At 65.2% G+C, this 86,407-nt stretch carries 78 protein-coding genes and 1 tRNA gene (1 of these 79 cut by a window edge); 59 read left to right on the top strand and 20 right to left on the bottom strand.

Annotated elements, in window-relative coordinates; translation table 11 throughout:
• From hutU to hutI, 3 genes are all read right to left on the bottom strand, one after another.
• Window positions 1–1,660: urocanate hydratase (gene hutU, locus QLQ85_RS09840; RefSeq protein WP_407650373.1), on the bottom strand; the 1,660-nt coding region annotated here is incomplete at its 3' end.
• Window positions 1,661–1,729: 69 nt separating this feature from the next.
• The gene (gene hutG, locus QLQ85_RS09835) at window positions 1,730–2,695 is read right to left on the bottom strand and encodes a formimidoylglutamase (protein ID WP_282738832.1); all 966 of its coding nucleotides are present in this window, start codon (window positions 2,693–2,695) and stop codon (window positions 1,730–1,732) included.
• Window positions 2,676–3,908, bottom strand: a complete 1,233-nt coding sequence (hutI, locus tag QLQ85_RS09830) for an imidazolonepropionase (protein WP_282738831.1) — start codon at window positions 3,906–3,908, stop codon at window positions 2,676–2,678. Before hutI ends, hutG begins: the two co-directional genes overlap by 20 nt.
• A 328-nt stretch (window positions 3,909–4,236) precedes the next feature.
• On the opposite strand from hutI, the gene QLQ85_RS09825 reads away from it, so the two are divergent.
• Window positions 4,237–5,568 carry a YjiH family protein gene (locus tag QLQ85_RS09825; protein WP_282738830.1) on the top strand — a complete coding sequence of 444 codons (1,332 nt, stop codon included), beginning with the start codon at window positions 4,237–4,239 and terminating at the stop codon, window positions 5,566–5,568.
• A gap of 76 nt (window positions 5,569–5,644) precedes the next feature.
• Here QLQ85_RS09825 and hutC read toward each other — a convergent pair whose 3' ends face one another.
• A complete protein-coding gene (hutC, locus tag QLQ85_RS09820; RefSeq protein WP_282720645.1) occupies window positions 5,645–6,361 on the bottom strand; it encodes a histidine utilization repressor in 717 nt (238 codons plus the stop codon).
• Window positions 6,362–6,599: 238 nt separating this feature from the next.
• Between hutC and QLQ85_RS09815 the strand changes: the two genes are divergently transcribed.
• Window positions 6,600–9,560: a helix-turn-helix transcriptional regulator gene (locus QLQ85_RS09815; RefSeq protein WP_282738829.1), complete on the top strand. Its 2,961-nt coding sequence runs from the start codon at window positions 6,600–6,602 to the stop codon at window positions 9,558–9,560.
• Window positions 9,561–9,620: 60 nt separating this feature from the next.
• Here QLQ85_RS09815 and QLQ85_RS09810 read toward each other — a convergent pair whose 3' ends face one another.
• Window positions 9,621–9,878 (bottom strand): DUF4242 domain-containing protein, encoded by a 258-nt coding sequence (locus tag QLQ85_RS09810; RefSeq protein ID WP_282738828.1) that lies wholly within the window; start codon window positions 9,876–9,878, stop codon window positions 9,621–9,623.
• A 273-nt stretch (window positions 9,879–10,151) separates the two neighbouring features.
• Between QLQ85_RS09810 and QLQ85_RS09805 the strand changes: the two genes are divergently transcribed.
• From QLQ85_RS09805 to QLQ85_RS09775, 7 genes are all read left to right on the top strand, one after another.
• Window positions 10,152–10,631 carry a hypothetical protein gene (locus tag QLQ85_RS09805; protein WP_282738827.1) on the top strand — a complete coding sequence of 160 codons (480 nt, stop codon included), beginning with the start codon at window positions 10,152–10,154 and terminating at the stop codon, window positions 10,629–10,631.
• Between the two features lie 247 nt (window positions 10,632–10,878).
• Window positions 10,879–11,781, top strand: coding sequence for an alpha/beta fold hydrolase (locus QLQ85_RS09800; protein ID WP_282738826.1), 903 nt, complete (start codon window positions 10,879–10,881; stop codon window positions 11,779–11,781).
• Window positions 11,782–11,799: 18 nt separating this feature from the next.
• Window positions 11,800–13,179 (top strand): FAD-binding oxidoreductase, encoded by a 1,380-nt coding sequence (locus QLQ85_RS09795; protein WP_282738825.1) that lies wholly within the window; start codon window positions 11,800–11,802, stop codon window positions 13,177–13,179.
• Between the two features lie 150 nt (window positions 13,180–13,329).
• Window positions 13,330–14,154: an ABC transporter ATP-binding protein gene (locus QLQ85_RS09790; protein WP_282738824.1), complete on the top strand. Its 825-nt coding sequence runs from the start codon at window positions 13,330–13,332 to the stop codon at window positions 14,152–14,154.
• On the top strand, window positions 14,135–14,842 hold the full coding sequence (locus tag QLQ85_RS09785; RefSeq protein WP_282738823.1) for an ABC transporter ATP-binding protein: 708 nt from the start codon (window positions 14,135–14,137) through the stop codon (window positions 14,840–14,842). The genes QLQ85_RS09790 and QLQ85_RS09785 overlap by 20 nt, the downstream gene beginning before the upstream one ends.
• A gap of 3 nt (window positions 14,843–14,845) precedes the next feature.
• On the top strand, window positions 14,846–15,919 hold the full coding sequence (locus QLQ85_RS09780; protein WP_282738822.1) for a branched-chain amino acid ABC transporter permease: 1,074 nt from the start codon (window positions 14,846–14,848) through the stop codon (window positions 15,917–15,919).
• Between the two features lie 6 nt (window positions 15,920–15,925).
• Entirely contained in the window at window positions 15,926–17,128 is a 1,203-nt protein-coding gene (locus QLQ85_RS09775) for a branched-chain amino acid ABC transporter permease (RefSeq protein WP_282738821.1), read from the top strand.
• An 83-nt stretch (window positions 17,129–17,211) separates the two neighbouring features.
• Here the strand turns inward: QLQ85_RS09775 and QLQ85_RS09770 are convergent, their stop codons facing one another.
• On the bottom strand, window positions 17,212–18,540 hold the full coding sequence (locus QLQ85_RS09770; RefSeq protein WP_282738820.1) for an ABC transporter substrate-binding protein: 1,329 nt from the start codon (window positions 18,538–18,540) through the stop codon (window positions 17,212–17,214).
• A 324-nt stretch (window positions 18,541–18,864) separates the two neighbouring features.
• Here QLQ85_RS09770 and QLQ85_RS09765 point away from each other — a divergent pair, with 324 nt between their 5' ends.
• Window positions 18,865–19,485: a glutathione S-transferase family protein gene (locus QLQ85_RS09765; protein WP_282738819.1), complete on the top strand. Its 621-nt coding sequence runs from the start codon at window positions 18,865–18,867 to the stop codon at window positions 19,483–19,485.
• Between the two features lie 65 nt (window positions 19,486–19,550).
• The gene (locus QLQ85_RS09760; RefSeq protein WP_282738818.1) at window positions 19,551–20,153 is read left to right on the top strand and encodes a DUF938 domain-containing protein; all 603 of its coding nucleotides are present in this window, start codon (window positions 19,551–19,553) and stop codon (window positions 20,151–20,153) included.
• Window positions 20,154–20,164: 11 nt separating this feature from the next.
• On the opposite strand, the gene QLQ85_RS09755 is transcribed toward QLQ85_RS09760, so the two are convergent.
• The gene (locus QLQ85_RS09755; protein ID WP_282720637.1) at window positions 20,165–20,362 is read right to left on the bottom strand and encodes a hypothetical protein; all 198 of its coding nucleotides are present in this window, start codon (window positions 20,360–20,362) and stop codon (window positions 20,165–20,167) included.
• A 408-nt stretch (window positions 20,363–20,770) separates the two neighbouring features.
• Here QLQ85_RS09755 and QLQ85_RS09750 point away from each other — a divergent pair, with 408 nt between their 5' ends.
• A complete protein-coding gene (locus QLQ85_RS09750; RefSeq protein WP_282738817.1) occupies window positions 20,771–21,250 on the top strand; it encodes a hypothetical protein in 480 nt (159 codons plus the stop codon).
• A 99-nt stretch (window positions 21,251–21,349) separates the two neighbouring features.
• On the opposite strand, the gene QLQ85_RS09745 is transcribed toward QLQ85_RS09750, so the two are convergent.
• The 4 genes from QLQ85_RS09745 to speB all read right to left on the bottom strand — a co-directional run bounded on the left by QLQ85_RS09745 (window position 21,350) and on the right by speB (window position 27,056).
• On the bottom strand, window positions 21,350–22,795 hold the full coding sequence (locus QLQ85_RS09745) for an aldehyde dehydrogenase family protein (protein ID WP_282738816.1): 1,446 nt from the start codon (window positions 22,793–22,795) through the stop codon (window positions 21,350–21,352).
• 179 nt (window positions 22,796–22,974) lie between these two features.
• Window positions 22,975–24,576, bottom strand: a complete 1,602-nt coding sequence (locus QLQ85_RS09740; RefSeq protein ID WP_282738815.1) for a 5-guanidino-2-oxopentanoate decarboxylase — start codon at window positions 24,574–24,576, stop codon at window positions 22,975–22,977.
• 78 nt (window positions 24,577–24,654) lie between these two features.
• A complete protein-coding gene (locus QLQ85_RS09735; protein ID WP_282738814.1) occupies window positions 24,655–26,037 on the bottom strand; it encodes a YjiH family protein in 1,383 nt (460 codons plus the stop codon).
• Between the two features lie 68 nt (window positions 26,038–26,105).
• A complete protein-coding gene (gene speB / locus QLQ85_RS09730) occupies window positions 26,106–27,056 on the bottom strand; it encodes an agmatinase (protein ID WP_282738813.1) in 951 nt (316 codons plus the stop codon).
• A gap of 213 nt (window positions 27,057–27,269) precedes the next feature.
• Between speB and QLQ85_RS09725 the strand changes: the two genes are divergently transcribed.
• Window positions 27,270–28,697: a sigma-54 interaction domain-containing protein gene (locus QLQ85_RS09725; RefSeq protein WP_282738812.1), complete on the top strand. Its 1,428-nt coding sequence runs from the start codon at window positions 27,270–27,272 to the stop codon at window positions 28,695–28,697.
• Window positions 28,698–28,770: 73 nt separating this feature from the next.
• On the opposite strand, the gene QLQ85_RS09720 is transcribed toward QLQ85_RS09725, so the two are convergent.
• Window positions 28,771–29,307: a DUF1269 domain-containing protein gene (locus tag QLQ85_RS09720; RefSeq protein WP_282720630.1), complete on the bottom strand. Its 537-nt coding sequence runs from the start codon at window positions 29,305–29,307 to the stop codon at window positions 28,771–28,773.
• A 287-nt stretch (window positions 29,308–29,594) separates the two neighbouring features.
• Window positions 29,595–29,671 (bottom strand) — tRNA-Pro (locus tag QLQ85_RS09715).
• Between the two features lie 359 nt (window positions 29,672–30,030).
• Between QLQ85_RS09715 and QLQ85_RS09710 the strand changes: the two genes are divergently transcribed.
• Genes QLQ85_RS09710 through QLQ85_RS09680 form a run of 7 tightly spaced genes read left to right on the top strand, consistent with a single transcriptional unit; the run spans window position 30,031 to window position 35,905 of the window.
• Entirely contained in the window at window positions 30,031–31,317 is a 1,287-nt protein-coding gene (locus QLQ85_RS09710; protein WP_282738811.1) for a c-type cytochrome, read from the top strand.
• Between the two features lie 3 nt (window positions 31,318–31,320).
• Window positions 31,321–33,084 (top strand): cytochrome c oxidase subunit I, encoded by a 1,764-nt coding sequence (locus QLQ85_RS09705; RefSeq protein WP_282738810.1) that lies wholly within the window; start codon window positions 31,321–31,323, stop codon window positions 33,082–33,084.
• Window positions 33,081–33,740, top strand: a complete 660-nt coding sequence (locus QLQ85_RS09700; RefSeq protein ID WP_282738809.1) for a cytochrome c oxidase subunit 3 — start codon at window positions 33,081–33,083, stop codon at window positions 33,738–33,740. The genes QLQ85_RS09705 and QLQ85_RS09700 overlap by 4 nt, the downstream gene beginning before the upstream one ends.
• Before the next feature lie 14 nt (window positions 33,741–33,754).
• On the top strand, window positions 33,755–34,462 hold the full coding sequence (locus QLQ85_RS09695; protein WP_282738808.1) for a heme-copper oxidase subunit III family protein: 708 nt from the start codon (window positions 33,755–33,757) through the stop codon (window positions 34,460–34,462).
• Window positions 34,463–34,480: 18 nt separating this feature from the next.
• The gene (locus tag QLQ85_RS09690) at window positions 34,481–34,798 is read left to right on the top strand and encodes a cytochrome C oxidase subunit IV family protein (protein ID WP_282720625.1); all 318 of its coding nucleotides are present in this window, start codon (window positions 34,481–34,483) and stop codon (window positions 34,796–34,798) included.
• Between the two features lie 22 nt (window positions 34,799–34,820).
• Window positions 34,821–35,177, top strand: a complete 357-nt coding sequence (locus QLQ85_RS09685; protein WP_282738807.1) for a CidA/LrgA family protein — start codon at window positions 34,821–34,823, stop codon at window positions 35,175–35,177.
• Window positions 35,174–35,905, top strand: coding sequence for an LrgB family protein (locus QLQ85_RS09680; protein WP_282738806.1), 732 nt, complete (start codon window positions 35,174–35,176; stop codon window positions 35,903–35,905). Before QLQ85_RS09685 ends, QLQ85_RS09680 begins: the two co-directional genes overlap by 4 nt.
• A gap of 25 nt (window positions 35,906–35,930) precedes the next feature.
• On the opposite strand, the gene QLQ85_RS09675 is transcribed toward QLQ85_RS09680, so the two are convergent.
• On the bottom strand, window positions 35,931–36,290 hold the full coding sequence (locus QLQ85_RS09675) for a hypothetical protein (RefSeq protein WP_282738805.1): 360 nt from the start codon (window positions 36,288–36,290) through the stop codon (window positions 35,931–35,933).
• 198 nt (window positions 36,291–36,488) lie between these two features.
• Here QLQ85_RS09675 and QLQ85_RS09670 point away from each other — a divergent pair, with 198 nt between their 5' ends.
• The 5 genes from QLQ85_RS09670 to QLQ85_RS09650 all read left to right on the top strand — a co-directional run bounded on the left by QLQ85_RS09670 (window position 36,489) and on the right by QLQ85_RS09650 (window position 41,151).
• A complete protein-coding gene (locus tag QLQ85_RS09670) occupies window positions 36,489–36,662 on the top strand; it encodes a DUF2970 domain-containing protein (protein ID WP_282738804.1) in 174 nt (57 codons plus the stop codon).
• Between the two features lie 213 nt (window positions 36,663–36,875).
• Window positions 36,876–37,994, top strand: coding sequence for a cytochrome c oxidase subunit II (gene coxB, locus QLQ85_RS09665; RefSeq protein ID WP_282738803.1), 1,119 nt, complete (start codon window positions 36,876–36,878; stop codon window positions 37,992–37,994).
• Window positions 37,995–38,050: 56 nt separating this feature from the next.
• Entirely contained in the window at window positions 38,051–39,682 is a 1,632-nt protein-coding gene (ctaD, locus tag QLQ85_RS09660) for a cytochrome c oxidase subunit I (RefSeq protein WP_282738802.1), read from the top strand.
• Between the two features lie 12 nt (window positions 39,683–39,694).
• Window positions 39,695–40,294, top strand: a complete 600-nt coding sequence (locus tag QLQ85_RS09655) for a cytochrome c oxidase assembly protein (RefSeq protein WP_282720618.1) — start codon at window positions 39,695–39,697, stop codon at window positions 40,292–40,294.
• A complete protein-coding gene (locus QLQ85_RS09650) occupies window positions 40,291–41,151 on the top strand; it encodes a cytochrome c oxidase subunit 3 (protein ID WP_282738801.1) in 861 nt (286 codons plus the stop codon). Before QLQ85_RS09655 ends, QLQ85_RS09650 begins: the two co-directional genes overlap by 4 nt.
• A 45-nt stretch (window positions 41,152–41,196) precedes the next feature.
• Here QLQ85_RS09650 and QLQ85_RS09645 read toward each other — a convergent pair whose 3' ends face one another.
• A complete protein-coding gene (locus QLQ85_RS09645; protein ID WP_282720616.1) occupies window positions 41,197–41,391 on the bottom strand; it encodes a DUF2909 family protein in 195 nt (64 codons plus the stop codon).
• A gap of 10 nt (window positions 41,392–41,401) precedes the next feature.
• Between QLQ85_RS09645 and QLQ85_RS09640 the strand changes: the two genes are divergently transcribed.
• From QLQ85_RS09640 to cyoE, 4 genes are read left to right on the top strand one after another with little or no spacing between them, the layout of a single operon-like run.
• Window positions 41,402–42,148, top strand: coding sequence for an SURF1 family protein (locus tag QLQ85_RS09640; RefSeq protein WP_282738800.1), 747 nt, complete (start codon window positions 41,402–41,404; stop codon window positions 42,146–42,148).
• Window positions 42,145–42,693 carry a hypothetical protein gene (locus QLQ85_RS09635; RefSeq protein WP_282738799.1) on the top strand — a complete coding sequence of 183 codons (549 nt, stop codon included), beginning with the start codon at window positions 42,145–42,147 and terminating at the stop codon, window positions 42,691–42,693. The genes QLQ85_RS09640 and QLQ85_RS09635 overlap by 4 nt, the downstream gene beginning before the upstream one ends.
• 38 nt (window positions 42,694–42,731) lie before the next feature.
• Window positions 42,732–43,778, top strand: coding sequence for a COX15/CtaA family protein (locus QLQ85_RS09630; protein ID WP_282738836.1), 1,047 nt, complete (start codon window positions 42,732–42,734; stop codon window positions 43,776–43,778).
• Window positions 43,771–44,688 carry a heme o synthase gene (cyoE, locus tag QLQ85_RS09625; RefSeq protein WP_282738798.1) on the top strand — a complete coding sequence of 306 codons (918 nt, stop codon included), beginning with the start codon at window positions 43,771–43,773 and terminating at the stop codon, window positions 44,686–44,688. Before QLQ85_RS09630 ends, cyoE begins: the two co-directional genes overlap by 8 nt.
• A gap of 53 nt (window positions 44,689–44,741) precedes the next feature.
• Here the strand turns inward: cyoE and QLQ85_RS09620 are convergent, their stop codons facing one another.
• Entirely contained in the window at window positions 44,742–46,199 is a 1,458-nt protein-coding gene (locus QLQ85_RS09620; RefSeq protein ID WP_282738797.1) for an SLC13 family permease, read from the bottom strand.
• A gap of 210 nt (window positions 46,200–46,409) precedes the next feature.
• Between QLQ85_RS09620 and QLQ85_RS09615 the strand changes: the two genes are divergently transcribed.
• The 9 genes from QLQ85_RS09615 to ihfA all read left to right on the top strand — a co-directional run bounded on the left by QLQ85_RS09615 (window position 46,410) and on the right by ihfA (window position 55,198).
• Window positions 46,410–46,877, top strand: a complete 468-nt coding sequence (locus tag QLQ85_RS09615; protein ID WP_282738796.1) for a DUF2489 domain-containing protein — start codon at window positions 46,410–46,412, stop codon at window positions 46,875–46,877.
• A 270-nt stretch (window positions 46,878–47,147) separates the two neighbouring features.
• Window positions 47,148–47,819 (top strand): OmpA family protein, encoded by a 672-nt coding sequence (locus tag QLQ85_RS09610; RefSeq protein WP_282738795.1) that lies wholly within the window; start codon window positions 47,148–47,150, stop codon window positions 47,817–47,819.
• A 279-nt stretch (window positions 47,820–48,098) separates the two neighbouring features.
• Window positions 48,099–50,000 (top strand): threonine--tRNA ligase, encoded by a 1,902-nt coding sequence (thrS, locus tag QLQ85_RS09605; RefSeq protein WP_282738794.1) that lies wholly within the window; start codon window positions 48,099–48,101, stop codon window positions 49,998–50,000.
• 33 nt (window positions 50,001–50,033) lie between these two features.
• Window positions 50,034–50,573: a translation initiation factor IF-3 gene (gene infC / locus QLQ85_RS09600; protein WP_102586570.1), complete on the top strand. Its 540-nt coding sequence runs from the start codon at window positions 50,034–50,036 to the stop codon at window positions 50,571–50,573.
• 87 nt (window positions 50,574–50,660) lie between these two features.
• Entirely contained in the window at window positions 50,661–50,855 is a 195-nt protein-coding gene (gene rpmI, locus QLQ85_RS09595; protein ID WP_023006837.1) for a 50S ribosomal protein L35, read from the top strand.
• A gap of 35 nt (window positions 50,856–50,890) precedes the next feature.
• Window positions 50,891–51,244, top strand: coding sequence for a 50S ribosomal protein L20 (gene rplT, locus QLQ85_RS09590; protein WP_102626946.1), 354 nt, complete (start codon window positions 50,891–50,893; stop codon window positions 51,242–51,244).
• Window positions 51,245–51,375: 131 nt separating this feature from the next.
• Window positions 51,376–52,395, top strand: coding sequence for a phenylalanine--tRNA ligase subunit alpha (gene pheS / locus QLQ85_RS09585; RefSeq protein ID WP_282738793.1), 1,020 nt, complete (start codon window positions 51,376–51,378; stop codon window positions 52,393–52,395).
• A 45-nt stretch (window positions 52,396–52,440) separates the two neighbouring features.
• Window positions 52,441–54,822 (top strand): phenylalanine--tRNA ligase subunit beta, encoded by a 2,382-nt coding sequence (gene pheT, locus QLQ85_RS09580; RefSeq protein WP_282738792.1) that lies wholly within the window; start codon window positions 52,441–52,443, stop codon window positions 54,820–54,822.
• Entirely contained in the window at window positions 54,743–55,198 is a 456-nt protein-coding gene (gene ihfA / locus QLQ85_RS09575; RefSeq protein ID WP_326521371.1) for an integration host factor subunit alpha, read from the top strand. The genes pheT and ihfA overlap by 80 nt, the downstream gene beginning before the upstream one ends.
• A gap of 64 nt (window positions 55,199–55,262) precedes the next feature.
• Here the strand turns inward: ihfA and QLQ85_RS09570 are convergent, their stop codons facing one another.
• Window positions 55,263–55,469 carry a DUF2788 domain-containing protein gene (locus tag QLQ85_RS09570; RefSeq protein ID WP_282720601.1) on the bottom strand — a complete coding sequence of 69 codons (207 nt, stop codon included), beginning with the start codon at window positions 55,467–55,469 and terminating at the stop codon, window positions 55,263–55,265.
• 166 nt (window positions 55,470–55,635) lie between these two features.
• Here QLQ85_RS09570 and QLQ85_RS09565 point away from each other — a divergent pair, with 166 nt between their 5' ends.
• Window positions 55,636–56,100, top strand: coding sequence for a flavodoxin domain-containing protein (locus tag QLQ85_RS09565; RefSeq protein WP_282720600.1), 465 nt, complete (start codon window positions 55,636–55,638; stop codon window positions 56,098–56,100).
• 1 nt (window position 56,101) lies between these two features.
• Window positions 56,102–56,470 carry a hypothetical protein gene (locus tag QLQ85_RS09560; protein ID WP_282738790.1) on the top strand — a complete coding sequence of 123 codons (369 nt, stop codon included), beginning with the start codon at window positions 56,102–56,104 and terminating at the stop codon, window positions 56,468–56,470.
• Window positions 56,471–56,480: 10 nt separating this feature from the next.
• On the opposite strand, the gene ppnN is transcribed toward QLQ85_RS09560, so the two are convergent.
• On the bottom strand, window positions 56,481–57,842 hold the full coding sequence (gene ppnN / locus QLQ85_RS09555) for a nucleotide 5'-monophosphate nucleosidase PpnN (RefSeq protein WP_282738789.1): 1,362 nt from the start codon (window positions 57,840–57,842) through the stop codon (window positions 56,481–56,483).
• Window positions 57,843–58,167: 325 nt separating this feature from the next.
• Between ppnN and QLQ85_RS09550 the strand changes: the two genes are divergently transcribed.
• Window positions 58,168–59,082, top strand: coding sequence for a LysR family transcriptional regulator (locus QLQ85_RS09550; protein ID WP_282738788.1), 915 nt, complete (start codon window positions 58,168–58,170; stop codon window positions 59,080–59,082).
• Window positions 59,083–59,166: 84 nt separating this feature from the next.
• Here the strand turns inward: QLQ85_RS09550 and gcvP are convergent, their stop codons facing one another.
• Both gcvP and gcvH read right to left on the bottom strand, forming a co-directional pair.
• Entirely contained in the window at window positions 59,167–62,061 is a 2,895-nt protein-coding gene (gcvP, locus tag QLQ85_RS09545) for an aminomethyl-transferring glycine dehydrogenase (protein WP_282738787.1), read from the bottom strand.
• A 95-nt stretch (window positions 62,062–62,156) separates the two neighbouring features.
• On the bottom strand, window positions 62,157–62,543 hold the full coding sequence (gcvH, locus tag QLQ85_RS09540) for a glycine cleavage system protein GcvH (RefSeq protein ID WP_282738786.1): 387 nt from the start codon (window positions 62,541–62,543) through the stop codon (window positions 62,157–62,159).
• Between the two features lie 537 nt (window positions 62,544–63,080).
• On the opposite strand from gcvH, the gene QLQ85_RS09535 reads away from it, so the two are divergent.
• From QLQ85_RS09535 to QLQ85_RS09450, 18 genes are all read left to right on the top strand, one after another.
• Entirely contained in the window at window positions 63,081–64,484 is a 1,404-nt protein-coding gene (locus QLQ85_RS09535) for an alanine/glycine:cation symporter family protein (protein WP_282738785.1), read from the top strand.
• A 50-nt stretch (window positions 64,485–64,534) separates the two neighbouring features.
• Window positions 64,535–65,644, top strand: a complete 1,110-nt coding sequence (gcvT, locus tag QLQ85_RS09530; protein ID WP_282738784.1) for a glycine cleavage system aminomethyltransferase GcvT — start codon at window positions 64,535–64,537, stop codon at window positions 65,642–65,644.
• A gap of 615 nt (window positions 65,645–66,259) precedes the next feature.
• Window positions 66,260–66,670, top strand: coding sequence for a DVU3141 family protein (locus QLQ85_RS09525; protein WP_282738783.1), 411 nt, complete (start codon window positions 66,260–66,262; stop codon window positions 66,668–66,670).
• Window positions 66,667–68,376, top strand: a complete 1,710-nt coding sequence (locus QLQ85_RS09520) for a polysaccharide biosynthesis/export family protein (protein WP_407650372.1) — start codon at window positions 66,667–66,669, stop codon at window positions 68,374–68,376. Before QLQ85_RS09525 ends, QLQ85_RS09520 begins: the two co-directional genes overlap by 4 nt.
• 122 nt (window positions 68,377–68,498) lie before the next feature.
• Window positions 68,499–69,305 (top strand): ABC transporter permease, encoded by an 807-nt coding sequence (locus QLQ85_RS09515; protein WP_282738782.1) that lies wholly within the window; start codon window positions 68,499–68,501, stop codon window positions 69,303–69,305.
• 4 nt (window positions 69,306–69,309) lie between these two features.
• The gene (locus tag QLQ85_RS09510; RefSeq protein ID WP_282738781.1) at window positions 69,310–70,191 is read left to right on the top strand and encodes an ABC transporter ATP-binding protein; all 882 of its coding nucleotides are present in this window, start codon (window positions 69,310–69,312) and stop codon (window positions 70,189–70,191) included.
• Between the two features lie 23 nt (window positions 70,192–70,214).
• Window positions 70,215–71,297: a chain-length determining protein gene (locus QLQ85_RS09505; RefSeq protein WP_282738780.1), complete on the top strand. Its 1,083-nt coding sequence runs from the start codon at window positions 70,215–70,217 to the stop codon at window positions 71,295–71,297.
• Between the two features lie 3 nt (window positions 71,298–71,300).
• A complete protein-coding gene (rfbB, locus tag QLQ85_RS09500; RefSeq protein ID WP_282738779.1) occupies window positions 71,301–72,377 on the top strand; it encodes a dTDP-glucose 4,6-dehydratase in 1,077 nt (358 codons plus the stop codon).
• 50 nt (window positions 72,378–72,427) lie between these two features.
• Window positions 72,428–73,339: a dTDP-4-dehydrorhamnose reductase gene (rfbD, locus tag QLQ85_RS09495; protein ID WP_282738778.1), complete on the top strand. Its 912-nt coding sequence runs from the start codon at window positions 72,428–72,430 to the stop codon at window positions 73,337–73,339.
• Entirely contained in the window at window positions 73,339–74,217 is an 879-nt protein-coding gene (rfbA, locus tag QLQ85_RS09490; RefSeq protein WP_282738777.1) for a glucose-1-phosphate thymidylyltransferase RfbA, read from the top strand. Before rfbD ends, rfbA begins: the two co-directional genes overlap by 1 nt.
• A 48-nt stretch (window positions 74,218–74,265) precedes the next feature.
• Window positions 74,266–74,823: a dTDP-4-dehydrorhamnose 3,5-epimerase gene (rfbC, locus tag QLQ85_RS09485; RefSeq protein WP_282738776.1), complete on the top strand. Its 558-nt coding sequence runs from the start codon at window positions 74,266–74,268 to the stop codon at window positions 74,821–74,823.
• 53 nt (window positions 74,824–74,876) lie between these two features.
• The gene (locus QLQ85_RS09480; RefSeq protein WP_282738775.1) at window positions 74,877–75,896 is read left to right on the top strand and encodes a sugar-transfer associated ATP-grasp domain-containing protein; all 1,020 of its coding nucleotides are present in this window, start codon (window positions 74,877–74,879) and stop codon (window positions 75,894–75,896) included.
• Window positions 75,896–77,077 (top strand): hypothetical protein, encoded by a 1,182-nt coding sequence (locus QLQ85_RS09475; RefSeq protein WP_282738774.1) that lies wholly within the window; start codon window positions 75,896–75,898, stop codon window positions 77,075–77,077. Before QLQ85_RS09480 ends, QLQ85_RS09475 begins: the two co-directional genes overlap by 1 nt.
• Window positions 77,078–77,087: 10 nt before the next feature.
• Window positions 77,088–78,314: a sugar-transfer associated ATP-grasp domain-containing protein gene (locus QLQ85_RS09470; RefSeq protein WP_282738773.1), complete on the top strand. Its 1,227-nt coding sequence runs from the start codon at window positions 77,088–77,090 to the stop codon at window positions 78,312–78,314.
• Between the two features lie 54 nt (window positions 78,315–78,368).
• Entirely contained in the window at window positions 78,369–79,757 is a 1,389-nt protein-coding gene (locus QLQ85_RS09465; protein ID WP_282738772.1) for a hypothetical protein, read from the top strand.
• A gap of 50 nt (window positions 79,758–79,807) precedes the next feature.
• Window positions 79,808–81,733 carry an acylphosphatase gene (locus QLQ85_RS09460; protein ID WP_282738771.1) on the top strand — a complete coding sequence of 642 codons (1,926 nt, stop codon included), beginning with the start codon at window positions 79,808–79,810 and terminating at the stop codon, window positions 81,731–81,733.
• Between the two features lie 14 nt (window positions 81,734–81,747).
• A complete protein-coding gene (locus QLQ85_RS09455; protein WP_282738770.1) occupies window positions 81,748–82,923 on the top strand; it encodes an ATP-grasp domain-containing protein in 1,176 nt (391 codons plus the stop codon).
• Window positions 82,916–86,407 carry the 5' portion of a CapA family protein gene (locus QLQ85_RS09450; protein WP_282738769.1) on the top strand. The gene runs 186 nt beyond the window's last position, so only the first 3,492 of its 3,678 coding nucleotides appear in the window; its start codon is at window positions 82,916–82,918; its stop codon lies off the right edge, out of view. Before QLQ85_RS09455 ends, QLQ85_RS09450 begins: the two co-directional genes overlap by 8 nt.

Genomic DNA, 86,407 nt, shown 5'->3' with positions numbered 1-86,407 from the left:
CGTTCTCGCGGGCGCAGGTCTTGGCGATCTCGTAGCCGGCGTCGGCGTGGCGCATCACCCCGGTGCCCGGGTCGTTGCGCAGCACCCGGCCCAGGCGGGCATGGGCGTCGGCGCTGCCGTCGGCGACGATCACCACCCCGGCGTGCTGGGAGTAGCCCATGCCCACGCCGCCGCCGTGGTGCAGCGAGACCCAGGTGGCGCCGCTGGCGGTGTTGAGCAGCGGCCAGTCGGAGACGGCGTCGCTGCCGTCCCGCATCGCCTCGGTCTCGCGGTTGGGGCTCGCCACCGAGCCGGAGTCGAGGTGGTCGCGGCCGATGACGATGGGCGCCTTGAGCTCGCCGTTCTTGACCATCGCGTTGAAGGCCTGGCCGAGGCGGGCGCGATCCTTGAGGCCCACCCAGCAGATGCGCGCCGGCAGCCCCTGGAAGGCAATCCGCTCGCGGGCCATGTCCAGCCAGTTGTGCAGGTGCGGGTCGTCGGGGATCAGCTCCTTGACCTTCTGGTCGGTCCTGTAGATGTCCTCCGGGTCGCCGGACAGCGCCGCCCAGCGGAAGGGGCCGATGCCCTGGCAGAACAGCGGGCGGATGTAGGCCGGCACGAAGCCGGGGAAGGCGAAGGCGTTCTCGACCCCTTCCTCCTGGGCCATCTGGCGGATGTTGTTGCCGTAGTCGAAGGTCGGCACGCCCAGCGCCTGGAAGTCGAGCATGGCCTGGACGTGCACCGCCATGGACTGCTTGGCGGCCTTCACCGTGACCTCGGGCTCGGTCTTGCCGCGCGCCACGTACTCGTCCCAGCTCCAGCCCGACGGCAGGTAGCCGTGCAGCGGGTCGTGGGCGCTGGTCTGGTCGGTGACCATGTCCGGCTTGACGCCACGCTTGACCAGCTCGGGCAGTACGTCGGCGGCGTTGGCGCACAGCCCGATGGAGACCGCCTGGCCCTCGGCGGTGTAGCGCTCGATACGGGCCAGGGCGTCGTCGAGGTCGGTGGCCTGCTCGTCCAGGTAGCGGGTGCGCAGGCGGAAGTCGAGGCGCGACTGCTGGCACTCGATGTTCAGCGAACAGGCGCCGGCCAGGCTCGCCGCCAGGGGCTGGGCGCCGCCCATGCCGCCGAGGCCGGCGGTGAGGATCCAGCGGCCGGAGAGGTCGCCGGCGTAGTGCTGGCGCCCGGCCTCGACGAAGGTCTCGTAGGTGCCCTGGACGATGCCCTGGGAGCCGATGTAGATCCACGAGCCGGCGGTCATCTGGCCGTACATCATCAGGCCTTTCTTATCCAGCTCGTTGAAGTGCTCCCAGTTGGCCCAGGCCGGCACCAGGTTGGAGTTGGCGATCAGCACCCGCGGGGCGTCCTTGTGGGTCTCGAACACCCCCACCGGCTTGCCGGACTGGACCAGCAGGGTCTGGGTGTCCTCCAGGCGCTGCAGGGTCGCGACGATGGTGTCGAAGCACTGCCAGTCGCGGGCGGCGCGGCCGATGCCGCCGTAGACCACCAGGTCCTCGGGGCGCTCGGCGACGTCGGGGTGGAGGTTGTTCATCAGCATGCGCAGCGGCGCCTCGGTGAGCCAGCTCTTGCAGCTGCGCTCGGTGCCGGTGGGGGCGGCGATCCGGCGGCTGGGGTCGTGACGGGGATCGGTGCTGATGGGCTGGTGCTGGGTCATGGTCATGGGCTCTCGTGTCGTGGTGGTCAGGATTCGTCGGTGGCTGACGGCGCCGGGAGTGCGTGATGCGCCGTGTCAGGTCAGCGTCAGGTGATGGATGAGTCGCGCCGCCGCCCGGGCGGAGCGGCCATCGATATCGAAGCTCGGGTTGAGCTCGGCGACGTCGGCCAGGCGCAGCTTGCCGCTGTCGCGTACCCGTTCGACCAGCCGCTCGAGCAGGGCGAGCGGCACGCCGTGGGCGGCCGGGGCACTGACGCCGGGGGCCTCGCTGGCGGGCAGCACGTCCAGGTCGATGGTCAGGTAGAGGTGGTCGCACCCGGCGATGAAGGCGTCCAACTCGTCGCCGATCGCTTCGAGGCTCGTCGCGGTGATCTCGTGATCCTCGCGGACCAGCACCTCGAGGTCGGCGGCGCGCTTGAACAGCGCCCGGGTATTGGCGGCGCGGCTCACGCCCAGGCAGGCGTAGCGGAAGGGCCAGCCGTGGGCCTCGCACTCGCCGGCGATCTGGGCGAAGGGGGTGCCGGAGGAGCACAGTCGAGACGGGTCGCGCAGGTCGAAGTGGGCGTCGAGGTTGACGATGCCGATGCTCGGCGCCTCGTCACCCACTGCCTCGAGATGGCGTGCCAGCCCCGACCAGCTGCCGAAGGCCACCTCATGGCCGCCGCCCAGCACGATGGGCAGGTGGCCGGCCGCCAGCAGGGCGGCCAGGCACTCGGCGAGGCGTCGCTGGGCGGTCTCCATGCCGTCGTCTCCGCCGTGGCCGTGGCAGACCACGTCGCCGGCGTCATGGGCCGGCGCCCGGCGGTGCCAGGCCAGGTTGGCCAGCGCCTTGCGAATGGCCCGGGGCCCGGTGGCGGCACCGATGCGGCCCTGGTTGCGCGCCACGCCGGCGTCACAGGCGAAGCCGAGCAGCGCCACGCCGACGGGGCTGTCCACCGTCAGCGGCTCGACGACCTGGTGCCAGCGCGGGCTGTCGGGTTCCGGATCCTCTCGGCCGGCCCAGGGCGACATGTCGATGGGATCAAGCATGTACGGGGTCATGGGTCACCTCCCCATTGAAGATGCGCTGACGCAGGCGCCCGGGCTGCACGGCGTAGGCCAGGGCGGCGGGGGATTCGGCGTTCCACCAGCAGAGGTCCGCCGGGGCGCCTGCCTCGATCCGGCCCAGGCCCTGCCCGTGAAGGCCCAGGGCGCGGGCGCCGTGGGCGGTCATGCCGGCCAGGGCCTCGCGCGGGGTGAGACGGAACAGGGTGCAGGCGAAGTTGAGCATCAGCGTCGGGTGGAAGAGCGGCGAGCTGCCGGGATTGGCATCGGTGGCGATGGCCATGGGCACGGAGGCGGCGCGCAGCGCCTCGATGGGCGGCAGGCGGGTCTCGCGCAGGGTATGGAAGGCGCCGGGCAGCAGCACCGCGACGCTACCCGCCTCGCGCATGGCCGCCACGCCGGCCTCGTCGAGATATTCGATATGGTCGGCCGAGAGCGCGCCAAAGCGCGCCGCCATGGCGGTGCCGCCCAGGTTCGAGAGCTGCTCGGCGTGGGCCTTGACGGGCAGGCCGTGGGCCTCGGCCGCTTCGAAGACCCGCTCGCACTGGGCCACCGAGAAGGCGATCTTCTCGCAGAACACGTCCACCGCATCGGCCAGGCCCTGCTCGGCGGCGGCCGGGATCATCTCCCGGCAGACCAGCTCGATATAGGCGTCACTGTCGTCCCGGTATTCCGGGGGCAGGGCGTGGGCGCCGAGCAGGGTGGTGACCACCCGCACCGGCAGGGACTCACCCAGGCGGCGGGCCACCCGCAGCATCTTCAGCTCGTCGGCGACGGTGAGCCCATAGCCGGACTTGATCTCCACGCTGGTGACGCCCTCGGCCATCAGCGCCTGCAGGCGCGGCCTGGCCTGGGCGAACAGCTCGTCCTCGCTGGCCGCGCGAGTGGCGCGAACCGTGCTGAGGATGCCGCCGCCGCGACGGGCGATCTCCTCGTAGCTGACGCCCTCCAGCCGCTGCTCGAACTCGTCGGCCCGGGAGCCGCCGAACACCAGGTGGGTATGGCAGTCCACCAGCCCGGGAGTCATCACCCCGCCGCGCCCCATCTCCCGGCAGCCGGCGGCGACGTCGCGGCCGAGCTCGGTCATCGGCATCACCCGGGAGATGTGGTCATCCTCGACGACGACGGCCATGGGCTCGGCCCGGGTGTCGTGCCCATCGAAGAGGACGACGTCGCGCCAGAGTCCGGGTGTCTTCGGGTTGCCTGCCATCGGGGGCCTCCTGCCTGCTGTCGTATTTGTATATACATTTAGTGGATCAGAGAGGCGGCGTCAACCCCGCGGCGGGTATCCGCGAATGATGCCCTTGGCGCCTGGCTCGCGAATGGGTCATGATCACTTAACAACCGATTGATATATAATGTTTAATTCGGATGCTTTCGGCGGTTGATCAGGAGCGGGGAGCAACGGATTGCGACTAAAGTATAGGAAAGATGGGGGCGGCGGGATTGGCATCGTTGCACGGGCTATTGTATATACATAATCAGGCAGTCGGGCGAAGCACCATTCCACATCACAACGAGAGGGAGGAACTCCCCCCATGGCAAGCCAGGAGCAGGCGACGGACATCACCCGCCGCCCATCACTCACCACGGTGTTGAAGCTGTTCGTGCCCAGCGCACTGGGCATCGTGATCTTCTTCGTGCCGGTCACCCTCAACGGCCGCACCACCATCCTGCTCGACCACATGGTCACCGGGGCGCGCGCGCTGCTGGGCGATGCCAGCGGCTTCTATGCCCTGGCGCTGATCGTGGCGGGCGCCGCCTATCCACTGCTCAAGGGCTACTGGCGGCGCAACCTCACCGAGCGCATCTTCACGGTGCTCAAGATCGCCGGGGTGGTCGCGGCGCTGATGGCGCTGACCGGCTGGGGGCCGGGGTTCCTCCATGAGCCGGACATGCTGCCCTTCCTGTTCGACAAGCTGGTGATCCCGGTGGGGCTGATCGTGCCGATCGGTGCGGTCTTCCTGGCGCTGCTGATCAGCTACGGCCTGCTGGAGCTGGTCGGCGTGCTGGTGCAACCGGTGATGCGGCCGATCTGGCGTACCCCGGGGCGCAGCGCCATCGACGCGGTGGCGTCGTTCGTCGGCAGCTACTCCATCGGCCTGCTGATCACCAACCGGGTCTACCAGGCGGGGCAGTACTCGGCGCGGGAGGCGGCGATCATCGCCACCGGTTTCTCCACGGTCTCGGCCACCTTCATGATCATCGTGGCGCGTACGCTCGATCTGATGAGCGTGTGGAACCTCTACTTCTGGTTGACGCTGGTGATCACCTTCATCGTCACGGCGATCACCGTGCGCCTGCCGCCGCTCTCCGGCATGGACGACGCCAAGCGAGATGGTGAGCCCGAGGCGGTGCCGGGCAAGCGCTTCTCCACCGCCTGGCGCACCGGTCTCGGCGTGGCCGAGCAGGCGCCCAGCCTGCCCGCGAGCGTGGCGCTCAACGTGCGCGAAGGGCTGGTGATGGCGATCAGCATCCTGCCGTCGATCATGTCGGTGGGGCTCGCGGGGCTGGTGATCGCCAAGTACACGCCGCTGTTCGAATGGCTCGGTTGGCTCTTCTATCCCTTCGTGGCGATCTGGGGGCTGGACGACGCGGCGGCCCTCGCCCAGGCGTCCGCCTCGGGGCTTGCCGAGATGTTCCTGCCGGCGCTGTTGATGGCGGAAGCGGACTTCGTGGCACGCTTCGCCGCCGGGGTGGTGTCGGTCTCCGCGGTGCTGTTCTTCTCGGCGTCGATCCCCTGCATCCTCTCCACCAGCATTCCGCTCTCGGTGGGACGTATCGTGGTGATCTGGTTCATCCGCGTGGCGCTGAGCCTGCTGCTCGCGGTGCCGGCGGGGTACCTGGCCCAGGCGCTGGGCGGTGGCTGACGCCCGCCGGAAACCGGAGCGGGCAACAGGCAGCGAGGCCAGGGAATTCCCGGCCTCGCTGTCGTATGGGGAGCGATCAGGATGACTGGCGATGCACCGACGAGCGCAGCTTGTAGCGCTCGCCGGGATGGATCAGCCGCGCATAGCTGATCAGGCTCTCACCGGACCAGGTGCGGCGGATCATGCTCAGGCAGGGACGGGTGACGTCGGTGTCCAGGTGGCGGGCGGTAGCGGCGTCGACCAGCACGGCCTCGACCACGTGCTCGATATCGGTGATCGGGCAGGCCGCCACCAGCACCTCGTTGGGGGTGTGGCGGGAGAAGTCGGTGTCGAGATACGCCGGTACCCAGCGCGGGTTGACGTAGCGATCCTCGAGCTGGATCGGCACGCCGTTCTCGCGGTGCACGATCAGCGTATGGAAGACCTGGGTGCCGAGGCGCACCCCGAGGCGCAGCGCCACCTCGTCGTCGGCCGCGATGGCTTCACGGCGCAGCACGTCGTTGTGGTAGTCGTGCCCGCGGCTACGCACCTCCTCGGCGATGTTGTGGACCTCCACCAGCGACGACTCGGCCTTGCGGTCGGTGACGAAGGTGCCGAGCCCCGGCTGACGGGTCAGGTAGCCCTGCTGCACCAGATCGCGGATCGCCTTGTTGGCGGTCATGCGGCTGACGCCGAAATCCCGCGCCAGCTGCTCCTCAGGCGGAATCTGGTGATGGGCCGGCCAGTCGCCGCCCTGGATCTTCTCCAGCAGGTGCTGCTGAATCTGCAGGTAGAGCGGGGGAGAGCTGCCCATGGTCTGTGCGGAGTCCTTTCGCCGGGAGTGGGGTGGGGGTCGACGCATCCAGTTTACCCGCCACGGGACGTCCCGGCATCCCGTGCGATGCCTGGTCGAACTTGGGGCGACCCCGCGGGGTGCGGTTACGCTAGGATGACAAGAGAAAGGATCGTTCAGCTCTGCGAGCGACATCATGCGGTGTCACCACTGTGGTTGGGTCAATCGTGAGGAGGCGGCGTTCTGTGACGAATGCGGCGTGGCCTTGGCATGCCTCGCGGTGCCCCAGACCGGCTTCATCGGCCGCCAGGCCGAGCTGGCCGCCCTCGAGGCCGCGATGCAGCAGAGCTGCGCCGGACAGGGGCAGATAGTGCTGCTCAGCGGTGACCCCGGAATAGGCAAGACGCACACCGCCCAGGAATTCGCCACTCGGGCCGAGCAGCAGGGGATGCGGGTGTGCTGGGGCCGCTGCTACGAGGAGCCGGGCGCACCGCTGTACTGGCCCTGGCTGCAGCTGCTGCGCGGCTGGCTGGAGGAGGCCGACCCGGCCCTGTCGGGTGACATTCCGGGCAGCGATGCCGGCGTGATCGCCGAACTGCTACCGGAACTCAGTCAGCGCCTGCCTGACCTGGCAGAGCCGCCGCCCATCGATGATCCTGCCCAGGCCCGCTTTCGGCTGCTCGATACCCTCACGCGGTTCTGGCAACTGGCCGCACGGCACCAGCCCCTGGTGCTGATTCTGGACGACCTGCACTGGGCCGATACCGCCTCGCTCAAGCTGCTGGAATTCCTGGCCCGGGAGATCGCGGCCAGCCCTCTGCTGCTGCTCGGCAGCTTTCGTGACATCGAGCTGAGCCGTCAGCATCCGCTCTCCGATACCCTCGGTGCACTGTCCCGTCTGCCCCACTGCCGGCGCCTGCCGCTGAGCGGCATGTCACGCGATGAAACCGAACGGTTCCTCGGCTCGCTGGCCGGGGCCCTCCCGCTGACCGCCGTCGCGACAGCGATATACCAGCACAGCGAAGGCAATCCGCTGTTCATGCGTGAGCTGTCCCGCCACCTGTTGCAGGAAGGCCTGCCCGCGGACGGGGTGGTGCCACGCATCCCGGCGGGGATCCGCGAGATCATCGGGCAGCGTTTGAACCGCCTGTCGCGCGATTGCATTCGCTTGCTGGGCATGGCCGCAGTGATCGGCCGGCGCTTCGAACTCGAGCTGCTGGCCGGCCTGGCGCTGCCGGAAACCGAGTTGATGGACATCCTGGACGAGGCGCTGGAGGCACACATCGTCGAGGCGCTGCCACAATCGGGCCGCTTCCAGTTCAGTCACGCCCTGGTTCGTGAAACCCTGTACGAGGAGCTCTCGACCACCCGGCGATTGCGCCTGCATCGACAGGCCGGTGAGCGGCTGGAAATGCTGCACCGACACGATCTACAGACCCGTCTGCCGGAGCTCGCCCACCACTTCGCCGAGGCCGCCCCCGCCGGCACGGCCGAAACGGCGATCGACTATGCCGAACGGGCCGGCATTCGAGCCGATACGTTGCTGGCCTACGAGGAAGCGGTGCATTTCTACCATCTGGCCCTGCAACTGCAGGAGCAGTACCTGCCACAGAACAGCGAGCGCTGCTGCCGCTTGCTGCTGGCCCTGGCGGAAGCCCGCAACCGGGCCGGCGGGAGTGCCGATGAATCCCTGAGCATCTTCGTGCAGGCCGCCGAACTGGCTCGCCACGTGGGCCCGGCCGAAGAGTGGGCCGTCGCCATGCTGGCCCGAGCCGCACTCGGCTACGAGAGCGTCGGCTGGCGAATCGGTCGTCACGGCGAACAGGCGGTAGCCCTGCTGGAGGAAGCACTGGCGGCCCTGGCCCCCTCGGCGGAGCGTCTGCGGGCCGAGCTGCTGGCGGCGCTGTGTCGGGCCAATATCTACTGCGACCGGCCCCAGGCTGCCCATGCGGCGTTCCAACAGGCGACCCGGCTGGCGCGCCGGCTGGGTGATCCACTCACCCTGTTCGAGGCACTCAGCGCCATCGTTCCGGCACGCTCGTGGCCGGAACACCTGGATGAGCGCCTGGCCGCAGCCCGCGAGGCTCTCGAGCTGGTGTCCCAGGCGGGGCACCCGGAATGGGCGGTCGGTGACATGACCGGCTGGTACATCGGGGATCTGATGGAGTACGGCGATATCGACAGTGCCAGGGCCGTGCTCGAGCTGCACCAGCGGGTGGCCAATGCCTGGCGACAGCCCTTTCTGCAGGCAGTCGGCCTGAGTGCCCAGGCCATGTTGACCACTCATCGGGGGCGCTTCGCCGAGGCCGAGCAGCAAGCGCGGCAAAACCTGATCGTAGGCCGACGCTTTTCCCCGGACCATGCCGAGGGGGTGTTCGGCATGCAGATGTTTACCTTGCGCCGGGAGCAGGGCCGGCTGGGCGAGCTCCGGCCGGTGCTGCGCCATTTCGTGCGGAATACTCCCGAGGCGGCGGCATGGCGGCCGGGGCTGGCCGTGTTGTACGCCGACCTGGAGCTGTTGGAGGAGGCTCGTATCGAGTTCAAGTACCTCATGACCGATGAGCTCAATGCCGTTGCCCGCGATGCCATGTGGTCGACCAGTATCACCTACCTGACAGAAGTCTGTGTCCGTCTCGACGAGGCGGGGTATGCTGCTACCCTGTACCGCTATCTGCTGCCCTATGTCGGCCGCAACATCGTCTCCGGCGCCCATACCGCCTGCTACGGTTCGGCAGACCGGTTTCTCGGCATGCTGGCGCTCACCCTGAAGCAGTGGGACACCGCCGAACGCCACTTCCAGGCCGCACTGGCCATGGATGAACGCACCGGGGGGTGGCCCTGGCTGGCCCACGATCGATACCAGTTCGCCCGACTGCTGGCGCAACGCAAGCAACCCGAGCAGGCGCGGGCGCTGGTGGAAGCGGCATTGCTTGCTGCCCGCGAGCTCGGTATGGAGGCGTTGGCACGACGCAGTGACGGCTTACGGGAAACACTCTCGACCCGACCGGTCTATCCGGACGGATTGAGCCGGCGTGAAGTGCAGGTATTGCAATTGCTTGCAGCCGGGCGCAGCAACCGCGAGATCGCCGAGCGACTCTTCGTCAGCCCTCACACCGTTGCCAACCACGTGCGCGGCATTCTAACCAAGACCCGCACCGCCAACCGCACCGAAGCCGCCGCCTATGCCATCGGGCATGGGCTCGTCGAACACCGGCCATGAGTCATCGCCGCTGAACCGTCAGCAGACACTGCCCGCGCGGTGACGATCTCCTCGCCCCGTTCAGGCAAACGCGGCGGGATTGATCTCGCTGACCTCGATGATCACATCGGCCGGCACTCCCGCTCGCCGGGCCGCCTCACGGATGGCTTCGGGGTCGGAGGCCTCGTACAGACAGTAGGTCTTCTTCTTGTCCGCACTGAGAAAGGAAAACAGCCAGTGCACGCCGATGTCCTGGTTGATCTCGGTGATCTCCCGTACGCCCTCGGCGGTCACGTCGAGCCGTTCGGCATAATTGCGCTCGATAAGAAACAAGGGCATGGATTATTCCTCCATAGGGGGAGATAAAATGCGAATGGCTTTTTCACTATAGGCCAATCGGGGAGTAGGGGTCTTGCAACATCCGCTCGGATATCCGTGTGACGGGTGAGCGTTCGTCACGGCTCGACTCGATGGCCAACCCTGACTATTCGAGGTTTCGAGCATGGGATCGAAAAATGATCCGTCCTGTCGATGTACCGAAGATGGCCGCCCCCTAGGCTTGATTTACACGTCCAGTGCGGATGTGAGATCAAGACTTAGGAGAGTAATGCCATGAAAACTATTACTGTCATCTGTGCCATGGTTATCGCTTTGCTACTTGCCTTCGGGGTGGCCGCCGAGCAGATATTGAAACCCATCCATGCCTATCGACTGGGAGGTGATGATCAACGCGCGGTGATGTATTACGCCGAGAGAGGTGCTGGCTATGAAGTCGTCACCACCTGGGTAGGTGAAGAGGAGGTGCTGATGCGCCATATCGCCTACCTCGAACCTGGCCAGCGCTATACCCTGTCACTGATCGAGCGCGGTCTACCGGTGCAATTCACGGTCCATAGCGATGCCGGCCAGGTGGTCATGGTGGGCGAGTCGGAGGCGCCGGCCTATGCGCGACAGTGCCACGGCCACGAGGATGGTTACCCGACCCCGCTACAGCGCCTGGTTCTCTGCCCGCGCGGTCAGCGGATAGACAGTGCTGATCCAGCGCCTCAGCTTACTGCCAGTGGGCCAGGAAGCGTGGTCATCGGTGAATGATCGGCTCAAGAGGCTTCAGCGACATACGCGGCCTTCAGAAGGCCGTATATGTCGCTGGAGTCGCGTTGCGGTAGTCAATTCTGACTATTTCTTCGACGGGGTACCTGCCGCAAAATAGTCAGGCCTGTCGATGTCTTCCTCTCCGCCTCGCCCTAGGCTGATTTCAGAGCCATTGCCATCGTCAACCCTGCTGATGGTCAGAAGGCCGATGTCCATGACCAATAACCGATGGAAGGGGTGAGCCGCCATGCACAGATTGCTCGATGTTCTCATGTTATCTGCCGCCGTCGCTCTGGCCGGCCAATCTTCCACCGTCTTCGCCCAGCAGACCTCCACGGTGGAGGTCAATGGCGTCACCCTGCACTATGTCGACGAAGGCGAAGGCAAGCCCGTCGTGTTCGTGCCCGCCGCGATCGTCGATCACCGGGTCTGGGAACCGTACCGCGAGGCCATCGCCCGCGAGCACCGTTTCATCGCCTATACCCAGCGCTATTTCGGCACCGAGCCCTGGCCGGACGACGGCGAGCAGTTCTCCGTCGAGACCCATGCCGCCGATCTGGCCGCTTTCATCCGGGCGCTGGATGCGGGGCCGGTCTATCTGGTCAGTTGGTCGTACAGCGGTCAGATCGCCCCGCTGATGGCGCTGGAAAACCCGGAGCTGGTGCGTGGGATGGTGCATTACGAACCCTCCATCGGCACTTTGGTTGCCGAGATGCCTGAGGAGCTCCAGGTCGCTATTGGGGAGGAGCGCAAAAAGTATGGCCCGGCGTTCGAGTCACTGGAGGCCGGCGATGAAGTTGAGGCCACCAAGTTGTTTATCGAGGCCGTGTTCCAGCGACCGCCGGGTGGCTTCGAGCAGGAACCCGAGTATATGCGCACCATCTGGCTGGATAACGCTCGCACGCTGCCACTCTGGGCCGCCATCACTCAGCCCGCCATCACCTGTGATGATCTGGCGACCCTCGATCAGCCCACCCTGATCCTCAGAGGCGAGCATGCCGATATCTATTTCGAGTCGGTCGCCGACATCATGGCGGAGTGCCAGCCTTCAGCCGAGGTGCAGGTAATTCCCGGCGTCAACCATGACGGACCGGTGCGTGCCGTCGAGGATTTCACGGCCGCCATTCTCGATTTTCTGGCCGAGCATTGAACGCAAGGGGGCTTCCCGATGAATACCGACAACACCCTGGACGCCTTGCGCTCCGACTTGCGCGGCGCCCTGATACAGGCTGGGGATCCCGGCTACGAGCAGGCCCGCCGGCTCTACAACGGCATGATCGACAAGCGCCCGCGCCTGATCGTCCGCTGTGCGAATGTGGCCGACGTGATCCGTGCGGTCCACTTCGCTCACGAGCAGGGGCTGCCCCTGGCGGTCCGCGGCGGCGGCCACAACGGTGCCGGGCTGGGTAGCTGCGACGACGGCCTGGTGATCGATCTCTCATCGCTGCGCGGTATCCGCATCGACCCCGCCATGCGCACCGCCCGGGTCGAGGGCGGCTGCACCTGGGGCGATGTGGATCACGCCACCCATGCCTTCGGCCTGGCCACGGTCAGCGGCATCATCTCCACCACCGGGGTGGGGGGGCTCACCCTGGGTGGCGGTCACGGCCATCTGAGCCGGCAGTACGGGTTGACCATCGACAATCTGCTGGAGGCCGACCTGGTGCTGGCCGACGGGCGTTTCGTCACCGTGAGCGAGACCCAGCATCCGGCGCTGTTCTGGGCCATCCGCGGTGGCGGCGGCAACTTCGGCGTGGCGACCTCGTTCCTGTTCCAGCTGCATCCGGTGAACATCGTGAACGCCGGTCCGACGCTCTGGGAACTGGAACATTCGGCCGCCGTGCTGCGCTGGTACCGCGACTTCATCGCCGCCGCGCCCGAATCGCTGAACGGCTTCTTCGCCTTCCTGAGTGTGCCGCCGGCGCCACCGTTCCCCGAGCACCTGCACAATAAACGGATGTGCGGCGTCGTCTGGTGCCATACCGGGCCCGAGGAGGAGGCCGAACGACTCCTGGCGGCCGTCCACGAGCCCGCCGAACCGGCCCTGCACGGCGTTCAGCCGATGCCCTATCCGATGCTGCAGAGTGCCTTCGATGGCCTCTATCAACCCGGATTGCAGTGGTACTGGCGCGGCGATTTCGTCACCGAGCTCAGCGATGCGGCCATCGAACGCCATGTCGAATATGCGGAGGTTCCGACCCCTCTGTCGACCATGCACCTGTATCCGGTCGACGGTGCGGTATACCGGGTCGGGCGTCATGACACCGCATTCAGCCACCGTGAGGCGAAGTGGTCGCAGGTCATCGTCGGCGTCGATCCCGATCCCGCCAATCGAGACAGGATCACCCGCTGGACCAGGGAGTACTGGGAAGCGTTGCACCGGTATTCTGCTGGCGGCGGCTATGTGAACTTCATCATGAATGACGAAGACCAGGAGCGGGTCCGGGCCACCTACCGCGACAACTACGAGCGGCTGGCGCACATCAAGGCCGAGTACGATCCCGGCAATCTGTTCAGGATCAATCACAACATAGCGCCGGCGGGCTAACACGCACCGGCCGGAGCGCTTGTCGAGCGGGCTATCCGGCGCTCCTTCATTCCGGACCTCGTTCGACACCCTCGCAGCGCTTTGCTAACGTCACTTCATGTACTTGGGGCCCGTGCAGATTCCTTCCGACCCTTACCGGAGTCGCAGCGGATGGCTACCACCCCCCCGGAAATGACCGATGACGTCGGTGAGGCGACTCCCCTGCTGGAGGTCAGCAACCTCGTCATGGATTTCGGCGGGCTGCGCGCCCTGGATGCGGCGACGCTGAAGGTGAGGCAGGGGACCATCACCGGCCTGATCGGACCGAACGGGGCGGGCAAGACGACGCTGTTCAATGTGGTGGCCGGCTACTACGAACCCCGGGCCGGGCGCGTGTACCTCGATGGCGAGGACATCACCGGCCTGCCGCCGCACCGGATCTTCGCGCGCGGGCTGTGCCGCACCTTCCAGATCCCGCGGGAACACGCCAGCATGTCGGTGCTCGAGAACCTGATGCTGGTGCCCCGGGGCCAGGCGGGCGAGCGCGTCTTCGCCAACCTGCTGCGGCCCGGCCTGGTGCGTGAACAGGAGCGGGCGCACCGGCAACACGCCGAGGAGGTCCTGGCGTTCCTCGATCTCTCGCACCTGGCCCACGAATATGCCCGCAACCTCTCCGGCGGCCAGAAGAAGCTGCTCGAACTGGCGCGCACCCTGATGGCGGACCCCAAGCTGGTCCTGCTCGACGAGCCCGGCGCGGGGGTCAACCCGACCCTCATGGGGCGCCTCAAGGAGAACATCGAGCGGCTCAACCGCGAGCGTGGCCTCACCTTCCTGATCATCGAGCACGACATGGACCTGGTGATGAGCCTGTGCGATCCGGTGATCGTGATGAGCGAGGGCCGCTACCTGATGGAAGGCCCGCCCGAGGCGGTGCGCCGCGATGCCCGGGTCCTGGAAGCCTATCTCGGAGGCCAGTATGCCGCTGCTGAAGGCTGAAGGGATCACCGCCGGCTACGGCGAGATGGAGATCCTCCACGATGTCGACCTGGAGGTGGCGGCCGGCGAGATCGTCTCGCTGATCGGGCCGAACGGGGCGGGCAAGTCGACCCTGATGAAGACCATCTTCGGGCTGCTGCACCCGAAGTCGGGCACCATCACCTACCGGGACAAGCCGATTCACGGCCGCCAGCCCCACGAGATCGTCACCCTCGGCCTGTGCTATGTGCCGCAGGTCGCCAATGTCTTCGTCACCCTGACGGTGGAGGAGAACCTCGACATGGGCGCCTACCTGCTCGACGAGCGCGAGATCCCGTCACGCCGGGAGCGGGTCTACGAGCTCTTCCCCAGGCTCCGCGAGCGCCGGCGTCAACGCGCGGGCAAGATGTCCGGCGGTGAGCGCCAGATGGTGGCCATGGGGAGTGCGCTGATGCTGGAGCCGGACCTGCTGCTGCTCGACGAGCCGTCGGCCGGCCTCTCCCCCAAGCTGGTGGACGAGATCTTCGACAACATCCGCCGTATCAATGCCGCCGGTCTGGCCGTGCTGATGGTCGAACAGAATGCCAGGAAATCGCTCCAGATGGCGAACCGGGGCTACGTGCTGGCCAACGGCGAGAACCGGTACGAGGGAACGGGCCAGGAACTGCTCGCCGACCCCGACGTGGCTCGCCTCTACCTGGGGGGATGACCGATGGCCGTATCCGACACCCGCAAGCCGGGGCAGGGGCTTCCCGCCGACCAGCGCCGCCTCGGCGAACGCGTGCGCGCCTTCATCCGCACGCGCGGCTTCCTGCTCGGCACCTTCGTGGTGATCCTGATCGCCATGTACGTCGCCGGCCTGATCGCGGGGGCCAGCGCGCAGCACCTGCTGGCGCTGACGGCCTGGGGGCTGATGCTCGGCGGTATCATCGCCCTGGGCAGCATCGGCCTGTCGCTGGTCTACGGCGTCCTCAAGTTCCCCAACTTCTCCCACGGGGCCCTGGTCAGCCTGGGCGCCTACGTGGGGTACACGGTGATTCCGCTGCTGCCCCAGGGCGAGGCGCTGAGCCCGTTCTCCTTCGGCTACGAGTTCCTGGTGGCGCTGGTCGTGGCCATGCCGGTGGTGGGCGCCGTTGCGGTCGCCATCGACCGCCTGGTGTACCGACGGCTGCGCAACACCGGTGCCCACCTGGTGCTCTTCGCCATGGCGTCGCTGGCGATGGCGTTCTTCGTGCGCAGCATGATCTATCTCATCTGGGGGCCCGATTTCCACTTCTACTATCCGGGCCGGGCCAATCCGGCCCTCTATCTGCCGTTCGGCATGCGCGTCCGGGCGGATCAGCTGTTCATTCTCGTGCTCGCTTTCGGTCTGGTCGCCGCCGTCTACGTCCTGCTGGAATGGACCCGCATGGGCAAGGCGATGCGCGCCACCGCCGACAATCCCCATCTCGCCCAGATTCGCGGCATCAACACCGAGCGCGTCATCGCCTGGACCTGGATGCTCGGGGGCGGGCTCGCCGCCGCCGGCGGCATCATGTACGGCCTGAGCTCGCAGCTCCGGCCGGAAATGGGGTTCTGGCTGCTGCTGCCGATGTTCGCGGCCACCATCATGGGGGGCATCGGCAATCCCTACGGCGCGCTGAGTGCGGCGCTGATCATCGGCATTGCCCACCAGGTGTCGACGTCATTTCTCAATCCGACCTACGGCCCCGCGGTGGCGTTCGTGCTCATGGTGCTGACGCTGCTCATCCGCCCCCAGGGGCTGCTCGGCCGCACGGAGAGGTGATCCGTCATGTCCCAGTTGATCTTTCTCAAGGGCCTGATGCTGGGTGTCGCCCTGGCGTGCATCCTGCCGATCCTGCTGCCGCCCGGTGCGCGGTGGCGGGTACCGGGCGGCATCCTGTTGGGGCTCGCCGCCGGCCTGGGCATCGCGGCCAGCGTGCCGTCGGGCTACCTGTCCTACTTCATCGGCTTCATGACCATGGCGAGTCTCTACGCGATGCTCAGCCTGGGCCTGAATACCCAGTGGGGCTACACGGGGCATCTGAATTTCGGCGTGGCGGGCTTCTTCGCGGTCGGTGCCTTCACCTCGGCGCTGTTCACCATCGAGGCGCCCACCGGCCTGGCGGCCCAGTACACCCAGGTACTGTTCGGGCTGGGGGCGCCGTTTCTCGTCGGGGTGCTCGCGGCCGCGCTGGTCTCGGGGCTGGTGGCGTTCGTCGTCGCCGTCCCCGTGCTGCGTCTGCGCCTGGATTTTCTCGCCATCGCCACCATCGGGGTGGCGGAGATCATCCGCCTCATCTTCCAGAACGAGCGTTGGCTCGCCAATGGGCCCCAGCCGCTGCGTGGCATCCCGCAGCCGGGCCGCTGCCTGTTCGAGTCCCGGCCTTGCGAGTGGCTTCCCGAGTCGCTGGTGTGGCTCATCGAGCCCCTGGGCACACGGGACTACACCGCCTTCTACCTGATGATCGTGGCGGCCTTCCTGGCGCTGATCTACACGGTGCTCGAGCGCATCTGTCGCTCGCCATGGGGGCGCATGCTGCGGGCGGTACGCGACGAGGAGATCTCGGCGGCCATGAACGGCAAGAACGTCACCTTCGCCCGGGTCCAGGCCTTCGTGGTCGGTGCCGTGGTCATGGGAATCGCCGGGGCGCTCTACGCGCACTACACCGTGGCCATCGACTACAGCCACTTCCATGCGCTGTTCGGTACCTTCCTGGTGTGGATCATGCTCATGCTCGGGGGCAGCGGCAACCACCGCGGCGCCATCCTGGGGGCGATCCTGGTCTGGGGCGTCTGGGCCGGCACGGCCTTCCTGGCCAACGCCCTGGCGCCGCTGCTGGCGCTCATTCACGAGGATCTGCCCGGGCGTGCCCAGTACATCCGCTGGTTGCTGGTGTCGCTGCTGTTGGCCGCCGTGGTGCTGTTCCGGCCCCAGGGGCTGCTGCCGGAGGAGATGCGGGTGTCCAACCACCTGCGCGGCAACGGTCGCTGACATGGCTCGTCGTACCTGCGGAGGTGCGCTCACCGCCAAGGAAAGAAGCGGAGCCCTCATCGAGGGCTCCGTTGGGGGGACGACTACTCCTCCGGGATGTCGTCCGGGGAGCGGATCTCGAGGGTCTCGCTGACGCCGTCCTGGAACTGCCAGATGGCGATGGGGGTCAGCACGTCACCGTTGTCGTCGAAGTCCGCCGGCCCGGCCGCGCCGCTGTACTGGACGTCCTCGCCGGCCATGATCGCCTCGATGCCGGCGACGAGGCTGTCGTAGTCCCCGGCCATGATGGTCTGTCCCGGCGGATTGGCCACGTCACGCAGGCGGTCGCGGAGCACCGGCCCGGTGATGGCGTCGGCCGTCTCGTGGCCGTCCGCGTACGCCTTGACCGCCGCCAGGCCGATGACGATCGCCGCGTCGTAGGCCGACTCGGTGAACGGCGGGATGCGGTCGTGCCCGAACTCCTCCATGAACTGCTCGGAGAATTGCTGGAAGCCCGGAATGCTCGGGTCCTGCCCGGGGGCCGTGCCGATCACCCCCTCGACGGTGTCGGCGCCGAGCGCCTCGACGACGTCATCGGAACGGTTACCGTCGACGAACTGCCAGGCCACCTGGTCGAAGAGGTCCCGGGCCTCGGACAGGAAGGTCGCGGTATGTGCCGGGTAGCTCGCCGCGAACAGCAGCTCCGGTTCGTCCTGCAGCGCCGAGGCGATCTGCGAGGTGTAGGTCGGCTGGACCTCTTCCGGGTGCGGGACCTGGGCATGGACGACCCCGCCGCGGAGCTGGAACGAATGGGCGAAGGCGTTCGACAGGCCCTGGCCGTAGGGGTTGTTGATGAAGATGGTCGACGCTGTGTCGAACTGGTAGTCGTCGATGATCTCGCCGGCGACAAGCTGCGCTGCCACCACGCCCTGCAGGGCGTCGGACGCCGTGGTCCGGAACAGCAGGTCTGCGTCGCCGTCTTCCGGGAGCGCCGAGATCAGCGGTGACGTCGAGCCGTTGGAGATCTGCAGGACCTCCGAGGGGATGGTCACGGAGGTTGCCACGGCGACCGTCACGCCGCTGGACCAGCCACCGATGATGGCCGGCACGCCGTGCACCTCGACCAGGCCACGGGCCGCCTCGATGGCGGGGCTCGGCAGGGTGGTGCTGTCCTCGGCGATATGATCGCCGATGATGGCGCCGCCGAGCACCTCCTCGGTCGCGGCGTTGATGTGCTGGACGCCGAGCGCCACCCCATCACGGTAGTACTCGCCGAACTCGGCGCCCGCCCCCGTGAAGGGGGCGATCTGGCCCAGCGTGATCGACGGAGGTTGAGCGACGGCGGCATTGGGTGCCACAGCCAGCGCCAACGCCGTCAGCCCGGCCACCCCGATAGCGGTGGCCGATGAAACCGTACGCATGTGTGCCGTCATGACTGCTACCTCCCTTGACGGAAAGGTTGCTGGAATCGGCCGACCCCGTCATCTGCCATGCCCACAATCCCTTCGGGTACGCAGTCGATCGCGACAGGATCGACGACAATCAGGCTAGTCCGCCGGAGTGGCTCCCGCCACTTTCCGGTCCCGGACCTCTGGCGACCACCCGGGCAGTGGCAGAAGTTCATGAGGGGGGGCATCGAGTGTCAGCAGTCGATGGCCAGAGGGTGGCACGGAGCGTGGCTGCAACCACGGTTGCCGGAATCTGACGCTGCCACGGTCTATGCTGTTGCCACCCCAAGCGAATCGAAGGAGTGAGCAATGCAACGGGAAATCGTCTTCTACACCAACCCCATGTCGCGGGGCGGTATCGTGCACTGGATGCTCGAGGAGCTCGGCGCCCCCTATCGCCTGGAGGTCCTCGAGTACGGTGCGCCGATGAAGTCGCCCGAGTATCTGGCCATCAACCCGATGGGCAAGGTGCCGGCCATTCGGCACGGCGACGTGGTGGTCACCGAGGCGGCGGCCATCTGTGCCTATCTCGCCGATGCCTTTCCCGAGGCCGGCCTGGCACCGGAGACGACGGCCCGTGGTGCCTACTATCGCTGGCTGTTCTTCGCCGCCGGCCCGTTGGAGACGGCGATCTCGCTGCAGAGTTGCGGGGTTCGGCCCACCGCCGAGCAGCAGATGCAGTTGGGGTGCGGCGCCGCCGCAACGGTGATCGATACGCTGGCGATGGCGGTCAAGGGCCGGCGGTACATCGCGGGCGACAACTTCACCGCGGCGGATGTGTATGTCGGTTCGCACATCGGCTGGGGCATGCAGTTCGGCACCCTCGACAGGCGTCCCGAGTTCGAGGCCTATTGGGCGGGCCTGAAGGAGCGGCCGGCGCACCGGCGTAGCGAGGCATTCATCGAGAGGGCCATGGCGGAACGACGATAGCACGCGGACCGGCGGGGGTCAGGAGCGTTACACTTCACCTGACCCCATTGCCCGGATGTGCCCCCATGACCGACGCCCGCCTGAAGAGCCCCGCCACGGCGCGCAACCGCGAGCCGATTCTCGAGGTGTTGACCTCCATACTGCCCGCACGGGCCCGGGTGCTGGAGGTGGCCAGCGGCAGCGGCGAGCATGCCGTGCACTTTGCATCGGCCATGCCGGGCTGGGAGTGGCAGCCCAGCGACCCGAACCCCCATGCGCGTCGATCGATCGAGGCGTGGCGGGCCCATGCCGGCCTGGCCAATCTGCATGAGCCCATGGCGCTGGATGTGACCATCATCTGCCCGACCGGCCCCTATGACGCCATGGTGGCGATCAATCTCCTGCACATCTCGCCGTGGGCGGTCACCGAGGCGCTGATGGCCTGTGCCGGGCAGCGGCTGCCGACGGATGGTGTGCTCTATCTCTACGGCCCCTTCCGGCGCGAAGGGCATCCTGCGGCACCCAGCAACGAGGCCTTCGATGCCGACCTGCGGGCGCGGGATCCACGCTGGGGCATCCGGGAGCTCGAGGTGGTGACGGCCGAGGCCGAGTGCCAGGGGTTGGCACGCGAGCGGGTGGTGGAGATGCCCGCCAACAACCTCAGCGTGGTCTTCCGCAAGGGCGCTTGATGCCGCGCCCGTTACTCGGGGATCTCGCCGGGCACTCGATACTCGATCGGCTCCGCCTGGCGCTCCTCGCGGGTCTTGGTCTCGTCCTCGGCGGGCACCCCCCACAGCGTCTCGCGGCTGCCGTCGGGAAAGGTGTAGGTGGTGCAGCCGGCGAGCAGGGCGAGGGTCAGGCCGGCGGCGGGCAGCAGGAGACGGTTGACTCGAGTCACGGTGAATCCCTTCATGATGTCGGAAATAGGGCCAGCCTGCGGGCCGGCCGTGTGGTCGTCAAGGGGCAGGCCGGCGTCATCCGGAGATGCCCAGCGGGATGGGGACATCGACCACCGGTAGCATGATCACCGCGTAGATGATCATCGGCACCGACGGCAGCATGACCACCCCCGATGGTACCCCTGGCGGCGTTCAGTCGAGCGCCCGGGCATTTCATGGTGAACGGATGGGTTCCTGTGCTGTCTCGGGAAGGGCTGACGATTCCAGCCCACCCCGGTGCCGGTGTAGCGCTGCGTGCTGCCGCCGGTAACGTCACCTTTCGTCACCACGGGGTGTCATCGCCGGGAAGAATGGGTTAGGGTCCCCGTACCCTGGATAGCCATACCTTTGATAGTAATGGAGTTTTCATGACCGTACTCAAGTCGCTCGCCGTCTCTACCCTGACACTCGCCCTGGCCGCCCCGGCCCTCGCCCAGCAGGTGTCCCCGGGGCAGGGGCAGGCCCCCAGTGCCGAAGACCAGGTGAACCAGCTCGATGAGCTGGTCGATCTCGACGACAACCAGCAACAGGAGCTGGTCACCCTGCTCAACGATTCCCAGAGCCGCATCCAGTCGCTGCAGGGTGAGGCCCAGCAGGTCCAGGTGCAGCTGCAGGAAAACATCGGCCCCGAGTTCGACGAGACCGCCATTCGCCAGGACGCCGAGCGTCTCGGCCAGCTTACCGGCGACATGACGGCCGAGAGCGTGCTGATGCAGGCACGGGTCGAGGCCACCCTGACCCAGGAGCAGCGCGACGAGCTGCAGCGGCAGATGGAAGCCCAGCAGGAGCAGATGCGCCAGATGCAGGAGCAGATGCAACAGCAGCAACAGCAACAGCAGCCGCAGTAATCCCGGCCCGAGTGACGGGCAGCGGCAGGCCGGTGACAGACCGGCGCGAGGATGCGGCGGCCCGAGGCGGGCCGCCGCTTTTTTTGTCGCAGGGGAGGCTCAGGCCGCGCCGATCAGGTGCTTGACCTCCAGGTAGGCGGCAAGGCCCCAGGGGCCGAGTTCGCGGCCGATGCCGCTGCGCTTGACACCGCCCCAGCCGGTCTCGGGCAGCACCAGCTGCTCGCTGTTGATCCAGACGCTGCCGGCCTGGAGCTGCCGCCCGATGCGTCGGGCTCGCTCGGCAGTGCCGCTGACCACGGTGGCGGCCAGGCCGAAGTCGCTGTCGTTGGCGAGGCGGATGGCCTGCGCTTCGCTGTCCACGCTGCGCCCGCACAGCACCGGGCCGAAGATCTCCTCGCGCCACAGGCGGCTCTCCACCGGCACGTCGCGATAGAGAGTCGGTGCCAGAAAGAAGCCCTGGCCGGGCAGTTCTCGATGGCGGGCGTCGCGCACCGCGGCGAGCCCCTCCTGTTCGGCGATGGCGAGATAACCCTGTACCGCCTCGCGCTGACGGGCGCTGGTCATGGGGCCCATGGTGGTGCCCTCGGCCAGGGGATCGCCCAGCACCAGGGCATCGATACGCTCGCCCAGGGCGGCGTAGAGCGGTTCGGCCACGGCCTCGTGGACCAGCAGCCGTGAGGTCGCCGAGCAGATCTGTCCGGCATTGATGTAGAGGCCCGCCATCACCCAGTCGGCGGCCCGTTCCGGGTCGGCATCCTCCATCACCAGGATCGGCGACTTGCCGCCGAGCTCCAGCGACACCCCGGCGGTGCGTTCGGCGGCGGCGTGCATCACCGCTTCGCCGATCCGGTTGCTGCCGGTGAAGGAGACCTTGTCGACGGCCGGGTGGGCGGCGAGTGGGGCGCCGATGCCCTCGCCGTCGCCATGCAGCAGGTTGAGCACCCCGGCGGGCAGGCCGATCTCGTGGGCGATCTCGGCCAGGGCCCGCTCGGGCAGCGGTGTCACCTCCGAGGGCTTGAGTACTGCGGTACAGCCGGCGGCCAGCGCCGGGGCGAGCTTCCAGGCGCTGGTCACCAGCGGGAAGTTCCAGGGGGTGATCAGCCCCACCACGCCCACCGGGTCGTGGTAGCAGCGTGCCTCGACACCCTCCATCTCCAGGGTTACCGGCCGGCCCTGGCGGGCGTCCAGGGCGCGGGCCTGATCGGCGTAGTATCGGTAGCAGGCGATGGCGTCGTCCAGGTCGATGGCGGCCTCGGCGAGTACCTTGCCGTTGTTGGTCGACGAGAGGCGCATCAATTCGTCGCGGCGGCGGCGCAATGCCCCGGCGAAGCCGTCGAGGTAGTGTGCCCGCTCGGCGCCGGAGCGCGCTCGCCAGGCGGGCAGCGCACGGCGCGCCGCGGCCACGGCGGCGTCCACATCGGCGGGGTGGCCGGCGGTGACCTCGGCGATCACCGCCTCCGTGTAGGGGTTGGTCACCGGCAGCCGACGTTCGCCCCGGGAGGCCACCCAATGGTTATCGATAAACTGCTGGTCAAGGCGTTGCATGGGGACTCTCTTCATCAGGCCAGGGGAGCAAGACTCCCGTTGTGGCTGGGAACCGCGGCTTTCCCAGGGGAACGGTGCCGCGAAGGCGCTGTGAATCCCTCCCTGGACGCTACCTTTTCCTTCCCTGGAAAAGGACCTTCGCTTTACCGTCCTCCTGGTGCCGCTCGCCGAGTGGTTGGTTAATCGATAGCTCGCTGCCAGGCGTGGGCATCCACCTCGATCAGCAGGGGGCCATCCGTGGGGCGGGCGGCCAGGGCGCGGGCCAGTTCGGTGGAGCTGCCGACCCGGGTCGCCAGGCAGCCGAAGCCGGCGGCCACGGCCTGGAAGTCCGGGGCCTGGATATCGACGCCGAGCCGCTCGACGCCGTGGGCGTCCATGTAGCGACGGATCTCCTCATAGCCCTGGTTGTGCCACAGCAGGATCACCACCGGCAGGCGCTCCTCCACGGCGGTGGCGAGCTCCGAAAGGGTGAACATCACCCCGCCGTCGCCGACTAGGGCGACCACCGGCAGCGCCGGCTGTCCGAGCTGGGCGCCGAGCGCGGCCGGCAGCCCGTAGCCGAGGGTGCCGTAGCCGGTCGAAGCGTTGAAGTAGCGCCGCGGCGCCGGTTGCGCGACCAGGTGATTGCCGGCATAGACCGGGGCGGTGGAGTCGCCGACCAGGATCGCCTCGGGCAGGGCTTCCTCGAGCGCGGCGTAGAGCGGCACGAAGGGGGCAAGGGCCGGGTCATGGGGCAGGCCGAGGGCGGCCAGCACCCGGGCGGTGCGCTCGCGCCCGCCGCGGGCGAGGGGGGCGGGGAAGTACGCGAGCAGTTGCTCGAGGCTGCGACCGGCATCGCCCACCAGGCCGAGGCTGACCGTCTGGTTGCGGACCAGCTGCTGGGCGTCCACATCGATGCGGATCAGCCGCCCGCTGAGGTCGAAACCGTCGTCGAACACCACGTCGTAGTCGGTCTCGCCGAGCTCGGTACCCACGGCGAGGATCGCATCGGCCTCACGGGCCAGCTCGCGCACCGCGGGCAGGCTGGCGTTGGCCCCCAGGTCCAGGGGATGGTCTCGGCCCAGCAGGCCCTTGGCGTTGATGGTGGTGGCGGTGGGCGCGTCGAGCCGGGTGACCAGCTCGCGGGCCGCCTCGGGGGCGGCCACGCAGCCGCCGCCGAGCAGCACCAGGGGGCGCTGGGCCTCGCGCAGCCACTGGGCGGCCGTCGTCAGGCCCTCGGGGTCCGGTACCGGCCGGTACAGCCTCGGCGCCTGCCAAGTGGTGGGTGGGGGGGCCGGGGCGTCGAAGAGGTCGATGGGGATCTCGATGTGAACCGGCCCCGGACGCTGGCCCTGGAAGACGGCGAAGGCGCGGGCCAGCACCTCGGGCAGGGCAGCCGGGTCGAGCAGGGTGTGACTGAAGCGCGAGACCCCGGCCATCAGCTGCTGCTGGCTTGCCAGCTCATGCAGTCGGCCCTGGCCGCGCCCCAGGGTGTCGCGGCGGTTGACGCTGGAGATCACCAGCATGGGCACCGAGTCGGCCAGCGCCTGGCCCATGGCGGTGGCGATGTTGGTCATCCCGGGGCCGGTGATGATCAGGCAGACCCCGGGCCTGCCGGTGGCGCGGGCATAGCCGTCGGCCATGAAGCCGGCGCCCTGCTCGTGGCGCGGGGTGACGTGACGTAGCCCGCCGCCGGTGAGGCCGCGATAGAGCGCGACGGTGTGCACCCCGGGGATGCCGAAGACGGTATCCACGCCATAGGTATCGCGTAACAGGCGCAACAGCAACTGGGCACAAGTCATTGGTTAACCCCTTTGGGCTATGAGCGGCGGGCTGCGAACCACGAACTGCTCGAGGCTCGAAGCCCATTGCTCGCGGCATTAGAAGAAGAACGCATGGGCCATGAAGGCGATGATCGGCAGGGTGATGGCGGTGCGCAGCAGGAAGATCGCCACCAGCTCCCACAGCTTGATCGGAATCTTCGACTTGAGCAGCAGGGCGCCGATCTCCGACATGTAGATCAACTGGGTCAGCGACAGGCAGGCGATCACGAAGCGGGTCAGTTCGCTCTCGATGTTGGTCGCCAGTACCGCCGGCAGGAACATGTCGGCGAAGCCCACCAGGGTGGCCGGGGCGGCCGCCTCGGCCTCGGGAATGCGCAGCAGCTCGAGCACCGGCACCATGGGGTAGGAGAGCCAGGTGAACAGCGGCGTGAACTCGGCTAGTATCAGCGCCACGGTGCCGATGGCGAACACCAGCGGCAGCAGGGCGAGGAAGATGTCGGCGACGTTGAACAGGGCATTGCGTGCCAGCTCCCGGGGGCCCGGGGCCTTCTCGGCACGGCGTACCGCCTGCAGCAGGCTGTAGCGCAGCAGTCCCACCTCCTCGGTGCGCTTCTCGGCGAGCTGGCAACCCACCGGCTCGTAGTAGCTGTCGGGCTTGCGCGACAGCGGCGGCAGCCGCGGCACGATCACGGCGGCGATCAGGCCGGCCACCACCACGGTGAAGTAGAACTGGACGAACATGTGGTTGAGATCGACGAAGCTGGTGATCAACAGGCTGAAGGCGATCGACACGATGGAGAAGTTGGTGGCGATCACCGCGGCCTCGCGGCGATTGTAGAAGCCCGTCTCGTACTGCTGGGTGGTGATCAGCACACCGACGGTGCCCGAGCCCATCCAGGAGGCGGTGGCGTCGATGGCGCTGCGCCCCGGCAGGTTGAAGATGACCCGAAACGGCTTGCGCACCAGGCTGCCGATGAATTCCATGAAGCCGAACTCGACCAGGAAGGGCAGCAGCAGGGCGGCGAAGAAGAAGAAGGTCAGCAGCACCGGGGCCAGGTCATTGAGCATCACCCCGCCGGTGAAGGAGGCGGTGACGAACTCGGGGCCGACCTGGAAGAAGGTCATCAGCGCGAAGATGGCACCGAGCAGGCGCATGCCCAACCACACCGGGCCGACGTGGAACATGTCGCGCATCACGCCGTGCTCGGCCCAGGCCGGGCGGGCCACCTTGATATAGAGCGTCGCCACGACCGAAAGACAGAGCACGAATACCGCGATGGCCGGCAGGGCGCCGTCGAGCAGCGCCTTGAGGCCGTCGGCCATCAGGCCCATGCCGATGTTGATGGTGTCGCCGACCTGGAACGGGACCAGGAACAGGCTGACCCCGATCAGCGAGGGGATCAGGAACTTGAAGAGATCGCGGCGATGGAAGCCGCGGTCACGGGCGGCGTCGTTGCCGGTGGATTCGAGAGCGGACATAGGGGATACCCCACGGATTGTTGTCGTTGGCGATGGATCGATGCGATCGAGGACGACCGTCGGCGAGTTCAGTCGCGGTGCTGGACGCCGGGCAGGACGCAGAGCATCTCGTAGAGCAGGGTGGCGCCCATCAGCGCGGTGTTGCCGCTGGGATCGTAGGGTGGCGAGACCTCGACCAGGTCACCACCGACGATGTTCAGGCCGGTGGCGCCCCGCACGATCTCCAGGCCCTGGGCCGAGGTCAGGCCGCCCATCTCCACGGTGCCGGTACCGGGGGCCACCGAGGGATCGAGGCCGTCGATGTCGAAGGAGATGTAGACCGGGGTGTCGCCCATCTGCTCGCGGACTTCGGCCATCAGCGGGGCCAGCGACGTGTACCAGCACTGCTCGGCGGTCACCACGCGAAAGCCCTGTTGGCGACACCAGTCGAAGTCCTCGGCGGAATAGCCGGTGCCGCGCAGGCCGATCTGCACCACCTTGTTCCCGGCCAGCAGGCCTTCCTCCTGGGCGCGGCGGAAGGGCGTGCCATGCGCGATGGGTTCGCCGAACATCTGGTCGTTGACGTCGGCATGGGCGTCGATGTGGATCAGCCCCACGGGGCCGTGCGTTGCGGCGATGGCACGCAGGATCGGCAGGGTGATGGTGTGCTCGCCGCCGAGCGTGAGCGGGGTGCAGCCATGGCCGAGCACCTCGGCGTAGAAGGCGGTGATGATGTCGATGCTCTTCGGCAGATGAAAGGTATTGATCGGCACGTCGCCGATGTCGGCCACCTGCAGGCTGTCGAAGGGGGCCGCCCGGGTCGCCATGTTGTAGGGCCGCAGCATGCGCGACTCGTCGCGGATCTGGCGTGGCCCCAGCCGGGTGCCGGGGCGGTTGGAGGTGCCGATGTCCAGGGGCACGCCAATGAAGGCGGCATCCAGGCCCTCGGCGCTCGGTCGGGCGGGCAGGCGCATCATGGTGGCCGGGCCGCCGAAGCGGGGCATCTCGTTGCCGCCGAGGGGTTGGTTGTAGTGATGCATCGGGGTCTCCTCTGATATCGCCCTGTCGGGGTATGGGTGCTCGAAGACGAGTCCAGACTGCCGTGCATAGGGTGTGCCATATTTTAACCTGCCGATTTCATGGAGGTTTTTATCCAGGCGATGCGTTATTGCATCATTAGGCCCCGTTATGTGATGCAATGATGTATTGTTGATGCATAAGTGAATCGCCGGCGGGCCAGGAGGGGGAACCGGATGGACCATATCGACAGCCGTGTGCTCCAGACCATCATCGAGACGGCCAACGACCATTTCTTCATCGTCGATGGCAAGGGCCGGGTACTCGACGTGAGCCCGGGGGCCGCCGCGGTCTACGGCATGTCCCGGGAGGAGCTGACCCGGGCCACGGTGCAGGAGCTCGAGGCCCGGGGCGTGCTCAAGCCATCGATCAGCCTGGAGGTGCTGCGCACCGGGCGGCCGGTGCAACTGATGCAGGTGACCGGCACCGGGCGCCGGGTGATCGCCGAGGCACACCCGGTGTTCGTCGACGGCCGCATCGAGCGTATCGTCAGTCGCTCACGGGATCTCACCGACCTGCAACTGCTGCAGGACGAGTACGCCCTGCTGCAGAAGCGCTTCAGCGAGCATCTCAGGCGCAGTCATGCCGGAGCGGTCACCGATGACGGGGGGCTGGATGACGCCCTCGAGGCGCTCCAGGTGCGTAGCGGGGTGATGCGTGAGGTGGCGCTGTTGCTCAAGCGGGTGGCGCCGTCGGACGCCACGGTGCTGATGCTGGGGGAGTCCGGTGTCGGCAAGACCGCCTTTGCCCGCCAGCTGCATCGCTGGAGTCGACGTGGCGAGGGGCCCTTCGTCGAGGTCAACTGCGGTGCGATTCCCGAGAACCTCTTCGAGTCGGAGATGTTCGGCTACCAGCCCGGCGCCTTCAGCGGCGCGGCGCGGCAGGGCAAGGCGGGGCTGCTCGAGCAGGCCGAGGGGGGCACGCTGTTTCTCGACGAGATCGGCGAGCTGCCGCTGCTGATGCAGACCAAGCTGCTCAAGGTGATTCAGGATGGAACCGTCACTCGGCTCGGCGATACCCGGCCGCGGCGGGTGGACTTCCGACTGGTGGTCGCCACCAACCAGGACCTGGCGCGCAACGTGGAGGCGGGGCGCTTCCGGCTCGATCTCTACTATCGACTCAATGTGATTCCGGTGACGCTGCCACCACTGCGCGAGCGACGTGAGGACATTCCCGCCCTGGTGGAAAACTGCCTGGCGAGCCTCAACCGGCGCTACGGCCGGCAGAAGCTGCTGCACGCCGGCGCCTGGTCGGAACTGATGGGCAGCGACTGGCCGGGCAATGTGCGTGAGCTGGAGAACTGGTTGGAGCGGGCCTGGCTCTCGGCGCCCGGCGACATAATCGAGGCGCCGCCATGGCGTGCCGTGTCGACACCGGTCATGGGGCCGGGAGGGGGCGTCGATGGCGATGCAGCCGTAAAGCCGCCGGGGGTCGCCCCGGGCGAGTCGCTGCCGGATTACCTGTCCCGCGTCGAGCGTGAGGTGCTGGCGACATCATGCGGGGAGCTGGCCAGTACCTACGCCATCGCCGAGCGTCTCGGGATCAGCCAGCCCAGCGTGGTGCGCAAGCTCAGGCGGCACGGGTTACGAATTCACCGGGCGTGACTCGCCTCGTGCCACGCTCGATGTCCCCTCGCTCGACCCGCGTGACCGAGCGCAGACAGTTTTCGGACAATGGCTAACGTCCCGTTCCCAAGTGGTGCTTCAGTTCATCCCGGGTGACCTTGTCGATGACCACTTCCGGATGATGTCGGTGGATCGCCGAATAGATCTCGTCCTCGCGATTGGCGGGTACGTCCACCATCATCAGGAAGGCCCCGTTCTCGATGTCATCCTCGTACTTGTCGACCTTCACGTCGTGCACCGACACCCCGATCATGGTGCTGCTCCAGATGCCGAACAGGCCGCCGAACACCATCATGCCGAGGATGAGCAGCACAAAGCTGATACCGCCGATGGCGTTGTCCAGGATGACGTAGGCGACGATACCCAGTACGAGGCCCAGCGGGATGCCATACTTGAGGCCACGCACCGCGGCATTGACCACATCCGAGGTTTCGCGCAGGGTGGCGTTGTGCACTCCCTGTTCTTCCAGGTGCTTCCAGTCTCTGCCCGTGACATGAACCTCATCCTTCTTCAGCTTGAGGTCGTTCAGTTCATGGGCGATGTTGACGGTGGTATCCAGGTCGGGGGTCAAGAAATACAAGCGACTCATATTATTCTCCTGTCCAGCAACACCGAGGAACCGGGGCGGATGCCCGAACGTCCTCCAGCTCCTTTCCAGTCATCCGTCTCCCTGTCTCCACTGCAGCGGCAGCAAGTACACGTCATGGTGCGGCGATGCCTGCCGCGGCTCATCGGATGGGTCGCTGCCGCCTTGACCGCAGGTGGGACTCCACTACTAAGGTTGTCGATAAAGTGGCGATCGGCAAGCCGGGGAGGCCCGCAACGCAAAACCGCCACCCGGCATGACCCGTAAGTGGCGGTTTCTCTTGATGTTCATGGTCGGAGCGACAGGATTCGAACCTGCGACCTCTGCAACCCCATTGCAGCGCGCTACCAAGCTGCGCCACGCTCCGACACGTTTCCGGTGACTGGTGGCTGGTGGCTGCTGCCAGTGGCCCCCGAGAACGAGGCGTATACTAGCGCGTTGCGGGACAAATGAAAAGCCCTCTTTGCGCTTCAGTTTCAATTGCTTGGCTCGGGTGTCCATGGCGGGCCGGCGTCCCTCGGCGAGAGGTCGCCGCTTTCCAGCGTGCGGTCTGGGTGTTGGCGGGCTTTCGAGGCAGTCACTATAGTGACTCCATAATGTACTCACTTGCGAAACGCGCGGTGGGGTGCAAGGGAGGGGCGGCCAATGGCGATAGCGATTGCTGTCATCGTGTTAGCGCTGGGGTCGGTTCTGTTCTTTTTTATCAGTCCCTGGAATCTGACGCCGTTGGCCTCCAACTGGGGGACCATCGATGACACCATCCATATCACCATGTGGGTCACGGGGGCGGTGTTCGTCGCCGTCAACCTCTTCCTCGCCTACGTCATCATCCGCTATCGCTACCGCAAGCAGCGGCGGTCGCACTATGACCCCGAGAACAAGAAGCTCGAGATCTGGCTCACCGGCCTGACGACGATCGGCATCGCCGCCTTGCTGGCGCCAGGGTTGCTGGTATGGGGTGCCTTCGTCTCGGTCCCCGAGGATGCCCACGAGGTCGAGGTGGTCGGGCAGCAGTGGCACTGGAGCTACCGTTTCCCCGGTGAGGACGGCCGTTTCGGTGCCGTGCAGACTCGCCTCATCGGCCCGGACAACCCTTTTGGCATGGTCGACGATGCCGCCGGCCAGGACGATGTGCTGATCCAGAGCCCGCGCCTGGTGCTGCCCGTCGATCGACCGGTCAAGATGGTGCTGCGCTCCAAGGACGTGCTGCACAACTTCCAGGTGGCCAACTTCCGCGCCAAGATGGACATGGTGCCGGGCCAGGTCACCTATTTCTGGCTGACCCCCACCGAGCTCGGTGAGTTCGAGGTGAGCTGCGCCGAGCTGTGCGGCATCGCCCACTTCGCCATGCGCGGTCGGGTCGATGTCGTCGACCCCGAGGCGTTCGACGACTGGCTGGCCGAACAGCCCACCCATGCCGAACTCGCGGCCCTGGAGCCGGGGGACCCCGAGGCCGGGGAGGCCCACTTCGCCAGCTGCGCCGCCTGCCATGGCAGTGAAGGGCAGGGCAACCCCGATCTGAATGCACCCAGGCTCGTCGGCCTCGAGCCCTGGTATCTCGAGCGACAGCTCGAGCTGTTCCGCGCCGGGGCCCGCGGGACCCATGAGGAGGATACCTTCGGGCAGCAGATGCGCCCCTTCGCGGCCCAGCTCCCCGACCGGCAAGCGATCGTCGATCTCGTCGCCTATGTCCAGGCCCTGCCTGACGAGCCGGTCGAGGCCACCCTATCGGGGGATGCCGAACGCGGGGCGCGGCTCTACCGCACCTGCGGCTCCTGTCACGGCGCCGATGGCCAGGGGATACAGGCCACCAACGCCCCGCGTCTGGCGGGCATGCACGACTGGTACCTGGCCAGGCAGTTGCGGCATTTCCGGGAAGGCATCCGCGGTCGCCATGCCGAAGACCTGTATGGCCACCAGATGGTCGACATGGCGCAGGTACTGGTCGACGACCGGGCCGTCGACGATGTCGTCGCCCATATCAATACGCTGGCTGGCGGTGGGGAGGAGTGAGTGATGGCCGAACGGGGACACGACAGCGCATCCTATGCAGCCGCGAACGATATCGAGGAGATGGAACTCGTCCATCCCAGGACCTTCATCGGCAAGTACATCTGGAGCCAGGACGCCAAGGTCATCGCGATCCAGTACGCCATCACCGCCACGGCCATCGGCCTGGTGGCCCTGGTGCTGTCGATCCTGATCCGCCTGCAACTCGGTTTCCCCAACGCCTTCTCACTGGTCGACCCGAGCAACTACCTGCAGTACGTGACCATGCACGGCATGATCATGGTGGTCTATCTGCTCACCGCCCTGCTGCTGGGAGGCTTCGGCAACTATCTGATCCCGCTGATGTGCGGGGCGCGGGACATGGTCTTTCCCTACCTCAACATGCTGAGCTACTGGTTCTACCTGGCCTCGGTGCTGATCCTGGTGGCGAGCTTCTTCGTGCCCGGGGGCCCCTCGGGGGGCGGCTGGACGCTGTACCCGCCGCAGGTGATCAGCCAGGGTACGCCGGGGGTCGACGGCGGCATCCTGCTGATGCTGGTGTCGTTGTCGGTGTTCATCATCGGCTTCACCATGGGCGGGCTCAACTATGTGGTGACGGTGCTGCAGGCGCGCACCCGGGGCATGACGCTGATGCGTCTGCCGCTGACCGTCTGGGGGATCTTCATGGCCACGGTGATGGCGCTGCTGGCCTTCCCGGCGCTGCTGGTGGCCGTGCTGATGACGATATGCGACCTGCTGCTGGGCACCAGCTTCTTCATGCCCGAGATGGAGAGCCTGGGTGAGCAGTCCAGCCACGAGGGAGGCAGCCCGCTGCTCTTCCAGCACCTGTTCTGGTTCTTCGGCCATCCCGAGGTCTATATCGTCGCGCTGCCGGCCTTCGGCATCGTCTCCGACCTGCTGGCGACCCATGCGCGCAAGAACATCTTCGGCTATCGCATGATGGTCTGGGCCATCATCATCATCGGGGTGCTGAGCTTCATCGTCTGGGCGCACCACATGTTCGTCAGCGGCATGAACCCCTATTTCGGCTTCCTGTTCGCCACCACCACCCTGATCATCGCGGTGCCCACGGCGATCAAGGTCTACAACTGGGTGTTGACCCTGTGGCGGGGCAATATCCAGCTGTCGGTGCCGATGCTGTTCGCCATCGGTTTCCTCTTCACCTTCGTCAACGGTGGGCTGAGCGGCCTGTTTCTCGGCAACGTCACCGTGGACGTGCCGTTGTCGGACACCTATTTCGTGGTCGGCCACTTCCATATGGTGATGGCCGTGGCGCCGATCCTGGTGATCTTCGGGGCCATCTACCACTGGTACCCCAAGGTCACCGGCCGGATGCTCGACGACCGCCTGGGCAAGGTGCATTTCTGGGTGACCTTCCTCGGCACTTATGTCATCTACTTCCCGATGCACTTCATGGGCTTCGCCGGCGTGCCGCGTCGCTACTATGCGTATGGCGAGACGGCCTTCATCCCCGATTCGGTGGTGACCATGAACAGCGTGATCACCGTGGCGGCGATCATCGTCGCCCTGGCCCAGGTACTGTTCCTCTTCAATCTGGCCTGGAGCTACTTCCGCGGCCGCGAGTCGGGCCCCAACCCCTGGCAGGCGACGACCCTGGAGTGGCAGACCGAGCACACGCCGCCGCGGCACGGCAACTTCGGCGACGAATTGCCGGTGGTCTATCGCTGGGCCTACGACTACAGCGTGCCCGGTGCCGAGCGAGACTTCATCCCGCAGACGGTCCCCCACGAGGGCGAGGAGCGCCGATGATCATCTCGCTGGTCTTCCTGTCGCTGCTGATGGCGCTGTTCGGTGGCTGGCTGTTCAGTCACTCGATCAATGTCAGGCCCTGGGAGGTGCAGGGCGGCACGCTCGGTGAGCGGCCGGCGGCGGTGACGGCGCCGCGGGTGGGGCTGGCGGTGTTCCTGGCGGTGGCGACATCGCTGTTCGCCCTGACCATCAGCGCCTACATGATGCGCATGGACATGGGCGCCGACTGGCGGTCGCCGCCGACGCCGGGGCTGCTCTGGTTCAACACCGCGCTGCTGGTGCTGGGCAGCGTGGCCCTGCAGCGGGCCTGGGGGGCGGCCCGGCACGGCAGGCGCGGCGAACTCGGCATCGGCCTGATCGCTGGCGGGGCCTGTAGCATCGCCTTCGTCCTCGGCCAGGGCCTGGTCTGGTGGCAGCTCGACGCGGCGGGCCACTACCTGGCGGCCAACCCGGCCAATGCCTTCTTCTACCTGTTGACCGCCCTGCATGGCTTGCACCTGCTGGGCGGCCTGGCCGTCTGGGCCAGGACGCTGTTCCGCCTCAGGCGGGGCGCCACCCCCGAGCGGCTGTGCGGCAGCGTCGAGCTGTGCGCGCTGTACTGGCATTACCTGCTGGTGGTGTGGGGGATTCTCTTCATGCTGGTGTTGTCGACCTGACAGGAGGGCAAGCGATGGCCGATCCTGGTACCCATGGTTCCGGCTCGCCCGAGGGGGTGAGGGGGCTCGTCTCGGACTGGTCCTCGGACCGACGGGTCTTCGATGTCCCCTGGGGCAAGGCGATGATGTGGATCTTCCTGTTGAGCGATATCTTCATCTTCGCCTGTTTCCTGGTCGGCTACATGACGATGCGCATGTCGACCACCGACACCTGGCCGAATGCCAGCGAGGTCTTCGCCCTGAACGTGGGCGGGCAACATGTCCCCTTGCTGTTGATCGCGATCATGACCTTCATCCTGATCAGCAGCAGCGGCACCATGGCGCTGGCGGTCAAGTACGGTTACGAGAAGAATCGCCGCATGACCGCCATGCTGCTGATCCTGACCGCGCTGCTCGGGGCCTCCTTCGTCGGCATGCAGGCGTTCGAATGGACCAAGCTGATCGAGGAGGGGGTTCGGCCCTGGGGGAATCCCTGGGGCACGGCCCAGTTCGGGGCGGCGTTCTTCCTGATCACCGGCTTCCACGGCACCCATGTGAGCTTCGGGGTGCTGTTTCTGGTGATCATGGCGGTCAAGGTCGTGCGGGGAGCGCTGGACGACCAGCGGCCCGGTTTTCTCACCGGTCGCAGGGGCCGCTACGAGATGGTCGAGACCCTCGGCCTGTACTGGCACTTCGTGGACCTGGTCTGGGTGTTCATCTTCGCGTTCTTCTATCTGTGGTAGCGTCCCCGGGAGGTCGTCATGGCGAGTGAAGGGCATCAGCAGCATCCACTGCGGGTCTATCTATGGATCTGGTTCCTGTTGTTCGTGCTCAGCGTGTTCTCCTACCTGGTCGACTATGTGGGCATGGAGGGCTACCTCAAGTGGACCCTGATCACGCTGTTCATGTTGATGAAGGCCGGCCTGATCATCTCGGTATTCATGCATATGGTCTGGGAGCGACTGGCCATCATCAGCGTCGTGCTGGTGCCCCCGGGGGTGCTGCTGTTCCTGATGGGGCTGATGATGCTGGAGTCGAATCATACCCTGGTGTCGCGCCTGACCTTCTTCGCCAACTGACCGGTAGACGAGGAGGGCGGTCGTGCCGTTGATCATGGGCATGAGCGTGCTGCTGAGCTGTCAGTTCCTCGGTGAGCTGGTCGCTCGGGGCCTGATCCTGCCCGTGCCGGGGCCGGTGATCGGCATGGTGATCCTGCTGGTGGGGCTGATGATCCGCGGCAAGGTGCCGGACAGCCTGCGCATGACCGGTGAGGGGCTGCTGCGCTACCTGACGCTGCTGTTCGTGCCGGCGGGAGTCGGGCTGATGGTGCATGTCGAGCTGATCGGGCTCGACCTCTGGCCCATCCTGGTGACCCTGGTGGTTTCCACGGCCGTCACCCTGGGGGGCACCGGCTGGTTGCTCGAGCGGTTGAATCGGCGGCAGGGAGGGCGACCATGAAGGTCGCGGCCGTGGATCAGCTGTGGGTCTATCTCTCCGGGCATCCGCTACTGTCGTTGCTGGTCACGCTGCTGGCCTTCATTGCCGCGGTGCGGATCAATCGCGCCCTGGGTGGCACATCGCTGTTGCATCCGGTGATCCTCTCCATTGCTCTGCTGATCGCCTTCCTGCTGTTGGTGGACATGGACTACCCCACCTATTTCGAGGGAGCCCAGTTCATCCACTTTCTGCTCGGGCCCGCCACCGTGGCCCTGGCCATTCCGCTCTATGACCATCGCGAGCGGGTGCGTCGCCTGCTGGTCCCGCTGCTGCTGGCCTGTGGTGCCGGCATCGTCACCGCCGTGGGTTCGACCCTGGGGCTGGCCATGCTGCTGGGGGCACGCCCCGAGACCCTGCTGTCGCTGGCGCCACGCTCGGTGACCTCGCCGATCGCCATGGGCATCGCCGAGCAGATCGGCGGGATCCCCTCGCTGGCCGCTGGCCTGGTGCTGTTGACCGGCTCCATCGGATGCGCCCTGGCGCCCTGGGTCTTCCGCCTGCTGCGGGTGCGTGATCCGGCGGTACAGGGCTTCACCCTGGGGTTGTCGGCCCATGGCTTCGGCACGGCCCATGCCTTTGCCCGCATCGGTGCCGTGGCCGGTGCCTTCTCGGGGCTCGCCATGGGCCTGACCGGCCTGCTGACGGCCTTCCTGCTGCCGATGTTGACGCGCCTCTTCGGGCTCCACTGATCGCCGACATGATGGCGCTGCGGAGTCAGAGCTCCTCCCAGACCCGCTCGCGGAACTCGTGGGAGAGCTGGGTGGCCTTTTCCAGCCGCTGCATCTGGGCGTCGGTGACGTCCTTGACCAGTTTCTGGTAGCACTCATGCATCTCGGCCGGGGTGCTGGGCGCATCGTCGCCGCCGAAGCATTCGGCCATGCGTTGGCCGCTTTCCGCCATGGCCTTGAGGTACTGGGCCTCGAACTGCATGGCCTCGGCGATGCTTTCCATCCAGGCCAGCTGCATGCGGGCCAGGGGGCTGGCACTCTGTAGCCACTGTTGCTGCCACCATGCCAGCATCGGTTCGGTCGCCGGCATTGCCGGGGTGGGCGAGGTCGGTTTGCGTTGACTCATGATCGGGCTCCTGTTGCCTGCTTGCCGTGACGGATGGCTGTCGTGTGGTGGAAGAACCATGGGTAGAGTATAGGTGTCGGCCGGGGCGCTGCCTGCTTCCTGCCAGGGTGTTGCGTGCCCGAATGATGCCGGTCAAGGTGTCGGTGCCTGCCTGCGACCAAAGAATGAGAGTGGCGGTCGGGAAAAGGAGTAAGCGGTATGTGGAGCGTGATCAAGTCGGTACTGGCCGCCTTCTTCGGCGTACAGAAGGAGCGGCAGCGTCAGGCGGATTTCGAGACGGGGCGCCCCGTCGTGTTCATCGCCGTGGGGATCGTCATGACGCTGGTCCTGATAGGGCTGGTGGCCCTGGTGGCCACACTGGCGGCTCGCTGAGCCCCTGCCCGAGGCGGCAGCGTTGACATCGGGGTCGACGATTTATGGTATTGATGTTGGGTGACGAATCCTGTAACTCTTTCTCTTGTCGTCCTGGATCTCGATAAATCTAATTAAGAGAAAGGGCAACAACAGGAGAATGGCTCCGACGATCCTGGCGATGTCTCTGGAGCCCTGGCGGTTGACGACAACAACGACGACAAGGAGGCGCCGATGCGCACGTTGCTCGTGTGGGTGGCGGGGTGCTGGACCCTGGCCGGGCTCAGCCCGCTTGCACTGGCCAACGGCTGGAACATGCCGGTCGGGGTATCGGAGCTGAGTCGCGAGATCTATTCCCTGCACATGACGATCTTCTGGATCTGCGTAGCCATCGGCGTGGTGGTCTTCGGGGTGATGTTCTATTCCCTGTTTCGTTTTCGTCGCTCGCGGGGGGCCAAGGCCGACAATTTCCACGAGAACACCACCGTCGAGGTGCTGTGGACGGCGATCCCGCTGCTGATCCTGGTGGGCATGGCGGTGCCTGCCACCGCGACCCTCGTGAAGATGTACGATGCCTCCGACGCCGAACTCGACGTGATGATCACCGGGCAGCAGTGGCGCTGGCGTTACGAGTACCTCGGAGAAGACGTCGCCTTCACCTCCAACCTGGGCACACCGCGGGCGCAGATTCGCGGCGAGGAGGCGCGTGGCGAGCATTACCTGCTGGAAGTCGATGAGCCCCTGGTGCTGCCGACCAACCGCAAGGTGCGCTTCCTGATGACGGCGGATGACGTCATTCACTCCTGGTGGGTGCCGGACCTGGCGGTCAAGCAGGACACCATCCCCGGCTTCATCAACGAGAACTGGGTGAACATCAGCGAGCCGGGTATCTATCGCGGCCAGTGCGCCGAGTTGTGTGGCATGGACCACGGCTTCATGCCGATCGTGGTGCATGCCATGGAGGGCGAGGAGTTCGACGAGTGGCTGGCCGAGCGCAAGGAGGCCGCCGCCGAGGAGGCGATGGGCGTCGATCGCGACTGGGAACTCGACGAGCTGATGGAGCGTGGCGAGGCCGTCTACGGCAGCATCTGCGCCTCCTGCCACCAGGCCGAGGGCCAGGGTGCCCCCCCGGCCTTCCCGAGCCTGGCCGGCAATGAACGCCTGATCGGCGACGTCGAATGGCATGTCCAGACCATCATCAACGGTGTCTCGGGCACGGCCATGCCGTCCTTCCGCAACACCCTGAACCCGGTCGAGATCGCTGCCGTGGCGACCTTCACCCGCAACGCCTGGGGCAACGACACCGGCGATGCGGTGCAGCCTTCAGACGTCGCCGAGCAACTGGCGCAGTAGCGCAGACCGAGCGATTTCGTGTTCCGGACAAGAACAACGCATTCAGGAGAGTGCCGATGGCGCCCAAGCTACCCCCGCAGCCACCCCTTGAACACAGCTCCACTGCCACCACCGGCGGTGCCGCCGCCCATCACGCGCCGCCCAGGGGCATGCTGCGCTGGCTGCTGACCACCAACCACAAGGAGATCGGCAGCCTCTACCTGATCTTCTCGCTGATCATGTTCTTCATCGGCGGCATCTTTGCCCTGGTGGTGCGCGCCGAGCTGTTTCAGCCCGGCCTGCAGCTGGTGAATCCCGAGTTCTTCAACCAGATGACCACCATGCATGGCCTGATCATGGTCTTCGCGGCGGTGATGCCGGCCTTCACGGGGCTGGCCAACTGGATGATCCCGCTGCAGATCGGTGCCCCGGACATGGCCCTGCCGCGGCTCAACAACTTCAGCTTCTGGCTGTTGCCGGTGGCCTTCCTGCTGCTGCTCTCCACCCTGTTGATGCCGGGGGGCGGGCCCAACTTCGGCTGGACCTTCTATGCGCCGCTGTCCACTACCTTCGCGCCGCCGTCCACCACCTTCTTCATTCTCTCGCTGCACATCGCCGGTATCAGCTCGATTCTCGGGGCGATCAATATCGTGGCCACCATCCTGAACATGCGTGCCCCGGGCATGCGGATGATGGATATGCCGCTGTTCGTGTGGACCTGGCTGATCACCGCCTTCCTGTTGATCGCCGTGATGCCGGTGCTGGCCGGGGTCATCACCATGATGCTGATGGACATCAACTTCGGCACCAGCTTCTTCAGTGCCGCCGGCGGCGGCGACCCGGTGCTCTTCCAGCATCTGTTCTGGTTCTTCGGGCATCCCGAGGTGTACATCATGATCCTGCCGGCCTTCGGCATCGTCTCGGCGATCATTCCCACCTTCGCCCGCAAGCCGCTGTTCGGTTACGCCTCGATGGTCTATGCCACGGCCTCCATCGCCCTGCTGTCCTTCCTGGTCTGGGCCCATCACATGTTCGCGGTCGGCTTGCCTGTGGTGGCCGAGCTGTTCTTCATGTACACCACCATGCTGATCGCCGTGCCCACCGGGGTGAAGGTGTTCAACTGGATCACCACGCTGTTTCGCGGCTCGATCACCTTCGAGCCGCCGATGCTGTTCTCCCTGGCCTTCGTGGTGCTGTTCACCATCGGCGGTTTCTCGGGGCTGATGCTGGCGATCGCGCCGGCCGACTTCCAGTATCACGATACCTACTTCGTGGTGGCGCACTTCCACTACGTGCTGGTACCGGGGGCGGTGTTCGCCATCATGGCCGGGGTCTACTACTGGCTACCCAAGTGGACCGGCCACTATCCCAACGTACGGCTGTCACAGTGGCATTTCTGGCTGTCGGTGATCGGCGTCAACCTGACCTTCTTCCCCATGCACTTCTCGGGTCTGGCCGGGATGCCGCGACGCATCCCCGATTACGCCCTGCAGTTTGCCGACTTCAACCTGGTGTCGAGCCTGGGGGCCTTCATGTTCGGCGCGTCGCAACTGGTGTTCGTGGCGGTGGTGATCCTCTGCGTCCGCGGGGGCGAGAAGGCGCCGGCCAAGGCCTGGGATGGGGCCGAGGACCTGGAGTGGAGCGTGCCGAGCCCGGCCCCGTTGCACACCTTCGAGACGCCACCCACCTTCAGTCCCCATCTGCACTGAGGTGAGGATGCCATGAGTCACGAGGATCACGACGCCCGTTCCCGAAATGCCGGTGTCAGACGGACGGTGGTGCGGTCTGTCGCGGCGCTGATCGGCATGTTCGCCTTCGCCTTCGCGCTGGTGCCGCTGTATGACGTCTTCTGTCGCGTCACCGGCATCAACGGCAAGGTGGACAACACCGCCCAGGCCGTCGTCCACGAAGGGGTGGACGACTCCCGCTACGTCACCGTGCAGTTCATCACCCGCGGCAGTTCCGGGTTGCCATGGCGAATGGAGGTGGAGACCCGCCAGGTGCGTGTTCATCCCGGCCAGACCAGCGAGGTCAACTTCACCTTCCGCAACCAGAGCGCAGAAGCCAACTGGGGGCGGGCGGTGCCCAGCGTCTCGCCCTCACGGGCATCACGGCACCTGCGCAAGGTCAGCTGCTTCTGCTTCGACGAGCAGCATCTGGAGGCCGGCGAGCAGCTCGAGCTGCCGCTGGTCTTCCAGCTGGCGCGCGACCTGCCTCCCGACGTCAATACCGTAACCCTGGTCTATACCCTGTATCCGGTCACCGATGCGCGAGCTCCCCTGAGGGCGCAGGTGACTGCCGGCAAAGGAGATGAGGCATGAGTGGTGGCAGCTATTACGTTCCCGCATCCAGCAAGTGGCCGATACTGGGGGCCCTGGCGCTAGGCACGATGATGATCGGTACCGGCATGGCGCTGGTGCACGGGCGCGGCACCCCGGTGATGGCGGCGGGGCTGGCGGCGGTACTGGCGGTCATGGCCCTGTGGTTCCGTGACGTGATCAGGGAGTCCCGCCGTGGGCTCTACGATGCCCAGATGGATCGCTCCTTCCGCTGGGGGATGGGCTGGTTCATCTTCTCCGAGGTGATGTTCTTCGCCGCCTTCTTCGGGGCGCTCTTCTACGTGCGCACCTTCGCCATCCCCTGGCTGGATGGCGAGGGCGCCAAGGGGGTCGCGGCGCTGCTGTGGCCCGACTTCACCGCCAGCTGGCCCTTGATGAATCCGCCTGATTCGTCGATCGCGGGACCCGCGGAGACCTTCAGCCCCTGGCAACTGCCTCTGGTCAATACCCTGATCCTGGTGGCCTCGAGCATCACCCTGACCGTGGCCCATGAGGGGTTGAAGGAGGGCTACCGCGGTACCACGCGCAACTGGCTGTTCGTCACCCTGCTGCTGGCCATCACCTTCATCGGCATTCAGGGGGTGGAGTATTACGAGGCCTACACCCACTACGGCATCACCCTGCAGGCCGGTATCTATGGGGCGACCTTCTTCCTGCTCACCGGCTTCCACGGGCTGCACGTGATCATCGGGGCCACCATCCTGGCGGTGATGTTCGTGCGCATCCTGCGCGGTCATTTTTCCGGTGACCACCACTTCGGGTTCGAGGCGTCATGCTGGTACTGGCACTTCGTCGACGTGGTATGGATCGGGCTGTTCCTGTTCGTCTATGTTTTTTAGACCAGTGTTTTCCAGGCCGGAGTTTTCCAGGCCGGCCTCATGGGATCAGCCGGCGAGGCCGTCGACGTAGAATCCGTAGAAGAGCAGGCCGAGCAGGGTGGCGGCGAGTGCCACCCGGACCTTCAGCGAGACCAGCAGCCGACGCGACTGGTTGTCGTCATGCAGGAGAAAGCCGGCACCGGCAGCCAGGCTGGTCACCATGGACAGGAACACCAGGGCAATCAGGATCTTCAGCAACATGAGGCACTCCTTGGCACGCGAAGACATCCAGCATGCCTGTGCAGGGCGACGGCGGCAACGTCTCTGGTGGGCCTTCTGGTCTCCGCTGGTAGTGCTCGGGCTGATGCTGGGTGTCTGGCAGTGGGAGCGTGCCGCCGAGAAGTGCGATCATCTGACTCGGCTCGAGACGGCCCCCCATCAGATGGCCCCCCGGGACCGGCCGCCGGAGGGCGCTCGGGTGACGCTTTCCGGGGAGTACCTGGCCGACCAGACGCTGTTTCTCGACAACCGCACCCTCGATGGCCGGCTCGGCGTTGCCGTACTGACCCCCTTGCGTGGCGACGACGGCCGCCTGTGGCTGGTCCAGCGCGGCTTCCTCGCCACCGGCACGACCCGCGACACGCCGTCGGTCACGACGCCTGGCGGGCCGGTGACGCTGGAGGGCGACTGGCAGTCGGCGGGGGATGGTGGTCCACTGTTCGGTCCCAATCGCGAGGGGCGGCGGTTGCAGCAGATCGACCTCGCCGCCTGGTCGCTCGACTTCGCTCATGACGGCTGGCTGCACCTCGCCTCCGGCCCCGGCCATCTCGATTCCTGGTGGACCCCCAGCGTGATGCCCCCCGCCCGTCATCTCGGCTATGCCGTTCAGTGGTGGGGGCTGGCCCTGGCGGCCCTCGCGGTGATGCTGATCGGCGGGCGTCGCCTGGGCCGTGACCGCGATGAACCTGCCGTTTCCCTGCACCTCGATTCACTGCCGTCCAAGGAGACGCGACAATGAGCGCACCCCGTGCCGTTCACCATCCACGATTCAAGTTGCTGGCGCTGCTGGCCGTCTTCGTGCTGCCGCTGCTGGTGGCATGGGTCATGGTGGCCTGGCGTATCGGCATCCCCGAGCAGCGCACCGCCCACGGCGAGCTGGTGCCGGACATTCCGCTCCTCGCCGAGTGGCCGTTGGCCGAGCCCCGGGCGCCACTCGAGGGCGGCGACTGGGTATTGGCCTTCGACTGCGCCGGGAGCTGCGAGGCGCTGTCCGACCAGTGGTGGCGTCTGCATCGGGCGCTGGGGAGCGAGGCGCATCGGGTCACTCGCCTGCGGATCGGCGGCGAGGCGCAGGCGCTGCCCGGCGAAGTGGTGGCGCGCTGGTCGACACCGCCCGGCTGGCGGCGGCCCGATCAGCTGTGGGTGCTCGATCCCCGTGGCGAGGCCGTACTGGGCTACTCGGCCGGCGTCGAGCCCAGGGACGTGCTGGACGATGTCAACAAGCTGTTGCGCATGAACCCGGAGTCGTCGGTGAAGAGTGCGCGTCAGGTGGCGCAGCAGTGAGTGGTCCGCAGTGGGCGGAAACGGGACGCGAGGTGGCGATGACGAAGCCGGAGAGTGGGTTGCGCCTGCTGGTCACCCTGAGCCTGGTCGGGGTGGTGTTCACCATCGGGGTCATCCTGGTGGGCGTCGGGACGCGCCTGATGGACGCCGGTCTGGGGTGTCCGGATTGGCCGGGCTGTTACGGGCGCCTGGTGGTGCCGGATGCCGAGAGGGCGCTGGTCCACAGCCCCGACACGCCGCTCGAGAGCGTCAAGGCCTGGGTCGAGATGATTCATCGCTACGTCGCCTCCAGCCTGGGACTGCTGGTGATCGCCCTGGTGCTGCTGGGGCTCCGGTTGCGCCGTCGCCCCGGCTATCCCTGGGGCCTCAGCCTCGCGTTGCTGGCGGTGATCCTGCTGCAAGGGGCCTTCGGCGCCTTCACCGTGACTCTCAAGCTGTGGCCCCAGGTGGTGACCCTCCACCTGCTGGGCGGGCTCTCGGTGATGCTGCTGTTTCTCTGGCTTCACCTGCGGCTGCGTCGCTTTGCCTCGACCAGCGCCCCGGTGGCTCCACGACGTCCGCTGTCCCCGCTCTGGGGGCTGGCCATGGTGCTGTTGCTGCTCCAGCTGGCGCTGGGTGGCTGGGTCTCGAGCAACTATGCCGGCATCGCCTGTCAGGGTTTCCCGACCTGCAACGGCCAGTGGTGGCCGGACACCGACTGGAGCGAGGGGTTTCATCTGACCCAGACCGTGGGGCCCAACTACCTGCATGGCCAGTTGCATGCCGACGCCCGGACCGCCATCCACTTCGGTCATCGCCTGGGGGCGCTGGCGCTGGGCCTGGGGCTACTGCTGCTGGCGTGGCGTCACTGGCAGGAGCGTCGCCTGAGGCCCTGGCTGGGCGCCCTGGTCGGCGGGTACGCTGTACAGTTGGGGCTGGGGGTCGCCAATGTGCTGTTGTGGTTGCCGCTATGGCTGGCCTTGCTGCATACCGCCGGGGCAGTGGCGCTGGTGGTACTGATGGCCCTGGCCGTCTGGGTATGGCGGGAACCGGTCAGCCGGGGCGAAAGACAACAACCCGCGGAGAAGGAGTGGGCACATGCCTAATGCGGTGATCGAGCGTGCCGAATCGCTGGCGGAGGCCCAGTGGGGCTGGCGGGATCTGGTGACCCTGTGCAAGCCGAGGGTGGTGGTGGTGATGCTCGCCTGTGCCCTGGTGGGGATGGCCCTGGCCAGCCCGGTACTGCCGTCGCTGTCGGTGGTGGTGTATGGCCTGGTCGGCATCGGCCTGGCGGCCGGAGGCGCCGCGGCCTTCAACCACGTGGTGGATCGTCGCCTGGATGCCATGATGCTGCGCACCTCGCAGCGTCCCCTGGCGTCGAGGCGCATGCCGACCTCGGTGGCGCTGGGCTGGGCCACGCTGCTGTCGGTGGCGGGGATCGGTCTGCTGATCTGGCAGGTCAATGCCCTGACCGCCTGGCTGACGCTGGGCTCCCTGCTCGGTTATGCGCTGGTCTACACCGCCTTCCTCAAGCGGGCCACGCCCCAGAACATCGTCATCGGCGGGGTGGCGGGGGCATCGCCTCCGCTGCTCGGCTGGACGGCGGTGACCGGCCAGCTCGGCCCGGAGCCGTTGCTGCTGCTGCTGATCGTCTTCGCCTGGACGCCACCCCATTTCTGGGCCCTGGCGATCCACAAGCGGGACGAGTACGCCAAGGCCGGCGTGCCCATGCTCCCGGTGACCCATGGCGAAGCCTTCACCCGGCTGCAGGTCTGGCTCTATGGCTGGCTCACCGTGGCCGTCACGCTGCTGCCCTTCGCCATCGGCATGAGCGGTGCCGTCTACCTGGCCGGGGTGATGGCGCTCAACGCCCGTTTCATGTACTGGAACTGGAAGGTGTGGCGTGGGCAGGACCCCAAGGCGCCGCTGGCGGCGTTCTGGTTCTCGATCCGCTATATCCTGGGCGTCTTCGGGGTGCTGCTGCTCGATCACTACGCCGTCGCCTGGACATTGTGATGGCGTGTGACCGGTTCATGCTGAACCCGCAGCGGGCCCGCTGCGTATCCGGCCTACCAGAGCGTGACGATCAGCAGATAGGCCATCACGGTGACCAGCACGGTGCTGATCAGGTTGAGCGCGAAGCCGGCACGGATCATCGACTGGATCTTCAAGTGACCGGTGGCGAAGACGATCGCATTGGGCGGCGTGGCGACCGGCATCATGAAGGCGCAACTGGCGGCGATCGCGGCGGGCACCGTGATCAGCAGCGGCGAGATGTCCAGCGACAGGGCCAGGGCGCCGAGCAGTGGCAGGAAGGCCGCGGCGGTGGCGGTGTTGGAGGTGACCTCGGTGAGGAAGATGATCACCAGCACCACCACGGCCACCAGGCCCAGTAACGGGAAGACTCCGAAGATGCCGAGCCGTTCGGCGATCCACTCGGCCAACCCGGAGCGGCTGATGGCGCCGGCCAGTGCGAGGCCGCCACCGAACAGCAGCAGGATGCCCCAGGGGAGCTGTTGAGCGGCTTCCCAGACCATCAGCCGCTCGCCGTCGCCGCGCCCGCTGGGAACCAGGAACAGGGCGATGCCGGCGGCGATGGCGATGCTGGTATCCGACAGCCAGCCCAGTCCGATGTCGTTGAGCAGTGGCCGTGCGACCCAGGCCAGGGCGGCGAGCAGGAAGATGATGCCGACTCGTTGCTCGGCCGGGGTCATCGGTCCCAGTGTGGCGAGTTCGTCATGGATCATTCCGGCGCTGTCGTCGCCGGCGTTCAGGATGAAATCGCGGCGGGTCAGCCACCACCAGGCGCAGCCCATCATGGCGATGCTGATCGGCAGGCCGATCAGCATCCACTGGGCGAAGCCGAGGTCGATGCCACGCTCCTCGGCCAGGTAACCGGCCAGCAGGGCGTTGGGCGGCGTGCCGATCAGGGTCGCCACGCCGCCAATGCTGGCGGAGTAGGCGATGGCCAGCAGCAGGGCCGTGGCGTAGCGCTTGAGCTCGTCGGGAGCGCTGTCCCCGAGCAGGCTGACCACCGACATGCCGATCGGCAGCATCATGATGGCGGTGGCGGTGTTGGAGACCCACATGCTGAGGAAGCCGGTGGCGATCATGAAGCCGCCGATTTGGCGTCGTGGCTCGGCGCCGACCACCTTGAGCACGTGCAGGGCGATGCGCCGGTGCAGGTTCCAGCGCTGCATGGAGATGCCCAGCAGGAAGCCACCGAGGAACAGGTAGATGATCGGGTTGGCGTAACCGGAGGCGGTGTCGCCCATGCTGCCGATACCCAGCGCCGGGATGAGCACCAGCGGCAACAGCGAGGTGGCGGGAATCGGGATCGCCTCGGTCGACCACCAGGTGGCCATCAGCAGTGCCAGACCGGCACAGGTCCAGGCCGGGTCGCTCATGCCCGCCGGGGCCGGCAGGACCAGCGTCAGCAGGATCCACGAGGGGCCGAGCCAGAGGCCGATGCGCCCGGCCGTGGATGGGCCCGGCTCCCTGTCGGGGGCATCGTTGGTTGCTTGCATGAGAGCTCCGTGACGTGCGGGGACGGTAGGCAGCATAGTCGCTGCCCCACGAATGGGACGAACGCGAATTCAAGCCGATCGATCCGCCCGACGGCACTCGGGGCCAGCCGATGAAGTCGCTGGCGCGTGCGCTTCCGGCGGGGCGGGGATTGGGGTGGGGGGGCTCGGCATGTAGAATGCCCGGCAGCCCAACGACCCCGTGGAATCACGATGACGACGACCACTGCACTGATCCTGCTCGGTGTGGGCCTGGCGATCATCGCCGGCCTGGCCGCCTACGCCTTCACTCTGCGTCGGGAGATCCGCCGTCGCGAAGCCTTGCGTATCGAGGAGCAGCGACGTGCCCACGACAACTGCCTGGAGAACCTCGAGCTGGTGGCGTCGGCGCTACTGCAGGAACAGGTGGACGTGACCGAGGGCGCCTGGCGTTGCAAGGTGCTGCTCGAGATCCTCGACTCGCGGCTCATGGAACGCCCGGCGTTCCAGGCCTTCGGCGAGGTATACGCTCGTACTCGACACCTGCATACTCACTCGGCACGTGAGGCGCTGACGCCCAGGGAGCGTTTCCGGGAAGACCGTGAACGGCTCGCCGTCGAGGACGAGATGCGTGGGGCTGTCCTCGAGGCTGCCAGGGCGGCGCTGGCCTTTCGTCGCGACTGGCCACGTAGCCTGCACTGAGCCGAGGGGCAATCCGCGTTGATCGCACACTGTTTGATTATCCGTGGCGTGCTGTGCCGTTAATGTCATAAGATGACGATTGAAAGATACGCCGGGCTCCGGCAAGCTTGCAGCGCCAGGAAGGCGTCATCGCTTGTCGAGTTCCGGCGTGACGGGTAGCACAGGTGGGCAAGGGGATAAGGCCCCGCGTCTTCCGACCGTCTGGATCACTTGGGAACGGGGACTTGTGCTGTATCCCCAGGAACTGAATCAAGAAGAAGGAGTTTGAAAATGAAGAATTCTACGACTGGTTTGTTGCTCGGTTCAGCGCTGGTCATCGGCCTCTCCGGCTGTGCCAGTTCGGCCTCTCAGTCCTCGTCCGGGTCCTCCGATCGCGCCTGGTACCAGCAGCCCGTGGTCTGCGGTATCGCCGGCGGCCTGATCGGCGGCGGCATCGGCTATGCCACCAGCGGCAGCTCCGATGAGGACAGCGGTGTCGCCATCGGTGGGACAACGGGTGCCGCCATCGGTGCCCTGCTGTGCGCCGATCGCACTCCGGAGCCGGTCGCCGAGCCGGAGCCCGAGCCGATGCCCGAGCCGGCACCTGCCCCCGAGCCGGAGTTCGAGCCGGTGGTGCTCTCCAGCGAGGTCAACTTCGAGTTCGATCGTGCCGCGCTGCTTCCCCAGGCCGAGATGACCCTGGACGAGGTCGCTCACCGCCTGCGCGAGAACCCCGATCTGCGCGTGAAGATCGAGGGTCACACCGACTCCGTCGGTTCCAACGAGTACAACCTGGATCTCTCCCAGCGTCGTGCCGAGTCCGTGCGTAACTACCTGATGTCCCAGGGCATCGCCGGTAATCGCATGACCGCCACGGGTTACGGCGAGGAGCGTCCGGTCGCCACCAACGACACCGACGAGGGGCGTGCCTTGAACCGTCGCGTGGAGATCGATCGCCAGTGATCTGAGCGATCGGCCATGCCGACAGCACCGGACGGGTTCCCGTCCGGTTCCGGGGCGCCTCAGGGCGCCCCGGTCGTTTTCATGATCATGGCGCGGATGACCGCGCTTCTGGTAAGGTAGGCGGCTGCCACGCCGGTCTCCGGCACCGTCTCACCCTCGTTGCTGCGTCGCGGCGAGGCGTGATGGTCGGGGAGGGCGTGGCCCGCTCATCGTTCAATGCTTCGTTCATCGCGACATGTGGTCTCTCGTATGGGCCACCACTGCGCTCAAGGACCCTTCATGCCCATCGTGACCCTGCCCGACGGCAGCCAGAGAACCTTCGACGAACCCCTTTCCGTGATGCAGCTGGCCGAGAGCATAGGCCCCGGCCTGGCCAAGGCCTGTGTGGCCGGCAAGATCGACGGCGTACCGGTGGATGCCGCCGACATCATCGACCGCGACGCCACGGTGGCGATCCTCACCGCCCGTGATCCGGAAGGCCTCGAGGTCATCCGTCACTCCTGCGCCCACCTGATCGGCCATGCGGTCAAGCAGCTCTATCCCGAGGCGAGGATGGCCATCGGGCCGGTGATCGACGACGGTTTCTACTACGACATCGATTTCGGTCGTTCGGTGACCCCCGAGGACCTCGAGGCCATCGAGGAGCGCATGAAGGCGCTCATCGACAGCGAGTACGACGTGGTGCGCGAGTACGTCGATCGCGACCGCGCGATGCTCACCTTCCTGCACCGCGACGAGCCCTACAAGCAGGAGATCGTGCGCGGGATTCCCGAGGGTGAGACCATTCGTCTCTACCATCACGACGAGTACATCGACATGTGCCGGGGCCCCCATGTGCCCAATACCCGGCACCTCAAGGCATTCAAGCTGACCAAGCTGGCCGGTGCCTACTGGCGCGGTGACGCCTCCAAGCCGATGCTGACCCGTATCTACGGCACGGCCTGGGGCGACAGGAAGCAGCTCAAGGCCTACCTCAAGCGTCTCGAGGAGGCCGAGAAGCGCGATCACCGCAAACTGGCCAGGAAGATGGACCTCTTCCACCTCCAGGAGGAGGCGCCGGGGATGGTCTTCTGGCACCCCAACGGCTGGACCCTCTACCAGGCCCTGGAGCAGTACATGCGCCGGGTGCAGGTCGAGCACGGCTATCAGGAGATCAGGACCCCCCAGATCGTCGACCTGTCGCTGTGGAAGAAATCCGGCCATTGGGGCCACTACAGCGACATGATGTTCACCACCGAGTCGGAGAAGCGCGAGTACGCGGTCAAGCCGATGAACTGCCCCTGCCACGTGCAGGTGTTCAATCAGGGGCTGAAGAGCTACCGCGACCTGCCGCTGCGCCTGGCCGAGTTCGGCAGCTGTCACCGCAACGAGCCGTCGGGGGCCCTGCACGGCCTGATGCGGGTACGCGGATTCACCCAGGACGACGCCCATATCTTCTGCACCGAGGGGCAGATCCAGGCCGAGGCCGAGGCCTTCATCGCCCTGACGCTCAAGGTCTACAAGGAGCTCGGCTTCGAGGACGTGGAACTCAAGCTCTCCACGCGCCCCGACGGCGAGCTGATGGGGGATCCGGCGATGTGGGACCGTGCCGAGGCGGGGCTCGAGGCGGCCCTGAACGCCACCGGGCTCGAGTGGGAGCTGCAGCCGGGCGAGGGCGCCTTCTATGGGCCCAAGATCGAGTTCGCCCTGCGGGATTGCCTCAATCGAGTCTGGCAGTGTGGTACCCTGCAGCTGGACTTCAACCTGCCGGGCCGGCTCGGCGCCCAGTTCGTCGACGAGGACGGGGCGCGCAAGACACCGGTGATGCTGCATCGGGCGATCCTGGGCTCCTTCGAGCGCTTCATCGGCATCCTCATCGAGCACCATGCCGGGGCCATGCCGCTGTGGCTGGCGCCGCAGCAGGCGGTGGTGTTGACCATCACCGATGCGCAGCGTGATTACGCCTCCCGGCTCGAGCACCGCCTGCAGAAAATCGGCCTGCGCGTCAAGGCGGACTTGAGGAACGAGAAGATCGGCTTTAAAATCCGCGAGCATACGTTGCAGAAAGTTCCCTATCTCCTGGTAGTGGGGGATAAGGAAGTCGAGGCTGACTCGGTCGCCGTGCGTACGCGTACCGGCGAGAATCTCGGGACCATGCAGGTCGGCGACCTCATCGAGCGTCTGAGTGCCGAACTCGGCTGACGACATCGTCAATTGTCTTAAGGAGACGTAGCGATCAAGCGAAGCAACCCAAGAGGGCGCGTTCAGGACAAGCGCCCCCCGATGAACGAGCGCATTACCGAAGATCAGGTTCGCCTGATCGACAGCGACGGCGAGCAGTTGGGTGTCGTGCCCACCAGCGACGCGCTGGAGCGTGCCGAAGCCGCCGGTATGGACCTCGTGCAGATTTCCAACGCCGATCCGATCGTCTGCAAGATCATGGACTACGGCAAATTCGTCTTCGAGCAGAAGAAGCAGAAGTCGGCTCAGAAGAAGAAGACGAAGCAGATCCAGGTCAAGGAAGTCAAGTTCCGGCCTGGCACCGACGAGGGCGACTATCAGGTCAAGCTGAAGAACCTGACGCGTTTCCTCGAAGGTGGCGACAAGGGCAAGGTCACGCTGCGGTTTCGTGGCCGTGAAATGGCGCACCAGGACATCGGCCGCAAGCTGATGGAGCGGATCGCCGCGGATCTCGAGGAGATCGGGACCGTGGAGGCCTTCCCCAAGATGGAAGGGCGCCAGATGATCATGATCATTGCCCCCAAGAAGAAGTGATCCGACGGCCAGTCGAACGGTCGGGAGGCGTCCGCGCTTCCCGTCGGCCCCGGGTTTTCTGAAAAAACCTCGAGCGGAGTTAGTCTCATGCCGAAAATCAAGAGCAACAGCGGCGCTGCCAAGCGCTTCAAGAAGACGGCCAACGGCTTCAAGCACAAGCAGTCGTTCCGTAGCCACATCCTGACCAAGAAGTCCACCAAGCGTAAGCGGCATCTGCGTGGCATGAAGCAGATTCACGACGCCGACAAGGCGCTGATCCAGCGCATGTTGCCGAACCTGTAACCCTTGGTAGACCCCCTTAACGTCAGGAGATAGCTATGACTCGTGTCAAGCGTGGCGTCGTTGCCCGTCGCCGTCACAAGAAGATTCTCAAGCAGGCCAAGGGTTACTACGGTGCCCGGTCGCGGGTTTTCCGCGTGGCCAAGCAGGCCGTCATCAAGGCCGGCCAGTATGCCTATCGTGACCGCCGCCAGCGCAAGCGCCAGTTCCGCGCCCTGTGGATCCAGCGCATCAACGCCGGTGCCCGGGTGCACGGTCTCTCCTACAGCCGTTTCGTCGGTGGCCTCAAGAAGGCCGGTATCGAGATCGATCGCAAGGTGCTGGCCGACCTGGCCGTCAACGAGAAGGCTGCCTTTGCCGCCATCGTCGAGAAGGCCAAGGCTGCCCAGTAAGTGACATCGACCGCGACCGCGCCCGGCACTCGCCGGCCGGTCGCCGGCGTTGCAGGGGAAGAGCAGCCGCTCTTCCCCTGTTTTTTTGCAAGCGACATCATTGCAGGACCACAGACTTCGGAGCTCAACGGATGGACCACCTTCCCACTCTGGTCACCGAGGCTCGCCACGCCATCCAGGCCGCCGACAGCATCCCGGCGCTGGAAGAGCTGCGGGTGCGCTATCTCGGCAAGAAGGGCGAGATCACGGCGCTGCTCAAGGGGCTCGGCAAGCTGCCGGCGGCAGAGCGCCCGGCGGCGGGCGAACGCATCAACCAGGCCAAGCAGGCGCTCGCCGAGGAGCTCGAGGGGCGCCGCCACGCCCTGGAGAAGACCGCGCTCGAGGCGCGTCTCGCCGCCGAGCGCATCGATGTGACCCTGCCGGGGCGCGGCCAGCCCAGCGGTGGCCTGCATCCGGTCACCCTGACCCTGGAGCGCATCGAGGGGCTCTTCACCCGCATCGGCTACGACGTGGCGGTGGGGCCGGAGATCGAGGACGACTACCACAACTTCGAGGCACTCAACATCCCCGAGCATCACCCGGCGCGGGGCATGGCGGACACCTTCTACTTCGATGCGACCCGCCTGCTGCGCACCCACACCTCGCCGGTGCAGGTGCGGACCATGAAGGAGCAGGCGCCGCCGATTCGCATCGTCTGCCCGGGGCGGGTCTACCGCAGCGACTCCGACCTGACCCACACGCCGATGTTCAACCAGGTGGAGGGGTTGCTGGTCGACGAGGACGTCAGCTTCGCCGACCTCAAGGGTACCATCGAGGACTTCCTGCACGCCTTCTTCGAGCGCGACGACCTCTCGGTTCGCTTCCGGCCGTCCTATTTCCCCTTCACCGAGCCGTCCGCCGAGGTCGACATCCAGTGCGTGATGTGTGGCGGCGAGGGGTGTCGGGTCTGCTCCCACAGCGGCTGGCTCGAGGTCATGGGCTGCGGCATGGTGCATCCGGAGGTGTTCCGCCACTCCGGTATCGACGCCGAGCGCTACAAGGGCTTCGCCTTCGGGATGGGCGCCGAGCGGCTGGCGATGCTGCGCTACGGGGTCAACGACCTGCGCCTGTTCTTCGACAACGACCTGCGCTTCCTGCGCCAGTTCGCCTGATCGCACGGCATTACACACGGACCTTGGCAGAACACAGGATTGACCATGAAATTTTCCGAACAGTGGCTGCGTGACTGGGTCTCGCCGCAGCTTGCGACCCAGGCCCTGGCCGACCAGATCACCATGGCCGGCCTGGAAGTGGACGCCGTGGAACCGGTGGCCGCGTCCTTCGAGGGCGTGATGGTGGCCGAGGTGGTCTCGAGGGAGCCGCACCCGGATGCCGACAAGCTCAATGTCTGCCGGGTCGACGACGGCAGCGGCGAGACGGTCCAGGTGGTGTGTGGCGCGCCCAACGTCGCCGTGGGCCAGAAGGTGGCCTTCGCCCGGGTCGGTGCCGTGCTGCCCGGCGACTTCAGGATCAGGAAGGCCAAGCTGCGCGGCGTCGAATCGCGCGGCATGATCTGCTCCGCCTCCGAGCTGGGGCTCGAGGAGGAGACCTCCCACGGCATTCTCGAGCTGCCGGGCGATGCGCCGACGGGCGAGAGCTTTCGCGCCTTCATGGGGCTCGATGACCACACCATCGAGGTCGACCTGACCCCGAACCGCGGCGACTGCCTGAGCGTCAAGGGCATGGCCCGCGAGGTCGGGGTGCTCAACCGCCTGGCGGTCGAGGGCCCCGAGATCGTCGCGGTGGCACCGACCCATGACGAGACCTTCCCGGTGCGCGTCGAGGACGAGGAGCGCTGTCCGCGCTACATCGGTCGCCTGATCAAGGGCGTCGACGTGAGTGCCGAGACGCCGCTGTGGATGGTCGAGCGGCTGCGACGCAGCGGCATCCGTGCCATCGACCCGGTGGTCGATGTCACCAACTACGTGATGCTCGAGCTGGGGCAGCCGCTGCACGCCTTCGACCGCGCCAACCTGCATGGGGCGGTGATCGTGCGCCTGGCCCGGGAGGGCGAGCGCCTGGTGCTGCTCGACGGCCAGGAGATCACCCTGACCGACGCCACCCTGGTGATCGCCGACGAGCGCGGCCCGCTGGCGATCGCCGGCGTCATGGGCGGCGAGCACTCGGGGGTGGGTACCGAGACCCGCGACATCTTCCTCGAGTCGGCCTTCTTCTCGCCGTTGGCGGTGGCCGGTCAGGCGCGCCACTATGGCCTGCATACCGATGCCTCGCATCGCTTCGAGCGGGGCGTCGACCCGCAGCTGGCCCGTGAGGCCGCCGAGCGTGCCACGCGCTTGCTGCTCGAGATCACCGGGGGCGAGCCGGGACCGCTGATCGAGGCGGTCAGCACCGAGCAGCTGCCCGGCGAGCGTCGGGTACGGCTGCGCGCGGCGCGTCTCGAGCAGGCACTCGGCAAGGCGTTGCCGTCCGCCGAGGTCGGCGAGATTCTCGAGCGGCTGGGCATGGCGGTGGAAACGACCGCCGAGGAGTGGGTGGCCTGGGCGCCGAGCTGGCGCTTCGATATCGCGATCGAGGAGGACCTGATCGAGGAGGTGGCGCGCATCCATGGCTACAATCGCCTGCCGGTGCGCCGCCCGGCAGCGCGGCTGTCGCTGCGCCCCGACCACGAGGCACGCACCCCGCTGGGCCGGCTGCGGCGCCAGATGGTCGCCCGTGGCTATCAGGAGGCGGTGACCTATAGCTTCGTCTCACCGGAACTGCAGCAGGCGCTGCTGCCCCGGGTGGTGTCACCGGTGCTGGCCAACCCCATCTCCAGTGATCTGTCGGTGATGCGGGCGAGCCTCTTCCCCGGCCTGGTGCGGGCGCTCATGCACAACCTCAACCGCCAGCAGACCCGGGTACGGCTGTTCGAGACCGGTCTGGTCTTCCGCGGCGAGCTCGACGAGTTGCACCAGACGCCGATGCTGGGGGGGCTGGTGTGCGGGACCCGCGAGCCCGAGGGCTGGGCCGGGGGCAGGGACAGGGTCGACTTCTTCGATCTCAAGGGGGACCTCGAGAGCCTGCTGGCGATGGGCGGGGAGCCCGAGGCCTGGCGCTTCGAGCCCGGCGAGCATTCGGCCCTGCATCCGGGGCAGTGCGCCCGCCTCCTGTATCGGGGCGAGGAGGCCGGCTGGATCGGTACCCTGCATCCGGCGGTGCGGGGACAGCTGGGCCTGAAGGTCGATGCCCTGCTCTTCGAGGTGCGCCTGGATGCCCTGACCCAGGGCCGGGTCCCGTCCTTCTCGCCGCTGTCCCGCCATCCCGAGGTGCGCCGCGACCTGGCCTTCCTGGTCGATGAGTCACTGCCGGTACAGGCGCTGCTCGACAGCATCCATGGCCAGGCCGGGGAGTGGCTGACGGAGTCGCGGCTGTTCGATGTCTACCAGGGGCAGGGAGTGCCGGAAGGGCGCAAGAGCATCGCCCTGGGCTTGACCTGGCAGCATCCTTCGCGCACGCTGAATGACGATGAAATCAATCAGTTGGTTGACGCCATCGTCGCCGAAGCACGCCAGCACCTGGGCGCTGAGCTGCGTGGATAGCTGTGAAGATCGCCGTGAGGCCGATGCAGCCACCAGCCGGCCGGCGGGGCGGATCCACCGCGAGGGAGTGAACATGGGCGCATTGACCAAGGCGGAACTGGCTGAACACCTGCACGCCGAACTCGGCCTCTCCAAGCGCGAGGCCAAGTCCATGGTGGAGGCCTTCTTCGAGGAGATCCGCGCCTGCCTGCGCGAGAACGAGCAGGTCAAGCTGTCGGGCTTCGGCAACTTCGACCTGCGCGACAAGCGCGAGCGGCCGGGACGTAACCCGAAGACCGGCGAGGAGATTCCCATCTCGGCGCGACGCGTGGTGACCTTTCGCCCGGGACAGAAGCTCAAGAGCCAGGTCGAGAGCTACCACGGCGACGCGCCCTGAGCGTCGCCCTCGTCAGCGAAAACGCCACCCGACGGGTGGCGTTTTCGCGTCGGCGCAGTGTGGATCAGACGCCGCCGCTCTCCATCATCCAGGTGACGACCACCTTGAACACGTAGCCCAGCATGCCGGCGCCGAGAACGACGAACAGCATGAGGGTGCCGAAGCGCCCGGCCTGGGACTTCTTCGCCAGATCCCAGATGATGAAACACATGAAGAGGATCAGGCCGCCGATCATGATCGGCGTGACCCAGGCCTCGAAGGTCTGCTGCATATCGCCTCCGTGCAGGGGGAAGAGAACCCGAGCATTATACTCGGCCAGCGCCCGCGGTGCAGGGCGCCGGCTGCGGCCGGGTGTCCCACCCGCCAGTGTGGTCGGGATGCGCCACGACCCGGCAGCATGTTAATATCCGACCGAAATTCTCAGGTAAATCCATGACATGCCCATGCTGAAGATCTTCGTCGGTACCATGTACGGCGGCGCCCTGGACGTCGCGGAGCAGGTCAAGCCATTGTTTGAACAGGCCGGCTACGAGGTGGCCATCTTCGATCAGCCGACCCTCGAGGACCTGACCGGGTCGACCACCGACCTGGCGCTGTTCTGCGTCTCCACCACCGGCAGCGGGGACTACCCCGGCAATTTCGTACCCTTCGTGCGCGAGCTCGACGAGCGGAGCCCGTCGCTGGCCGACCTGCGCTACGGGCTGATCGCCCTGGGCGACAGCTCCTACGGTGACACCTTCTGTGGTGCGGGGCGCAGCCTCGACGAGCTGCTGGCGGGGCAGGGGGCGGTTCGCCTGGGTGAGCGCCTCGAGGTCGATGCCATGGAGACCTTCATGGCCGACGACGAGGCATTGCCCTGGGCCGAAGAGTGGATCGAGACCCAGCAGCTGAAGGTGGCCTGAGATGGGGGCCAACCCCACCCCCGAGCGGCTCAGCCTGATGCTCGGGCTGGTGCTGCTGATGCTGGCCACCGTGCCCCGTTTCCTGGCGGGCGGTCACGAGACACGGCTGTCGTTGCTGCTGATCGCCGTGGCGGTGGTGGTGGTGGTGGCCTTCATCCACTGGCGGATGCTGGCCGGCGATGCGCGCCGGCGCTTGCCGGGCCTGCTGGGCCGGCTGGGGCTCGGCCTGCTGGCCGGGCTCGCCGGCATGGGCGCCTGGCATGCCCTGTTCACCGACTGGATCGGCTGGCAACTGCTGCTCGCCCATGGCGCCACCCTCGGCCTGCTGCTCCATGCCCTCTGGCTCTGGTGGCGGGCCGAGAGGGGATGAGGGGCGCGGGTCACGCCAGCCGGTAGCAGGGCTCGTAGTCGCCGGCGAGCTTCATGCGACCCTGGGCGACGAAGGAGGTGAGCAGCTCGTCGAGACGCGTCATCAGTTCCGGTTCGGCATGCAGCTCGAAGGGGCCATGGGCCTGGATGGCGCGAATTCCGTGCTCCTTGACGTTGCCGGCGACGATGCCCGAGAAGGCGCGGCGCAGGTTGGCGGCCAGCTCGTGCACCGGCTGCTGACGATGCAGGGCGAGCCCGGCCATCGCCTCGTGGGTGGGGGCGAAGGGCTCCTGGAAGTGACGGTCGATGTTCAGTCGCCAGTTGTAGTAGAAGGCATCCTGGCGGGTCTTGCGGTAGTCGGTGACGGTGTCGACTCCCTTGCGCATGGTGCGCGCCACCTCGGTGGGGTTGTCGATGATGATGCGATAGAGCCGACGCACCTCCTCGCCCAGGGTGTAGACCAGGAACTCGTCGATGCGCCGGAAGTAGTCGGCGGAGTCGGCGGGGCCGGTGAAGATCACCGGCAGCTCCATGTCGCTGTTCTGCGGGTGCAGCAGGATCCCCAGCAGATAGAGGATCTCCTCGGCGGTGCCCACGCCGCCGGGGAAGACGATGATGCCGTGGCCCAGGCGCACGAAGGCTTCCAGGCGCTTCTCGATATCGGGCATCACCACCAGTTCGTTGACGATGGGGTTGGGGGCCTCGGCGGCGATGATGCCGGGTTCGGACACGCCCAGGTAGCGGCCCTGGTGGCGGCGCTGCTTGGCGTGGGCCACGTTGGCGCCCTTCATGGGCCCCTTCATGGCGCCGGGGCCGCAGCCGGTGCAGATGTCCAGCTCCCGCAGGCCCAGGTGGTAGCCCACGTCCTTGCTGTACTCGTACTCCTCCCGGGAGATCGAATGGCCGCCCCAGCACACCACCAGGCTGGGGTCGCGCCCCGGCTTCAGGGTGCCGGCCTTGCGCAGGATATGGAAGACCGCGTTGGTGGTGCCCTCGCCGGTGGTGAGGTCGAAGCGTCGGTGGGTCTGGATCTCGTTGTAGACGTAGACGATGTCGCGCAGGATCGACGAGATGTGCTCCCGGATGCCGCGGATCATCTTGCCGTCGACGAAGGCCTCGGCCGGGGCGTTGGTGAGCTTGAGGCGCACGCCGCGGTCCTGCGGGATCACCTCGATGTCGAAGTCCTGGTAGGCCTCCATCAGCGCCACGCTGTCGTCGGTGGGGTTGCCGCAATTGAGCACGGCGAGGGCGCAGCGGCGCAGCAGATCGTGCAGCCCGGTGCGCGAGGTGTCGTGGAGGCGACTGACCTCGTGCTGGGAGAGTATCTCCAGGCTGCCTTCCGGCGAGATGGTACTGGAAATGGTATCGGGCATCCTGGGCGTCCTTGTCGTGAACGGAGTCGTGCTTGGCCGGCATCACGGGCCGGGTGTCAGTGAAGATGCTACCATGGCCGGTCGCCGTCGCGCAGCGGTGCGACGGGGCGGGCGAGCTGGTAGAATGCCGTGCTAACAGCCTGTCGGACTTAACGCTGATCTACTGCGAAACCCGGGCTTTCGGCCCATTTTATTCGATCTGATTCGTTAAATGGCTCGCTATTCGCCTCATCAGATCGATAAACTTGACTCGAAATCCGTCTTTCTCGCGACGATCGGTCAAGTCCGACAGGCTAGCCGGCTCCCGCGAGTGATGTGCCCATCCATGTTCAATGCCCTGTACTTCCGTACCTTCATCACCCTGGTCGAGACCGGCAGTTTCACTCGCACGGCCCGCCAGCTGGAGATGACCCAGCCCGGGGTCAGCCAGCACGTGCGCAAGCTCGAGCAGTACCTGGACAAGCCCTTGCTCGATCGCCACGGGCGCCGCTTCACCCTCACCGAGGCGGGGCGTCGTGCCTACGACTATGCGTTGAAGCTGTTCGCCGAGCACGAGCAGTTCCGCCACTCCCTCGATGCCGACTCGCTCTTCTCCGGCGATTGCCGACTGGCCTCGCCCGGCAGCGTGGGGCTGATGCTCTATCCGTTCATCCTCGGCCAGCAGCAGATGTACCCCGGGCTGACCGTGAGCTACAGCTTCGCCTTCAATCACGAGATCGCCCAGGACGTCCTGGCCGGTCGTTACGATCTCGGCATCATCACCGAGGAGGTCAGGCAGCCCGACCTGAACGTCGAGCCGTGGCACCGCGAGCCGCTCTGCCTGGTGGTGCCGGCCGACTTCGCGGGGAGCGACCTCGCCGACCTGATGGGCATCGGCTTCATCAGCCATTCGGAAGGCATGAACCACGCCGGGGCGCTGCTGCGCAGCAACTTTCCGGCGGAGTTCCGTTCGATGAGCCACTTCCGCCGCCAGGGGTTCACCAATGAGGTGGGCATGGTGCTGGACGCCGTGGCCCGTGGCCTGGGGTTCACGGTGGTCTCGCGGCTGGTGCTGGAGACCTCGCCCTGGCAGCGCCAGGTCAAGGAGCTCGACCTGCCGGTGCCGGTCCACGAGACGTTGCACCTGGTGAACCGCGCCGGGGTCGAGATGCCGCGCCGATATGCCCGCCTGCTGGAGGACTTCCGCGAGCAGCGGCGCCAGTCGCTGTACGGCTACAGCGAGCAGCCGGGCTTCGGCTAGGCGGGGCGCCGCCCGCACTCGCCCATGGCGGTCTGCCAGACGAAGAGGCCCCGTGGTTGTGCGGCCTCTCGCCAGTCGTGTCCTTCAATCCCGATAGGCGTCGATGCTCGGGCAGGAGCAGATCAGCTGCCGGTCACCGAAGACGTTGTCGACCCGATTGACCGCCGGCCAGACCTTGGCCGCCTTGACGGCCTCGGACGGGAAGGCGCCTAGCTCGCGGGAGTAGGGACGCTTCCAGGCGTCGTCCATCAGGTCGGCCATGGTATGCGGGGCGCGCACCAGGGGGTTGTCATCGACCGGCCAGACGCCATTCTCGACCTTCCTGACCTCCTCGCGGATGGCGATCATGGCGTCGCAGAAGCGGTCGATCTCGTAGCGTGATTCCGACTCGGTGGGCTCGACCATCAGGGTGCCGGGCACCGGGAAGGACATGGTCGGGGCATGGAAGCCGTAGTCCATCAGGCGCTTGGCGATGTCCTCCTCGCTGATGCCGGACGCCGCCTTGAGCGGGCGGATATCGATGATGCACTCGTGGGCCACGGTGCCGTTGACGCCGCGATAGAGCACCGGATAGTGGGCCTGAAGCCGTCGGGCGACGTAGTTGGCATTGAGGATCGCCAGTTCGGTAGCGCGTGTCAGGCCACGGGCGCCCATCATCTTGATGTAGGCCCAGGAGATCGGCAGGATCGACGCCGAGCCGAAGGCCGCTGCCGAGACCGCGCCACAGTCGGCATTCACGCCCTCGAGGGGGGTGACCACATGGTTGGAAACGAAGGGCGCCAGATGAGCCTTGACGCCGATCGGGCCCATGCCGGGACCACCACCACCATGGGGGATACAGAAGGTCTTGTGCAGGTTGAGGTGCGAGACGTCGCCGCCGAAGTCGCCGGGACGTGCCAGGCCCACCTGGGCATTCATGTTGGCGCCGTCGATATAGACCTGGCCGCCATGGGCATGCACGATCTCGCAGACCTCGCGCACATTGGTCTCGAAGACGCCGTGGGTAGAGGGGTAGGTGATCATGATCGCCGACAGGGCATCGCCATGCCGTTCGGCCTTGACGCGCAGGTCGTCGGTGTCGATGTTGCCGAGCTCGTCGCACTCCACCACCACCACCTTCATCTGCGCCATGGCCGCCGAGGCGGGGTTGGTGCCGTGGGCGGAGCTGGGAATCAGGCAGACGTCGCGGTGGCCCTCGCCGATGGCGGCCTGGTAGCGGCGGATCGCCACCAGGCCGGCGTACTCGCCCTGGGCGCCGGAGTTGGGCTGCATCGAGATATGCTCGTAACCGGTGATCTCCACCAGGAAGGCGGCAAGCTCGTCGATCATCTGCCGGTAGCCGGCGACCTGCGCCTTGGGGGCGAAGGGATGGACGCCGGCGAACTCCGGCCAGGTGATCGGGATCATCTCGCTGGTGGCGTTGAGCTTCATGGTGCACGAGCCCAGCGGGATCATCGCATGGGTCAGCGACAGGTCCTTGTTCTCCAGGCGCTTGAGGTAGCGCAGCATCTCGGTCTCGCTGCGGTAGCGCCGGAAGGTCGGGTGGGTCAGGAAGTCCGACTCGCGGCGGCAGGCCGCGGGAATGCCGCTCGTCCCCTCGGCGACGATGCGTTCGTCCAGGGCGGCCACCGAGAGGTCGTGTTCCTCGCCCAGCAGCACGTCGAAGAGGGTGTCCAGGTCGTGGGTGGTGGTGGTCTCGTCGAGGCTCACACCGACGTCGCCATTGCCGAAATAGCGCAGGTTGATCTCGTGGGTCATGGCCCGGCCATGAATCTTGCCGGCATCCACGCCGCTCAGGCGCAGGGTGTCGAACCAGCTGTCGTGGGCGAGTTCGACGCCCCTGGCCTTGAGCCCCTGGGCGAGGATGGTGGTCAGGCGATGGATGCGGCCGGCGATGGTGCGCAATCCCTCGGCGCCGTGGTAGACCGCATAGAAGCCGGCGATGTTGGCCAGCAGTGCCTGGGCGGTGCAGATGTTGGAGGTGGCCTTCTCGCGGCGGATGTGCTGCTCGCGGGTCTGCATCGCCATGCGCAGGGCGGTGTTGCCACGGGCATCCTTCGACACCCCGATGATGCGGCCGGGAATCGAGCGCTTGAGCTTGTCGGTGGTGGCGAAGAAGGCGGCATGGGGGCCGCCGTAACCCATGGGGACACCGAAGCGCTGGGAGGAGCCGACCACGATATCGGCACCCAGGGCGCCGGGCTCGGCGAGCAGTACCAGGCTCATGATATCGGCGGCCACACAGGTCATGATGCCACGCGCCGCGGCACCGGCGAGCAACGGGGCGAGATCGCGTACCCGGCCGCCGTCACCGGGGTACTGCAGCAGGGCGCCGAAGACGTCGGCATCGGCCAGCTCCTCGGCGGGGGCCACGATCAGCTCGAAGCCGAAATAGGCGGCGCGGGTGCGTACCACATCGAGGGTCTGGGGCAGGACGTCGGCGGCAACGAAGAAGGCATCGCTCTTCGCCTTCCTGTTGGCGCGCTTGCACAGCGCCATGGCCTCGGCCGCGGCGGTCGCCTCGTCGAGCAGCGAGGCATTGGCCAGCTCCATCCCGGTCAGGTCCATGACCATCTGCTGGAAGTTGAGCAGCCCCTCCAGGCGACCCTGGGCGATCTCCGGCTGGTAGGGGGTATAGGCGGTGTACCACCCCGGATTCTCCAGCACGTTGCGCTGGATCACCGGCGGCAGGTGGGTGTCGTGGTAGCCCTGGCCGATGTAGCTCTTGAACACCTTGTTCTGGCGGGCCAGGCGCTTCAGGTAGTCGAGTGCTTCCGCCTCGCTGCGTGGGGGATCCAGCGCCAGGGCGCGGCCGAGGCGGATGTCGGCCGGCACGGTCCGCTCGATGAGCGACTCCAGGCCATCCAGGTCCAGGGTGGCCAGCATGGCGGCGACATCATCGTCGCTCGGACCATTGTGACGCTGGAGAAAGTCGTCGTGTGCGGCCAGTTCGGCCAGTCGGCGGTTGTCGAGAGCCATGGAGCACCCTGTGTTGTCTGGACCTGCCGCAGCGGGGCGGTCGGCGAAGCAGTGTCCCCGGCCGCGGTGGCCGGGGGGCGAGATCGGCGAAGAGATCAGTCGTCGGCCACGGCCTGGTAGCCGTCGGCATCGAGCAGGGCGTCGAGGGCGGCGGCATCGGTGATGCGGACCTTCATGATCCAGCCATCCTCATAGGGCGACTCGTTGACCGTCTCGGGGGCATCCTCGAGGGTTTCGTTGACCGCGACGATCTCGCCGGCCACGGGGGCATAGAGGTCGGAGGCGGCCTTGACCGACTCGATCACACCGAACTCCTCATTGTGCTCGAGGGCACGACCCACCTCGGGGAGCTCGACGAAGACCACATCGCCCAGTGCCTCCTGGGCATGGTCGGTGATGCCGATGGTCACGGTGCCGTCGCCGTTGTCGAGTACCCATTCATGGCTTTCGGCATAACGAAGGTTGGCTGGGATTGAGCTCATCACGTTTTCCTATACGAAAAAGGTTTACCGGTTTTGCGAATGCTAACGCCATTGACGGCGTTTGGCGAGTCCGTCCGCGGCATTGCCGGAGGCGGTACCTGCAGGGCAATGCCCGCCTCTCAGGGTGGCTCGACGAGTGCGTGGCGTCCAGTGGCGTGCAGTCCCGGGCCCGTGGCGGCGGTCAGTCGACAGATGGCGGCACGGCTCTCTACGCTTGTGGGGAGCCGTGTGGCGTCCGCTGCGGGTCCCGGCGTCGACACGGTTGCGTGGGGCGGGAGCGCCGCGATAGAGTGCCTGTTTCCAATAGGAAACAATTTTCTCCGCGGTCTGCCGGCGCTGGTCGCCGGAGCATGATGAGGGAAGGCCTGCCTCAGCGTTCCACGAGACTGGTGTGATAACGGCATGATCCGCTATGGTACGCGGGTTCATTCTATCGATCATCTGTCAGGAAGTGCCTTTGACATGATGATCACCTGCTCGGGTTGGCCTGCGGCGCAGCATGGCAGGCCATAACAACAAGTGAAAAGGGAGACGTTCGTGGAAACCTTGAACAGTATCTTCGGTGCCATCAACAGCGTGGTCTGGGGCCCGCTGATGCTCATCCTGCTGCTCGGGGTGGGCCTCTATCTGCAGATCGGCCTGAAGCTGATGCCGATCCGCAAGCTCGGCATGGGCTTCCGGCTGATGTGGCAGGGGCGTGAGCGCAAACCGGCGCCGGGCGAGAAGAGGGCCAAGGAGGAGGAGGGGGAGATCTCGCCCTTCAACGCCCTGATGACGGCACTTTCCGCCACCATCGGTACCGGTAACATCGCCGGGGTGGCCACGGCCATCGCCCTGGGTGGTCCCGGTGCGGTGTTCTGGATGTGGATCACCGCCCTGGTGGGCATGGCCACCAAGTTCGCTGAGGCGGTGCTGGCCGTGCGCTACCGTGAGACCGACAGCACCGGCTACCACGTCGGCGGGCCGATGTTCTACATCAAGAACGGCCTGGGCAGGAAGTGGCTATGGCTGGGTGGTGCCTTCGCCTTCTTCGGGGCCGTGGCGGCCTTCGGCATCGGCAACACCGTGCAGTCCAACTCGGTGGCCGATGCTCTCTACTCGACCTTCAACATTCCCCACTGGCTGACCGGTGTCGTGATCATGGTGCTGGCCGGTGCGGTGATTCTCGGCGGCATCAAGCGTATCGCCAAGGTGGCGGGCAAGCTGGTGCCGCTCATGGGCATTCTCTACGTGCTGGCCGGTCTGTTGGTGCTGATCGTCAACGCCGGCCAGATCGGCGAGGCCTTCCGCCTGATCTTCTACTACGCCTTCAACCCCGTGGCGGCGGCCGGCGGCTTCGCCGGGGCGGCCGTGATGGCGGCGATTCGCTTCGGCGTGGCGCGCGGCATCTTCTCCAACGAGGCTGGACTCGGCAGCGCGCCCATCGCCCACGCGGCGGCCAAGACCAAGAATCCGGTTCGTCAAGGCCTGATCGCCATGCTCGGGACCTTCATCGACACCATCGTCGTCTGCACCATCACCGCCCTGGTCATCCTCACCTCCACGGTGTGGATCGAGGGGGAGGAGGGTGCCTCGCTGACGGCGCTCTCCTTCGACGCGGCGTTGCCGGGCTTCGGCAACCAGATCGTCTCGCTGGCCCTGGCGGTCTTCGCCTTCACGACCATCCTCGGCTGGTCCTTCTATGGCGAGAAGTGCTTCCAGTTCCTGTTCGGCACCCGCTCCATCATGCTCTATCGGGTGCTGTTCGTGCTGGCCATTCCGCTGGGTGCCATGGCGCAGCTGGGCTTCATCTGGCTGATGGCCGACACCTTCAATGCCATGATGGCGATCCCCAACCTGATCGCCCTGGCCCTGCTGTCGCCGGTGGTGTTCAAGCTGACCCGCGATTACTTCGACGGCAAGGAGATCCTGCCGGGCGAGGAACTGGACCACGACCGCTAGAGAGCGGCCTGCGTTGTGCCCCACGACACCATGACCCATGAGGAAACGACATGAGCGAACTCAAGCGAACACCGCTGTATGACCTGCACCTGGAGTTGGGGGCGAGGCTGGTACCCTTCGCCGGCTTCGAGATGCCGGTGCAGTATCCGCTCGGTGTCAAGAAGGAGCACGAGCATACCCGTGCCGCCTGCGGCCTGTTCGATGTCTCCCACATGGGCCAGGTCCTGCTGCGTGGCCCGTCTCCCGCCGAAGCGCTGGAGACCCTGGTGCCGGCGGACGTCGTCGGTCTGCCCGAGGGGATGCAACGCTATGCGCTGTTCACCAGCGAGGAGGGGGGCATCCTCGACGACCTGATGGTGGTCAACGCCGGCGACCACCTCTACCTGGTGGTCAATGCCGCCTGCAAGGATCAGGACACCGCTCATCTGCGGCGTGGCCTGCCCGATCACGAGGTCGAGGTGGTCGATCGTGGCCTGCTGGCGCTGCAGGGTCCCGAGGCCAAGGCGGTGATGCAACGGCTCTGCCCGGACGCCTGTGACATGGTCTTCATGCAGCATGGTCGCTTCGAGATCGCGGGTATCGAGGTGTGGGTCAGTCGCAGCGGTTATACCGGCGAGGATGGCTTCGAGATCTCGGTGGCCGCCGCTGACACCGAGACCCTGGCCCGCCGGCTGCTGGCCGAGCAGGAGGTCGAGGCGATCGGCCTCGGTGCCCGTGACTCGCTGCGCCTGGAGGCCGGGCTGTGCCTCTATGGGCATGACATCGACAGCACCACCACACCGGTGGAGGCGGGGCTGACCTGGGCCATCGGCAAGCCACGCCGTCGCGGCGGCGAGCGGCCCGGTGGTTTCCCCGGGGCCGACCTGATCCTGCATCAGATCGAGGCGAGGGACCATCGCCGCAAGCGCGTGGGTCTGCTGGGCGAGGGGCGCGCGCCGGTCCGCGAGGGTGCCGAGCTCTATGACGCCAACGGCCATCACCTCGGCGTGGTTACCTCGGGTGGCTTCGGCCCCGGCGTGGGCCGGCCGGTCGCCATGGGCTATGTGGCCAGCGAGGCCAGCGAGGTCGGCACCACGGTGTATGCCGAGGTGCGCGGCAAGCGCCTGCCGATGACAGTGAGCAAGATGCCCTTCGTGGCGCCCGGCTATTATCGCGGCTAGTGGGCTTATACCGTTATCTTGCGTGCTGTGTCGTCCCCTCCGCCATGGACTCGACAACGACGGCCACCTCCTTGGGAGGTGGCCGTTCTCTTTGGTGCGCCAGGCAGTCGATTCGACACCTGCCGATCCGGCCGCTGGTATCCCTCATTGTGTCTGCAGTGACTCGCCCTTGGGTGTATACATTTGACGGCAGTGGCGTAGGCAATCGATGCCCACTTTCGGCGATACACTCCAGGATGTATTCACACGCCGACAGGAGTGTTGGCAATAAGCGACCCGCACCGGTGAGCGATTCCGGGATGTGATCTCGCGACGACGGGGGTGTAGTCAAGTGGCGACTGTTCTACTTAGAGAAAGCAGACTTTTCAAGTCAATTTATGGAGATAGGCGTATCTCTCCCATAGAATTGCCGGCAATTTTGAGCTCACTCATGACAGGGCGGGCTCGGCAGACGACAGGATGTCATCTGGTCAGGGCAAGGGAATGCGCCCGTTGAAATCCCCGGGCGGTAGCGTGTCTGAAAGCGCAATACTTGGCCTATTATTCCCCTGTCGACGTTCATGCTGCTTGCCCATGCCAGAATGGCAGGCACCGCCATCAATGTAGAGATTCCACATGTCAAGGATAGTCCAGTTTCTGCGCAAGCGGTCCGCACGGAACGGCATGGCCGTTCTGGGGCTCGCCCTGCTGCTGGGAGGGTGCGCGGCCCCGGGAGGATTCTTCGGTTCGCAGCCGGGCGGCGTGGTGCAGGGTGGCCGGGGGCAGCCCCTGGACGAGAACGCCAGTGACTTCCTCTCCCAGTCGCCCGGTGGTGCCGTGATCACCCTGGCCGAGAGTCCCTGGGGCCGCGACGTCGAGGTCGTGGCCGACGAGCCTTATCACGCCGCCAGTGGCCGGAAGTGTCGCCGGCTGAGCGTCGTGTCGGCGAGCACCGGTCCCCAGCAGGCGGTCGCCTGTGAAACCACGCAGGGATGGGAGACCCAGCGCCTGGTCACCGAAATGCTGAGTACAGGGAGTGCTCGATGATGCTGCAAGTAAAACGCTGTTTGCCCCTGCTCGTCGGTCTGTTCTGCGCGCTGTTGGGGTCTCTGGCCCATGCCCAGACCGTCAACCCGCCCAGCGGCATCCTGCCGGAGCAGCAGCAGACTTCCTCACCGTCCGAGGAGGTGGATGACACACCGCGTGCCGACTGGCGAAGCGGTACCTATGGTCCCGTCCCTCAGGATCGCCTCGACGAAGCCGCCGACCGGCTTCCTCCCTTCGGCGCCAACCTCTTCGAAGGGGGCTTTCGAGGCACCGCGGCCGACGGCTTGAATCCCGGTTACCGCGTCAAGCCTGGCGACCAGGTGACGCTGCGTGCCTGGGGGGCCGTGGAGATCGACCGGGTGCTGACCGTCGATGCCCAGGGCAATATCTTCATCCCCAGCATCGGCCCGCTGGAAGTGCAGGGGCAGAACAGCGAGCAGCTCGACTCGAGCGTGCGTCAGGCGATCCAATCCGTCTATCCCGACAACGTCGAGGTCTATACCAACCTGCAGGGCGTGCAGCCGGTGGGCGTCTTCGTCACCGGCTATGTGGAGAACCCCGGGCGCTACGCCGGCACCCCCAGCGACTCGCTGCTCTACTTCCTCGATCAGGCCGGTGGCATCGACAATGAGCTGGGCAGCTTCCGCAATATCCGCGTGATACGCGACAACCAGGTCGTGGCCCGCGTCGATCTCTATGACTTCCTGCTCGACGGCGAGATCGCCCGACCCCAGTTGCGTGATGGCGATACCATCGTGGTGGAGGAGCGTGGCCCCTCCATCGCCGTGGTGGGCGACGTGCAGCGCGAGTATCGCTACGAACTCGTCGGTGAGCGGCTGACCGGCGCGGAGGTGGCCAACCTGGCCCGACTCAAGGCCGGTGTCTCCCATGTGCTGGTGCGCGGCTCCCGCGATGACGGCCCCTTTGCCCGCTACTTCCCGCTCAACGCCTTCAATGGGCAGACCGTGCGCAGCGGCGATGAAGTGACGTTCAGCGCCGACCAGCGCGACGAGACCATCGTCGTCCGGATCGAAGGCAGCCATTATGGGCCCTCGCGCTATGCACTGCCGCGTGATGCGCGCCTCAGCGAGCTGCTCGATGCCATCGCGGTACCCGAGGACATGACCGCCGGTTACAGCGTCTCGCTGCGCCGCGACAGCGTGGCCGAGCAGCAGCGTCAGTCGCTCGAGGATAGCCTGCGCCGCCTGGAGACCACCTATCTCGGCGCGCCGACGCGCACCGATGAGGAGGCCCGCACCCGTGTGCAGGAGGCCAAGCTCATCCAGGATTTCGTCGCACGGGCCCGGGAGGTCGAACCCTCCGGCCGGCTGGTGGTCGCCCAGGACGATCGCATCAGCGATATCCGCCTGCAGGATGGCGATGTCATCACCATTCCCGAGATCAGCGACTCCATCCTGGTCAGCGGCGAGATCGTCGTGCCCCAGGCGGCCGTCTACAACCCGGGCATGAGCGTGCGTGACTACATCGAAGCGGCCGGTGGCTTCACCCAGCGTGCCGACGATGACCATATCCTGGTCGCGCGCCAGAACGGCGCCGTGGTCAACGCTCGCAACATCACCCTGCGGCCCGGCGACGAGATCCTGGTGATGCCCAAGGTGCCGAGCAACAACCTGCAGCTCGCCTCCACCATCACCCAGATCCTCTACCAGATCGCGGTGGCCACCAAGGTCGCGCTCGATATCTAACCCCGACGGGCCGATGCCGCCATGGCGCGGCATCGGCTCGAGGCGCCCGGTTCTCCCGGCGCCGGCGAGCCCCCAAGCCAATCCTAACCCACAGGCCGTCCCTGCGGCCGGTATCGACTCCCATGCCTGACATCGACTCCACCAACGGTGCCCGTACCCCGTGGCAGGTCACGCGTAGCGTCTGGTTCGCCATGTTCATGCGCGAAACCGTTTCGCGCACCATGGCCGACCGCTTCGCCTGGTTCTGGATGATCTTCGAGCCGGTCGCCTTCGTCGGCATCTTCATCGCGATACGCAGCATGATTCGCGGCGATCGCTTCGTGATCGGCGCCGACTTCATCCCCTGGCTGATCGTCGGACTGATGGGCTTCTTCCTGTTCCGTGAGGGCATGAACCGTCCGGTGGGCGCGGTAGAGGCCAACCAGGGCCTGTTCGCCTATCGCCAGGTCCTGCCGATCGACACGGTTCTGGTCAGGATCGCGCTCGAGGGACTGTTGCGCTCCTTCGTGTTTATGCTCTTCATCGCCGGTGGGGTCATGCTCGGGCTCGACCTCTTCGCCGATCTGCCCATGCTCGCGATGTGGGCCTGGCTGTCGTTGTGGGCGCTGGGCGCCGGCATGGGCCTGGCCGTATCGGCGGCCACGGCGCTGGTCCCCGAGATCGGGCGCGTCGTGCGGATGCTGTCGCTGCCGCTGATGCTGCTCTCCGGGGTCATCATTCCCATGGCCTTGAAGCCCTACCATATCCAGCAGTTGATGCTCTACAACCCGATTGCCCACGCGGTCGAGTTCCTGCGCCTGGGCTTCTTCGAGAACTACAAGGCCGTCCATGGCATCAGCCTGCTGTATGTGTGGCTTTTCGCGCTGTCGATGATTGCCCTGGGCTTGATTCTGCACCTGCGCTTCGCCGAAGAGCTGAAGGCCAAGTGACGCCATGATCGAGCTCAAGGGACTGTACAAGCGCTACCACAACCACCTGCACAACGAGTGGGTGCTCAAGGACATCAACCTGACCATTCCCCAGGGCGTGAGCGTCGGCCTGGTGGGCCCCAATGGGGCCGGCAAGTCGACGCTGCTGCGGCTGATCGGCGGCATGGACTCTCCCGAGAGAGGGGCGGTGGTTCGTCGCTGCCGCGTCTCCTGGCCGATCGGGCTCACCGGGGGCTTCAAGGGGTCCATGACCGGCCGCCAGAACGTCCAGTTCGTGGCGCGCGTGCACGGCGGCGGCGTGCAGGGCGTCAAGCGAGTCATCGATTTCGTCGAATCGTTCGCCGAGATCGGCCCTGCCTTCGACCGCCCGGTGCAGACGTACTCGTCCGGGATGCGCTCGCGGCTGGCCTTCGGCCTCTCCCTGGCCTTCGATTTCGACGTCTACCTCTCCGACGAGGCCACCTCGGTCGGGGACAGGGCCTTCAAGGCCAAGGCCAAGCAGGCCTTCCGGGACCGGGTGGGGAAGGCCAGCCTGATCATGGTCTCCCATGGCGAAGCCATCCTGCGGGAGATGTGCCAGGCCGGCATCTTTCTCCATCAGGGCAGGGCCCAGTGGTTCGACGAGATAGACGACGCGATCGCGGCCTACCACGAGGCCAGCGGCATGCCGGATTCGGCGCCTCTGCTGGCGGCCAGAAGGGCGACCTGGGAGGCGCGCCAGGAGCTGCGGACCGTCAAGGCGGCCCATGCCGAGGCGCAGGCCGCGGGTGCCGACCAGGTGCAGCTCGATACCCTGATGGAATCGGTGACGCACAAGCGCCAACTGCTCAGGCAGCGCAAGGCGGAGCTTGCGGCCGTCAAGGAGCAGGCCGATGACGATGATTGAGGTTTTTCTACAAGGCCTGATGAATGAAAGCATTCTTTAAACGTAATCCCTACTGGGGAATCTGCATCGCGGTGATCGTGCTGGTGAGTGCCTACTGGACGCTCTGGGCCACGGATCGCTATGTCTCGCGTACGGTGGTGGTGCTGGAGAGCCCGCAGCTCGCCTCGCCCGACATCTCGATGTCCTCGATCCTCGGCGGCGGAGGTGGTTCCAGCGACCTGCTGTTGTTGCGCGAGCACCTGCTGTCGGTCGACATGCTGCGCCGGGCACAGGAAACGCTGGATCTCCGTGAGCACTACTCCAGCCACGGTGATTTCTTCGCGCGGCTGCGTGACCCCGATGTGCCCATCGAGGACCTGCATCAGTACTACCAGAGCCGGGTGCAGATCGACATGGACGAGTATGCCAATGTGCTCAAGATCGAGGTGCAGGCCTTCACGCCGGAGTTCGCCCACCAACTGGCCTCCTTGCTGCTCGAAGCCGGCGAGGAGCACATGAATGAGATGGGGCAGCGCCTGGCCGAGGAGCAGGTGCGCTTCCTCGAGCAGCAGTTGGGGCGCCTCAGCGAGCGGCTGGATGTGGCACGTGCCGACCTGCTCGACTACCAGAACGAGCATGGCCTGGTATCGCCCACCAACACCGTGGAGAGCCTGAACCAGGTGGTGGGCACCCTGGAAGGCGAGCTGGCGCGCCTGCAGGCACGGCGCAGTGCCCTGGGCAGCTTCCAGAGTGCTCAATCCTCGGAGATGGTGAGGGTGGAAAGCGAGATCCGCGCCCTGCGCGAGCAGATCGATCAGGAGCGCGACCGCCTGGCCCAGGCCACGGGAGACTCGCTCAACCGGATCTCGTCGGAGTATCAGACGCTGGAGCTGCGGGCTCAGTTCGCCCAGGAAACCTACTCCAGTGCCATGTCCGCCCTGGAGAACACCCGCATCGAGGCGGCGCGCACCCTCAAGCAGGTATCGGTCCTGCAGAGCCCGGTGCTCCCCGAGTACGCCGTCGAGCCGCGCCGGCTCTACAACGCCACGGTGTTCGGCATCCTTGCCCTGTTCGTGACCTTCATTCTCAACATGATCGTGTTGATCGTGCGTGATCATAGGGACTGATCCATGGCCAAGACGTTTCTGGTGACGGGAGGTGCCGGCTTCATCGGCTCGGCGGTGGTGCGCGAGCTGATCGGAACGACGGAGCACCGGGTGATCAATGTCGACAAGCTGACCTACGCCGGCAACCTGGCATCGCTGGAAGGCGTGGCGACGAGCCCGCGCCATCTCTTCGTCGAGGCGGACATCTGCGATACGCCGACCATGCAGCGTCTCTTTGCCGAGCAGCGGCCCGATGTGGTGATGCATCTGGCCGCCGAGAGTCATGTGGATCGTTCCATCGATGGGCCGGCCGAGTTCATCCGGACCAATGTGGTCGGCACCTCGGTACTGCTGGAGGTGGCCCGCGGCTACTGGAATGGCTTGCAGGAGCGCGAGCCCGGCAAGGCGGCCGGGTTCCGCTTTCATCACGTGTCCACCGACGAGGTATACGGCGATCTGGACGATCGCCGGGGCCTGTTCACCGAATCCACCCCCTATGCACCCAGTTCCCCCTATGCCGCCAGCAAGGCCAGCGCCGACCACCTGGTGCGGGCCTGGCAGCGCACCTACGGGCTGCCGACCCTGATCACCAACTGCTCCAACAACTACGGTTCCCACCATTTCCCCGAGAAGCTGATCCCGCTGATGATCCTCAACGCCCTGGCCGGCAAGCCGCTGCCGGTCTATGGCGATGGCCAGCAGGTCCGTGACTGGCTCCATGTGGAGGACCACGCCCGTGCCCTGATCAGGGTGGCGAGCGACGGCAGGGTCGGTGAGACCTACAACATCGGCGGTCACAACGAGCGGAGCAATCTCGCCGTCGTCGAAGCGATCTGCGACCTGTTGCAGGAGCTGGCCCCGTCGAATCGCTCGTATCGCGATCTGATCACCTTCGTCGACGATCGACCGGGTCACGACAGGCGCTATGCCATCGATGCCGGCAAGATCGCCCGCGAGCTTGGCTGGGTGCCGCACGAGACGCTCGAGAGCGGGCTGCGCAAGACGGTCGAATGGTACCTGCTCAACCAGAGCTGGTGGCGGCGCGTGCAGGAGGGCCGCTACCAGGGACAGCGTCTCGGCCTGGCCGATACGGTCTCCTGACCTGCTCGACTCGACCTGACCTCTTCAACTCGATGGCATGGATGGCATCAATGAATATTCTGGTCACCGGAAGCACCGGCCAGGTCGGCTTCGAGCTGCAGCGTCAGCTCAGCCTCCTGGGCCGAGTCCTGGCCCCCTCCCGTCACTCGCTCGATCTTGTCGACGCCCGGGCGGTCGATGCCTGGCTGGCACAGCATCGCCCCGATCTGATCGTCAACGCCGCGGCCTACACGGCGGTAGACCGGGCCGAGAGCGAACCGGCGCTCGCCCGGCGCCTGAACGCCGAACTGCCTGCCCAGCTGGCCCGGCATGCCGAGCGGCATGACCTGTGGCTGGTACACTACTCCAGCGATTACGTCTATTCCGGCCGCGGCGATACGCCCTGGCGGGAAGACGCGTCCCCGGCACCGCTCAATGTCTATGGTCAGACCAAGCTGGAAGGCGACCTGGCCATCCAGCACAGCGGCTGCCAGCACCTGATCTTCCGTACCAGCTGGGTCTACAGCGCCTACGGCCGCAACTTCATGAAGACCCTGCTGCGGCTGGCCCTGGAGCGCGATGAGCTCGGGGTGGTCGCGGACCAGGTCGGCGTTCCCACACCGGCCCGCCTGATCGCCAGGGTCACGGCCCAGGCACTCTCCCTGCGCCTGGCAAGCGGCCTCTATCACCTCGCGCCTCGCGGCAAGACGAGCTGGCACGGCGTTGCCCAGGCCATCTTGCGGCTCGCCGACTCCCAGGGCGTTGCCATGACGCTGTGCCCCGATGCGGTCATGCCTGTTCCCACGACCGACTATCCCACCCCGGCCTCGCGTCCGCTCAACTCGCGGCTGTGCCTCGACAAGCTCGAAGCCGCCCTGAGGACGCCACTGCCCGACTGGGAGGCCCAGTTGGCACTCACGCTCGGAGAGTATCTCTCTCACCCCACGGGCGCCCGCCTGAGAGAACCCATGGAGCAGACGTGATGACGCGGAAAGGCATCGTGTTGGCCGGCGGGGCCGGCAGTCGGCTCTATCCCATAACCCATGGGGTGTCCAAGCAATTGCTGCCGATCTACGACAAGCCGATGATCTACTACCCGCTCTCGGTGCTGATGCTCGCCGGGGTACGGGAGGTCCTGATCATCTCGACCCCCGATGACCTGCCTGCCTTCCAGCGCCTGCTGGGCGATGGCGCCCAGTTCGGGATATCGCTCGAATACGCCGAGCAGAAATCGCCCGATGGCCTGGCACAGGCCTTCCTCATCGGTGAGCGCTTCATCGCCAACGATCCCGTGTGCCTCGTGCTGGGCGACAACATCTTCCATGGCCAGCACTTCACCGGCCAGCTGCAGCAAGCGAACCGACGCCACCGGGGTGCCACCATCTTCGGCTACTACGTCAAGGATCCCGAGCGATTCGGGGTGGTGGAATTCGGCCCCGAGGGGCAAGCCATCTCCATCGCCGAGAAGCCGACCCGGCCCAGGTCGAACCATGCCGTGACCGGACTCTACTTCTACGACAACGATGTCGTCGAGATCGCCAGACGCGTCCGCCCGTCCCTCCGTGGCGAGCTGGAGATCACCTGCATCAACAATGCCTACCTGGCTCGCGGCGACCTGCAGGTGGAGTGCCTGGGCCGCGGCTTCGCCTGGCTGGACACCGGCACCCACGACAGCCTGCTGGAAGCCGCCCAGTACGTGCAGACCATCGAGCACCGCCAGGGGCTGAAGGTCGCCTGCCTGGAAGAGATCGCCTGGCGCAATGGCTGGATCGATGACGACAGGCTCATCGCCCAGGGCGAGGCCCTCGCCAAGACCGGCTACGGCCAATACCTGCTCGATCTGGCGACCCCGGCCCCGTAGGCGGCCCTGCCGGGGCCGCCGGCCCCCAAGACATGGATGTTCAGTGCAATGGAAGCAACGCCTCTCGCAATCCCCGACGTTCTGCTGATCACCCCCGGGGTGCACGGCGACGAGCGCGGGTTCTTCATGGAAAGCTTCAACCAGCGTGCCTTCGAAGCCGTTACCGGCGTGGGCGCCACCTTCGTTCAGGACAACCACTCCCGCTCTGCACGCGGGGTGCTGCGTGGGCTGCATTATCAGGTCGAGCAGCCCCAGGGCAAGCTGGTGCGGGTCGTGGCCGGAGAGATCCTCGATGTCGCGGTTGACATCCGCCGCGGCTCCGCTACCCGCGGGCAATGGGTGAGTGCCCGCCTGTCCGCCGCCAACCACCGGCAGCTCTGGGTGCCCGAAGGATTCGCCCACGGCTTCGTGGTGCTGAGTGACACGGCCGACGTGCTCTACAAGACGACCCACTACTACGCACCACGGTTCGAGCGTTCCATCCGCTGGGATGACCCGGCGCTTGCCATCGATTGGCGACGCGAGGAGTGGTGCTGGGGCAGCCAGCCGATCCTGTCGACCAAGGATCGCCTCGCTTCCGACTTCCACGCCAGCGAGATCCTCTGACCATGTTCAGCCAATATCAACAAGCCGTACGCGATGCGCAGGACATCGATACCTTGCAAGCCTGGAAGACGTTTTCCCTCGCCTTCTGGGACGAGCCGAACCACGGGTTGTCCGAGGAGCTCCAGCAGCATCTCTTCCACGCCGGGTTCCTGCGCAGCCGCTGGGCGTTGTACGACATGGCGGAAAATGGCGTCGAGGGCTACCTGAGCGACTTTCAAGCCCTGCGCCTGCAGGCCGCCAATGCCAAGTACCAGGCGGTCATGGCCGACCGCGTGCTCTGTTCCCATGTGGTAAGCAACTACTGCCGCGCCCCGCAGATCTACTGCGTGGTGAGTGCGGAAGAGGTGCAGTGGGCAGCCTCGCCCTGGTGGCGACAGCGAGACCAGGCGTCGGGCGGTCTGATCGTGCACCCCATGCAGCCAGGGGTGGTCGCCTCCTATCAGCGGATCCTGCTGCAGGATGGCCGCTTCCAGGGGCCCCTGGGCGAGGGGCGCAGCGACGAGCTGGTGCAGGCCCTTCAGCAGCAGGCACGCCGACAGGGTTGCGCCTACGTACTGACCGAGCACGTCCCCCAGGGCGGCTTTGCCGATGAACTCGCCCCCGGTCACCTGAACCTGCTCAATGTGCTGCTGGTCCGCGAGCCGCACGAATGGCGGCCACAACTCGCTGCCGCCACCCTGGTGATCGGACGGCGGCGCGCGGACGGCAGCGCCGCCCTGCGGGTCGAGGAGGGCGCCCTGAGCGCCTCCGTCGACGACGAGACCGGCCTGATCACCTCCTGCAAGGGGCTGGACGAGCGGCGTCACAAGCTCTGTGACTTTCCGACCCATCCGCAGACGGGGAGTCGCCTCGTCGGGCAGCGACTGCCCGGCTGGCGAGAGATTCGCGAGATGCTGATGGCCTTCTTCGACGAATCCTCGTACCTGCGCGCCTGCAGTCTCTCCTTCGTGCTCACCGACGAGGGACCGAGTTTCTTTGCTGCCTGCGAGGGCCATCTGGCCACGCACCAGATCCATCGTCCCCTGCTGGGCGATCCCTTCATCGCCAGCCATATCAGCCGATTGGGTGCCTGATGCCGAACCCGGTACTCGATGAAGCCAAGCGCAGGCTGCTGCGCGTCGTGGGCCATCGCCCGACGCTGCTGCGTGAGGAGATCGTGCGCAGCGGGTACTTCAACGCCGAGTGGTACCTCGGTAATCACCCCGAACTCCAGCAGGATCCCCTGGCACAGCGGGACCCGTTGGGCCACTTCATGAGCCAGGGTGCCCGGCAGGGCCTGAGCCCGGGGCCCGGTTTCCATACGGCCTGGTATCTCGAGGAGTACGAGGACGTCCGCAGCGCCAGCATCAACCCCCTCATCCACTACCTGCGACATGGGCGCCATGAAGAGCGACGGCCCACACCGCACCTGGCGGGAGTCCGCGAACGCTTGCCATATCTGAGCGGGGGGCGCCACTCGCGGGTCATCTACGATACCAAGCGCAGTGCCGACCTCAGTCACGAGGGACGCGTGCAACGGCTGGACAAGGCCGAAGGTGTGGAGATCTGGCGGGCGTTCAGCCGGGAGTTTCTGCTCGGGTCCCGCTGGCTGGCCCAGGAGGACGCCGAATACCTGCACAACCGCGGCTTCCTGCCGGACAAGAAGGCGCTCTACCGGTTGCCGAACGCCCAGGCCGATGCCTATGTGAGCGACCTTCAGGCCCGCCTGCTACCGCTGACCAACGGCAATGCCCGCCAACTGCTCGAGACCCCGGCGCTGCAGTTTCAGCTGTTCGCGAGGCGCCTGCCCATGCGGCCGCCCACTGCCGCCGCCGCTTCGACCTCTCGCCTGAAGGTATTGATGATGCTCGATCCGGCGAGCGCCGCACTGATTCCGCTGGCTGCCGTGGTGGAGCGCACCGAGTGCCCCCTGGGGCGACACTCGGCCAAGAGTTATCACCTCTCGCTCAACACTGGTCGCGTCAAGAGCGTGGTGCGCTACCGGGCCAACACCATCCTGACCGGCCCGCGACTTCCCAGGCCCTGGGAGCGGGGGCGCTATCAAGAGGCGTGGCGATTCGTCGAGAGAGAGATTCTGGCCGTGATCACTCACAAGCCCATCTTCACCTTCGCACAGATCGACATCGAGATCGGCGGTGATACGCCGCGGTTGATCGAGCTGAGCAGCCAGCCGAGTGTCGTTCCCTTTCAGGTGCATGGCCCCTTGATGCAGTCCGAGGCGGCCGTCGAGTTCATTCGCGAATTTGGAATCTAGGTCAGCCATCATGATGCAATTAACGCCCAGCAAGTCAGTATTGCTAAGACGCTCGATACCGCAGCCAGCGCGGCCGTTCTCCAGGGCCAAGGTGGCAACGTCACTGGACCTTCCCAGGGACCACCACCAGCAGTTCATGGCTAGCCTGAGTGGCCCGAAGGCGCTGGCACTGCACAAGCGCTTCACGCTCGACTTCCATGCCGACCCGGATCTGGAGCGTCTCAGCGAGAAACAGGCGAACTTCCTCTACAAGCGTGGATTCCTTCCTGAAAAGGTACGGCTATACGGACTCACACCGGACAATATCGATCTCTACCTCAGCGACGTTCAGCGCTGGCTGACGAGGCTGGTCAACGGGTCTTACAGTATCGTCTTCAATGACAAGGTACTGTTTACCCAGGTGTTGGGCCGTTACTGCCGAGTGCCTGACATCATCGCCACTTTCCGCAACGGACGAGCCATTCCCTACAGTCCGATTTGGGATCGTGTCGTCAACGGTCAGGATGACGGACGCATGATGGTCGCCAAGCCTCTGGGGGGAGGTGGCGGTGGAAGTGTCTACTTCATTCGTACCGATCGTCACCATGCGGTGGTGGAAACCAACGATGATAGCAACTCCCGTATCATCGTGAAGGTGGATGAACTCGCCGAGGTGCTGGCCGGCCAGGAAGTTCCCTTCATCCTGAACGATTACATACAGCAAGGTGTCTTTACTAAAACGCTGTTTCCATTGACGGTCAATACGCTTAGAGTGTTGGTCGTTCGCAGCCCGATCACGGGACAAGCCAGGGTCATGCGGGCGGTGCAAAGGATTGGTACGAGCGAGTCCTATCCCATCGACAATTTCTCGTTGGGAGGACTGAGTTCCGAAGTCGACCTTGTTAGTGGTGAACTCGGCTGCGCCGTGGCGGCCGAAGGAAAATACAAGGGGCATGGCTGGGAGTGCCATCCCGATACAGGGGAAAGGATTCGCGGCAAGCGTGTGCCGGACTGGGAGAATATAAAGCACGGAATATGTCGTGTATTCAATCAGTTACCCTACGTCAAGTACTGCGGTTTCGATCTCGTCATCGATGACGAGGGCGTCGTGGTCCTCGAAGGAAACAGCTATAGCCAGGTTCGACTTTTTCAGATGAACAGGCCACTGCTTGAATGCCAGGAATTGGTCGAATTTTATAAGAAAGAAGGACTTCTTGGGAATTACAAGGAGAAGCAGGAAGCAATAGCAGCAGGGTGATGCAGGAGGGGATTCTTGCAAAGTGATAGTCGGAGCCACAAGGAGGTCCTAGAGATGATTACTCAAGTCGATATCTTCACGTTGAAGAACAAGCCTGTCACCAAGGCCGACAAGGAGAAGGGTGATAGCCTCAGCGGAAGGGAGTCCGAAGCATACTCCATCTTCTTCAGGGTGACGGCCGAAGTGGATGGAAAGGAGTACGTTGGACTGGGTGAGGCAAGGCCCTCCAGCATCAGCGCGGAAACCCTGTCCCGTGCTACCCGCTATGCAAAGAAGTTGGCACGAGGGCTTACCGGAAAGACGCTGCCCGTACCGGCCGGTGAGCAGAAGCCGACCCGGCAAGTGCGTGAAGTGGTGCAACAGGTCGTAAGCGAGATCTTCGGCTACACCGAGGAGGGCATCAGCCAGCAGCGGCCCAGCCCATCGGTATGCTTTGCTGCCGAGTGTGCACTGCTGGATATCTTCGCCAAACAGCAGGGAGTCTCGGTGGGGCAGCAGGTGGCTGATGCCAGTGAAGATGGCATGGTGCGCAATGTGTTCAATGATCGCCTGAAGAACACCGAGAAGTTGCTCTCCGACATTGCAGGCGGGAAGGTCGTGGAGGGTTGGTTGCGTCGTGGGCGTCGCATCGATGCCGACAAGGCCAGTGCCTTGGTGAACTCTCTGCTGTTCGCATTGGGCGGCAAGCAGCATGCCGTCCAGGGCATTATCCTCAACGCTGGCCAACGGTGGCAGCTGGATGACTGGAAGCGCTTCTGTGACGATATCTCCCTGACCGGACTGGTCGAGAAGCTGGGCGTCGAGGTCGTGGTCGAGGATCCCTTCGCCGAGATTTCAGATACCTTCTATCGCGAAGCCTTCGCCTATGCAAAGGGCAAGCGGATCCGCATCATGCTGGCCAAGCCCATCTGGGGGGTCGAATCGATTCGCACCCTGGCCCCCTACATGCCCTATGTCGATCTCAAGGTAACGCCCCAGAAGGCCGGTGGCTTCCATGAGGTGCTGGAGACCGAGCGCGAAGCCAAGACGTTGGGCTTCAATGGCGGCATCTTCCTGGGCAACCTGCCGAACACCACCAACTTCAACACCCTGGTCATGCTGGCGCTGGCGAGAAGCCTGGAGACATGTCGTTACTTCCCGGCCACGTTCCAGAAGGAACGCAAGGTACGCCTGGTACATCCCCGTGCAGAACGGGAAGGCCATCAGCTGGTCGCGCCCGAGGGCGCCGGCTGGGCGACCAACGTCTGCCGTTCCGCACTCAGGCGGCGCATGATGTTCCATCGTGCCTATGGAGCCGAAGGCCGGATTCCCGATCGTGACGCCCGCAAGGCACTGCTCAGGAGTGCCTTCGATGACCGCTTCCTCGGGCGCGAGGCCGAGCAGGGCAAGCGATTCAAGTACAGCGACGAGAAGCTGGCCAAGGCGCTGGAAGGCGCCAACTGAGAAACATGCCGGGCGGAGTCATCCGCCCGGCTTTTTGAAGATGGTGCGACATGCCGCAAGAGAACTATAGCGTCAAGCGTATTGAGCTGGTCGCTTACTCGAGACCTCACGCCGAAAGGCTGACCTCGATGGTCGATGAAAGGTTGGCCAGGCGTGAGGTGAATTACTACCTGAAAGTGACCATCGGCGCCCATGACCGTGAGTTCACCGGCGCCGTGGAAGGGCTGGTCGGTCAGCGTCCAGGCAAGCCCATGACCAGTCGTTACTGGGAGTACCTCGAGACGGTTGCGTCACGGCTGATGGGAAGCCAGCTCGATGCCGAGGCCCTGGCCAATGGACAGCTGGGGCCTCAGGTGAAGGCCTGGGTGGAGCCCACGGCAGAGCTGATCGACGACGCCAGGGCGCTCGATCTGCGCCAGTGGGCCAAGGTTCAGCGTGCGGTCTCCAGCATCCACAAGGCACTCAAGCACCTCTTCACCGACTTCGCCCGGCGGATGACGGACGCTACCTGTGGAGCACCACCTGCGGCCCTGGAAGACGAGGCGCTGGTCGAGGCGCTGTTCACCCGTGCCGAACAGGTGCTTTACCTTCCCGAGGGCGAGCCACCGACCTACACCTATCAGCCACGGTTGCAGGGCGTGCTCCAGGAGCCTTCTCCGCCACTGCACCCCAATGCCTTCGATGACACCCCCCTGATGCTGCCGCTTGGCACCATGGATGCCAAGAGCCACTTGATGGAGCGCGAGTGTCTTCGCCAGGGCTTCAATGTGTTGCGCACCGGCAAGGGCGTCTTCACTGCCGACAAGGGGGGACAGCGCTTCTACTTCAAGCTCAGCCGTTCCCCCCTGGTGTCGGTGGATGCCATCGCCCTGTGTACCCACAAGGAGGCGACCCGCGAGTTTCTGGCGCCGCTGGGATTCCCGGTACCCCGCGGTCGGATGTTTCCCTCGGGGGGATATGACAATGCCACCCGCTATGCCAACCTGATCGGCTATCCGGTGGTGGTGAAGCCGGCCACTGGGGTGCGCGGCATCGGGGTGGTGCCGAATATTCGCAGCGATGAGGAGCTGCGCAGCGCCTTTCACGTGCTGGAAACCAGCAAGCTGGGGCACGATGACTTCATCGTCGAGAAGCACATCTTCGGCGAGGATTACCGGATCATGGTGATCGGCGGCAAGGTGCGCGCCGCCACGTTGCGGGCACCGGCCTCGGTGACCGGCGATGGCAAGCATACCGTTGCCGAGCTGATCCTGATCAAGAATCGCTATCGGCAGAGGATCCCCCACCTCAAGTCCCGGCCCATCGTCTATACGGAGTCGACCCAGTATCAGCTCGACAAGGTCGGGTATACGCTGCACTCCGTGCCGCCGCTCGGCGAGCGCGTCAATCTCTCCGGTTCCTGCAATCTCTCCCAGGGGGGGGATAGCGTCAATGTGCATCACGAGATGCATCCCAGCATCATCAAGCTGGCGGAAGACGCGGTGAAGGCCGTGCCAGGCCTGGATTACTGCGGCATCGATTTCCTGATCGAGGACCATCGCAAGCCAGTGGGAGAGACCGACATCGGTATCTGCGAGTTGAACGCACATGCTGCCATCGGTACGGCCTGTTACCCGATGTTCGGTGACGCCGTGAATGTTCCACGCCAGGCCATCGAGGAGATCCTGCATAACCATGACATGCCGCTGACACCGCTGGATGATGACCAGATCACGGTGAAGGTACGGGTCCGTGGCAAGGTAACGGGGGTGGGGTTCCGTAAATGGGTGGCCCGTCACGCCCGGAAAGGGGGGCTGAACGGGTATGTGAAGAATCGCGACAAGCGTACGGTGGAGGCGGTGTTGCAGGGTTCCCTGGTCGCCATTTCCTCACTGACCACCGCCTGCATTCGCGGTCCTTCAGAAGCGCTGCCGACCTCGGTCAGGGTCGTGCACGTCAACGAGTCGCCGCACGATGGCTTCACCCTCATACGCTAAAGGCGAGTCCCCCCATGGATGTCAGAATCGATAGCTTCGGTGCCTTGCTGGATAGCCTGCCCAGCATCGCCAAGGAAGGGTTGCTGATTCATGCTCAGCGCCTGCCTGCCAGTGCCCGCACCCTGCTGCTACCCCGGCAGCTGGCATATTACTATGATCACCCCGCCAGCGATGGCGAACCGGTTCAGCAACCCGCCGGCTTCGTGTGTGGCGTCAATGGCCGCAACCTGCTGCCGGCGGTGAATTTCTGCCAGGACATCCGCGCCTGGCGTGCGCGCCTCGAGCGCCATGGAATCAAGGTGGTCAGCGCTGCTTCCTTCTCGGGGCGCTCACAGCGCGACCACCAGCGTTATGCCAAGAAGCTCGGTTATCCGGTGGTCCTGAAGCCGGTGATCCGTAATACCCTCTACGAAGAGTACATCAAGGATATCAAGAGCGAAGACGAGCTGGAGTTCCTGTTTCGCAAGTCGCGAGAGCTGAAGAAGAACAAGGCCAGTGATCTCGCGGCTTCCCCCTATGCAATGACGCGCCTCTCGGAAGACCACGTGGATGAGCACGGCCGACGCTACCTGCCGCTCAGTGTCCGTTACATGCTGGAAAAGCAGCTCGAGGGGCGACAGCTGCGGCTGATCATGGCCGAAGGCCAGGTAGTGGCGGCTGTCCACAAGTATCCGCAGGACCAGGTCTGGCAGATAGTCGAGACGTTGCATGAGAGCTATCGCGTCCTGGGAGAGAAGGTGGCCGGTGTCATGCAGGGCATGGCGTACCTGCGTATCGACCTGATCGTCGATGATCCGTCCACCGAGGCACAGGACGGCAATCATGCGGTCATCGCTCTCTCGGAGCACCTCAAGTGCTACAAGCTCTATTACGACCACCCCGCACTGACCCAGCAGCTACTGGAGCGGGTCGCCGGAGGCGCGCCGGGCCGCTCGCTGGATGCCCCGATGCGATTCGCAGCGGTACTCGCCGGCATCAGCCATGGACAGCGGCTGGAGAGCGAATTGATGCGAACCGGGCGAGCCATGGGCCTCGAGCTGACCCTCGAAGAGTTGGATGAAGTGACAGGACGCGTGCGCTTCCAGGCCGTTGGCCCGGCCTGGGCTGGCTGCGCCTTGACATGGGTCTACGCCAATGGGCTGGGCATCGAGGAGGTGCCGACCAGCGTGGATATCCAGATGGATGGATAAGAACGAGGGCGCCAGGATGACAGTGCACAATGAAATCTTCGACTATGATGGGATAAAGGAGTTTCTGAGTGGAGAACTGAACAAGTTCTCGAGCCCCATCCATCTAAGAATACAAGATAAAAAGATAAAGAACCTGAACTCCTTCATGATCGCTGAAGAGTTTCAGCGGCGTGGTCATTTCGTCGTATGGGAGAAGAAATCTCAAATCGAGGTAATCGGGTTTCAGCCGAAACTCATGTTCTCCTTTTCTCATCTGAAGGGATTCTCTCGCCTGGCAATAAGGTTGCTGAGAGATAAAGGTGTCTTCAAGAAAGCCTTGAGGAAGGCAGGAATCAGCGTTGCTCCTGACATCGCACTGTCCAAGGACGAGAAGGAAAGGGGCAGGCGATTCATTGCCGAGAGTGAAGTGGCCTGTGTCATCAAACCGGCATGTGGGCACAAGGGGAAAGGAGTTACTGTTGGTGTAAATACCGAGGCTCAATTCGATTATGCCTGGGAGCAGGCGCTCGAGAACAACCGAAATAATAGTAATATCCTCATAGAAAAACAGTTTACGGGAGGGGTGGAGGCTCGTTTCCTTGTGGTGGGTGGGAAATGCGTCAGTGCCTGTCGACGAATTCCGCCAATCGTCGTTGGTGATGGGGAGAGAACCGTCGATGAGTTGATCAAGGAGAAGAATAAAGAGAAGAGAAGAAGCCCGGGCCTGATCATACGCCAGATCAAGCTCGATGAGCATCGGCTCGAGCTGATCAAGGCCCAGGGGTTCTCCCTGAATGACGTGCCAAAGCTTGGCACCTATCTGCTCATCGATTACAAGGCCGGTGCCAGTACCGGAGCCGATACCCTGGAGATCAGCGACTTGGTTCACCCCCGCTATTGCGAGATTGCCGAGCAAGTCTCTCGGGTAGCCAAGGATATTCCTGTTCTTGGCGTGGATATTATTTCGAGGAATTTTTCTGAAGCACCAGTGAGGGACAGCTATATCGTCCTGGAGGCCAATGTCGCGCCAGGATTGAGTGGCCATTGTTATCCCAGCTATGGTGAGAAAAAAGATATTATCACACCTATAGTCGATTATGCCCTGTCGCTTGCCAAGCCGGTCAAGGTAACTAATACCCCTATATGCGGTATGGTCGAGAAGCCATTGGGGCAAGAGACTTCTGCTCGCTTTTCCCGAAGCTGTCAGGAGCTGTTGCAGGGCGGTAGAGTGATGCAAGGCGAGCAGATGACCAGCGAGCTTGACCATGCAGGGTTAACTACATTGGCGACACGAATCTACGAGCATAACAGGCAGGGAGAGTCATTGGTGTTCTTTGAAAAGCCTCCATCGATGGTCAAGCCACTCACCATTACCTTTTGCGGTGACACGAGTCTTGGGTATTATTATCTTGAAAAATCCAAGAGAAAATATTCCGAGGCCCACGAGCGCTTGAAGAATGATCCCATGTCGTTCTTCGATGGCGTCAAGCCTGCTCTCGAGGGAAGCGATGAAATCATCGTCAACCTGGAAACCGTGCTGAGTCATGAGCCAGGCGAGCCTATTGAGGGTAAGGAGTATCCTGGCTGTGATGATCCGGATGTCACGCTTCAGGTACTCAAGGAGCTGGGGGTGACAGCCGTCACTCTAGCCAACAACCATGCCATGGATTTCGGGCCTGATAAGCTGCTGGCCATGATAGATAAACTGGAGAGTCATGGCATCTCGGTCATCGGTGCCGGCCGGAATCTCGAGGAAGCCCGCAAGCCCTATCGTATACACGTGCAGACAGAAGATGGGGTGAGGAATATCTATATATTCAATGGGATGCGTTCTTCCAAACGCTATGTTGGATATGGTTTCTTTGCGGAGAAAGACAAGCCGGGCATTGCCAGTACTAATCTCAAAGCCATGTCACGTGAGATTCAGAAGGTCAAGGCAATAGATTCGGACAGCATGGTCATAGTTTGTCCACACTGGCAAGGCATCGACTATCAAGATACGGGCGAGAAACATCAAGAGTGGTGTCGGGCTATTATCGATGCAGGTGCGGATCATGTGGTGGCGCATGGCTCACATAAAGCCGATGCCATAGAGACGTATAAAGGCGGGCGAATCTTTTACTCGATCGGAAATTTTGTTTTCAATTCTCCTGGAAGATACAAGGCCAAGCAAGCTGATCCATATAGCCTTGTTGTGAACCTTACTGTCGATAAAATGTTCCGGCCAAACCTCAGTGCCGAAAGAATATGCACCGACAACAAGCGGTCTGGATTTAATTCCTTTATAGTTGACGAAAAAGTTGACACTACTAAGGAGTCAGAGGGCGTCGAGCTATATAGTGGGATGGACTACTCTCTACAGAAAATTCGCAATGGCAATGCTCTTGTCATTGTCGATGGTAACTGGAGTAAAGGTAGGAGGGTTCATTCTGGTCAATACGGAAAGGATGATCATGAAATCACGGAGAGAGCAAAAAGAAGCAATGTCCGGGAGATCATTTCCAGCCGTGAGTTTGATGGTGAGGGGATGCCCGTTAAATATGTGGACAACACGTTAAAATATTTTCTAAATGCGGGCAGTTCATCAAGGGAAAAGTTCAAAGGAAAGGTTATAGCAGTCACCGGGTCTGCTGGAAAAAGCAGTACGGTATTAATGCTGTCACATGTGCTGAGATCAATGGGCTTCTCAGTACTTAGTACTGGTGATAATCATAATACCATATATGGAATTTCTGCACTTCTGTCTAACCTGAACGATAATTATGATTTTTGTGTTGTGGAAGCAGCATTGAGTGGGTTCTATAGGTATGAGAATCACGTTGGAAAAATTATTTCTCCAGATGTTTCCATCATCACATCCATAGATGTCAGCCAACCAGAGCTCATAGATTCTTCAGAGAAAACGGCATATTATAAATCGAAAATATATGAGTGCCTGAATGAAGGAGGTGGGGCGGTTTATTGTAGCAACACAAAGCACTCTCAGTATTTGGCTTTCATGGCAAATGCCTTTGGCACCAAACCGGTTTCTTATGGCGATGGTGATTCTAATGTTTCGCTAAAAGATTTCGATGTAGGGGCTGATGGAAGCGGGAAAGTTCTATGTTCTATTGATGGTGAGGCCATTGAGTATACAATGCCTACTCCAAGCCGTGCGATGGCATATAACTCATTGGCTGTCTTGTCGGCATGCAAGGTTCTTGGCTTGAACCTGGTTGAAGCAGCTTCGAAACTGGCAACGTCGCCAAAAGAAAAGAGGGTTCTTGATTTCTATTCCGGTACCTTGTTTGGCAAGCATGTGGAATTCATTGATGACACAAAGAATGCAACTATAAACTCTGTGAAAGAAGTCCTTGAGGTTTTCTCGGCCAAGAAGGCGGTCGGAAAAAAGATCTTTATTATTGGGAAGCTTGTTCATCTGGGCGAGCATGAGCGAGATGTTTATGCTGGTATAGGGGCTCTACTTGAACAATACAAGCCTGACCTGGTGATAGGGCTTGACGAT

Origin of the sequence: Halomonas kalidii (assembly GCF_030010475.1) — a bacterium.
GTDB classification, from domain to species: Bacteria; Pseudomonadota; Gammaproteobacteria; order Pseudomonadales; family Halomonadaceae; genus Halomonas; species Halomonas heilongjiangensis.
Note: the sequence above shows the minus strand (reverse complement) of the source record. Positions and strands in the feature narration are given on the sequence as shown.

Excerpts from the sequence above, each read along its gene's own strand:
- hutG (WP_282738832.1), bottom strand. The coding sequence starts at position 2,695 with ATGACCCCGTACATGCTTGATCCCATCGACATGTCGCCCTGGGCCGGC.
- hutI (WP_282738831.1), bottom strand. The coding sequence starts at position 3,908 with ATGGCAGGCAACCCGAAGACACCCGGACTCTGGCGCGACGTCGTCCTC.
- QLQ85_RS09825 (WP_282738830.1), top strand. The coding sequence starts at position 4,237 with ATGGCAAGCCAGGAGCAGGCGACGGACATCACCCGCCGCCCATCACTC.
- hutC (WP_282720645.1), bottom strand. The coding sequence starts at position 6,361 with ATGGGCAGCTCTCCCCCGCTCTACCTGCAGATTCAGCAGCACCTGCTG.
- QLQ85_RS09810 (WP_282738828.1), bottom strand. The coding sequence starts at position 9,878 with ATGCCCTTGTTTCTTATCGAGCGCAATTATGCCGAACGGCTCGACGTG.
- QLQ85_RS09805 (WP_282738827.1), top strand. The coding sequence starts at position 10,152 with ATGAAAACTATTACTGTCATCTGTGCCATGGTTATCGCTTTGCTACTT.
- QLQ85_RS09800 (WP_282738826.1), top strand. The coding sequence starts at position 10,879 with ATGCACAGATTGCTCGATGTTCTCATGTTATCTGCCGCCGTCGCTCTG.
- QLQ85_RS09795 (WP_282738825.1), top strand. The coding sequence starts at position 11,800 with ATGAATACCGACAACACCCTGGACGCCTTGCGCTCCGACTTGCGCGGC.
- QLQ85_RS09790 (WP_282738824.1), top strand. The coding sequence starts at position 13,330 with ATGGCTACCACCCCCCCGGAAATGACCGATGACGTCGGTGAGGCGACT.
- QLQ85_RS09785 (WP_282738823.1), top strand. The coding sequence starts at position 14,135 with ATGCCGCTGCTGAAGGCTGAAGGGATCACCGCCGGCTACGGCGAGATG.
- QLQ85_RS09780 (WP_282738822.1), top strand. The coding sequence starts at position 14,846 with ATGGCCGTATCCGACACCCGCAAGCCGGGGCAGGGGCTTCCCGCCGAC.
- QLQ85_RS09775 (WP_282738821.1), top strand. The coding sequence starts at position 15,926 with ATGTCCCAGTTGATCTTTCTCAAGGGCCTGATGCTGGGTGTCGCCCTG.
- QLQ85_RS09770 (WP_282738820.1), bottom strand. The coding sequence starts at position 18,540 with ATGACGGCACACATGCGTACGGTTTCATCGGCCACCGCTATCGGGGTG.
- QLQ85_RS09765 (WP_282738819.1), top strand. The coding sequence starts at position 18,865 with ATGCAACGGGAAATCGTCTTCTACACCAACCCCATGTCGCGGGGCGGT.
- QLQ85_RS09760 (WP_282738818.1), top strand. The coding sequence starts at position 19,551 with ATGACCGACGCCCGCCTGAAGAGCCCCGCCACGGCGCGCAACCGCGAG.
- QLQ85_RS09750 (WP_282738817.1), top strand. The coding sequence starts at position 20,771 with ATGACCGTACTCAAGTCGCTCGCCGTCTCTACCCTGACACTCGCCCTG.
- QLQ85_RS09745 (WP_282738816.1), bottom strand. The coding sequence starts at position 22,795 with ATGCAACGCCTTGACCAGCAGTTTATCGATAACCATTGGGTGGCCTCC.
- QLQ85_RS09740 (WP_282738815.1), bottom strand. The coding sequence starts at position 24,576 with ATGACTTGTGCCCAGTTGCTGTTGCGCCTGTTACGCGATACCTATGGC.
- QLQ85_RS09735 (WP_282738814.1), bottom strand. The coding sequence starts at position 26,037 with ATGTCCGCTCTCGAATCCACCGGCAACGACGCCGCCCGTGACCGCGGC.
- speB (WP_282738813.1), bottom strand. The coding sequence starts at position 27,056 with ATGCATCACTACAACCAACCCCTCGGCGGCAACGAGATGCCCCGCTTC.
- QLQ85_RS09725 (WP_282738812.1), top strand. The coding sequence starts at position 27,270 with ATGGACCATATCGACAGCCGTGTGCTCCAGACCATCATCGAGACGGCC.
- QLQ85_RS09720 (WP_282720630.1), bottom strand. The coding sequence starts at position 29,307 with ATGAGTCGCTTGTATTTCTTGACCCCCGACCTGGATACCACCGTCAAC.
- QLQ85_RS09705 (WP_282738810.1), top strand. The coding sequence starts at position 31,321 with ATGGCCGAACGGGGACACGACAGCGCATCCTATGCAGCCGCGAACGAT.
- QLQ85_RS09700 (WP_282738809.1), top strand. The coding sequence starts at position 33,081 with ATGATCATCTCGCTGGTCTTCCTGTCGCTGCTGATGGCGCTGTTCGGT.
- QLQ85_RS09695 (WP_282738808.1), top strand. The coding sequence starts at position 33,755 with ATGGCCGATCCTGGTACCCATGGTTCCGGCTCGCCCGAGGGGGTGAGG.
- QLQ85_RS09690 (WP_282720625.1), top strand. The coding sequence starts at position 34,481 with ATGGCGAGTGAAGGGCATCAGCAGCATCCACTGCGGGTCTATCTATGG.
- QLQ85_RS09680 (WP_282738806.1), top strand. The coding sequence starts at position 35,174 with ATGAAGGTCGCGGCCGTGGATCAGCTGTGGGTCTATCTCTCCGGGCAT.
- QLQ85_RS09675 (WP_282738805.1), bottom strand. The coding sequence starts at position 36,290 with ATGAGTCAACGCAAACCGACCTCGCCCACCCCGGCAATGCCGGCGACC.
- QLQ85_RS09670 (WP_282738804.1), top strand. The coding sequence starts at position 36,489 with ATGTGGAGCGTGATCAAGTCGGTACTGGCCGCCTTCTTCGGCGTACAG.
- coxB (WP_282738803.1), top strand. The coding sequence starts at position 36,876 with ATGCGCACGTTGCTCGTGTGGGTGGCGGGGTGCTGGACCCTGGCCGGG.
- ctaD (WP_282738802.1), top strand. The coding sequence starts at position 38,051 with ATGGCGCCCAAGCTACCCCCGCAGCCACCCCTTGAACACAGCTCCACT.
- QLQ85_RS09655 (WP_282720618.1), top strand. The coding sequence starts at position 39,695 with ATGAGTCACGAGGATCACGACGCCCGTTCCCGAAATGCCGGTGTCAGA.
- QLQ85_RS09650 (WP_282738801.1), top strand. The coding sequence starts at position 40,291 with ATGAGTGGTGGCAGCTATTACGTTCCCGCATCCAGCAAGTGGCCGATA.
- QLQ85_RS09645 (WP_282720616.1), bottom strand. The coding sequence starts at position 41,391 with ATGTTGCTGAAGATCCTGATTGCCCTGGTGTTCCTGTCCATGGTGACC.
- QLQ85_RS09635 (WP_282738799.1), top strand. The coding sequence starts at position 42,145 with ATGAGCGCACCCCGTGCCGTTCACCATCCACGATTCAAGTTGCTGGCG.
- QLQ85_RS09630 (WP_282738836.1), top strand. The coding sequence starts at position 42,732 with ATGACGAAGCCGGAGAGTGGGTTGCGCCTGCTGGTCACCCTGAGCCTG.
- cyoE (WP_282738798.1), top strand. The coding sequence starts at position 43,771 with ATGCCTAATGCGGTGATCGAGCGTGCCGAATCGCTGGCGGAGGCCCAG.
- QLQ85_RS09620 (WP_282738797.1), bottom strand. The coding sequence starts at position 46,199 with ATGCAAGCAACCAACGATGCCCCCGACAGGGAGCCGGGCCCATCCACG.
- QLQ85_RS09615 (WP_282738796.1), top strand. The coding sequence starts at position 46,410 with ATGACGACGACCACTGCACTGATCCTGCTCGGTGTGGGCCTGGCGATC.
- QLQ85_RS09610 (WP_282738795.1), top strand. The coding sequence starts at position 47,148 with ATGAAGAATTCTACGACTGGTTTGTTGCTCGGTTCAGCGCTGGTCATC.
- thrS (WP_282738794.1), top strand. The coding sequence starts at position 48,099 with ATGCCCATCGTGACCCTGCCCGACGGCAGCCAGAGAACCTTCGACGAA.
- rpmI (WP_023006837.1), top strand. The coding sequence starts at position 50,661 with ATGCCGAAAATCAAGAGCAACAGCGGCGCTGCCAAGCGCTTCAAGAAG.
- rplT (WP_102626946.1), top strand. The coding sequence starts at position 50,891 with ATGACTCGTGTCAAGCGTGGCGTCGTTGCCCGTCGCCGTCACAAGAAG.
- pheS (WP_282738793.1), top strand. The coding sequence starts at position 51,376 with ATGGACCACCTTCCCACTCTGGTCACCGAGGCTCGCCACGCCATCCAG.
- pheT (WP_282738792.1), top strand. The coding sequence starts at position 52,441 with ATGAAATTTTCCGAACAGTGGCTGCGTGACTGGGTCTCGCCGCAGCTT.
- ihfA (WP_326521371.1), top strand. The coding sequence starts at position 54,743 with ATGACGATGAAATCAATCAGTTGGTTGACGCCATCGTCGCCGAAGCAC.
- QLQ85_RS09570 (WP_282720601.1), bottom strand. The coding sequence starts at position 55,469 with ATGCAGCAGACCTTCGAGGCCTGGGTCACGCCGATCATGATCGGCGGC.
- QLQ85_RS09565 (WP_282720600.1), top strand. The coding sequence starts at position 55,636 with ATGCCCATGCTGAAGATCTTCGTCGGTACCATGTACGGCGGCGCCCTG.
- QLQ85_RS09560 (WP_282738790.1), top strand. The coding sequence starts at position 56,102 with ATGGGGGCCAACCCCACCCCCGAGCGGCTCAGCCTGATGCTCGGGCTG.
- ppnN (WP_282738789.1), bottom strand. The coding sequence starts at position 57,842 with ATGCCCGATACCATTTCCAGTACCATCTCGCCGGAAGGCAGCCTGGAG.
- QLQ85_RS09550 (WP_282738788.1), top strand. The coding sequence starts at position 58,168 with ATGTTCAATGCCCTGTACTTCCGTACCTTCATCACCCTGGTCGAGACC.
- gcvP (WP_282738787.1), bottom strand. The coding sequence starts at position 62,061 with ATGGCTCTCGACAACCGCCGACTGGCCGAACTGGCCGCACACGACGAC.
- gcvH (WP_282738786.1), bottom strand. The coding sequence starts at position 62,543 with ATGAGCTCAATCCCAGCCAACCTTCGTTATGCCGAAAGCCATGAATGG.
- gcvT (WP_282738784.1), top strand. The coding sequence starts at position 64,535 with ATGAGCGAACTCAAGCGAACACCGCTGTATGACCTGCACCTGGAGTTG.
- QLQ85_RS09525 (WP_282738783.1), top strand. The coding sequence starts at position 66,260 with ATGTCAAGGATAGTCCAGTTTCTGCGCAAGCGGTCCGCACGGAACGGC.
- QLQ85_RS09520 (WP_407650372.1), top strand. The coding sequence starts at position 66,667 with ATGATGCTGCAAGTAAAACGCTGTTTGCCCCTGCTCGTCGGTCTGTTC.
- QLQ85_RS09515 (WP_282738782.1), top strand. The coding sequence starts at position 68,499 with ATGCCTGACATCGACTCCACCAACGGTGCCCGTACCCCGTGGCAGGTC.
- QLQ85_RS09510 (WP_282738781.1), top strand. The coding sequence starts at position 69,310 with ATGATCGAGCTCAAGGGACTGTACAAGCGCTACCACAACCACCTGCAC.
- QLQ85_RS09505 (WP_282738780.1), top strand. The coding sequence starts at position 70,215 with ATGAAAGCATTCTTTAAACGTAATCCCTACTGGGGAATCTGCATCGCG.
- rfbB (WP_282738779.1), top strand. The coding sequence starts at position 71,301 with ATGGCCAAGACGTTTCTGGTGACGGGAGGTGCCGGCTTCATCGGCTCG.
- rfbD (WP_282738778.1), top strand. The coding sequence starts at position 72,428 with ATGAATATTCTGGTCACCGGAAGCACCGGCCAGGTCGGCTTCGAGCTG.
- rfbA (WP_282738777.1), top strand. The coding sequence starts at position 73,339 with ATGACGCGGAAAGGCATCGTGTTGGCCGGCGGGGCCGGCAGTCGGCTC.
- rfbC (WP_282738776.1), top strand. The coding sequence starts at position 74,266 with ATGGAAGCAACGCCTCTCGCAATCCCCGACGTTCTGCTGATCACCCCC.
- QLQ85_RS09475 (WP_282738774.1), top strand. The coding sequence starts at position 75,896 with ATGCCGAACCCGGTACTCGATGAAGCCAAGCGCAGGCTGCTGCGCGTC.
- QLQ85_RS09470 (WP_282738773.1), top strand. The coding sequence starts at position 77,088 with ATGATGCAATTAACGCCCAGCAAGTCAGTATTGCTAAGACGCTCGATA.
- QLQ85_RS09465 (WP_282738772.1), top strand. The coding sequence starts at position 78,369 with ATGATTACTCAAGTCGATATCTTCACGTTGAAGAACAAGCCTGTCACC.
- QLQ85_RS09460 (WP_282738771.1), top strand. The coding sequence starts at position 79,808 with ATGCCGCAAGAGAACTATAGCGTCAAGCGTATTGAGCTGGTCGCTTAC.
- QLQ85_RS09455 (WP_282738770.1), top strand. The coding sequence starts at position 81,748 with ATGGATGTCAGAATCGATAGCTTCGGTGCCTTGCTGGATAGCCTGCCC.